The organism is Natronosalvus sp. KLKA75, assembly GCF_059736265.1.
In genome coordinates this window covers 450,002-564,895 of the sequence record NZ_CM185522.1, presented here as the reverse complement: position 1 = coordinate 564,895, position 114,894 = coordinate 450,002, and the positions used below count along the sequence as shown (strand labels likewise).

The 114,894-nt window shown below is 66.7% G+C and carries 98 protein-coding genes and 3 pseudogenes (2 of these 101 only partly in view); 43 read left to right on the top strand and 58 right to left on the bottom strand.

Features of this window, described 5'->3' with window-relative positions:
* The 5 genes from AC6I65_RS02765 to AC6I65_RS02745 form a co-directional block, all read left to right on the top strand.
* A protein-coding gene (locus AC6I65_RS02765) for a 2,3,4,5-tetrahydropyridine-2,6-dicarboxylate N-succinyltransferase (protein ID WP_497902562.1) crosses the window boundary here: on the top strand, positions 1–167 show its 3' end. The gene continues 745 nt to the left of window position 1, outside the view; the window shows 167 of its 912 coding nt (coding positions 746–912); its start codon lies off the left edge, out of view; it ends in the stop codon at positions 165–167.
* Positions 164–1,519, top strand: a complete 1,356-nt coding sequence (gene lysA / locus AC6I65_RS02760) for a diaminopimelate decarboxylase (RefSeq protein ID WP_497902561.1) — start codon at positions 164–166, stop codon at positions 1,517–1,519. Before AC6I65_RS02765 ends, lysA begins: the two co-directional genes overlap by 4 nt.
* Positions 1,516–2,397 carry a diaminopimelate epimerase gene (dapF, locus tag AC6I65_RS02755; RefSeq protein ID WP_497902560.1) on the top strand — a complete coding sequence of 294 codons (882 nt, stop codon included), beginning with the start codon at positions 1,516–1,518 and terminating at the stop codon, positions 2,395–2,397. The genes lysA and dapF overlap by 4 nt, the downstream gene beginning before the upstream one ends.
* Entirely contained in the window at positions 2,394–3,527 is a 1,134-nt protein-coding gene (locus AC6I65_RS02750) for a M20 family metallopeptidase (protein WP_497902559.1), read from the top strand. The genes dapF and AC6I65_RS02750 overlap by 4 nt, the downstream gene beginning before the upstream one ends.
* 93 nt (positions 3,528–3,620) lie before the next feature.
* Complete coding sequence (locus AC6I65_RS02745) at positions 3,621–4,121, top strand: PUA domain-containing protein (protein ID WP_497902558.1); 501 nt, start codon at positions 3,621–3,623, stop codon at positions 4,119–4,121.
* 19 nt (positions 4,122–4,140) lie between these two features.
* Here the strand turns inward: AC6I65_RS02745 and AC6I65_RS02740 are convergent, their stop codons facing one another.
* Entirely contained in the window at positions 4,141–4,908 is a 768-nt protein-coding gene (locus tag AC6I65_RS02740) for a class I SAM-dependent methyltransferase (protein ID WP_497902557.1), read from the bottom strand.
* 182 nt (positions 4,909–5,090) lie between these two features.
* Between AC6I65_RS02740 and AC6I65_RS02735 the strand changes: the two genes are divergently transcribed.
* The 3 genes from AC6I65_RS02735 (at position 5,091) to AC6I65_RS02725 (ending at position 7,091) form a co-directional block, all read left to right on the top strand.
* Positions 5,091–5,597 (top strand): hypothetical protein, encoded by a 507-nt coding sequence (locus AC6I65_RS02735; protein WP_497902556.1) that lies wholly within the window; start codon positions 5,091–5,093, stop codon positions 5,595–5,597.
* Between the two features lie 221 nt (positions 5,598–5,818).
* Positions 5,819–6,217, top strand: a complete 399-nt coding sequence (locus tag AC6I65_RS02730) for a nascent polypeptide-associated complex protein (protein WP_497902555.1) — start codon at positions 5,819–5,821, stop codon at positions 6,215–6,217.
* 76 nt (positions 6,218–6,293) lie between these two features.
* Entirely contained in the window at positions 6,294–7,091 is a 798-nt protein-coding gene (locus AC6I65_RS02725) for a methyltransferase domain-containing protein (protein WP_497903148.1), read from the top strand.
* 80 nt (positions 7,092–7,171) lie between these two features.
* Here the strand turns inward: AC6I65_RS02725 and AC6I65_RS02720 are convergent, their stop codons facing one another.
* The 11 genes from AC6I65_RS02720 to AC6I65_RS02670 form a co-directional block, all read right to left on the bottom strand.
* Positions 7,172–7,486 (bottom strand): transcription factor S, encoded by a 315-nt coding sequence (locus tag AC6I65_RS02720; protein ID WP_497902554.1) that lies wholly within the window; start codon positions 7,484–7,486, stop codon positions 7,172–7,174.
* Between the two features lie 527 nt (positions 7,487–8,013).
* Positions 8,014–8,979 (bottom strand): ornithine carbamoyltransferase, encoded by a 966-nt coding sequence (gene argF / locus AC6I65_RS02715; RefSeq protein WP_497902553.1) that lies wholly within the window; start codon positions 8,977–8,979, stop codon positions 8,014–8,016.
* Positions 8,979–10,184, bottom strand: coding sequence for a [LysW]-lysine hydrolase (locus tag AC6I65_RS02710; RefSeq protein WP_497902552.1), 1,206 nt, complete (start codon positions 10,182–10,184; stop codon positions 8,979–8,981). The genes argF and AC6I65_RS02710 overlap by 1 nt, the downstream gene beginning before the upstream one ends.
* Positions 10,185–10,203: 19 nt before the next feature.
* Positions 10,204–11,355 (bottom strand): aspartate aminotransferase family protein, encoded by a 1,152-nt coding sequence (locus tag AC6I65_RS02705; RefSeq protein ID WP_497902551.1) that lies wholly within the window; start codon positions 11,353–11,355, stop codon positions 10,204–10,206.
* Entirely contained in the window at positions 11,352–12,284 is a 933-nt protein-coding gene (locus AC6I65_RS02700; protein ID WP_497902550.1) for an acetylglutamate/acetylaminoadipate kinase, read from the bottom strand. Before AC6I65_RS02700 ends, AC6I65_RS02705 begins: the two co-directional genes overlap by 4 nt.
* Before the next feature lies 1 nt (position 12,285).
* The gene (gene argC / locus AC6I65_RS02695) at positions 12,286–13,371 is read right to left on the bottom strand and encodes an N-acetyl-gamma-glutamyl-phosphate reductase (RefSeq protein WP_497902549.1); all 1,086 of its coding nucleotides are present in this window, start codon (positions 13,369–13,371) and stop codon (positions 12,286–12,288) included.
* Entirely contained in the window at positions 13,371–14,279 is a 909-nt protein-coding gene (lysX, locus tag AC6I65_RS02690) for a lysine biosynthesis protein LysX (protein WP_497902548.1), read from the bottom strand. The genes argC and lysX overlap by 1 nt, the downstream gene beginning before the upstream one ends.
* Positions 14,276–14,440 (bottom strand): lysine biosynthesis protein LysW, encoded by a 165-nt coding sequence (gene lysW, locus AC6I65_RS02685; protein WP_253432542.1) that lies wholly within the window; start codon positions 14,438–14,440, stop codon positions 14,276–14,278. The genes lysX and lysW overlap by 4 nt, the downstream gene beginning before the upstream one ends.
* 209 nt (positions 14,441–14,649) lie before the next feature.
* Entirely contained in the window at positions 14,650–16,155 is a 1,506-nt protein-coding gene (gene argH / locus AC6I65_RS02680) for an argininosuccinate lyase (protein WP_497902547.1), read from the bottom strand.
* Positions 16,156–16,157: 2 nt separating this feature from the next.
* On the bottom strand, positions 16,158–17,396 hold the full coding sequence (locus AC6I65_RS02675) for an argininosuccinate synthase (protein ID WP_497902546.1): 1,239 nt from the start codon (positions 17,394–17,396) through the stop codon (positions 16,158–16,160).
* A gap of 280 nt (positions 17,397–17,676) precedes the next feature.
* A complete protein-coding gene (locus AC6I65_RS02670) occupies positions 17,677–19,059 on the bottom strand; it encodes a helix-turn-helix transcriptional regulator (RefSeq protein ID WP_497902545.1) in 1,383 nt (460 codons plus the stop codon).
* Positions 19,060–19,300: 241 nt separating this feature from the next.
* Between AC6I65_RS02670 and AC6I65_RS02665 the strand changes: the two genes are divergently transcribed.
* Entirely contained in the window at positions 19,301–19,801 is a 501-nt protein-coding gene (locus AC6I65_RS02665) for a 2'-5' RNA ligase family protein (RefSeq protein ID WP_497902544.1), read from the top strand.
* A 65-nt stretch (positions 19,802–19,866) separates the two neighbouring features.
* Here the strand turns inward: AC6I65_RS02665 and AC6I65_RS02660 are convergent, their stop codons facing one another.
* Together AC6I65_RS02660 and AC6I65_RS02655 are read right to left on the bottom strand one after the other, a co-directional pair.
* Entirely contained in the window at positions 19,867–21,975 is a 2,109-nt protein-coding gene (locus AC6I65_RS02660) for an ATP-dependent DNA helicase (RefSeq protein WP_497903147.1), read from the bottom strand.
* Between the two features lie 255 nt (positions 21,976–22,230).
* Entirely contained in the window at positions 22,231–23,193 is a 963-nt protein-coding gene (locus AC6I65_RS02655) for a cation diffusion facilitator family transporter (RefSeq protein WP_497902543.1), read from the bottom strand.
* Between the two features lie 149 nt (positions 23,194–23,342).
* Here AC6I65_RS02655 and AC6I65_RS02650 point away from each other — a divergent pair, with 149 nt between their 5' ends.
* Together AC6I65_RS02650 and AC6I65_RS02645 are read left to right on the top strand one after the other, a co-directional pair.
* Entirely contained in the window at positions 23,343–25,181 is a 1,839-nt protein-coding gene (locus AC6I65_RS02650; protein ID WP_497902542.1) for an Hvo_1808 family surface protein, read from the top strand.
* Between the two features lie 36 nt (positions 25,182–25,217).
* Positions 25,218–26,789: an Hvo_1808 family surface protein gene (locus tag AC6I65_RS02645; RefSeq protein ID WP_497902541.1), complete on the top strand. Its 1,572-nt coding sequence runs from the start codon at positions 25,218–25,220 to the stop codon at positions 26,787–26,789.
* A gap of 57 nt (positions 26,790–26,846) precedes the next feature.
* Here the strand turns inward: AC6I65_RS02645 and AC6I65_RS02640 are convergent, their stop codons facing one another.
* From AC6I65_RS02640 to AC6I65_RS02630, 3 genes are read right to left on the bottom strand one after another with little or no spacing between them, the layout of a single operon-like run.
* Positions 26,847–27,137 carry a hypothetical protein gene (locus AC6I65_RS02640; protein WP_497902540.1) on the bottom strand — a complete coding sequence of 97 codons (291 nt, stop codon included), beginning with the start codon at positions 27,135–27,137 and terminating at the stop codon, positions 26,847–26,849.
* Entirely contained in the window at positions 27,137–28,138 is a 1,002-nt protein-coding gene (gene cydB / locus AC6I65_RS02635; RefSeq protein ID WP_497902539.1) for a cytochrome d ubiquinol oxidase subunit II, read from the bottom strand. The genes AC6I65_RS02640 and cydB overlap by 1 nt, the downstream gene beginning before the upstream one ends.
* Complete coding sequence (locus AC6I65_RS02630; protein WP_497902538.1) at positions 28,131–29,555, bottom strand: cytochrome ubiquinol oxidase subunit I; 1,425 nt, start codon at positions 29,553–29,555, stop codon at positions 28,131–28,133. Before AC6I65_RS02630 ends, cydB begins: the two co-directional genes overlap by 8 nt.
* 248 nt (positions 29,556–29,803) lie before the next feature.
* Between AC6I65_RS02630 and AC6I65_RS02625 the strand changes: the two genes are divergently transcribed.
* The 3 genes from AC6I65_RS02625 (at position 29,804) to AC6I65_RS02615 (ending at position 32,678) form a co-directional block, all read left to right on the top strand.
* Positions 29,804–30,520: a DUF5828 family protein gene (locus AC6I65_RS02625; RefSeq protein ID WP_497902537.1), complete on the top strand. Its 717-nt coding sequence runs from the start codon at positions 29,804–29,806 to the stop codon at positions 30,518–30,520.
* 154 nt (positions 30,521–30,674) lie between these two features.
* Positions 30,675–31,868: an inorganic phosphate transporter gene (locus tag AC6I65_RS02620; protein ID WP_497902536.1), complete on the top strand. Its 1,194-nt coding sequence runs from the start codon at positions 30,675–30,677 to the stop codon at positions 31,866–31,868.
* A 48-nt stretch (positions 31,869–31,916) separates the two neighbouring features.
* On the top strand, positions 31,917–32,678 hold the full coding sequence (locus tag AC6I65_RS02615) for a hypothetical protein (protein ID WP_497902535.1): 762 nt from the start codon (positions 31,917–31,919) through the stop codon (positions 32,676–32,678).
* Positions 32,679–32,866: 188 nt separating this feature from the next.
* Here AC6I65_RS02615 and AC6I65_RS02610 read toward each other — a convergent pair whose 3' ends face one another.
* Positions 32,867–34,345, bottom strand: coding sequence for a hemolysin family protein (locus tag AC6I65_RS02610; RefSeq protein WP_497902534.1), 1,479 nt, complete (start codon positions 34,343–34,345; stop codon positions 32,867–32,869).
* Positions 34,346–34,435: 90 nt separating this feature from the next.
* Between AC6I65_RS02610 and AC6I65_RS02605 the strand changes: the two genes are divergently transcribed.
* On the top strand, positions 34,436–34,741 hold the full coding sequence (locus AC6I65_RS02605; protein ID WP_497902533.1) for a glutaredoxin family protein: 306 nt from the start codon (positions 34,436–34,438) through the stop codon (positions 34,739–34,741).
* A complete protein-coding gene (locus AC6I65_RS02600; protein ID WP_497902532.1) occupies positions 34,741–35,256 on the top strand; it encodes a redoxin domain-containing protein in 516 nt (171 codons plus the stop codon). Before AC6I65_RS02605 ends, AC6I65_RS02600 begins: the two co-directional genes overlap by 1 nt.
* Positions 35,257–35,335: 79 nt before the next feature.
* Here AC6I65_RS02600 and AC6I65_RS02595 read toward each other — a convergent pair whose 3' ends face one another.
* The 4 genes and pseudogenes from AC6I65_RS02595 to AC6I65_RS02580 form a co-directional block, all read right to left on the bottom strand.
* Positions 35,336–36,154 (bottom strand): glycerophosphodiester phosphodiesterase, encoded by an 819-nt coding sequence (locus tag AC6I65_RS02595; RefSeq protein ID WP_497902531.1) that lies wholly within the window; start codon positions 36,152–36,154, stop codon positions 35,336–35,338.
* Between the two features lie 45 nt (positions 36,155–36,199).
* Complete coding sequence (locus AC6I65_RS02590; RefSeq protein WP_497902530.1) at positions 36,200–36,943, bottom strand: Sjogren's syndrome/scleroderma autoantigen 1 family protein; 744 nt, start codon at positions 36,941–36,943, stop codon at positions 36,200–36,202.
* A gap of 85 nt (positions 36,944–37,028) precedes the next feature.
* Positions 37,029–37,409 (bottom strand): annotated as a pseudogene (locus AC6I65_RS02585) (GNAT family N-acetyltransferase); the annotation flags it as partial.
* A gap of 105 nt (positions 37,410–37,514) precedes the next feature.
* Positions 37,515–37,952, bottom strand: a pseudogene (locus AC6I65_RS02580) (TIGR00725 family protein); the annotation flags it as partial.
* A 158-nt stretch (positions 37,953–38,110) separates the two neighbouring features.
* Between AC6I65_RS02580 and mdh the strand changes: the two are divergent.
* A complete protein-coding gene (gene mdh / locus AC6I65_RS02575) occupies positions 38,111–39,025 on the top strand; it encodes a malate dehydrogenase (protein ID WP_497902529.1) in 915 nt (304 codons plus the stop codon).
* Positions 39,026–39,182: 157 nt separating this feature from the next.
* Here mdh and AC6I65_RS02570 read toward each other — a convergent pair whose 3' ends face one another.
* The 3 genes from AC6I65_RS02570 to AC6I65_RS02560 are packed head-to-tail and all read right to left on the bottom strand — an operon-like array spanning position 39,183 to position 42,976.
* The gene (locus AC6I65_RS02570) at positions 39,183–40,574 is read right to left on the bottom strand and encodes a signal recognition particle protein Srp54 (protein WP_497902528.1); all 1,392 of its coding nucleotides are present in this window, start codon (positions 40,572–40,574) and stop codon (positions 39,183–39,185) included.
* Positions 40,575–40,625: 51 nt separating this feature from the next.
* Positions 40,626–41,753: a DUF8167 domain-containing protein gene (locus AC6I65_RS02565; protein WP_497902527.1), complete on the bottom strand. Its 1,128-nt coding sequence runs from the start codon at positions 41,751–41,753 to the stop codon at positions 40,626–40,628.
* Positions 41,750–42,976, bottom strand: a complete 1,227-nt coding sequence (locus tag AC6I65_RS02560; RefSeq protein WP_497902526.1) for a DUF8167 domain-containing protein — start codon at positions 42,974–42,976, stop codon at positions 41,750–41,752. The genes AC6I65_RS02565 and AC6I65_RS02560 overlap by 4 nt, the downstream gene beginning before the upstream one ends.
* Positions 42,977–43,062: 86 nt before the next feature.
* On the opposite strand from AC6I65_RS02560, the gene AC6I65_RS02555 reads away from it, so the two are divergent.
* The 7 genes from AC6I65_RS02555 to AC6I65_RS02525 all read left to right on the top strand — a co-directional run bounded on the left by AC6I65_RS02555 (position 43,063) and on the right by AC6I65_RS02525 (position 51,297).
* Positions 43,063–44,154, top strand: coding sequence for an ATP-binding protein (locus tag AC6I65_RS02555; protein WP_497902525.1), 1,092 nt, complete (start codon positions 43,063–43,065; stop codon positions 44,152–44,154).
* 91 nt (positions 44,155–44,245) lie between these two features.
* A complete protein-coding gene (locus AC6I65_RS02550; RefSeq protein ID WP_497902524.1) occupies positions 44,246–44,920 on the top strand; it encodes a DUF7310 family coiled-coil domain-containing protein in 675 nt (224 codons plus the stop codon).
* Positions 44,917–45,378 carry a DUF7311 family protein gene (locus AC6I65_RS02545; protein ID WP_497902523.1) on the top strand — a complete coding sequence of 154 codons (462 nt, stop codon included), beginning with the start codon at positions 44,917–44,919 and terminating at the stop codon, positions 45,376–45,378. The genes AC6I65_RS02550 and AC6I65_RS02545 overlap by 4 nt, the downstream gene beginning before the upstream one ends.
* A gap of 31 nt (positions 45,379–45,409) precedes the next feature.
* Positions 45,410–47,356: an ATPase, T2SS/T4P/T4SS family gene (locus AC6I65_RS02540; RefSeq protein WP_497902522.1), complete on the top strand. Its 1,947-nt coding sequence runs from the start codon at positions 45,410–45,412 to the stop codon at positions 47,354–47,356.
* 2 nt (positions 47,357–47,358) lie between these two features.
* Positions 47,359–49,074 (top strand): secretion system protein, encoded by a 1,716-nt coding sequence (locus tag AC6I65_RS02535; protein WP_497902521.1) that lies wholly within the window; start codon positions 47,359–47,361, stop codon positions 49,072–49,074.
* Positions 49,075–49,228: 154 nt separating this feature from the next.
* A complete protein-coding gene (locus AC6I65_RS02530) occupies positions 49,229–49,822 on the top strand; it encodes a DUF7283 family protein (protein WP_497902520.1) in 594 nt (197 codons plus the stop codon).
* A gap of 83 nt (positions 49,823–49,905) precedes the next feature.
* The gene (locus AC6I65_RS02525; RefSeq protein ID WP_497902519.1) at positions 49,906–51,297 is read left to right on the top strand and encodes a DUF7125 family protein; all 1,392 of its coding nucleotides are present in this window, start codon (positions 49,906–49,908) and stop codon (positions 51,295–51,297) included.
* Positions 51,298–51,438: 141 nt separating this feature from the next.
* Here the strand turns inward: AC6I65_RS02525 and AC6I65_RS02520 are convergent, their stop codons facing one another.
* Complete coding sequence (locus AC6I65_RS02520; protein WP_497902518.1) at positions 51,439–52,644, bottom strand: phosphoglycerate kinase; 1,206 nt, start codon at positions 52,642–52,644, stop codon at positions 51,439–51,441.
* Between the two features lie 88 nt (positions 52,645–52,732).
* Complete coding sequence (gene gap, locus AC6I65_RS02515; protein WP_497902517.1) at positions 52,733–53,800, bottom strand: type I glyceraldehyde-3-phosphate dehydrogenase; 1,068 nt, start codon at positions 53,798–53,800, stop codon at positions 52,733–52,735.
* Positions 53,801–54,128: 328 nt separating this feature from the next.
* Here gap and AC6I65_RS02510 point away from each other — a divergent pair, with 328 nt between their 5' ends.
* The 4 genes from AC6I65_RS02510 (at position 54,129) to AC6I65_RS02495 (ending at position 57,205) form a co-directional block, all read left to right on the top strand.
* Positions 54,129–55,199: a type II glyceraldehyde-3-phosphate dehydrogenase gene (locus AC6I65_RS02510; protein ID WP_497902516.1), complete on the top strand. Its 1,071-nt coding sequence runs from the start codon at positions 54,129–54,131 to the stop codon at positions 55,197–55,199.
* Positions 55,200–55,418: 219 nt separating this feature from the next.
* Complete coding sequence (locus tag AC6I65_RS02505) at positions 55,419–55,814, top strand: Hsp20/alpha crystallin family protein (RefSeq protein ID WP_497902515.1); 396 nt, start codon at positions 55,419–55,421, stop codon at positions 55,812–55,814.
* A 244-nt stretch (positions 55,815–56,058) separates the two neighbouring features.
* A complete protein-coding gene (locus AC6I65_RS02500) occupies positions 56,059–56,775 on the top strand; it encodes a V-type ATP synthase subunit D (RefSeq protein ID WP_254159350.1) in 717 nt (238 codons plus the stop codon).
* Positions 56,776–56,818: 43 nt separating this feature from the next.
* Positions 56,819–57,205, top strand: coding sequence for a DUF6276 family protein (locus AC6I65_RS02495; protein WP_497902514.1), 387 nt, complete (start codon positions 56,819–56,821; stop codon positions 57,203–57,205).
* Positions 57,206–57,317: 112 nt separating this feature from the next.
* Here AC6I65_RS02495 and AC6I65_RS02490 read toward each other — a convergent pair whose 3' ends face one another.
* Together AC6I65_RS02490 and prf1 are read right to left on the bottom strand one after the other, a co-directional pair.
* Positions 57,318–58,100 (bottom strand): helix-turn-helix transcriptional regulator, encoded by a 783-nt coding sequence (locus AC6I65_RS02490; RefSeq protein WP_497902513.1) that lies wholly within the window; start codon positions 58,098–58,100, stop codon positions 57,318–57,320.
* A 196-nt stretch (positions 58,101–58,296) separates the two neighbouring features.
* Positions 58,297–59,556, bottom strand: coding sequence for a peptide chain release factor aRF-1 (prf1, locus tag AC6I65_RS02485; RefSeq protein ID WP_497902512.1), 1,260 nt, complete (start codon positions 59,554–59,556; stop codon positions 58,297–58,299).
* A 137-nt stretch (positions 59,557–59,693) separates the two neighbouring features.
* On the opposite strand from prf1, the gene AC6I65_RS02480 reads away from it, so the two are divergent.
* Entirely contained in the window at positions 59,694–60,326 is a 633-nt protein-coding gene (locus AC6I65_RS02480) for a hypothetical protein (protein ID WP_497902511.1), read from the top strand.
* A 120-nt stretch (positions 60,327–60,446) separates the two neighbouring features.
* Positions 60,447–61,640: an archaeosine biosynthesis radical SAM protein RaSEA gene (locus AC6I65_RS02475; RefSeq protein WP_497902510.1), complete on the top strand. Its 1,194-nt coding sequence runs from the start codon at positions 60,447–60,449 to the stop codon at positions 61,638–61,640.
* A 252-nt stretch (positions 61,641–61,892) separates the two neighbouring features.
* Here AC6I65_RS02475 and AC6I65_RS02470 read toward each other — a convergent pair whose 3' ends face one another.
* Positions 61,893–65,225, bottom strand: a complete 3,333-nt coding sequence (locus tag AC6I65_RS02470) for a PAS domain S-box protein (protein WP_497902509.1) — start codon at positions 65,223–65,225, stop codon at positions 61,893–61,895.
* Positions 65,226–65,455: 230 nt separating this feature from the next.
* On the opposite strand from AC6I65_RS02470, the gene AC6I65_RS02465 reads away from it, so the two are divergent.
* On the top strand, positions 65,456–66,580 hold the full coding sequence (locus AC6I65_RS02465) for an MBL fold metallo-hydrolase (protein ID WP_497902508.1): 1,125 nt from the start codon (positions 65,456–65,458) through the stop codon (positions 66,578–66,580).
* 108 nt (positions 66,581–66,688) lie between these two features.
* Here the strand turns inward: AC6I65_RS02465 and purQ are convergent, their stop codons facing one another.
* From purQ to AC6I65_RS02440, 5 genes are all read right to left on the bottom strand, one after another.
* Complete coding sequence (gene purQ / locus AC6I65_RS02460; RefSeq protein WP_497902507.1) at positions 66,689–67,378, bottom strand: phosphoribosylformylglycinamidine synthase I; 690 nt, start codon at positions 67,376–67,378, stop codon at positions 66,689–66,691.
* A gap of 77 nt (positions 67,379–67,455) precedes the next feature.
* The gene (gene purS, locus AC6I65_RS02455; protein ID WP_253432447.1) at positions 67,456–67,707 is read right to left on the bottom strand and encodes a phosphoribosylformylglycinamidine synthase subunit PurS; all 252 of its coding nucleotides are present in this window, start codon (positions 67,705–67,707) and stop codon (positions 67,456–67,458) included.
* 253 nt (positions 67,708–67,960) lie between these two features.
* Entirely contained in the window at positions 67,961–68,257 is a 297-nt protein-coding gene (locus AC6I65_RS02450; protein ID WP_497902506.1) for a DUF7853 family protein, read from the bottom strand.
* A 91-nt stretch (positions 68,258–68,348) separates the two neighbouring features.
* Entirely contained in the window at positions 68,349–68,915 is a 567-nt protein-coding gene (locus AC6I65_RS02445) for an NUDIX hydrolase (protein WP_497902505.1), read from the bottom strand.
* Between the two features lie 134 nt (positions 68,916–69,049).
* Positions 69,050–70,033 carry a diacylglycerol/lipid kinase family protein gene (locus AC6I65_RS02440; RefSeq protein ID WP_497902504.1) on the bottom strand — a complete coding sequence of 328 codons (984 nt, stop codon included), beginning with the start codon at positions 70,031–70,033 and terminating at the stop codon, positions 69,050–69,052.
* 53 nt (positions 70,034–70,086) lie between these two features.
* On the opposite strand from AC6I65_RS02440, the gene AC6I65_RS02435 reads away from it, so the two are divergent.
* The gene (locus tag AC6I65_RS02435; protein ID WP_497902503.1) at positions 70,087–70,788 is read left to right on the top strand and encodes a PHP domain-containing protein; all 702 of its coding nucleotides are present in this window, start codon (positions 70,087–70,089) and stop codon (positions 70,786–70,788) included.
* A 39-nt stretch (positions 70,789–70,827) separates the two neighbouring features.
* On the opposite strand, the gene AC6I65_RS02430 is transcribed toward AC6I65_RS02435, so the two are convergent.
* Positions 70,828–71,241, bottom strand: coding sequence for an Lrp/AsnC family transcriptional regulator (locus AC6I65_RS02430; protein ID WP_254159320.1), 414 nt, complete (start codon positions 71,239–71,241; stop codon positions 70,828–70,830).
* Positions 71,242–71,343: 102 nt separating this feature from the next.
* On the opposite strand from AC6I65_RS02430, the gene carA reads away from it, so the two are divergent.
* Together carA and AC6I65_RS02420 are read left to right on the top strand one after the other, a co-directional pair.
* Entirely contained in the window at positions 71,344–72,423 is a 1,080-nt protein-coding gene (gene carA, locus AC6I65_RS02425; protein WP_497902502.1) for a glutamine-hydrolyzing carbamoyl-phosphate synthase small subunit, read from the top strand.
* A 94-nt stretch (positions 72,424–72,517) separates the two neighbouring features.
* Positions 72,518–73,149: pseudogene (locus AC6I65_RS02420) on the top strand (maltose acetyltransferase domain-containing protein).
* Here AC6I65_RS02420 and AC6I65_RS02415 read toward each other — a convergent pair.
* The 5 genes from AC6I65_RS02415 to AC6I65_RS02395 form a co-directional block, all read right to left on the bottom strand.
* A complete protein-coding gene (locus tag AC6I65_RS02415; protein WP_497902501.1) occupies positions 73,150–74,937 on the bottom strand; it encodes a DUF7519 family protein in 1,788 nt (595 codons plus the stop codon).
* The gene (locus tag AC6I65_RS02410; protein ID WP_497902500.1) at positions 74,934–76,208 is read right to left on the bottom strand and encodes a DUF58 domain-containing protein; all 1,275 of its coding nucleotides are present in this window, start codon (positions 76,206–76,208) and stop codon (positions 74,934–74,936) included. Before AC6I65_RS02410 ends, AC6I65_RS02415 begins: the two co-directional genes overlap by 4 nt.
* Positions 76,205–76,900: a DUF7269 family protein gene (locus AC6I65_RS02405; protein ID WP_497902499.1), complete on the bottom strand. Its 696-nt coding sequence runs from the start codon at positions 76,898–76,900 to the stop codon at positions 76,205–76,207. The genes AC6I65_RS02410 and AC6I65_RS02405 overlap by 4 nt, the downstream gene beginning before the upstream one ends.
* A complete protein-coding gene (locus AC6I65_RS02400; protein WP_497902498.1) occupies positions 76,897–78,705 on the bottom strand; it encodes a DUF4129 domain-containing protein in 1,809 nt (602 codons plus the stop codon). Before AC6I65_RS02400 ends, AC6I65_RS02405 begins: the two co-directional genes overlap by 4 nt.
* A 119-nt stretch (positions 78,706–78,824) precedes the next feature.
* A complete protein-coding gene (locus tag AC6I65_RS02395; RefSeq protein ID WP_497902497.1) occupies positions 78,825–79,304 on the bottom strand; it encodes a TRAM domain-containing protein in 480 nt (159 codons plus the stop codon).
* 214 nt (positions 79,305–79,518) lie between these two features.
* On the opposite strand from AC6I65_RS02395, the gene AC6I65_RS02390 reads away from it, so the two are divergent.
* From AC6I65_RS02390 to AC6I65_RS02380, 3 genes are all read left to right on the top strand, one after another.
* Positions 79,519–80,310, top strand: a complete 792-nt coding sequence (locus AC6I65_RS02390; RefSeq protein WP_497902496.1) for an electron transfer flavoprotein subunit beta/FixA family protein — start codon at positions 79,519–79,521, stop codon at positions 80,308–80,310.
* The gene (locus AC6I65_RS02385) at positions 80,307–81,269 is read left to right on the top strand and encodes an electron transfer flavoprotein subunit alpha/FixB family protein (RefSeq protein WP_497902495.1); all 963 of its coding nucleotides are present in this window, start codon (positions 80,307–80,309) and stop codon (positions 81,267–81,269) included. The genes AC6I65_RS02390 and AC6I65_RS02385 overlap by 4 nt, the downstream gene beginning before the upstream one ends.
* A 205-nt stretch (positions 81,270–81,474) precedes the next feature.
* Entirely contained in the window at positions 81,475–82,419 is a 945-nt protein-coding gene (locus tag AC6I65_RS02380; protein WP_497902494.1) for a formyltetrahydrofolate deformylase, read from the top strand.
* Positions 82,420–82,486: 67 nt separating this feature from the next.
* Here the strand turns inward: AC6I65_RS02380 and AC6I65_RS02375 are convergent, their stop codons facing one another.
* On the bottom strand, positions 82,487–83,887 hold the full coding sequence (locus AC6I65_RS02375; protein WP_497902493.1) for an MATE family efflux transporter: 1,401 nt from the start codon (positions 83,885–83,887) through the stop codon (positions 82,487–82,489).
* Between the two features lie 394 nt (positions 83,888–84,281).
* Here AC6I65_RS02375 and ilvA point away from each other — a divergent pair, with 394 nt between their 5' ends.
* Positions 84,282–85,493, top strand: a complete 1,212-nt coding sequence (gene ilvA / locus AC6I65_RS02370; protein WP_497902492.1) for a threonine ammonia-lyase — start codon at positions 84,282–84,284, stop codon at positions 85,491–85,493.
* 50 nt (positions 85,494–85,543) lie between these two features.
* Here the strand turns inward: ilvA and AC6I65_RS02365 are convergent, their stop codons facing one another.
* From AC6I65_RS02365 to AC6I65_RS02355, 3 genes are all read right to left on the bottom strand, one after another.
* On the bottom strand, positions 85,544–88,039 hold the full coding sequence (locus AC6I65_RS02365; RefSeq protein ID WP_497902491.1) for a methyl-accepting chemotaxis protein: 2,496 nt from the start codon (positions 88,037–88,039) through the stop codon (positions 85,544–85,546).
* Positions 88,036–89,292 (bottom strand): ABC transporter substrate-binding protein, encoded by a 1,257-nt coding sequence (locus tag AC6I65_RS02360; protein WP_497902490.1) that lies wholly within the window; start codon positions 89,290–89,292, stop codon positions 88,036–88,038. The genes AC6I65_RS02365 and AC6I65_RS02360 overlap by 4 nt, the downstream gene beginning before the upstream one ends.
* Positions 89,293–89,676: 384 nt before the next feature.
* The gene (locus tag AC6I65_RS02355) at positions 89,677–90,672 is read right to left on the bottom strand and encodes a radical SAM protein (protein WP_497902489.1); all 996 of its coding nucleotides are present in this window, start codon (positions 90,670–90,672) and stop codon (positions 89,677–89,679) included.
* A 252-nt stretch (positions 90,673–90,924) separates the two neighbouring features.
* Here AC6I65_RS02355 and AC6I65_RS02350 point away from each other — a divergent pair, with 252 nt between their 5' ends.
* The 3 genes from AC6I65_RS02350 (at position 90,925) to glmS (ending at position 94,409) form a co-directional block, all read left to right on the top strand.
* Positions 90,925–91,179, top strand: a complete 255-nt coding sequence (locus AC6I65_RS02350) for a DUF5789 family protein (RefSeq protein WP_254159307.1) — start codon at positions 90,925–90,927, stop codon at positions 91,177–91,179.
* Positions 91,180–91,419: 240 nt separating this feature from the next.
* A complete protein-coding gene (locus tag AC6I65_RS02345) occupies positions 91,420–92,604 on the top strand; it encodes a sugar phosphate nucleotidyltransferase (protein ID WP_497902488.1) in 1,185 nt (394 codons plus the stop codon).
* Positions 92,604–94,409 carry a glutamine--fructose-6-phosphate transaminase (isomerizing) gene (gene glmS / locus AC6I65_RS02340; RefSeq protein WP_497902487.1) on the top strand — a complete coding sequence of 602 codons (1,806 nt, stop codon included), beginning with the start codon at positions 92,604–92,606 and terminating at the stop codon, positions 94,407–94,409. Before AC6I65_RS02345 ends, glmS begins: the two co-directional genes overlap by 1 nt.
* A 233-nt stretch (positions 94,410–94,642) precedes the next feature.
* On the opposite strand, the gene AC6I65_RS02335 is transcribed toward glmS, so the two are convergent.
* The 4 genes from AC6I65_RS02335 to AC6I65_RS02320 all read right to left on the bottom strand — a co-directional run bounded on the left by AC6I65_RS02335 (position 94,643) and on the right by AC6I65_RS02320 (position 100,245).
* The gene (locus AC6I65_RS02335) at positions 94,643–96,844 is read right to left on the bottom strand and encodes a dipeptide ABC transporter ATP-binding protein (protein WP_497902486.1); all 2,202 of its coding nucleotides are present in this window, start codon (positions 96,842–96,844) and stop codon (positions 94,643–94,645) included.
* Positions 96,845–96,846: 2 nt separating this feature from the next.
* On the bottom strand, positions 96,847–97,752 hold the full coding sequence (locus AC6I65_RS02330; protein ID WP_497902485.1) for an ABC transporter permease: 906 nt from the start codon (positions 97,750–97,752) through the stop codon (positions 96,847–96,849).
* Complete coding sequence (locus AC6I65_RS02325; protein WP_497902484.1) at positions 97,749–98,699, bottom strand: ABC transporter permease; 951 nt, start codon at positions 98,697–98,699, stop codon at positions 97,749–97,751. Before AC6I65_RS02325 ends, AC6I65_RS02330 begins: the two co-directional genes overlap by 4 nt.
* A gap of 211 nt (positions 98,700–98,910) precedes the next feature.
* Positions 98,911–100,245, bottom strand: coding sequence for an aminotransferase family protein (locus AC6I65_RS02320; protein ID WP_497902483.1), 1,335 nt, complete (start codon positions 100,243–100,245; stop codon positions 98,911–98,913).
* A 176-nt stretch (positions 100,246–100,421) separates the two neighbouring features.
* Between AC6I65_RS02320 and AC6I65_RS02315 the strand changes: the two genes are divergently transcribed.
* The gene (locus tag AC6I65_RS02315) at positions 100,422–101,891 is read left to right on the top strand and encodes a CoA-acylating methylmalonate-semialdehyde dehydrogenase (RefSeq protein WP_497902482.1); all 1,470 of its coding nucleotides are present in this window, start codon (positions 100,422–100,424) and stop codon (positions 101,889–101,891) included.
* Positions 101,892–101,977: 86 nt separating this feature from the next.
* On the opposite strand, the gene AC6I65_RS02310 is transcribed toward AC6I65_RS02315, so the two are convergent.
* The 9 genes from AC6I65_RS02310 to AC6I65_RS02270 all read right to left on the bottom strand — a co-directional run bounded on the left by AC6I65_RS02310 (position 101,978) and on the right by AC6I65_RS02270 (position 114,141).
* Positions 101,978–102,499, bottom strand: coding sequence for an Lrp/AsnC family transcriptional regulator (locus AC6I65_RS02310; protein WP_497902481.1), 522 nt, complete (start codon positions 102,497–102,499; stop codon positions 101,978–101,980).
* Between the two features lie 78 nt (positions 102,500–102,577).
* On the bottom strand, positions 102,578–103,363 hold the full coding sequence (locus AC6I65_RS02305) for a hypothetical protein (protein ID WP_497902480.1): 786 nt from the start codon (positions 103,361–103,363) through the stop codon (positions 102,578–102,580).
* Positions 103,360–104,331, bottom strand: a complete 972-nt coding sequence (locus tag AC6I65_RS02300; protein WP_497902479.1) for a hypothetical protein — start codon at positions 104,329–104,331, stop codon at positions 103,360–103,362. Before AC6I65_RS02300 ends, AC6I65_RS02305 begins: the two co-directional genes overlap by 4 nt.
* Positions 104,324–105,589 (bottom strand): ArgE/DapE family deacylase, encoded by a 1,266-nt coding sequence (locus AC6I65_RS02295; protein WP_497902478.1) that lies wholly within the window; start codon positions 105,587–105,589, stop codon positions 104,324–104,326. Before AC6I65_RS02295 ends, AC6I65_RS02300 begins: the two co-directional genes overlap by 8 nt.
* A 2-nt stretch (positions 105,590–105,591) precedes the next feature.
* Positions 105,592–106,341, bottom strand: coding sequence for an SDR family NAD(P)-dependent oxidoreductase (locus AC6I65_RS02290; RefSeq protein ID WP_497902477.1), 750 nt, complete (start codon positions 106,339–106,341; stop codon positions 105,592–105,594).
* A 138-nt stretch (positions 106,342–106,479) separates the two neighbouring features.
* Positions 106,480–108,054 carry an ABC transporter substrate-binding protein gene (locus tag AC6I65_RS02285; RefSeq protein ID WP_497902476.1) on the bottom strand — a complete coding sequence of 525 codons (1,575 nt, stop codon included), beginning with the start codon at positions 108,052–108,054 and terminating at the stop codon, positions 106,480–106,482.
* 188 nt (positions 108,055–108,242) lie between these two features.
* Complete coding sequence (locus AC6I65_RS02280; RefSeq protein ID WP_497902475.1) at positions 108,243–109,724, bottom strand: aldehyde dehydrogenase family protein; 1,482 nt, start codon at positions 109,722–109,724, stop codon at positions 108,243–108,245.
* 140 nt (positions 109,725–109,864) lie between these two features.
* A complete protein-coding gene (locus AC6I65_RS02275; RefSeq protein ID WP_497902474.1) occupies positions 109,865–112,519 on the bottom strand; it encodes a heavy metal translocating P-type ATPase in 2,655 nt (884 codons plus the stop codon).
* Between the two features lie 188 nt (positions 112,520–112,707).
* Complete coding sequence (locus AC6I65_RS02270; RefSeq protein WP_497902473.1) at positions 112,708–114,141, bottom strand: DUF8593 domain-containing protein; 1,434 nt, start codon at positions 114,139–114,141, stop codon at positions 112,708–112,710.
* A 470-nt stretch (positions 114,142–114,611) separates the two neighbouring features.
* Between AC6I65_RS02270 and hisG the strand changes: the two genes are divergently transcribed.
* A protein-coding gene (gene hisG / locus AC6I65_RS02265; protein WP_497902472.1) for an ATP phosphoribosyltransferase crosses the window boundary here: on the top strand, positions 114,612–114,894 show its 5' portion. 572 nt of this gene lie beyond the right edge of the window; 283 of the gene's 855 nt are visible here — the first part of the coding sequence; its start codon is at positions 114,612–114,614; its stop codon lies off the right edge, out of view.

Here is a 114,894-nt window from a genome sequence, read left to right as displayed (position 1 = left end):
GCGAGTTGCCCGCCGAGCGCCGCGCCTTCACCCGGTTCGTCGAGTCCTCGATCAGCGACCACGACCTGTTCGAGGGCGGCGCCTACAAGCCTGCCGTCGTCGCGACCGCCCTCGAGGACCGGACACTCGAGCGCTCCGAGCGCGAGGAGGTGTTACGGGACCGATGAGCGCCGCCGAATCGGGGGTACCGAACCCGCCAGTACGCCGCCTCGGCGACTGGAGCGCGAGCCACCTGCGGAACCTGGCCGACGACTACGGGACGCCGCTGTACGTCCTCGACCTCGAGCGCGTCCGCGAGAACTACGAGCGACTCGAGACCGCGTTCCCCGAGAGCGAGATCATGTTCGCGGCGAAGGCGAACGCGCTCGACAGCGTCCTGGAGACGCTGCTCGAGGCTGGCGCGGGCATCGAGTGCGCCTCCGCCGGCGAACTCGTCCGGGCGCTCGAGGCGGGCGCGCCGGGCGAGCGGGTCCACTACACGGCGGTCAACCCGCCCGCGGCCGACCTGGACGTCGCCGTCGAGGCGGCCGACGAACACCCGAACCTGACGATCACCGCCGGCGCCGAAGATACCATCGACAGGCTCGAGGAACGCGGCTACGACGGCCGCCTCTGCCTGCGCGTCAACCCCGGCATCGGCGCGGGCCACCACGAGAAGGTCCGGACGGGCGCGGACGCGAAGTTCGGCGTTCCCGCCGATCGAGCGGTCGAGACGGCCGTCAACGCCGCCGAACGCGGGTTCGACGTCGTCGGTATTCACGCTCACGTCGGCTCCGGCGTCTCGAGCGACGACCTGGACGCTCACCGCGAGTTCGTCTCCCGGATGGGCGACCTCGCGCGAGAGCTGAACGAGGCGTTGGCCGCCGCTCCCGACGCGCAGGCGGGCCTCGAGTTCGTCGACGTCGGCGGCGGCTTCGGCGTCCCCTACCGCGAGGACGAGGCGCCGCTCGACCTCGAGGCGGTCGCCGAAGCCACGCGTGACGCGCTGGGAGCGGTCGACGCCCGACTGACGATCGAACCCGGCCGGTACCTGGTGGCCGACGCCGGGGTGCTCCTGACGCGGGTAAACACGGTCAAGGACACCCCGGAGACGACCGTCGTGGGCGTCGACGCGGGTATGACGACGCTGGCTCGACCGGCGATGTACGGCTCGTACCACCCGATCCGGAGCCTCGAGGCCGACGCCGTCGACCGTCCAGAAAATCCGCAAACGGTGACGGGTCCCATCTGCGAGAGTTCGGACGTCTTCTGTACGGATCGTTCGCTCCCGGAGACGGCCCGTGGCGACCTCCTCGCGATCGGCAACGCCGGCGCCTACGGCTACGAGATGGCGAGTACGTACAACTCGCGCCCGCGGCCCGCCTCGGTCGTCCTCGAGCCCGACGGGGCGGCGACGCTCTCGAGGCTCCGCGAGACGCTCGAGGACGTGCTTCGACTAGAGCGGGCGGCTGGAAGTGGAGACGGCGGGAGCGATAGCGACGAACCGAACCGCGGCCCACCGCGGGAGGTGTCCCGATGAGCGCCTTCGCCGACGTCCACTTCGAGAAGTACCACGGGACCGGCAACGACTTCCTCGTGATCGACGCCGAGACATACGTCCCCGACCGGCGAGGCCTCGCCAGTCGCGAGTGCGACCGCGAGTCCGGCGTCGGCGCCGACGGCATCCTGTTCCTGGCGCTCGAGGACCGGTACAACCCGCCGCGGGTAATTATGACGCTCGTCCAGCCTGACGGCGGGACGGCGCCGATGTGTGGCAACGGTGCCCGCTGCGCCGGTCGGTGGGCGATGGAGCGCACCGGGAGCGACGAGGTCATGATCGATACTCAGGCCGGCACGCGCCACGCCTATCGCGTGGAGAGCGACGGGAGCAACGGGAGCGGCGATGAGGATCAGGACGACCGGATCGCCGTCGAAATGGGCGAACCGACCTTCGACCCGAAGTCGATCCCCGTACTCGCGGACGAGCCCGTGATCGAGGAACCCATCGAGGGACTCGAGGTCACGGTCGTCAACACGGGCGTCCCCCACGCCGTCGCGTTCGTCGACGACGTGGACGCGGTCGACCTCAAGGCTGTCGCGAAGCCGGTTCGTCACGCCGATGCGTTCCCGCTGGGGACGAACGTGAACCTCGCGAGCCCAGGTGCAGACGGCTTCCGCCAGCGAACCTTCGAACGCGGCGTCGAGGGCGAAACCGACGCCTGCGGAACCGGTGCGGTGGCCATCGCCGCGGCCGCCCGCCGACTGGGGCTCGTCGACGGCAACTCGATTTCCGTTAGCCCGCCGGGCGGCGACCTCGAGGTCGTCTTCGACGGCGACACCGCGACCCTGGTCGGCCCGGTCGAACACGAGTTCGACGGCGAGGTACAGACGACTCACTTCTCGTCGTTCGACCCGTGACGGGGGATTCGGAGGGATTCGACCCAATCTCGTTCCTCGAGGCCGCGGTCGAAATCCCTTCCCACCCCGACGCCGGGGTCGCGGAGATGCGAGCCTTTCTGGTCGAGACCCTCGAGGACCACGGGGTCGAGGCGACGGTCGACGAGGCGGGGAACGTGCTGGCGACGCGGGGCTCGAGTGGCGGTCTCGAGAACGACGACGAATCTAGCACCTCACACTACCTCCTCAACACGCACATCGACACCGTCTCGCCCCACGTCCCGCTCGAGGTCGGAGACGGCGAAATCCGCGGCCGTGGATCCTGCGACGCGAAGGGACAGGTCGCCGCGCTGCTCGCGGCGTTTCTCGAGGCCGATACAGCGAGTCGAGTGACGCTCGCGATCACCCCCGACGAGGAACTCCTCTCGACGGGCGCCCACGCCCTCGTCTCCCGGCCCAACTCGCCTATTCGGGACGCCGACGCCGTCATCGTCGGCGAGCCGACCGGCCTCGACGTCTGCACCGCCGCGAAGGGGCGCTTCGAGGGGACGATCGAACTCTCGGGGGCGAACGCTCACGCCGCCGAACCGCAGTCGGGCGTCAACGCAGTGGCCGCCCTCGAGCAGGTTCTGGGGGCGTTCGAGACGTTCGACGACTGCGAGGACGCACCGCCCGCCCACCCCGACCTCGGGGCCGCGACGCTCACGCCGACGGTCGTCGAGGGCGGCGACGCGACCAATCAGGTGCCTGATTCAGTTCGACTCACGGTCGATCGGCGGAGCGTTCCACCCGAAACCACCGAGGGATTCGAGCGAGCGCTGGTGGCCCACCTCGAGGCGGCCGTTCCCGCCGACGTTGGCGTCGACTTCGCCTTCACCGAGCGGCCGACGCCGTTCCTCGAGGCCTGGGCGACCGATACCGAGGCGCCGGTCGTCGACGCCCTCGCAGCGGCGAGCGGGGGCGACGTGCGCCCGTTCACGGCCGCCACCGAGGCCTCCTACTTTGCCGCCTACGCACCCACCGTCGTCTTCGGACCAGGGGTGCTAGCGGACGAGGACGGCGCCGTCGCTCACTCCCCACGAGAGTACGTCGAAACGGCCGCCGTTCGAGCAGGGGCAGAGGCCGTGCAGCGAGTGCTCGAGTCGCCGTGAGTGGAGAGCACCGGGCAAGTGCCAATCCGTGAGGCAGGGCGGGTTCCGAAGCCCTTTCCTCGAGTCCGCGCGAACGGGCGGTAGAGAACAAGAATGAGCGGGCACGCAGTCGACGAGAGGGGGAGAGACGAGGACGCCGACCTGCGGACCATCGCAGACTACCAGTTCGGGGCCGGCGCCGGCGCGGCGCTGTTCCCGCCCAACGAGGATCGGCGCATCGAACGAACGACGTCCGGTCGCCCCCAGCAGATTCACGCTGACCGTGGGCGAATCGTCTCCTTCGGCACCGACGGCCGCTTCACCCTCGGCCTCCAGGGCGGACGCCGCCTCCACGACGCGCTCGAGCCGCCGGCGTACCGCGTCGTCGTCGACGACGAGAGCGAACCGTTCGTTCGCGACGGTAAGAACGTCTTCTCGAAGTTCGTCCTCGAGGCGGGGCCCGAGATTCGGCCGGGCGACGAGGTGCTCGTCGCCCACGAGCGGGGCGACCTGCTCGCGGTCGGTCGAGCGGAACTCGACGGCGAGTCGATCCTCGACTTCGAGTCGGGGATGGCCGTCAACGTTCGGAGCGGAGCGAGTCGGACGGACGACTAGGTAAGTAATTTCGCCCGTTTCACTCGAGCCGACGCGCCCGAATCAGCGCCTTGCACGGCGCGAACGAGACGACGCGACCGTCTTCGACCCGAATGTCGAACGTCTCGGCCGCCTCGTCGGTGGCCTCCCGTAGCGTTCGTTCGACCCGTTTTCGCTCCTCGCCGGTACAGGACTGGCCGTCGGCCCAGGATTCGAACTCGAGTTGCTTTCGCAACTGAACTGTTTCCTCGAGCGCGAACCCCGCTTCTCGGAGCCACTCGTGCCACTGCTCGACCGTGTATGACTCGACGTGGGTCGGATCACGGAGCCGTTCGACGCGGTTGATGAACTCGCCCAGCGTCGGGTCCGGGGGCGCTACGTTATCCTCGAGTGCGAGCGTTCCACCTGACTCGAGCACGCGGGACGCCTCGTTCACGAACGCCGTCGGATTCGGGAAGTGATGGGCGGCGATCCGACAGGTGGCGGCGTCGAACGCGTCGCGGGCGAACGGAAGGCGCTCGGCGTCGACGACGGCCCCCTCGAGGCCGCCGAAGGCGTCGACGGCGGTTTCGACCATAGACGGGGCGGCGTCGGCCGCGACGACGGTCGGAACACCTCGAACGGCGACGGCACCAGCGGTGTGGCCCGCGCCCGTCGCGACGTCCAGGGCACGCGTCGCATCCGCACACCACGACGTCAGTCGCTCGAGGTCGGCGCCGTGGCGATGGACGTCGCTGTCGAGGTAGTGGTCGCTCGCCGCGTCGAACGCGGCGGCCGTCTCCCGTTTTCCCTCGTGCTCGTCGGTCATTGGCTCGCTATCGGTCGACGAGAGCCGTATAGGTGTCGACCGTCCGTCAGCGTTGTCGCGCGCTCGAAGCCGCCGTCCTCTCGAGTCCCCGAGTCGCGCGGTCGAGGTCGTACGTCGGTCTCGACCCGAGCCAGTATACTGACCGGTGATAGGCCTATGTTACTCGATGACATAGATGCAGTATGCTTCCACGACTCCGACGATTCCTGGTCATGCTCGGCGGGGCGGTCGTCGCCGCTGCCGTGATCACGCTCTTGTTCGCCCCACCGACGCTCGTCGCCGGAGTGGTTACCTTCGCCATCGTGATGGTCGCCGGCGCCACGCTCTCGTACGTGATCGGCTACCTCGAGACGCCATGGGCGACGCCCGGCTACGTCGACGCCGACGAGGAAATTCGATCGCGTGACCACACCGAGACGGCCGACCGCGACGCCGAAGAGCTTCAATGGGCGATCCGGGAGGGGATCGGCGTCGCCATCGCCTCGCTGTTCGGCCTGCTGTTGCTCGTCGCGTTCTTGCTTCAGGCGACCACCCTGTTTACCGGATCGGCGCTGACGGCGACCCAGATCGGCGTCTGGGCGGTGATCGCGATCCTCGGGGTCACGATGATGGTTCTCGGGCTGTGGAGCTGGCGCGGACGTGACGGCCTCGAGAGCGGCGATTCCCAGGAGTCCGGAAGTTTCCGGTGAGTCGTATCTCAAGTTTCGTCGCTCGAGTCGAGATGCCAACAGAGACGCAGCGGGCCCGAGGGACGCGGGGTACAACGGACGCGAAGGGCACGAGGGTTCAACAGACGCGGAGGCCGCGAAGGCCCCAAAGAACGTTGCGGGACGCGAGGGACGCGAGAGACGCGAGAGACGCGAGAGACGGTTCCGGTGGGTTTTTGCCCGCGGCTGGCCACGTCTCGAGTATGTTTGGAGGTGGCGGCGGACTCAATCCACGGAAGATGGAACAGATGATGAAACAGATGGGGATCGACGTCGACGAACTCGACGCCGAGGAGGTCATCATCCGGACGGCCGACCACGACCTCGTCTTCACCGACGCGGATGTCACGAAGATGGACGCCCGCGGCCAAGAGACCTACCAGGTCATCGGGACGCCCGAGGAGCGCGAGCGCGGGAGCGCCGGCGACGCTGGCGGCGCCGACGCGGACACCGACGAATCCGGCGCCGATACCGGGTCGGCCATCCCCGACTCCGACGTCGAAATCGTCGCCGCTCGTACCGGCGTCAGCGACGACGCGGCCCGCGAGGCCCTCGAGGCCGAGGACGGCGACCTCGCGGCCGCAGTCGAACGCCTCGAGTGAGCCCGGTACTCGCGTGACGGGATTACCTGACGACGGAGACGAGAGTGGAACTGTCGAGCGAGACACGAACGCAGACGTGAACGCGAGCGACGCGGGCGAACCGGTAGCCGAAGGCGAAACCGAAGCGGAACCCACCGACCGACCGCCAGTCCTGCTCGTCCACGAGGACCGTGAACACCTCGTCCAGCCCAGCGAGGAGTTCGGCTCCGACCTCGGTGTCCTCGAGGTCCCTGCCGACGTCGAACCAGGGCAGGTCCTCGAGACCCACCTCGGCACCGAGTTTCGCGTCCGAAAGCTCCGCGGCCCCGACCTCTTCCATCACTTCGAGCGCACCGGCGCCCCGATGGTGCCCCGCGACGTCGGCCTCGTACTCGGCGAGACCGGCGTCGGCGTCGGCGACCGCGTGCTCGACACCGGTACCGGCACCGGCGTCCTCGCGGCTTCGATGGCCCGCGCCGGGGCGACCGTGGTGAGTTACGAGCGCGACCCCGAGTTCGCCGAGGTCGCGCGGGAGAACATGGCCCTCGGTGGCGTCTCGAGCGACGTCGAGGTTCGAACGGGCGATCTTCGAGACGACCTCGAAACCCTCGCCGCGGGTCCCGGCTTCGACGTGATCACGCTCGATACCGGCGACGCGCCGACCATCGTCGAGCACACGCCCGACCTCCTCGTCGAGGGCGGGTTCGTGGCCGTCTACAGCCCGTTCGTCGAGACGGCGCGCGAGACCAGTGAGGCCGCCCGCAATGCCGGACTCTCGAGTGTCGTCACCCGCGAAACCATTCAGCGGGAGATGACTTTCGACGACCGGGGATCGCGGCCATCGACCGCTCCCGTCGGCCACACCGGGTACCTGCTCGTGGCTCGACTCGAGTGATCTATTTGTCGAGTGATTAACTATCGAGTTCGCTCGCTACGGGCGTCAACGACGAACTCGAGTGATCGATTCCGCGAGAATCAGTTGTCGTCTTCGCGCCACTTGTACTCGCACTCTGCGCAGATGAAGAACCTGGTCTCGGACTCGTCCGCCGAGCGCGTCTGCTGGAGGTACCAGTACGCCTGGTCGTGACCACACTCGGGGCACCGGGCCTCGGTCTTCGGGAGCGACGTCTCGTCGGAGGACTCGATCACCTCGGTGGCCTCCTGGTCTTCGGTGACCACGTACTCGTCGCTGTTGCCTTTCGGTTTCTTGGCGCCGCACTCGTCATTTCCACAGACCCAGTAGCCATCGTCCGCCTTCATCATCGAGCCACATTCGTCGCAGAATTCCATGTATCCGGCTACGGGAGTCGAGACACATTAATGGCGCGTTCCGCCGCGGACGGCGGGAAATCGAGAGACTCGAGGAACGGAAACCGAAACCGAGCGGTGAAGGGCCTCGAGGGCGATTGAGGCGTCGAGACGCTCGAGCATCGTGCTCGCCGTTCCATCACGACCGCAAAAAACGGAAACAGGCGATCCCCCCAGTGGATCGGTTGGTGGTGGATGGTTTCCCCCCATCGCTCGCCCGCGTCTGCCGGGCACCCCATACACACGGCATCCGCGGTGCGCAGCAGCCTGTCTAACGTGCTGCTGACTCGGGATAGCAGGTTCTTCCATATAAAAACATGGGATTTTCCGTCTCGAGGAACGACGGGAGGCCGCCTCAATCCGATCCTGAACACGGTCCGACGGGCGTTGAAACGTCTCCACCTCTCGTTTTCCGCCCGCTGCTGGTCGCACAGGGGTTCGTCCACCAACAGTCGACTGCAGCCTCGCACCGTTCGAGCGCGGATGGAAAAGAGACTGCACCGCTCGAGTTACTCGAGCAACCAGCTCAACACCGCCTTCTGGGCGTGGAGCCGATTTTCCGCCTGATCGAACACGATCGAGCGCTCGCTCTCGACGACGGCGTCGGTGATCTCCTCGCCGCGGTGGGCCGGCAGACAGTGCATCACGGCCGCTTCGGGCGCGTGCTCGAGCAGTTCCTGGTTGACCTGGAACCCCTCGAACGCCCGGAGGCGAATCTCGCGTTCGTCCTCCTGACCCATGCTGACCCAGACGTCGGTGTAGACGACGTTCGCGTCCGTCACCGCCTCGACGGGATCGTGCGTAACCGTCGGCGCCGTCCCGAGATCGGCCGCCCGCTCGAGGACGGCCTCGTCGATGCCGTGATCCTCGGGCGTCGCCACCGTGAGGTCGATTCCCGCGAGTGCACAGCCGAGGACGAACGACTGGGCGACGTTGTTGCCGTCGCCGATCCAGGTCGCCGAGACGGAATCGAGGTCGGCGAAGCGTTCCCGGATCGTCAGGAGATCCGCCAGCGTCTGGCACGGGTGGGCGTCGTCGGTCAGCCCGTTGACGATTGGGACGTCCGCGTACTCGGCCATCACCCGAATATTCTCGTGTTTGAACACCCGGGCCATCACCGCGTCGACGTACCGCGAGAGGGTCCTCGACGTGTCTTTGAGTGGTTCGCCCCGACCCAGCTGGATGTCGTCGGCTCCGAGGAAGATGGCGTGACCGCCGAGGTGGGTCATCCCCGTCTCGAAGGAGACGCGCGTCCGGGTGCTGGGCTTCTGAAAGAGCATGCCCAGCGTTTTCCCCGGTAAGTCGGCGTGGCCCTCGCCGCGCGCCTGGGCGAGCTTGTAGTCGGCCGCCCGGTCCAGGACGGTAAACAGCTCCTCCCGAGAGAGGTCGTCCACGTCGAGCAGGTGGCGCACGTCGCCCTCGCTTCCGGCCGCCGTGCGACTCGCGTGGGCGGGACGACTCGAGTCGCCCGTCATCACGCGTCCTCCCCCCGGAGCGTGTTCCCGACGCGTTCGAGGACCGCGATCGAGCGCTCGTAATCTGCGAGCGAGAGCCGTTCGTCGGGGGCGTGATCGAGGTCCGAGTCGCCGGGACCGTAGGTGACCATCGGGCAGTCCCACGCGCCGGCGTAGAGATTCATGTCGCTCGTTCCGGTCTTCCGGAGGAGTCTCGGCTCGCCGCCTTCCTGCCGGATCGCGACGCGGAACGCCCGTGCGATTTCGGTGCGTGGACTCTCCATCACCGGCGGGATCGGCTCCTTCCAGGAGACGGTGCCGACCTCGAGGGCGGCCTCTGCGGTCTCCCTGACGCTGTCGGCGTCGAGACTCGGCGGGATGCGGAGTTGTGCCTCGAGGGTCGCCTCGACGGAGAGACCGTCTTCGGTGGTGCCGCCCTCGAGCGAGACGGGTTTGGCGGTCACCTGCTCGAACACCGGTTCGTAATCGTCGGACTCGAAGGCGTCCTCGACGGCCGACCACCAGCGGGTCGCCTGCTGGATGGCGTTGGGTTCGGGCCGGGAGGTGTGACCGGACTCGCTGGTGGCGACGTAGGTGCCGGCCAGGAAGCCGCGATAGCCCAGCGTGATGCCGTCGACCCCGGAAGGCTCGCCGTTGATCACGGCATCGGGAGCCTCTCGATTGGCGACGAGGTAGCGCGCACCCCGCGAGTCCGTCTCCTCGCCGACGACGCCGACGAAGGAGACGCCGGTGGTGACGGCGGCGACGGCCATCGCGGCCAACGGGCCGGTGGCGTCGACGCTGCCACGGCCCCAGAGGACGTCCTCGCCCGCGGTCGCGACGTCGGCATCTACGTCCTCATCGCTCGCCGATTCGACCCGAACCGGAATCTCTCCCGGGACGGTGTCGACGTGGGAGGTCAGGAGGACCGCGTCGTCGGCCGGCGCCCGTACGTTGCCGACCTCGTCGATCCAGACCTCCCGGTCGTGGGCTTCGAAGAAGTCGACGAGCACCGCGGCGGCCTCGTCCTCCTCACCCGACGGTGAGGGGGTCGAGACGAGGTCGATCAGCAGTTCGCGAGCCGCCGCTCGAGTGACCGCGCTCGAGTCGAAGTCGGTGCTCGTCTCGGTTCCGTCGACCTCGTGGGCCTCGTCGACGGGAGTGGTCGCGCCCTCGTCGGCTTCGTCCACTTCGTTCGTGTCCCTCTCTGGTGTGGCCTGCGTCATTGTTCTTCCATGTCTCGAGTCATTGCTCTGCCGTGGGTGTGAGAATTTCCGCCAGTGCGTCGACGACGTCGTCGGCGTGCTCGCGCTCGAGAACCAGCGGCGGGAGCAACCGAACGACGCTTCGGCCCGCTGGCAAGGCGAGTATCTGGTGCTCGAGGGCGAGGTCGCGCAGCACGCGGTTGGCCCCACGTTTCACCTCGAGGCCGAGCATCAGGCCCTCGCCGCGGACGTCTCGGAAGGGAACGTCCGAGGCCTCGAGTTCGCTCTGCAGGTAGTCACCAACCTCCACGGCGTTGGTCGACAAATCCTCGTCAACGAGGACGTCGATCGTGGCGTTCGCGGCCGCACAGACGAGCGGATTCCCGGAGAACGTCGAGCCGTGTGGACCGGCGTCCTCGGCGATCCAGTCGGCACACAGCGTCGCCCCGATCGGGAGCCCGCTGGCGAGCCCCTTTGCGGTCGTGAGAATGTCGGGCTCGACGGGCCCCCCGACGGCCTCGTTCTGACAGGCCCACGCCGTCCCGGTCCGGCCGAGTCCCGTCTGGATCTCGTCGAAGATCAGCGCTGTCCCCGTCGCCTCGGTGACCTCGCGGGCCGCCTCGAGGTAGCCCGCCGGCGCGGGGTGGATGCCGCCCTCGCCCTGGATCGGCTCGAGGATCACCGCGGCGGTGTCGTCGTCGACGGCCGCCTCGAGTTCCGCATTGTCACCGAAGGTGACGAACTCGACGTCCTGGAGCAGCGGTTCGAAGGGCTTCTTGTACTTCGGTTTCCACGTCGCCGAGAGCGTTCCCGCCGTCCGGCCGTGGAAGGCGCGCTTGGCGGCGACGATTTTCGTCCCGCCGGTCGCGCTCCGGGCGAACTTCAGCGCCGCCTCGTTAGCCTCGGTGCCCGAATTACAGAGCCAGACGTTCTCGAGGTCGCCGGGGGCGAGCGCGGCCAGCCTGGTGTGGAGGTCGGTCCGGGACTTGACCGGGTACGAACCCTGGACGTAGAGTAACTCGCCCGCCTGCTCCTGAATCGACTCGACTACCTGCGGGTGACAGTGTCCCGTCGGCGTGCAGGCGTAGCTCGCACCGAGGTCGAGGTACTCGGTGCCGTCCTCGCTCGTGAGGAACGCGCCTTCGCCCGAGGCGATCGAGATTGGCTTTTCGGAGAAGACGAACCCACTCATTGGTTGGTCACCTCGAGCGCCGCCTTCTCGTCCGCGTCGGTATCGTCAGTTTCGCTATCGTCCGTGTCGCCACCGTCTGCGCCGCCGTCGAGCCCCAGCCCCAGCGCTCCAGGGGTGATCGTCGATCCGTGACCCGTGAGCGCGTTCGAGACGGGGTCGTTCACGTTCGCGTCCGCGACGACGACCGAACTCGCGCCGGTCTCGAGGGCCTCTTTCGCGGCCATTACCTTCTTCGTCATGAAGCCCTCGGCGGCGTCCTGGACGGCCGCGAACGAATCTTCGTCCGTCGCTTCGTCGATCTTCGTCGACTCATCTTCGGGGTCGGCGTAGATCCCCGAGACGTCCGTCAGGAGCACGAGGTCGGCCTTGAGCGCCCCCGCGACGGCCGCTGCCGTGCGGTCGGCGTCGGCGTTGACCGCGGTGTAGCCGCCGTCCTTCTCGGCACCGAGGACGGGTCCGCCCACGACGGGGACGTACCCGCCCGCGAGCAGGGTCTCGAGGAGGTCCGCATTGACGTCCTCGATGGTCCCGGAGTGGTCGCCGCGCTTGATCATCTTCTTGCCGTCCTCCTGGACGCGGACGGCCGACTTCCGTTTCCCGGACAGCAACTGGCCGTCGACGCCCGAGAGGCCGACCGCGTCGACACCCTCGTTCTGCAGGGCCTCGACGAGGTCGGTGTTGAGCTTCCCGGGCATGACCATCTTGAACACGTCCATGGTACGCTCGTCGGTAAAGCGTCCGACGACGCCGCCGGGGGTCTCGACGTAGGTCGGTTCCTCGCCGAGGTCCTCGAGGGTCTCGTCGACCGCCGTCGAGCCGCCGTGAACGACGACGACCTGTTCGCCGTTGGCTGTGAGGTGAGCCACGTCCGCCAGGGCTCCCGTAGGGTCGACGGCGCGAGCGCCGCCGATCTTGACTACGACGGCCATCTCAGGGCGCCCCCACGGGATGCAATCCCGTAAACTCGAGCCCCGCGGTTTCCTCGAGCCCCAGCGCGATATTCGCGGCGTGGACGGCCTGGCCAGCCGAGCCCTTCATCATGTTGTCGATAGCCGAGAAGACCACGATCCGTTTGTTCGAGGGGTCGAGTTCGAAGCCGACCTCGGCGATGTTCGTCCCCGCGACCGCTTTGGGTTCGGGGTAGCGGTAGACGCCCGAGCCGCCGGCGGCCATGCGGACGAACGGTTCGTCCTCGTACGTTTCGCGGTAGGCTGTCCAGAGGTCGCCCTTCGAAACCGGGCCCGAGGGGAAGACGTGACTCGTCGCGCTCGCGCCGCGAACCATGTCCACCGCGTGGCAGGTGAACGCCACCGAGGTGCCGAGGAACTGCTCGATCTCGGCCTCGTGGCGGTGACCCGTCGGCGCGTAGGGGCGGACGACGCCCGAACGTTCGGGGTGGGAGGAGGCCTCGCCACCGCCGGCGCCGCCCTCTGAGGAGCCGACTTTTACGTCGACGACGACCTGCTCTCCTCCCTCGAGGATGCCGTGCTCGAACAGGGGGTACAGTCCCAGGATCGTGGCGGTGGCGTTACAGCCCCCGCCGGCGATCAGGTCCGCGCCAGTGAGGTTCTCGCGGTTGATCTCGGGGAGGGCGTACTCCGCGCGCTCGAGGTACTCCGGACTCGTGTGCCCGTCGTACCACTCGTCGTACTGCTCCTCGCTCTCGAGACGGAAGTCCGCCGAGAGGTCGACGACGGTGTCCGCGACGTCGAAGAACTCGTCGATCTGGTCCATCGAGACGCCATGTGGCGTCGCCGTGAAGAGCACGTCGACGGACTCGAGGTCCTCGGGGTCGCTGAAGCGCAGGTCGCTCCCGCGCAGGGGCGGGTGCTTCGAGCCGACGCTCTTTCCCGCCGCAGAGCGGCTCGTGGCCTGCTGGATCTCGAAGGTGGGGTGGCCGGCGAGCAGGCGGAGGAGTTCCCCGCCCGTGAAGCCGGTACCACCGACGACGGAGGCGGTGACGGTCTCGGCGTCGATCGCGGTCGCGTCGTCCGCAGCTTGTGCGCCCGTCGCCATCAGAGCGTCACCTCGAGTTCGGCGTCGTTCGCCCCGTCCTCGTCGGTCGTGGCCTCGGCCTCGGCTTTCGCCTCGAGCCAGTCGACCACGGTCCCGGGAACGTCCACGTCGACGGCGTCGTTGAGCGCCTTGAACTCGACGGTGTGGTTGACCTCGTGGACGGTGTACGAATCACCTGTTTCCATGAGGTCGATTCCGAGCAAGCCGCCGCCGACGGCGTCGCTCGCCTTTTCGACCAGATCGAGCGCTTCGTCGTCCAGCTCGAAGGGCTCGGTCGTGGCGCCCTTGGCCGCGTTGGTGAGCCAGTGGTCCGAGGAGCGAGCCATCGCCGCCACGGGTTCGCCGTCGACGGCCAGGACGCGCATGTCCCGGCCCGGTTTCTCGACGAACTCCTGGACGTAGAACACCTTGTGCTCGTAGTGGCCCAGGGTCGCCTTGTGCTCGAGGATCGCCTCCGCGGCGCTTTTCGAATCTATCTTGGCCATCAGGCGCCCCCACGAACCCACGACGGGCTTGAGGACGCAGGGGTAGCCGAAGCTCTCGATGGCCTCGAGGGCGCTCTCTTTGGTGAACGCCACCTTCGTTGCGGGCGTGGGGACGCCCGCGGACTCGAGCGCGAGGCTGTTCTTCACCTTGTCGGCGCAAATTTCGGCCGTCTCGTTGCTGTTGACCACGGGGACCCCGTAGGCCTCACAGAAGCGCGTGGCGTAGAGGCTCCTGCTGGTGGCGAGACAGCGGTCGACGACGAGGTCGAGGTCGGCGAACGTCTCGCTGGCCTCGGCGACGTCGAAGGTTTCCTTGCGCACGTCGATCTTTTCGACTGCGTGGCCGCGCTCGCGAAGCTCGTTGAGGAGGAGCTTCTCGTCCTTGCGGATCCGGGAGTAGAGGATTCCTACGTGCAAGGTCACTCACCCCAGTCCTCTTCGAGCTCGGGGGCTCGCTCGAGGACTGGCGGCTCGGTGTCGATGACTTCGAGTTCGGCTCCGCAGGTGGTACAGTCGACGATTTCTCCGACTTCCAGATCGTCGTGCAGGGTCAGATCCGCCCCACACTCGACGCATTCTGTCATTGTACTCCCCTCTCGGAGACGACGTACCTTAAACCCTTCGAACCTATCAGGGAAAATATACTACTATACTTCCGTCTAACGGTATCAAAATACTGTTTTCCCGCAAATCTTGTTTCGAATGTCATCGAAATAGTATAGTGTCCCCTGGCGGGGACGGCGGCGGCGATCGCGGCGACCGCACCGCCGAGACAGGTCGGAGGGGGCGACGCTCACGCATACGTCATCACCTCGGACCGTAGCTCGTCGTGGGCGATCTCGAGAGCAGTCGCGAGGTCGCCTACGGCCGCCTCGTGGCTCTCGAGCGCGTCGCGAGCGGACTCGAGCTGGGACTCGACGGCGTCGGGCGCTGGCCCACCCGTCGAGTCGCGACTGGCCACGCTCGCCGCGGGGTCGAGCGCCGACTGGACCTCGGCCGAATCGGCGTAGGTGTCCAGGGGTTCGCCCAGCACGTCCCCGGCGGCCGCCTCGATCGCGCCGTAGTCGGCCCCGTTCTCGGCGGCGACGGCCACGATCTCGTGGGCCGTCCGGAATGGCACCCCCTTCGCGGCCAGCAGGTCCGCGACGCCGGTCGCCGTCGAGAAGCCGGCTCCCGCCTCCGCGGCGAGGGCGTCCTCGTTCCAGTCCGCGGTGGCGACCGCGCCGGCCCCTACGCGCGTCGCCTCGAGCACGGCGTCGACCGTCGACCACGCGTGCGGGGTAGCCCGCTGGAGATCGCGGTTGTACGCGCGTGGGAGTCCCTTGAGCGTCGTCGTCAGGCCCTGCACCCCGGCGGCCGCGTCGCCCGCGACCGCGCGGACGAGTTCGAGCGTGTCCGGGTTCTTCTTCTGAGGCATGATCGACGACGTCGAGGAATAATCGTCCGAGAGGTCGACGAAGCCGCGGTTGGCGAAGAGGATCACGTCCTCGGCCAACCCCGACAGCGTCGTCGACAGCGTCGACAGCGCCTGGACGGTTTCGAGCAGGAAGTCCCGGCTCGAGGACGCGTCCATCGAATTCTCGATCACGCCGTCGAACCCGAGCAACTCGGCCGTCCGCTCGCGGTCGATATCGAAGGTCGTCCCCGCGAACGCGGCCCCGCCCAGCGGCGAGACGTTGATCCGCGCGTAGGCCTCGAGCAGGCGTTCGGTGTCACGGCGAATCGTCCCCTCGTAGGACAGCGCCCAGTGGGCGACCGTCGTCGGCTGGGCGGGCTGGAGGTGGGTGTAGCCGGGCATCGTCGTCTCGACGTGCTCGCTCGCGACCGCTGCGAGCGCCTCGCGCAGCGCGAGCGTCGCCTCGAGCGCCTCGAGGACGTCCTCGCGGAGGCGGTACCGGATGCACGCCGCGACCTCGTCGTTACGGCTACGGGCGGTGTGCATCTTCCCACCGTCGGCTCCAACCTCGTCGATGACGGCCGTCTCGATGGCCTCGTGGACGTCCTCGCCGTCGGGGAGGCTCGCGTGCCCGTCGACCTCGATGGCGTCGAGCGCGCGTAGAATGTCGGCCGCGGTGTCGTCCTCGATTATCCCGCACTCGGCGAGCATCACGACGTGGGCGCGGTCGACCGCGAGGTCCGCTTCGAAAATGCGCTCGTCGGCTGCCAGTGAGGAGAGGAACCCTCGCGCGGGGCCGCCGCTGAAGCGGTCGCGGCGGACGACGCTGTCGGCGTCGCTCTCGTCGGTCGAACTCGAGCGGGGCGCGTCAGTGTCGTCCTGCAGGGAATCCTCTCCGGACATGTTCACTCGTCGGTCGTCTCGGCCCCGCCGTCGGTCGCCATCTCGAGGCTCTCACCCTCGCCCTCGCCTTCGAGCGACTTGTTGGCCAGGCGGCGCTGGAACCCGTGGTACTTCGCGACGCCCGTCGCGTCCTCCTGGTCGATCTTGCCGACGGTCTCGGTGTCGAAGGAGGCGTGGGCCGCCGAGTACGCCGCGTACTCGCTGTCGCGGGCGACCGCGCGAGCCTGGCCGCCCTCGAACTTGATCGTCACCGTGCCCGTGACGCGCTTCTGCGTCTCGGCGATGAAGCCCTCGAGCGCGCTCACGAGCGGGGCGTCGACCAGGCCCTCGTAGCCCTTCTGGGCCCATTGTTGGTCGACTTGCCGTTTGAACTGACGCTCCTCCTGGGTCAGGACGAGACCCTCGAGCGACTCGTGGGCGTTGAGCAGCGTCGTCGCCGCGGGGTGCTCGTAGTTCTCCCTGACCTTGAGTCCGAGCATGCGGTCTTCCATCACGTCCGTGCGACCGACGCCGTGGGCGCCGGCGACCTCGTTGAGGTGCTCGATGAGGGCTACGGGGTCCATCGCCTCGCCATCGACGGCGACGGGGTAGCCTTCCTCGAACTCGATCTCGATCAGTTCGGTCTCACCGGTGGGTTCCTGGGTCCACTCGTAGATGTCTTCGGGTGGGACGTAGCTGGGGTCCTCGAGTTTGTCGCCCTCGACCGAGCGACTCCAGAGGTTTGTGTCGATCGACCAGTCGCCCTCGTTGCCGCCCTCGACGGGCAGGCCCTTCTCAGCGGCGTACTCCTGTTCCCACGTGCGCGTGAGCCCGAGTTCGCGGATAGGCGCGATGACCTCGAGGTCCGAGTCGCGCCAGATGGCCTCGAACCGGAGCTGGTCGTTGCCCTTACCGGTACAGCCGTGAGCGATGCCCGTACAGCCGTGTTCCTCGGCGACCTCGAGGATTTTCGAGGCGATCACGGGGCGAGCGAGTGCGGTTCCGAGCGGGTAGCCCTGGTAGGTCGCGTTCGCGCGAACGCCATCGAGACAGAGCTGGGCGAATTCCGCTCGCGCGTCGACGACGTAGTGCTCGAGACCGAGGGCTTCGGCGGTTTCTTTGGCTTCGGCGAACTCCGAAGTGGGCTGACCGACGTCGACCGTGACGCCGATGACGTCGTCGTATCCGTATTCTTCCTCGAGCAGCGGGACGCAGATGGTCGTGTCCAGTCCGCCCGAGAACGCGAGTGCAACGCGTGTCATATCGTACTCGAGTACAATCGGCTACGGGACTTAAATTCGTTGGTTTAAATATTGTAAATTAAGAGTGGAGCGGACGCTAACCGGGAAAAACAGGAAATCCTGCAACGTTGAGCAATACCGAAATCTGGGGATGAAGTAGTAGTGGGCCTAGAGGCCCGGTCGTCGTCGCGGGGCGACGGCGCTCGCGCTACCGAGGACAGCGAGAACGGTAGTGGCGACTGCGCTCATCTGGACGAACGTACGATACTCGAGCTATTAAAGGCTACTGGGTGGGCAAATGTTACGTTTCGCCGGTGTCCGATCCGTTCGCGGCGACGCCGTTGGCCGACTCGGCCTCGTCGGCGAGCGTCAACACGTTCTCCCGACCGATCCGGAACGCCTCGATCGTCCCCTCCTCGCGGAGGCCGCTGACGACCTGACTGGTCTTCGCCTCGGTCCACTCGAGCGTGGAAACCACCTCCTGTTGTTTCATTCGGCCGCCGTGTTGCTCGAGCAGGCGAACGACGCGTTCTTCGTTGCTCAGTAACGCGTCCGGCGGCGTCGGCTGCTGGCGTCGAGGCGTCGACTCCGGTTCGGACGGTTCCGGTTCGGGTTGCTCCTTCCAGGACCCGATCGGGAAGTCAGTGGAATCACCGTTCCGCAGGGTGAGCCAACCCACCACAGCCACGATCGCGAGGACGAGGAGTCCGAGGGCCGCCAGCCAGGACAGCGGGAGAGACGACTGGTCGTCCGGTTCGGGCGGTGACGACTCCGAGGTCTGCACCATGAGTTCGATAAATGGCTCGTCCTCAAGGAAATCCGTCTCGTCGCCGTTCCAGATCGCCGCCTGCTCGCGCCGATCGTTGGGGAACGGTTCGATCGTCTGGGCACTGAAGTCCGCCGGCCAGGTGACGATCAACTGCGTACGGTCGTCGAGTTCGAGATGCCCGAAGGCGTCGCCGATCCTGATCCGGTGGTTGAGTTCGACGCTCGCGAACTCCTCCCACAGGAACTGGACGCGGACGTAGCCGGTTTCCTGAGGCGTCGACGTCTCCTCGAGCGAGACGCGGTAGCCGCTGGCAGTCATGTCCCGGCCCGTCTCCGTGGCGGCGGCGTCGACCCGCTCTGACCAGTTGGTCTCGACGTTCTCGAGGTACGTCTCGTTTTCCGCCTCGAGCGTCGACCGGACCGACTCCCAGCGGTCGGTGGCGTTTTCATCGCCGTCGAGTCGGTACCGGTACTCGAGGGTCCAGGTGGCCGATCCGTTCTCGTGGACCGTCACCTCAATCGTGAGTTCATCGTAGCCGGGCGGCGTCGCTCCCGTAATCACGCTCTCGTTACCCGTCTCGTTGGCCGTGGTACCGTCAGTCTCGTTGGCCGCGTTTCCACCCGTATCGTCGCTCTCGTTGGCGTCTCCGGTATCGTTCGCGTCGTCCGTCTCGTTGGAGTCCTCCTGGAGCGCAGTACTCTCGAGTGACTCCACCGACGGTTCCGTTAGAACGGTCGCATCGCTCACCGATCCAGCTGTCATCCCGGCGTCAGTCGAACCGTCCAGGCCGAGACGTGCACCCGCTTCGGCCTCGAGGTCGCCGCCGTCGGCGACAGCGATCGATGGAAATCCCGCGCACAGACACCCGAGCACGACGAGCACTCCGAGGAGCGCCCGGTGCTCCCTCGCATCCATCGTTCACCATTGGCAGGGCCGGACAAATAGGTCTTTCCGACCCGGAACCGGTTGCGCCCACTCGAGCGGCGCTCTTCTCCTCATTCTCTCGACGTTTTCCACGGTAGACTCGCGATCGGTGTGGAACGTTCGATCCCATCCCCCCTCTCCTCTCGAGCACCTGCTATACAAAGTATAGTTTTGAGCGATCGTCCACCGAACACCGCCACGCTCATACCGCCCCGGAGAGTACCCCAGACCAGTGTACAGCGTCAACGTCCCCGTTCCCGGCCGCGTTCGGGCGCTCGCGGCCGACCTCTATCCGTCGCTGGTCGGCTTCGACACCGTGCGGGACGACCACTCCCTCCTGCTCAAACGCCTCGGCGACGCCCCCCAGGTCGACCGCCTCCAGCACCGCGCTCACCGCGCCCTCGAGGGCGCCCCCGCGGTCGAGGCCGCGATCACCGGCATCGACTACTTCGCGGAGCCGCCGCTCGGCTCGGCGCCTGTGGTCTACCTCGCCGTCGAGAGCCCCGGCCTCGAGCAGATTCACCGCGACCTCGCCGAGGTATTCGACCCCGTGGAGGGACTCGAGGGACCTGACTACGTTCCACACGTGACGCTGGCCCGGGGCGGCGATCTCGAGACGGCCCGCCGACTCGCCGACCGCGAGATTGACCAGGTGACGTGGACCGTGAGCGAACTCGAGTTCTTCGACGGCCAGTATCGCCTGCCCGTGAGTCGGATTTCGTTGCCAGCTTGAGTACGGTCCTGAACCCGCGAGAGAGCACGAAAAACTGCGAAAGGCCGTGGGAGCCCGCGACCCGCTCAGGGCGCCGGTGGCTCCCCCGCGTACCGATCGTGGTCGCCGTAGAAGTTCATCATCGCGAACTTGAGCTTCTCGGGGTCAAGGTCCAGCAGTTCTTCTCGTTCCTCGTGCGGGAACGTACCGTTGACGCTGTAGGTTCCCAGGTCGGATTTGGCGCGTCTCGAGTAGCGTCGGTCGAGGAGGGCGCGGACGCCGACGTCCTCGGGCGAGCGGATCACCCGCCCGAGTGCCTGCCGGGTCTTCCGAACAGTGGGGATCTCGACGGCGTAGCGCCACCCCGTGTCGGTCCCCTCGAAGGCGACATCGTAGGCCTCCTGGACCGCCTCGGCGCGGTCGTCGAGGTGCGGGTAGGGGACGCCGACGACCAGCACCGTGTGGGCGTCGTCGCCGTCGAAGCTCACGCCCTCGGCGAGGGTCCCCCAGAGCGAGGTACAGCAGACGGCGTGCTCGTCGGCGACGAATTGCTGGCGAAGTTCCTCGGCGCCGACGCCAGGCTCGTCCAGGTAGACCGTCGCGTCGGTCCGTGACTCGAGGCGCTCGGCGTATCGGGCGGCTTCGCCGTAGTTCGGAAAGAACGCGAGCGTGTTGCCCGGCGTCATCCGGACGGCGTCGTAGATGGCCTCCTCGACCTCGGTCTGGACCTCGGGGTCGTCGCGGGCGGAGGCGAACAGCGCGGGCGTCTCGACGGCGTAGGTTCGTCGGCGATCCTCCGGGAACTGCAGTCCGTAGGCCATCGTCACGCACTCCTCGAGGCCGAGGACGTCCTCGGTGACCTCGAAGGGCTGGATGGTCGCGCTCATCAGGACTGTCCCGGAGACGGCCTCGAAGAGCTGTCCGGTGACGTGGCGGGGGAGACAGCTGTACAGTTCCGCCTGGCCGTAGACCTCGTCGGTGCCCGCGTCCCGGCGGACGGAGACGACGGGGTACAGCCCCTGGTCAGTCCCCTCGTCCATCCAGGCCGCGACGAATCCGGCCGCCTCGAGGGTCTGGCACTCGGTTCGGGTCGCGGTCTCGCCCTCGCGGTAGGCCTCCTCGTACTCCTCGTCGAGTTGCTGGCCGAGTTTGCGCGCGGCCTCGAGGTCGCCCTCGATTCCCTGGCCCGAATATGCCTGCAGGAAGGCGAGCGTGAGGTCGTCCCGGCGGCCCTCGTTGCTGATCGGGACGTCCTCCCAGTTGTTGCCGACCGACTCGCGCTGGCCGAAGCCGAAGCTGTCCTCGTAGGTCTCGACCAGTGCGTCGCGAAACGCCTCGAGCACGTTCGCGGCGTCGTCGGCTCGCGGGTCGTCCGTCTCGGCGAGTTCGTCCAGCGCGCTGTCGAAGGTTCGCTCCGAGCAGGCGCGGCTGGCGTGGTCGCGCGCGGCGTCCTCGACGTTGTGCGCCTCGTCGAAGACGGCGATGACGTCATCCGGATCGCGCCCGAGCCAGCGGAAGAACTGCTCGCGGATCATCGGGTCGAGCAGGTGGTGGTAGTTACAGACCACGAGGTCGACCCCCTCGAGGCCCTCCTTCAGCAGTTCGTAACCACAGAGCTCGCGCTCGTCGGCGTACTCGTAGATCTCGTCGGGCGTGCGGACGTCCTCGAACAGCCAGCCGAAGAACTCGTCGGTTGCCTCGGTATCGAGCAGGTTGTTGCGGTAGTGGTCACAGACGTTGGCCTCTCCCAGATCCTCGATCTGTTCCTCGAGGTTCTCGAGTTCGTCCATCACGGCCGCGCGAGCGTCCGCAGCGGACTCGCTGCCCGCCTGGCTCTCGGCCAATAGGTCGCGCTGGCGCCGCTCGAGCTGGGCGTGGTCGCTCTCGGCCTCGACGAGCGCGCGGGTGTTGTCCCGCAGGGTCTGGCACTCCTCGTAGCCGACGTCGATGTGACACATCGAGGACTTTCCCTTGAAGACCACCGCGCGGGTGGACTCCTCGCGAGTGATCGCCCGGGCCTCGGCGACGAACTGGCGCATCTGCTGGTGGACGTTCGTCGTGATGACGACCGTCTTGTCCTGCTCGCGAGCCACCTCGAGAGCGGGCACGAGCGCCGAGAGGGTCTTGCCGGTCCCGCAGGCGCCCTCGAAGAGGACGTTCTGCCCACGCACGAGGGTGTTGTAGATGCGGTCCATTGCCTCGCGCTGGTTCTCGTAGGGCTCCTCGTACGGGAAAAAGCGCAGGTACTCGCCCACTCCTGGCACGAGTGATGATTGGGCACTCATCCGATAAAAGGGTTCGTCTCGCCCGTGAGTTCGTTCGGTCGAGCAGTCCAATCGGTTCGAGTGCAGTTAGTGGACTCGAGCGCGGTCAGGGTAACACGAGTTCGGTCAGCCCGACTCGAGTACGGTCAGGGTGACACGAGTCCAGTCAGGACGATTCGGGCCCAGTCAGGCCGACCCGGGTCCCGCCATCTCGGGTTCGATGTAGACGCGCTGGATCTGACCGTCGTGTTCGCGCAGGGCGTCCTCGATGTCGGTAATCCGGTCGTCGATGGTTTCCGTATCGAGAGTCGGATCGAACGCGACGTCGGCGGTGACCAGCAGTTCCTCGGGACCGAAGTAGACCGTACGGAAGTCGACCAGACTGACGACACCGTCCCAGCCAGCGACGATGTCGCGAAGTTCGTCCTCGTCGGGTTCGGGGAGGCTCTCGCCGAGGATGAGCCGCTTGTTCTCCCAGGCCAGCGCGACCGCGAATCCCATGAGCAAGATACCGATGACGAGAGCCGCGCCCGCGTCGTAGATCGGGTTCTCGAACGTTCTCGAGAGGTAGATCCCGAAGAGGGCGATGCCGGCGCCGGCGAGGGCGATGGCATCCTCGGTGAGAGCAGTCAGCGTCGTCACGTCGCTGGTCTTGCGGAAGGCCTCACGTAAGGTTTCCCAGCCGTGTTCGTCCATCTGGGCGGTGATGCCCTGGTAGGCCTTCCAGAGTGCGTAGGTCTCGAAGACGATCGCCCCGACCAGGACCGCGTAGTTGACGTAGATGGGGTCGACCGAGGCGCCGAGTATCGGTACGGGTTCGCTCGCCCGGTGGACCTCGCCCGCCCGCAGCGCCTGGTAGCCGTGTTTCGCGCTCTCCCAGCCGGCGATGCCGAAGAGCATGATGCTCACGAGAAAGCTGTAGAAGAACTGCGCCTTGCCGTGGCCGAACGGGTGCGACCGGTTCGCTTCCTGGGCGCCGTAGCGGATGCCGATCAGCAAGAAGACCTGGTTTCCGGTGTCGGAAATCGAGTGATAGGTCTCCGAGAGCATCGCGGGGCTCCCAGTGAGCGTGAAGCCGATGAATTTGAGGACGGCGATCGCCCCGTTCGCGAACAGCGCGGCGAGCACGACTTTAGTGCTACTGGCCATCGGTTCCTCCTTCGAGACAGGTCACCAAAGAAGTATGCCAGTCGAATCGAGTCGAGCGGTTTCGAACGCCCGTCACCGGGACGCTCCTTCGAGCCACGTCCCGAAAATGGACAGACACTTTTATCCGCCCGTTGCCCCGAGAGAGCACAATGGGAATCGGGAACACACGGGTTGCGGTCGTCGCCGCGTTCGTCGCGCTGATCGTCCTCTCGGGGACCGTCGCTGGGACCGTCGGCGCGGTCGCCCCCGCTGCGGACGCCAACGGGATCGACGGAACGACGCTCGAAGGGGAGACGGCGAGCGAGGCAGTACTCGAGGGACCAACGGCGAACAGGACGTCACTCGAGGGGCAGACGGCCTTGACCCTCGATCTCGCCCAGGACGACGGCGACCTCGTCCAGGCGTGCGCCGCGGATCCGCCGGAAGACTTCGATGCACCCGCGGGCGGAAACGACACCGTCGGCTGGTTCGACGGTTACTGGTACAACCAGCCACTCGAGGTCGACGCCTCTGACGGCCTGACCCAGGTTGAACTCGAGAAGGTCAGCGCCCGGACGGCCGCTCGAATCGAGGCGCTCCGGTGTCTCTCCTTCGAGACGCTGCCGCCGGTCGAAATCGTCGACCGCGAGACGTTCGCCGAGGAGAGCGCCGGCCAGTACGAGGACGTCGACCAGCGAACCCGGCAGTTCGACAACGCCCAGTTCGAGACCCTGCTGCTCATCGGCAGCGACGAAGACGCGGTCGACGTGCGCCAGGCGGACCGGAGCGCGACCGTCGGCGGCTACTACGACTACGTGAACGACGAGATCGTGGTGATCTCCGAGAACAGCGAGCAACTGCAACTCGACGAGGCCATCCTGGCCCACGAACTCGGCCACGCCCTCCAAGACCAGCACTTCCCGCTCGAGGAGTACGTCCGCAACACGACTGACCGCGACAACGCCATCCTGGGCGTCATCGAGGGCGACACCCACCGGATGGAACAACAGTACCTCGCGTACTGCGAGAACGACCAGTGGAACGAGCCCTGTATCCTCGACGACGGCGGCGACGGTGGCGAGGGTGAGCAGGGGCAGGTGCCGCCCAACTGGGGCCTGTACTTCATGCAGTTCCAGCCCTACAGCGACGGCCCCTCGTTTGTCCAGTCGGTGTACGACGAGGGCGGCTGGGACGCCGTCAACGCCCTCTACGACGACATGCCGGACTCCGCCGTCGAGGTGATCTATCCCGAGCGCTACGGCGAGTTCGACGCGAACGACCTCGAGGTATCCGACCGCTCGAGCGACGACTGGGAGCGACTCACGTTCGAGGAGGGGCCGAACTACAACGTGATCGGCCAGGCGGGGCTCTCGGCGATGTTCATGGACACGACCTACGATCCGGCCGTGTCCCCGGTCGTCCCCATGGAGTCGATGCTGAACCTCGACGGGAACGGCGACATCGACACCACCGATCCCCTGAACTACGACCTCGAGCCCACGAACGGCTGGCAGGGCGACAAACTGTACGCCTACGAGAACGGTGAGGGCGAGACGGCGACCGTCTGGGCCCTGGAGTGGGAAGACGCCGACGAGGCCGCCACCTTCGTCGAGACCTACGAGCGACTGATCGAGGTCCGGGGCGGCGAGCGCGTCGACGGCACCGCCCACACCTACACGTTCGACGACGGCTCCGAGTTCGACATGGCGCTGACGATCTACCCCGAGGACGAGCGACTATGGATCGTCACCGCCCCCACCGTCGACGACCTGACGGCCGTCCACGGCGACGTCGAGGTGCTCGAGGACGGCGAGAGCCCGCTCGTGGACGGCGACAGCGAGACCGGCGACTCGAACGACTCGAACGGCTCCGAGAGCGACGCGGACGGTGACGACTCGAGCGACGATGAGTCGACCGACGACAGCATTCCCGGATTCGGGATCGGTGCCGCCGTGAGCGCCCTGCTCCTCTCGTTCGCAGGCCTGGCCCGCGTCCGTCGGAATCGATAGGAACGCCTTACTCGCTGGCTCCCCTCGAAAGACCAAATGCGAACGCGCGGCCACCTCGTTCTCGTTACCATCACCCTCTTCGTCGTCCTCGCCGGCTGTGCGGCCCCCTTGACGACGCCGAGCGACGCGCCCGCCTCCGCCGATCGGGATCTGGGAACGATCTACGGCTACAACGCGACGAGCACGCTCGAGGTCGACGACCCCGCCCGGCTGAGTCGGGACGAACTCGAGGCCGTCACCTACCGCGCGATGGCTCGCCTCGAGGAGCTTCGCGGCCTCCGGTACACCGAGGACGTCGAGGTCGAGGTGTGGTCCCGCGAGGAACTTCGCGAGTGGTACGGCGAGAGCGAGCCCGCCGACGCGTTCACGAACGAACTCTGGCGCGCCGCGTTCGTCGTCGACGGCGAGACCGACGCCAACGAGGCGTTCGACTCGCTGTACGGCGATTCTGTGCTGGGCTTCTACGTCGACGGGCGAATCGTCGTCGTCACCGACGACCCCGACGCCGACCGCCTCCGAATCGACCGTACCACGCTCGTTCACGAACTCGCCCACGCCCTCCAGGACCAGCAGTTCGGCCTCGAGCGCCAGGGGACGACCATCGACGCACGCCGCGCGGAAAACGGGCTCATCGAAGGCGAAGCGGCGTTGCTCGCCCACCGCTACGAGCAGCGGTGTCGCGACGATTCGGCGTGGGAATGTCTCCCGGAAACGAACGACAGCGGTCTCGAGGGAGGCGATGGATCAGAGAGCGGTGACGAACCATCGAATGACGACGATGACGACGGTGATGGTACCAGCGAAACGAGCCAGCCGCTGAACGTCGGGCTCTACCTCTCGATTTATGCACCCTACGCCGAGGGACCGACGTTCGTCCAGTCGATCTACGACGCCGGTGGCTGGGACGCCGTCGACGCCGCCTTCGCCGATCGCCCGACGAGCACCAGCCAGCTCGTCCACCCCGAGCGCTACCCCGACGGCCGGCCGGTCGACGTCGCGGTGGACGACCGATCGAGCCCCGCGTGGTCGCCAATCACCGACGACAACGGCGACATTCGAACCGAGACCGTCGGCGAGGCGACCCTCTTCGGGGCGCTGTGGGCCAACGGGGCTCTGGATCACTCGCTGCTCGACGAGGAACGCGAGTTGTCGCCGTACAACTACTCACATCCCGCCACCGCGGGGTGGGCCGGCGATACGTTCGTCGCCTACGAGGCAACAGACGACGGCTCGACCGAGGACGGGGACGGCGATGGCGACGACGAGGACGGAGACGGAGCCACCGGCCACGTCTGGGCCCTCGAGTTCCGCACGCCGGCGGACGCCGACCGCTTCGCCAGCGCTTACGAGCGCCTGCTCGAGAACCGGGGTGCCGAGGACGTCGACGCCGAGAGCACGACGTACCGAATCGATGACGACGAACCCTTCGCCGGGGCCTATCGGCTCGTCGTCGACGGAAGCCGCGTCGAACTCGTCGGTGCGCCGACGGTCGAGGGGCTCGAGGGGATTCGCCCGCTCGAAAAATCGCAGGCGACGACGTCGATAGCCATGGGTGGAAACGCGCTCGAGGTGCCGGCAGCGGTCGGGACGGTTTCGGCCCGAGTTTGAGTCTGAGACTGATCCCGAATCCGCCCGGACCGGCGGTTCAGCCTGGAAAAGAACCAGCTAGTGCGCCCCGCGCTCGCTCCGGAGCCACGCCTTGATGAGTTCGTTCACGTTGTGAAAGATAATGGCGACGGTGAGCAGTGTCGTCGTCAGGTAGATCACGAAGCCGGGTGGCCCGCCGACGGTAGCACCGAGAATGCCGCCGGTGATGCCGACGACGGTGAGTTCGATCCATGTCAGGAGCACTCGAGAGCCCAGCCGTGGTGGTGACGACTCGAGCGCTCGCGACTCCGATTCCGGTCGGCTGTCAGGACGGTCGCTCGATCGTCGATCGTTGTGACCCCTCCTCATCAGTAGGATTCACCCGCTTCGATCGGTCCGCTGAACGTGGAGTAGAGGACGACGAAGTAGACGAAGATCAGCGGGAGCAAGATCGCCGCCCCGATCGACATGAGGTTGAGCGGGAGCGTCGAGACGATGGCCGACTCGACCGTCAGGCTGCCAGCCCGGTCGATTTCCGGATACATCAGGCCAGCGACGATGCCGACCAGGGCGAAGACGAGCCCCGCGGCGGCGCCAAAGGCGAGGTAGTAGCGGTCCTCCCGCGTCGCCAGCGCGTACACGCCGGCGAGGGCGAGCGTCACGACGACGAGCGCGACCACCGGCGCGGAGAACAGGCCTGGTCGGAGGTCGGGCGCCGCGGCGTAGACGGAGCCAATCGTCGCCACGATCAGGACGAGGTACGCGCCGAGCGCTCGGTAGCCGTCAGTCCGGAGGTCGTCGCGCAGGTCTCCTCGCGTCTTCAGCCGGAGGAACGCCGCACCGTCGACGACGGTCAGCGCGACGAGGGCGAGTCCGACGATAATCCCCGGCAGCGTGACGATCGTCGTCGCACCCAGCAGCCAGTTCGCCGTAAACATCCCCAGGAAGAACGGCGCCGTGAGGCTGCCGACGACGAACGCCCGCCCCCACCAGGTCTGCCACGTCTCGTCGTGGCGCTGTTCGTACATCTCGGGGGAGAGTCCGCGAACGATGAGCGCGCCCAGGATAGCGAACATCAGGAGGTAGTGGCGGCTGAACAGGTTGGCGTAGACGGACGGGAACGCCGCGAACATGGCCCCGCCGAACACGACGAGCCACACCTCGTTGCCGTCCCAGAACGGTCCGATCGCGGCGAGAAGCTGTTCGCGCTCCTCATCGTCCTCCCGCGTCGCGAACAGCGCGCCGGCGCCGAAGTCGAACCCGTCGAGAAACAGGAACGTCCCGAGGATGAAAAACAGGAGGCCGAACCAGAGGTCCGCGAGTGGGAGTCCGAACAGCGGTTCAGCCGCGAGCGCGTCGACGTCAGTCATCGACGCTCACCTCGGATGTCGGCGTCTCGGGCGCGTCTCGAGCGGCGGATCCGTCGACGTCCGGCGGCCCGGCGCGAACGATCCTGGCGACGACGTACGCGTAGAGCGTGAGCAAGCCGAGGTAGACGACGGCGAACCCGGCGAGCGTCAGCGTCGCTTCGGCCCCAGTAAGTCCCGGCGAGACGCCGTCGCTCGTTCGCATGACGTCCTGGATGACCCAGGGCTGGCGGCCGACCTCGGTGACGATCCAGCCCAGTTCGACCGCGACGATCCCGAGCGGCGCCGAGAGCATCAACGCTTTGTGGAGCAGGTCGTCCTCGAGGAGTTCGCCGCGCCACCAGCGGTAGCCGCCCCAGACGGCCAGCAGGATGAACCAGAAACCGAGCGCGACCATGATACGAAACGCCCAGAAGACGATCGCGACGGGCGGTTGGGGACCGTCGAACTCCTCGAGGCCCTGAATCGTCGCCTGCGGGTCGCCACCGCTGGCGAGCCACGACGCCCCGCCCGGGATGCCGATGCCGAACACGCTCTTCGCGCGCGGATCGAGCAGGTCAGTGAGACTCGTCGGGAACGCGACGAGGTACTCGGGGACGTAGGTGTCGGTCTCCCAGACGGCCTCCATCGCGGCGAACTTCTGGGGCTGGGTCTCGAAGACGTGGCGGGCGTAGAGGTCGCCGTGGATCACCTGCAGCGGCGCGGTGACGATCAGTGCGATCAGGCCAAACTTGAGCGTCGTCTCCCAGAACTCGACGTTCTCGACGGGGTAGTCCCACACGTGATGGCGAAAGACGAAGTACGCCCCGAGGCCGGCCATGAACAGCGCGACCGACTCCACCGCCGCGTTTTGCATGTGAACGAACATCCACGGGAACCGGGGGTTGGCGTAGGCGGCGATCGGGTCGACTAGGGTGACGATCACCTGGTCGTTCTCCGTGACCAGTTCGTAGCCCCGCGGCGTCTGCATCCAGGAGTTCGCGATCAGAATCCAGACGGCAGACAGCCACGTCCCGAGGCCGACGGCCACCGCCGAGACCATGTACAGCGCGTCACCGACTCGCTCGCGGCCGAAGACGAAGACGCCGAGGAACGTCGCTTCGAGCATGAACGCCATCATTCCCTCGAGCGCGAGCGGGCCGCCGAACAGTTCGCCGGCGGTCGTCGAGAACGCCGCGAAGTTGGTGCCGAACTCGAACTCGAGGACGATTCCCGTCACTGTCCCGACGACGAAACTCACGGCGAAGATCTTCGTCCAGAACCGGCGCAACTGCTCGTAGATGGCCTCGCCGGTTCGAATGTCCTTCCACGTGAAGTAGACGAGAAATGGCGCGAGGCCCATACTCATCACGGGAAAGATGATGTGGACGATGGTCGTGAGGGCGAACTGGAGCCGACTCGCGAGGACCGGGTCGATCATCGCGGGACGTACCCGTCGTCACTGTCCGGTTCGTCGCACACTACGACCGAGCCGTCGGCCGGGTGTAAAACCGAGCCCATTGGTGGAGATATGGGCAACGTCCCCCTATCGTTTGTGGTCGGAACATCGTGCGTCTTACAGGAAGGAAACGAGCGCCGGGATGGAGGCGTCGGCGGGGCTGCGTGAAGACCCCACACTAGCCGGCGGCGAAGTTTATAACCGAGCGGGACATAGGACCGCTCGACCGAATGGAAGAGAGTATTTCGGGATTCAAAGTCCGTGGTGACTGGGGCGACGTCGTCGAGCACGGCGAGCGAATCACCCAGGCGCTCCGCGAAACGGGCGTCGACGATCCCGACCTCGACGCTGGCGTGCGGTTCGCGCGCGCGTTCAACGAATGGGACGAGTGGCGACCCAAGGCCCACGAGCGCCTCGAGACCGAGGTCAGCGAGAAGACGGCTGAGCAGGCCAGCGTCGAGGAGGGCAAGGGCGAAAAGGCGGGCAAAAATCCCGACGAGGACCTGAAAACGGCCGGCGAGAAGCTGTCCGCCTCCTACGAGGCCCTCGAGGCCGACGAGGCCGACGAGGCCGTCGATAGCTGGCGGGAGTCAGTCGATTACGTCGCGCGCGCAGCCGACACCGCCGGTCGAAAGGCGATTCGACGGGTCGAGGACACCGTCTACCAGAAGGTGATGACCCAGCTCGCGCCGTACTACTTCGACAACGAACTCGTCAGTGCGAACATCCAGCAGAGTGGCCGGGGCAATGCCGATCGGTTCGTCTTCGAGGTGAACGTCAACGACGACGTCCTCAAGTCTGACGTCTCGGAGCGACTCGCCGAGTACGAGGACGAGGTCGACCGCTGGCACGTCGAAACCGAGAAGGACACGGAACGAGCCGAGGCCGTCGAGGGCGTCGAGCCGCCACCGGAGCCCAGCGACGGGTCGCGGTCGACGACGAACTGACGGCGGCGCATTCCCTCCCCTCCACCATCCGGCAATTATCCGATAAGTAGCGATCGCTGACCGACCACGAGGTGCCCACGAACGGCCTCGAGCCGCGTCCGGCGACGCCGCTGGGTCGGCACACACTTGTACCGGTTGGCCGAATAGCGAACGAATGGTCGAGATCGCGACCCTCCTGACCTTCGCCCTCGCCGCCCTCGCTAGCCTCTTCATGGCCTGGGCGATCGGTGCTGGCTCGAGCGGCTCCACCCCGTTCGCCCCGGCCGTTGGTGCGAACGCCATCTCGGTGATGCGCGCGGGATTTCTGGTCGGAATACTCGGGTTCGCCGGTGCCGTCTTGCAGGGAGCGAACGTCTCCGAGGCGGTCGGTGCGGAACTCATCGACGGCGTCGTCCTCTCGCCGGCCGCCGCGACCATCGGGCTGTCGATCGCCGCCGTCCTGGTCGCCATTGGCGTCTTCGCGGGCTACCCAATAGCGACGGCGTTCACGGTGACGGGATCGATCATCGGCGTCGGTCTCGCGATGGGCGGGGCGCCGGCCTGGCCCAAATATCAGGAGATCGCCGCGCTGTGGCTGCTCACGCCCTTCGTCGGCGGCGGGATCGCGTACCTGATCGCCCGATTGCTCCGGGACGAACCCGTCTCCGAGCGAACGCTCATCGTCGGTCTCGCCGGCGTCGTCGGTGTTCTCCTCGCGAACATCGAGTTCGCCGCCCTCGGTGGGGCTGGCGAGAGCGCGTCGCTGGCGCTCGCAGCGGGTGACGCCGTTCCCGGCCCCGCGCTCGCCGGACCCATTGCCGTGACTGCCCTCGTCGCTCTCTTCTGGGCGCTCCTCTTCTGGATCGACACGCGCGAGGCGATCGAACGCGGCGAGCGACACTTCCTGCTCGTCCTCGGGGGACTGGTCGCATTTTCGGCGGGCGGCAGTCAGGTCGGCCTCGCCATCGGCCCCCTGCTCCCCCTCTCGGGCGACCTCGAGATTCCCCTCACGGCGCTGCTGGTCGGGGGCGGCGTCGGCCTCCTAGTCGGCTCCTGGACGGGCGCTCCGCGGATGATCAAGGCGATTTCGCAGGACTACTCCTCGCTCGGGCCCCGCCGGTCGATCGCCGCGCTCATCCCCTCGTTCGCCATCGCCCAGACGGCCGTGCTCTACGGCATCCCCGTCTCGTTCAACGAGATTATCGTCAGCGCCATCATCGGCAGTGGCTACGCCGCCTCGAGCGCCGACGGTGGCGGGGTGAGCGCCCGAAAGATGGGATTGACCGTGCTGGCGTGGGTGCTCTCGCTGGCCGGGTCGATCGTCCTCTCGTACGCGGGCTTTCGACTCGTCGACTGGGTCATCCTGTAACCGGCCGCGGATCGAACGGATTTTGGTCGCCCGGGCCCGACGTCGAGTATGGCAGACGCCCAGCCGATCCAGTGGCGGCGGGACGCGACGACCTCGCGCGCGGTGCGAGCGCTCTGGGCGTTCGGCGTCGGGACGTTCTTCGCCGTCATCTCGATCGTCGCCGTCTGGCGGGTATTCGACCTGCTCGGACAGGCCGGGTCGACCATCCTGTCGACGACCGTCGCCGGTACCGGATTCGAGCTGACGAGCGCACAGGCCGTCCTCGTCGCCGCCCTCCTCGGCGTCGCCGCGTCGATTCTCGCCCTCGCCGCCAGCACCCACACGCAGGCTCACCTCGAGCGACTCTCCGCAGGCCTCCCGCTTCCGGTGTCGACCTCCGACGAGCGTGGCCTCCAGCGAGCGATGGACGCGGCCCTCGGCACGCTCGCCATGGTCGGCGTCGTCGGCGCGTTGATGCTCGCCGGCCGTCTCGTCTCCCAGGGCGACGTACTCGCCGTCGGGGCCGGCCCGTTCACGTTTCTCGCCGCGTTCACGCTCCCGCTCGCACTGATCGCACTCGTCGGCTCCTCATTCCTGCGCTCCGTGGGGACCATCGACGCCGACGAGGGCGTTATCTACCTCCACGACCCCGAAGAACGGATCGCCCTCGAGCACCTCGAGGGTGCGTCCGTGCGAACAGTAGGTGACACCGCGATCGTCACCCTCGAGTACGCTACCCCCGGCGGCCAGTACGTGCCCGGCCCGCGGCGACTGGTCGTTCCGCCGGTCGTGGCGCGGGAACTCGAGGGGCTGGTCGGGCGGTCACGGTAGCGCGAGATCGTTTCGGTGTTCGGGCGTCTCTCCTCAACGTCCCGGCGCTCGAGTGGGACTCGTCATTTTGGCGTTCGAGTGCGCCTCCGCACGACGCTCGAGTGTGCCTCCCCACGTTTCGGCGTTCGAATCTGCTTCCCCACGACAGAACAGGCCGCTTCGCGGGTCGGGTCCGTCGGTCGGACCGGTCACTCGTCTTCGATTGGTACGCTCTCGTCCGTGTCCGCGTCTCCGTTCTCGTTCCCATTTCCGTTTCTGTCGTCGCCGTCACTGTCGTCGCGAGGCGTACCCTCGTCCCCTTCCACATCGACCGTTTCTCCGTCCTCTTCGAGGCCCAGTTTCTCGAGTCGGGCCTTCATGATCCGGGTGTTTTCGACCTCTTCGACGGTAATCTCGACGCCGCCGTCGTCGTCGTACATGATGGTTTCGCCCTCCTCGACCAGTCGCCCGGCACGGTTGAAGATGAACCCCGCGATGGTCTCGAACTCCTCGCCCTCCGGGAGTTCGATGCCGAGGGCCTCGTTGACCTCCTCGATGTTGACCTCGCCGCGGACGACGACGGTGTCCTCGTCGACCTCCTCGACCGGCTCCTCCTCGCCACCCTCGAGGATCTCGCCGACGATCTCTTCGACCATGTCCTCCATCGTCACCAGTCCCTCGGTGGTGCCGAACTCGTCGATGACGATGGCCATGTGCATCCGGTTTTCGCGCATCTCGCCCAGCAGTTCGTCGACGTTCTTCGACTCCGGGACGTGCAACGTCGGGCGAATAACGTCGTCCATCGTGAGGTCCGTCGACTCGCCGTAGTTCAGATCCCGGACGAGGTCCCGGATGTGAACGACGCCCTGAACGTTGTCTAGGCTGCCCTCGTAGACCGGGATCCGGGCGTGGCCGCTCTGGATGCTGGTCTCGATGGCCTCGTCGATGCCGGCGTCTCGCGGTACAGCCGTCATGTCGAGTCGGGGCGTCATCACCTCCTTGACGATGGTGTTGTTGAACCGGAAGATGCGAGTGAGCATCTCGTGTTCTTCCTCCTCTAAGACGCCCTCGCGCTCGCCAGATTCGATCATCTCCTGAATCTCGTCGCGGGTGACGTAGGGCGTCTCGATGGCGCCGGTCGCCGAGCCGGTCAGGCGGTTGATCTGGCGGGTGAGGTAATCGAAGAGGACGACGAGCGGATAGAGCAGGTACTCGGTCGCCTTGAGCGGTTTCGCCGTTCGAACGGACCAGGTCTCGGTGTGCTCGACAGCGTAGGACTTGGGGGCGCTTTCCCCGAACAGGAGGACGATGGCAGTGATACCGAACGTCGCGATCAACACGCCCACGAGGCCACCGAAGTGGATGGACAGGACGGCCGTCGCGATAGAGGACATGGCGATATTGGCCACGTTGTTGCCGACCAGAATAGTTACGAGCAACCGATGCGGGTCCGATTTGAGCGCCTGGACGCGCTCTGCGCCGGGAACGCCCTCCTCGACCATCCCCTCGACGCGGTGTTTCGGCAGGGAGAACATCGCGATCTCTGAGGAGGAGAAGAAGGCGGAGAGCCCGATGAGCAAGATCACGGTGACCGCACCGAGGATCGTCACGATCGATTCGTCCATCTCCAGCCCCAGTCCTGGGACCGTGTACGCGAACACGACCGCTTCGAACAGCGAATACACCATTAACTCCCTGTCTGTTATCACCGGACTGATTAACGTTTTACCCTTTTGAGCCCCGACACCGTTTTTGCACTCGTCTCCCAATCGGGAGTTATGTCAGCACCGACCGACTCGCCGCGGACGCTGTACCGACTGCAAGGGTGTCCCTACTGCGAGCGAGTCGTCTCGCGGCTCCAGGCGTACGGCCTCGAGTACCGATCGCGCTTCGTCGAACCGATGCACTCGCACCGGAACGCGGTCAAGCGCGAGGCCGGGGTCCGGTCGGTTCCCGTCCTCATCGACGAGGAAACCGGGGTCACGATGGCCGAGAGTGCGAACATCGTCGACTACCTGGATTCGGTTTACGGCGACGGCGCTGCAGGTGCTGCGGGCGCTGCGGGAGACCGGGGTGACGACTAGTGGTCGACTTCGACGTCGTCGACCTCGGGCCGACCGATCACCCCGAAACGGGAACGACGGCGCCGGAGTTCACCCGACCGCTCGTCTCGAGGGAGTTCTGGGAGGATCGGTCGCTGGCCGACCTCGCGGCCGCCGAGGACGGCAACGGCCTTATCCTAGTGTTCACCCCCATGATCGGCTCGTTCGTCGCCCAGTACGTCTGGACGGAACTCGCCGAACGAGGCTGGAACGAGCGCGCCCGCGTCGTCGGCGTCTCCACCGCAAATCCCTACGGCGTCGCTTCCTTTCTCAGGGAGCGCGACCTGCCGTTCGAAATCGTCGCCGATCCGGGCAACGACGTCGCCGAAGACTACGGAATCGCCCACGACCTGGACGGCATGGCTGGCCTCAGCGAGCCGCGAGTCGCCTTCTTCGCCGTGGACGCGGGCCTGACGGTGACGGGGTCGTGGGTCGCCACCGAGTGGCCGGAGTTCCCCGACTACGACGCGCTCGAGGAGACGCTTGGGCTCGAGTAGCCGACAGGCGTCTTAGAAACCGGGCTGGCACGAACGCTCGAGCGTCCGCTCCTGCTCCTGTTTCTGCTCCTGCACCCGCTCACCGCGAGTCGAGACCCGGATAGTCCACGATGATCCCGTCGACACCGACCGCTCGTAACTGGTCGAACTGGACCCAGGTGTCGACCGTCCAGACGTTGATCGCTCGTCCCTCGTCGCGAGCGACATCGAGCAGGTCGACTGTCGGCGCTTCCGAGACGCCGGCGTACGGTTCCGTCGAGAGCGCCGTCCCGGCAACCGCGTTTCGCGGCGGATGGATCGCCTCGCTGTCGTACTCGCGAGCGATCCCGAGCCCCGTCTCGAGGTCGTCCGCAACGAGCGTTCCGATGGGATACTCGGGTGCGACGTTCCGGGTAGCCGCGAGCGCGCCAGCACAGAACGACGAGAAGAGCACATCGCCGTCGAAGCTGTCACAGACATCGACGACGCGCTCGACGAACGGCTCCCAGATCTCCCGGCGTTCGGCGCGCACACTCGGTGACAGCGACTCCCCCGGACGGATCGACGGCGTCCCCGGATTCTTGAGTTCGACGTTGACGCCGACGCCGGGGTCGACGACCTCGAGGAACGTCTCGAGCGTCGGGACCGTCTCATCTGTCCCCAGAATCCGGGCGTTCGAGAGGTCCTCGAGGCTAGTCTCCCACACCAGCCCCTCGGAATCGGTGAGCGGACGCCCGTCGCGGGTTCCCTCGAGTCGATCGTCGTGAATCACGACCGGCGTCCCGCAGGCGGCGGGCTGGACGTCGATCTCGATCATGTCCGTCGAGGGGTGCTCGCTGGCGACTCGAGCCGCCTCGATCGTGTTCTCGGGGGTGATTCCGGCGAATCCGCGGTGGGCGATGACCGCTGGCTCGGGCATGGCTGGCAGGATGGCCGGCGGTGAGTTGTAGGTTCCGAGTCCGAACTACTCGCGAAGCGTCACCAGCGTCGCTGCCGCCTCGTGGGCCGCCTCGAGACACGCCTTCGCGTACCGCGGATCGTCGGCCTCAGCGGCCGCCCGCGAGAATCGCTCGAGCGCAGTCACGAGCGCGTCGGTTCCGGCCTCGAGGTCGCTGCCGACGTTGACACTCGACCCGGAGCTAGAACCGCTCGATGGAACGGCCGACGGCGCTCGGCTGGTTCCGGGGGTGTCGGGGGTATCGGGAGCATCAGCGGGCCCGGAGGTATCGGACGTCTCTCGAGGGGTCCCCGATCCCGGCCCCTCGTTCACCGTACTGGACGTGGCGCGGGTTTCGGGCGTCGCCGCCAATCGGTCTACGTCGGCGTCGGCAGCACCGACGCTCGAGGCCGCGTGCTCGGGGTCGTTCGCGGCTTCCGTCTCCTCAGCAGGTGCCTCGCTCTCGCTCGAGGGGTGCTCGTCCACTCTCGTCCCCCTGGACGACCCCCCTGCCGTAGCGGGATCCTCGTCGCCAGCACCGTCGTCGACCGACGCCTCGACGCCCTCCGGTCCGCCGTGGCAGCTCGGGCAGAAGGTCGTCCCCTGGTAGCGAAAGAGGGGGTCGCCGCAGACGTCACAGTGGGTGTTGGTCATCGTCGCTCCCTTGAGCAGGAGGTCGCTCATCCGCTGGGTCGCCTCGCGGTCGGCCTCGTCGCGCTCGTACTTCTTTCGAAGCTTCTCGCGTTCGGCTTCCTTGTCGAAGTCGCTCATATCCGGTGTATGGGGGGCAAACGTCGAAAAAGCTACGGACTGACGCGGGCTGGCACCGGACTCGAGGCTGGCTCTGCCTGCCCACTCACTCGACCCGGCGATACATTCCCTTCGAGGCCGGACGGGTTTCCTCGAAACCGAATCGCTCGTAGAACCCGTCGATATCGGCCATCAGGTTGACGTAAGCCGACTCGGGTGCCGTCTCCTCAATGTAGGCCCACAGTCGGTCCATGATGTGTGTGCCGAGTCCCCGTCCCTGGTGGTCCGGGTGGACGGCCATGTCTGAAATGTGATAAACCGCCCCGTCGTCGCCAACGATGCGTCCCATGCCGACTGGTTCGCCCGAGGGGTCGTGGATCACGTGCACCGCGAACACCGAATTCGGGAGTCCGCGCTCGACCGCCTCGAGCGACCGCGGGGCCATGTCCGCGGCTTCCCGGAGGGCGACGAACGCTTCGGGGCTCGGCGGCCGGGGGACGAGGGTGTACGGCCCCGGGAGGTCGGCTTCGACTCCCTCGGGCCCTTCGTCCCTCTCGACTCCTTCGGCCGCCGAGTCAGTCGTCTCGCCGAGCACCGCTCGTTCGACGGCGTCGACGGCCGCCTTCGGCGACTCGACGGTCTCGAGGCCAGGAACGTCGTGGGTCTCCAGTCCCACGACCGGGCGACCGTATACGAGGGCGAAACCGATCTCCGAGAGGGTTCCGGGGCCGCCAGAGAGCGCGACAACCGCGTCCCCGTTCAGCGGAACGAGCGCGTTCCGGGCGTGACCCATTCCAGTCGCGATCACCGTCTCGACGTGCGGATTTGCGTCCGCGCGCTCGCTCGAGGGCAGGATGCCAATCGTCTCGCCGCCGGCCTTGCGTGCCCCGCGGCAGACTGCCTCCATCGTCCCGCCCCGGCCGCCGCAGACGACCGTGTGCCCGCGTCGGCCCAGTTCGCGACCGACCACGGCCGCTCGCTCGGTCTCCTCGTCCGTGATCGACCCGCCGCCGACGACGCTGACGCGCATGCTCGAGGGAGGGGTTCGAGCGACCAAGGCTGGTTCGGTTCCCGTCGAGACGGGTGACTCGATCGCGTCCACCTACGGATCGTCTTATCGCCCGGACCGTGCTGCGAACCCGTCTTTCCGACGGATTTAACGCCCTGGCAGGAGACGGTGAACGTGGTATGACAAAAGTGAGCGTGGTCGGCGCGGCCGGCACCGTCGGGGCCGCGGCGGGCTACAACATCGCACTGCGCGGGATCGCTGACGAACTCGTCTTCGTCGATATTCCGGACAAGGAAGACGACACGGTCGGCCAGGCGGCCGACGTCAACCACGGCGTCGCCTACGACTCGAACACGGTCGTCCGCCAGGGTGGTTACGAGGACACCGCAGGGTCGGACGTCGTCGTCATCACGGCCGGGATTCCGCGCCAACCGGGCCAGACCCGGATCGACCTCGCAGGGGACAACGCCCCGATCATGGAGGACATCGGCTCCTCGCTCGCCGAGCACAACGACGACTTCGTGACGATCACCACCTCGAACCCGGTCGACCTGCTGAACCGGCACCTCTACGAGACGGGTGACCGACGCCGGGAGCAGGTGATCGGCTTCGGCGGCCGCCTCGACTCTGCCCGGTTCCGGTACGTCCTCTCCCAGCGCTACGACGTCCCCGTCCAGAACGTCCAGGCGACGATTCTCGGCGAACACGGCGACGCGCAGGTTCCCGTGTTTTCGAAAGTACGCGTCGACGGCGAGGACCGCACCTTCGACGACGACGAGAAGGAGGAGATCCTGAACGAACTCCAGACCTCCGCGATGAACGTCATCGAGAAGAAAGGCGCCACCGAGTGGGGTCCCGCCGCCGGCGTCGCCCACATGGTCGAGGCCGTCCTCCGTGACACCGGCGAAGTGCTGCCCGCCAGCGTCGTCCTCGAGGGCGAGTTCGGCCACGAAGACACCGCCTTCGGCGTCCCCGTGAAGCTCGGCTCGAACGGCGTCGAAGAGATCGTCGAGTGGGACCTCTCGGCCTACGAGCGCGAACAGCTGGGGGAGGCTGCCGAGAAGCTCACCGATCAGTACGGGAAGGTCGCCTGAAACGGGCTCGAATCGCGTTCTGACGGCGAATCTCGAGTTTGGATTAGATAGCTGATAGCGACAGGAGTGGAATCCGACTCGAGGAGCGAAAGAAGGGAACGATCAGCGTCTCCGCGAGAGCCGAACTAGCCGTCCTCGAGAAATCGCAACTGGCGTCTCAGAACGGGCCGCCGCCACCCATCCCGCCCATTCCGCCGCCGCCCTGCTGTTGCATCTGCTGCATCATCCGCTGCATCTCCTTGTCCGATCCCATCCCCTGGAACTGCTTGAGGGTGCGTTCCATCATCTTGAACTGCTGGAGGAGTTCCCGAACGCTCTCCTCCGAGGTCCCGGAACCGCGAGCGATCCGGCGAATCTGGTCGGCACCGATCGCCCGCGGGTACTCCTTCTCGGCGTCGGTCATCGAGTCCATGATGACCTCGAACGTCCGCATCCGGTCCTGAGTGACGTCCATCGCGTCGTCGGGCAACTGGTCCTTGATCCCGCCGCCGAAGCCGGGAATCATGTCGAGCACCTGATCGAGGGGCCCCATGTTGTTCATCGCCTCCATCTGCTTTTGCATGTCGTTGAGGGTGAACTGCCCCTGGAGCATATCCTCGGGGTCCCAGTCGTCTTCCTCTTCGCCGGTATGCTCCATCGCGCGCTCGACGCGCTCGGCGAGCTGGGCGAGGTCGCCCATCCCCAGAAGTCGGGAGATGAACCCGTTGGGCTCGAAGCGCTCGATGTCCTGGACCTCCTCGCCGGTCCCGAGGAAGGCGATGGAGGAGTCGGTCTGATCGACCGCCGTCAGCGCGCCACCACCCTTCGCCGTCCCGTCGAGTTTGGTGATGACGACGCCGTCGATGCCCACGGACTCGTCGAACTGCTGGGCCTGGTCTTTCGCGCCCTGACCGATCGCCGCGTCGAGCACTAGCAGGCCGACATCGGGGTCGACCACGTCCTCGATGTCCTCGATCTCGTCGATCAGGTCGTCCTCCAGGGCGTGGCGACCCGCCGTGTCGACGATGTGGACGTCTGCCTCGCTCGTCGCCTCGAGGCCGTCGCGCGCGATCTGGACCGGGTCGTCGCCGTCGGGGTCGCCGTAGAAGTCGACCTCCGCGCGCCGGCACATCTCTTTGGCCTGTTCGTAGGCACCGGGCCGGAACGTGTCGGTCTGGATCACGGCGGGCCGGAGCCCCTTCGTCGAGAACCACCACGCCATCTTCGCGGACGTGGTCGTCTTCCCCGACCCCTGGAGCCCCGCCAGCAGGATGGTCTGTTCCTCGAGCGGGAGGTCAGTCGACTCGCCGATGAGATCGACCAGTTCCTCGTAGACGATGCGGAGGACGAAGTCGCGAGCGGGCGTCCCCGCGGGTGGCTCCTCCTCGAGCGCGCGGGTCTTGATGTTGTCCGAAAGCTCCATCACGAGGGAGACATCGACGTCGGCCGACAGCAGCGACCGCTGGATCTCCTTGACGACCTCCTCGACGTCCTCCTCGGAGATGCGCGACTTGCCGCGGAGTTTGTCGAGGGTGCCTCGGAGGGAACTTCCGAGATCGTCGAGTACCATTTGCATGCTGATAGGCGACGATGCGGTTAAAGTCTTGTCCGTTGACCCCAGTCACAGCGCCGCCAGTTCGTCAGGCGCACCAAAGACGTGAACCCGGTCGCCCGCGCGAATAGGTTCGCGACCTGCCGGGAACGAATGGAGGCCGCCGTCGCGTTCGATCACAAGAACGGTTCCCGGAACCCACTCGACGAACTCGCCCTCGAGATCGCCCCCGACCTCGACCGTTCGCGTCGAAATCATCTCCGGTGCACGCTGAATACGCCGAACCAGTTCTCGTCCGTCGCCGGGTTCCGCGGCCCGGATAGCGAGCCGGTAGCGGTGCTCGTCCTCGAGCTCCGCCGTCACACCGACCTCGGCGAAGACCGTCGCAGTCGGGCCATCGACCCCGCACAGGACGCCCGTCGCGACGAGGCGGCCGTCTTCGTCCCGGATCTCGAGCGGATCGCCGTCGCTCGCCGCGTCGGGAACGTCGCTGTCGATCGCGATCGCCTCCATCCCCGGCGGGATCGTCGGACTTCGGCCCGAGTGGAGACGACCGACGGCAAGCGAGTCGATCGACCCGTGCGGCCCCACCTCGAGTACCGTTCGGTCGACGTCGAAATCCGCCTCGAGTCGGTCGCGAAGCCGTCGCTCGAGCCCCGATTCCGAGAGGTCGCGAGGAACGGTCAGTCGTCGATCGGCCAGCCGGCGTTTCGTCCCCTCGGGGACGGGACGGTACCCCTCGAGGTCGCCAATCGTGTCGGGAAGCGTCAGCGAGGCGGTTACTCCCGCCGAACGGACGAGTCCCGCCGCGATACTATCACCCTCGACTCGGCGAATGTCGAACACCGCACAGGCGAGATGGTCGCCGACGGAACGGCCGCCAGCGGTGACGAGCAGGGTGCCCGCGAACACGCCGAGTAAGTAGCTGCTACTGGCGTACCCGACCAGCGGTGCCGGCTCGACGAACGCACCGCGGACGACCGCCTGGACGAGGAGGACGGACGCCGGGACGGCCGAGCCCGCGACGATCGCCGCGCCCGTCGACAGCGCCCGGCCCGTCGCCCAGCGAGTGACGAACGCGGCGCCCATCGCCACGACGCCGGCCAGGACGGCGAACCCGAGGACGGACAGCACCGCAGTGTGCGTCCACTGGGAGACCAGTGCGAGCGGCGCGCTCGAGGGGAAGGCGAGCGTCACTGGACCGCCTCCGCGAAACCCCCGGTTGGTGGGTTCGATTCGTTTCGACCGCACTGTCGAGACCGGTGATTGTCCTCATCGACCGCCGAGAGCGCCGACGGGGAGAGCGCGTTCACCCGGCGTTCGTCGCCCACGACGAACACCTCGTCGCACGGTGCGAGTGCCGAGCAATCGGGCTCGAACTGCCACGTCGCACCGTCGTCGCCCTCGAGACGTGCCGCGAACGGCCTGACGTCGTCTGCGGCGTCGAGTTCGGCGAGCAGGTCGGCGTCGAGGACCACCCGTCGAGCGCCGGTGCCCGCTCGCTCCAGGAGCGACCAGGTTTCGAACGCCTGGGAGCGTCCGTCCGGGACGACGACGAGACGTGCCCGGTCTGTCGCAAGGGCGTCTCCAGCGTCGCTCGTCCGAACGGCAACCGTCACGCTGGCGACGCCATCGGACGCCGTCGCGCGCGTCGATTCGAGTCCGTCGTCGAGGCAGGGTACGTCGACGACCGACCCGAGCACGGACGCCGATTCCGTCTCGACGCGCACCCGGTCACCCGCCGCGAGTCCGTCCGGGATGCGGGCCGTGAGAGACACGGCACGAAACCCCGGTCGAAGCCGATTCGAGACGCCATTTCTGGGTGATGCTGCGCCGACAGACGCCCGGCCGCGAGCGTCGATCGAAACGCGAACGGCCGTCAATTCGTAGGCCGTCCGCAACCGATCCTCGAGGCGCGACTCGAGCGCCGGAAGCGGTAGATCCGCCGGCAGTCGCCAGGAACCGGCCTCGAGTCGGCGGCGTCGCTGGCGGTCGAGCGGTGGGTAGCCCTCGAGGCCTGCGACGTTCATCGCGATGACGGTAACTTGCCCCGTCGCGTCGACGTCGTCGAGGGCGTCGCTCGAGAGTGTCGGTTCGCGGACGAGCGAGCGGGTCGTCCATCGCGGAACCGTCGCCGCGAATCGGTCGGCGACGGTCGCGGCGTAGACCCCCAGTACCACGGCGACGGTCGCCGAGAGGACGAGCCTGAAACCGCCGCCACCGGCCGCCTCGAGGAGGTCCAGGTGCCAGGAGACGGCGAGCGTAGCGAGGAAAGCGGTTACGACGACCGCCGCTCGCGAGAGCGTGCTGTCGAACGCAGATCGGTAGCAAGTAGCAGCCACCGCGAAGACGGGGGCGACGGCGAGTCCGATCAACAGACCGTAGGCGAGACCCGCGAGGGCATCGACTGGAATCGACATGGCCGCCGTTTGCTGCGCCATCCGACTTATACTCTCGACGGCCGGCAGGCGAGAGTTTATATCGGAGGGCGAGCCCACAACGGGCCGTGACGTTCGTTATCGGACGCGACGATGGAAGGGGCGGCGATAGGGGCGACGGCGGCCACGGCGACGATGATAACGGCGGCAGCCGGCCAACCGCGAACTTCGGCACGTACCGCGCCCGCGATGGGAGCCCCGGCGCGGCGCTGTCCTTGGACCTCGACGGCCCACACGCGGTGTCCATCGTCGGCAAACGCGGCTACGGCAAGTCCTACACGCTCGGCGTCGTCGCCGAGGAACTCGCCCGCGCTCGCGGCGTCTCGCCAGTGGTCGTCGACCCGATGGGCGTCTTTGGATCGCTCGCGGACCCTGCAGACGGTGCGCCCGTTCCGGCCACCGTCGTCGACCGGCCGACCGTCGATCCGTCGTCGCTCGACCCGAAATCGTGGTGTGCCCTCGTCGGCCTCTCGCCCGAAAGCGGCGCCGGCAGCCTCCTCTGGCGAGCGGCCCAGCGCGAATCGACGCTCGAGGCGATGGCCGAGCGGATCGAAGCCGCGGACACCCCGCGGGCCGACAGACGGGCGGCGAGCAACCACCTCGAGCTCGCCGACGCCTGGGGCGTCTTCGATGCCGATGGACTCACTGCTGCCGATCTGGCGGGCCCGGACGCGACCGTTCTCGACGTCTCCGGACTGGCCGATGCGCCGATGAACGCCGTGGTCAGGGGCGTCGCCGAGGCGCTCTATCGGGCCCGGGTCGACGGGACGATCGATCGCTTGCCCTGGCTGCTGCTCGACGAGGCCCACACGTTCTTCGACGGCGTCGCCCGGCCCGCCCTCGAGACAATCCTCACTCGCGGTCGAGCCCCCGGGGTCAGTCTCGTGGCGGCCACCCAGCGTCCGAGCGCCGTTCCCGCCGTGGGCATCTCCCAGTCCGATATCGTCGTCTCCCATCGATTGACGGCGAGGGCCGACCTCGAGGCGCTCGAGACGGCACGGCCGGCGTACGTGAGCGGATCGCTGGCCGATCGGCTGCCCGAGCGACCGGGAGAAGTCGTCGTGATCGACGACGCGACGGAGACGATACACGTCGCACAGGTTCGTCGCCGGGAGACGCCCCACGGTGGGGACAGTCCCCGCGCGAGCGAAATGATATAAATTCCATAGTGTTAACTATATATTTTATATTATTGACGGCAAGTTGCCTCGAGGCCGAGAGTTTAAGTACGATACCCGGACCAACGGCGGCATGACCGACACCGAGCGACTCGAGCGACGACTGGCCGGCGTAGAACGGGCGCTGCTCGAGGACGAACGGCCGTTCGACGACCTCGCCGAGGTCGCCGCACTCGGCACGGACGTCGCGGAGTTCGAAGACCGACTCGAGGCCCACGACCGGCGAATCGCCGAGGTCGAGGGCTCGGTGCAAGCGACGAGCGGATTCGTCGACAACGTCCGCCACGTCAACGACGACGTCGAGCGACGAGCGAACGTCGCACTGGCGGCCGTCGATCGGCTCGAGCGCCGGCTAGACGACCTCGAGACGCGGATCGAGGCGTCGCCGCCGGAACCCGATCAGCCAGGGGAGGAGTGCGTCTCCGGTAGCGCGGCGCCCGTGAGCGAACGAGGGAGTGGACTCGAGGAACGAACGGGTGTGCCCGATTCCCGCGGCGCTCCCCGGTCGGTCGACGCGAGCGAAACGAGTGACGGACTCAGCGACCCGGCGGCGGCTGACCGAACCGTCGCAGCGATATTCGAGGGTGACGGTACGGACGCGGAATCGACGACGCCGGCAGACGGGGCGGGGGACAGAGGGGACGAGTACGACGGCGAACGTGAACGCGAACGCAAACACGAGCACGGCGGCGACTCGAGTTCGAACTCGCCGACCGTCCTCGAGCGCCTCGCCGCGCACCTCCCGTGATCCGCGTCGTCCTGGCCGCGTTGCTCGCCGTCGCACTGCTGGCGATGGCGGTGCCCGCGCTCGAGCACGCTGCCGCCGAGAACACCGACCGACACGCCAGGACTGCATTGACCGATCTCACCGAGGCAGCGAGTTCGCTCGCACGCGAGGAAGAAGTTCCGCCACCAGGACACCCGTCGCCGCAACGAACGGTCACGGTCGCGCTTCCGCCGGACGCGGCGGCGGCACATCCGTTGTCGGCGTTCGAAATAGAGCGACTGGACCGGGACTCGAGCGTGGCCCGGTACCGATTCGAGGACAGAGCGGTGCGAACGCACGTCATCGACGTCCCAATCGTCGCCGATGCGGCTGGCTCGAATCGCCCGGTGAGGCTCCAGGGAACCGGCGAGCGAACCCTTCGGCTGACGCTCGAGACCGACGACTGCGGACAACCGGTCATCGTCGCCACTCGTGTGTGAGTTTAAGTCGGATTGCGCGGCAACCGCCGGTATGACACGGGATGGATCGGTACTCGAGGCCGCGCTCGAGGCAGTCGGCTTCGGTTCGGCTGGTGAATCCGACGAGACAGCGACCGGGGGCTGTCGGTGCTCGCTCGCGTTCGACGGCGACACGCTCACCGCCGACGCCACCAACTGCGACTGCGACGGCAGACTCGCGAGTGCCCCCGCGTGTCGGCGTACGGTGATCGAGCGCCTCGAGACGCGAGCGGCCGACTCGGTGGTCGTCCGATCCGGTGGGAACGTCTATCGGTACGGATCGGAGGTTTCGGCGTTGCTGTCGGGAGCCGGTCGGTTCGCTCGGGCTGCCGACACGCGGGACCACCATCTCGCTGAGACCGTGCGAACGGACCCGCTGGCTGTCGCGGCCGAACTCCAAACTCGTACTGGACCGGTCGCCGACCTCGGGGCGAGTTCCGGGTTGCTCGAGTCGGCGCGGAACGTCGACACGTACGAGGATGGGTTCGTTCCGTCGGTGGGCGTCTCGTTCGGCCACTACACCGTCGACCCGACGCTCGGCGAAGGGTGCCGGCTACGGGACGTTCGGTCTCTCGAGACCGGAAGTGAGGCGCGAATCTACGATCGAAACGACAGCGTGCCCCTGTACGCCCTCGAGGTGGTCGAAACGACCCTCCCGGCCTCAGCAATGGCGCTCCTCGTCGAGGGGTACGAGGCCATCGCCGAGGGGACCGTCGACGGCGACCGCGCTCCCGAGCGCGCGATCGAGCGGTGTTCGGAGGGAGTTGCCGATCCATTCCTGGCCTCGATTCTTGAGAGACACACTGCCGGCTACGGCGTACTCGAGGACCTGTTCGCGGATTCCCGGATCAGCGACGTGTACGTGACGGCGCCAGTCGAGGAGAACCCCCTGCGGGTCGTCTGTGACGGGGAGACCATGGCGACGAACCTCTCGCTCGTGCCAGCGGGAGCCGCGGCGCTCGCCTCGCGCGTTCGGCGCACGAGCGGACGGGCCTTCTCGAGGGCGAACCCGACGGTCGACGCCACCGTCGACCTCGAGAACGGCGTGGGCGTCCGTATCGCCGGCGTGAACGAACCGGTATCCCGGGGCGTCGCGTTCGCGTTCCGCGAGCGGGCCGACGATCGGTTCACCGTTCCGGGACTCGTCGAGAACGGGACCGTGATCCCGGAGGCGGCGGCGTTTCTCTCGGTCGCCGTCGAACGCAACGCGGCGGCGTTGATCGCTGGCACTCGAGGCGCGGGGAAGACGACGCTGCTGGGAACGTTGCTGTACGAACTGGCCCCCGACACGCGGACGGTCGTAATCGAGGACACGCCCGAACTGCCGGTTCGCTCCCTCCAGTCGGTCGACCGGGACGTCCAGGCGCTCCGAACGGGCCGAGGGGACGGACCGGAGATTACCCCTGCGGCGGCGCTCCGGACTGCGCTCCGCCTCGGCGACGGGGCGCTCGTCGTCGGCGAGATTCGTGGCGAGGAGGCCCGCGTGCTGTACGAGGCGATGCGCGTCGGGGCGAACGCGAACGCCGTGCTCGGAACCATCCACGGTGACGGCGCGGCGGACGTCTACGAGCGCGTCGTCTCCGACCTCGGCGTCGAGCCCTCCTCGTTCGCCGCGACGGATCTGGTCGTCACGGTCCAAGCCTACCGGACGCCGTCGGGGAAACGTCGTCGCCTCGCCCGCGTCGAGGAGGTCGTCGGCTCCGGGACGGAGGTGCGGTTCGAACCGCTGTACGAACTCGACGGCGAGCACGCGCGTGCGACCGGTCGCATCGACCGTGGGGAGAGTCACCTCGTCGACCGACTCGCCGGACCGACCGAAACCTACGCTGACGTCCGGGCGGCGATCGACGAGCGAACGCGACGACTGCGAACGCTCGCCGCCGAAGGACGGACGAGTCCCGCGGACGTCACGGCCGCCTACGCGACGGACCGACTGCACGCACGTCGCTCGAGGCCGTAACGATGGGGCGAGTCGACGCGCTGATCGTCGCGCTCGCGCGGTGGTATCCGTACCCCGTCACCTACGGAGACGACCTGGCCGACGCGCTGTCGTTCCTCGAGTCACCGCACAGCCCGGAGACCGTCGTTCGGGCGGGCTACGTCGCCGGCGTGGTCACCGCCTGCGTTCTCCTCGCGTTGTTTCTCACGCAACTCCCCACGTTCGCGGTCCCAGTCGTGATACTCGCTGCGGCGCTGAGCGTCGTCCACGGGGTACACACGGCGCCGGCCGTTCGCGCCGCCATCGCGCGGACAGAGGCGCTCGGAGAGACGCCGTCGCTGATCGGACGGGCCGTGCTTCGCATGCAGATCCAGCCCTCCGTCGAGAGCGCCGTCCGCTTCGCCGCCGACACCGGACGCGGGCCGCTCTCGTCCAGCCTGTCGAGACACGTCGCTCGAGCCAGCGGGCACCCCCGGTCCGGGCTGTTGACGTTCGCCGAGGAGTGGACGACGCGATTTCCGGCGCTTCGCCGATCGGCATACCTGCTCGCGACGGCCCAGGACGCGCCCGACGGCGAGCGCGGACGGACGCTCGACCGTGCACTCGCCGCCATCCTGACCGGGACGCGCGAACAGATGGCCGAGTTCACGAACGCGATTCGCGGCCCGACGACCGCACTGTACGCGTTCGGCGTCTTGCTCCCGCTGGCGCTGGTCGCGCTCGTCCCCGCCGCGGCCATCGTCGGCTACGCCGTGACCATCTGGCCGTTCGTCGCGGTCTACAACTTGTTGCTCCCCGTCGGCCTCCTCGCGGCGAGCGTCTGGTTGCTCACGCGACGGCCGGTCGCGTTCCCGCCGCCGACGGTGCCGCCCGACCACCCGGACGTTCCGGATCGGCTGTGGCTTCGATTCACCTGGGGCGTCGCCGCCGGGGCGGTGGCGTTCGTCGTCACTTTCCTGTTCGGTCCGTCGTATCTCGCCCCGATAGCCGGACTCGGCGTCGGTGGCGGCGTCGCACTCCTCGCGCTCTTCCACCCGATCCTGGCCGTCCGAAATCACGTCCGCGACGTCGAAGCTCACCTCGTGGACGCGCTCTACCTGGTCGGTCGGCAGGTGTCGGACGGCCACGCCGTGGAGTCCGCGGTCGCGCTCGCCGCCGACCGGGTTCCGGCCGAAACTGGTGACGTGTTCGAGCGCGCGGCGGGCGTCCAGCGTCGATTGCAGCTCTCGGTCGAGGCGGCGTTTCTCGGCGAGTATGGTGCTCTCCGAGCGATTCCCAGCCCTCGAGCCCGGAGCATGGCGCGCCTGCTCGCCATTGCCGCCGAAGAGGGCCGACCCGCCGGGCGTGCGGTCGTCGCGATGGCCGACCACCTTGAGGAACTTCAGGAACTCGAGCGGGAGACCCGTCGCCAGCTAGCGGCGGTGACGGGCACCCTCGAGAACACGGCGTCGTTCTTCGGACCGCTGGTCGCCGGGTCGACGGTCGCGCTGGCCGGGTTGATGGCCGAGCACGTTCTCGAGGGCGACGACCTGGCCGAGTCGATGCTGGCGGTCGAGGATCTGGGGGTCGTCGTCGGTGTCTACGTCCTGACGCTCTGTCTCGTGTTGACGCCGCTGTCGCTGGCGCTCCGTCACGGTCTCGACCGGGCACTGATCGGGTACTACGCGGGCCGATCGCTCGTGATCGCCACGCCGGTGTACGTTGCGACGGTCTGGCTGGTCGGGGCGATGATTCACTGATCCGGTGTCTCGAGCGAATGCCGCGGACGGGCGACTCGAGCAGGCATCTCGAGAAACGGGTGCCTCGAGCGAGTGACTCGTCGAGTGGCTCGAAGAACGGGTGTCCCCCGCAGCCGTGAATGCGTTTACGTACGAAGGAGGGACGAACGCCGGCATGGACTGGGATGCACCCCTCGATGCCTGGTACGTCTGGATGGCCGTCGCACTCGTGAGCCTCGCGGTCGCCGGCGTGGCCCTCGCCGTTCCGACGGGACCGCCGCCGGACGCGAACGGCGCGGCGAACGCGATCGACCGGATCGCCGCGAGCCCCTACCAGGCGAGTGGTTCGTACGCCCACGACGGCGACGAGGTTCGAGTGACCGCGCGAACGATCGAGTTGCGCAACCGCCACGGAACGAGCCACGCGACGGTGTCGTTCGGCACGGTGGTCCCCGCGAGCGGCGTCCGGGGTCTCGAGAACGTTACCTACGGAGCGGCGTACGAAAACGAGTACGACGAACCGTACGTCCCTCCCGAGTATCGCTTTCTCGAGGCCGTCGACGACGCCGCCAGCGCGTCGCCGGAGTGGCGACCGGCGACCGGAGACGTGGTCGTGAGGCGAGTCACCCTTGACTCGCGACTGCTCGAGATCCTCGACCGGGTCTCAGTCGGCCCGGTCGACGGGCCGGAGGCGGTGACCTCGGAGTGGCAGGGCGTTCAGTACGATCGCTCCAGCGGGGAGTTCTACGTCGTGCTGGTCGCTGCGTGAGCGCTCTCGAGGCGCCCGTGGTTCCACCGGTGGTCCCGACCGTCGTCCGTACATTCAAGACCCATGACGCGGCCAACCCCGGCATGACGATCGTTGCGATCGCCGGCGTGAAGGGTGGCTGTGGAAAGACGACGACGACCCTCGGGCTGGCCGAGGCGGTGGGACGGACGGGGGCGACCGCCCTCGCCGTCGACGCCGACAGGCAGCTTCCGAACCTGCACGTGATGGCGGGAACCGACCGAATGCCGACGCTCGAGGCCGTCTGTGCCAACGATGGGGAGCCAGGTGCGAATGCAGATGCGAGGCCGGATGTGGACGGGGACGGAAGCGCGAATACAGCCCCATTCACCGTCGCCCAGCGAAGTCCGCGCGCGGGAAACGTCGGTATCGTCTCGGCGCCGCCGACGGATGCGGCCGTCGACCTCGAGTCAGCGATCGGCCGCCTGGACGGCGGCGGGTCGGGAACGGTGTTCGTCGACTGTCCGTCGGGCGCCGGTCCCGAACTGGTCGATCCGCTGTCGGCGGCCGACGGCGTCGTCGTGGTGACGACGGGGACCGAGCGAAGCGTCGTCGCGGCGGAGACGACCGTCGACGTCGCTCGTCGACTCGACGTTCCGATCCTGGGCGTCGTCTGCACCCGGTGTGACGCCGTTCCGTCGGGGCTCGAGGCCCGTCTCGGCGTCGAAGCGCTGGGGGCCATTCCCGAGGTGGAGGCGTCCTCACCGTTGACCGCGGATGCGGCCACCGACGCGTTCGACCGCGTCGCCGACCGACTCGAGCGAGTCGGGGTGACGACTGCTGGAAACGCCGACCGTGGACGACTCTCGTTCGGCGTCGACGGGGTCGACCGTGCGCTCGGCGGTGGCGTTCCGGCCGGATCGGTCGTGACGCTGACGGCGCCGCCTGCGAGTCAGGTCGAACACCTCCTCTACGGGGTTACCGCCGTTCGCGGCACGCTGTACCTCGCGACGGATCGTTCGAAGGCGCAACTCGAGCGGGCGATTCAGGCGACGCCTCGCCGGACCGGAACGCCGACGATTCGTTCGCTCGTGGGCGAGCACGTCGAAGCCGAGGGCGACCTGGACCGGGTCCTCGAGTTGCTGGAGAAACTACCGGAGGGGGCGACGGTGATCGTCGACGTCGTGGACGCCCTCGAGCAAGCGGACCGACGGCCCTACCGCGAGTTCCTCTCGTCGGTTGCCGAACGAGTGGTCGAGACAGAGAGCGTGGTCGTCCTGTACGGTCTTCGTGACGGCCACGAGCCACGGAACCGGCGGCTGACGGTACAGGTTTCAGACGTGGTGCTCGAGGTCCCGTCGCCGAATCGTGGTGGTGCCGTAGGAACCGATCCACGGGTACGGGTCAGCAAGTGTCGCTTCGGGCGTACGATTCCCGAACCCGCCACCGGTGAACGGGGGTCGCTCGAAGAGCCGACGCCGGCTGGAAACGAGGGTGAACCTGTCGAGTCGAACTGACTCGAGGACGGGTGATCCGGTGACTCGAGCGGTGCCGGTGTCGTCGGTCGAGTTCAGGCGGTATCGGCGATTCCAGGCGGTGCTGGTCGGGTACAAGCGGTATGTATCGGTACAAGCGGTGTCGTCGGTCGGAGTACAGAATCAGGCCTCCCGTTCGAGCACCTCGACGCCGACCAGCGTGTCACCCGTGAGCGCCCGAACGTAGGCGCCGCCCGCGATGGAGACGTGAGAGAAGTTAGCCTCGTCGAGCCCGTACATTTTGATAGCCCGTGAAGTGTCGCCGCCGCCGACGACCGAGAAGCAGTCGGTTTCGGCGATGGCGCGGAGGACCTCGACGGTGCCGTCCGCGAAGCGCTCGTCCTCGAAGACGCCCAGTGCGCCCTTGACGAAGACCGCCTCGGAGTCCCGGACGAGACCGGCGTACGTGTCGGCGGTGTCGCTGCCCACGTCGAGGTAGGAGGTGTCCTTCTCGAGACCCTCGACGTCGACTTCGGCGCGGTCGCCGTCGTCGCCCTCGTAGGCGAGGTCCGTCGCGAGGGTCAGGCGGTCGCCGTAGGTCTCGAGGATGCGCTCGATGGTGTCGGCCTGGTCGTCCCACTGGTGGTCGAAGAACTCGGTGCTATCGACGTCGTAGCCCACGTCGTGGCCCACGGCCCGGAGGAAGAGCTCGCCGACGATGCCGCCCAGGCAGAAGCGGTCGACCGTCTCGTCGACCTGCTCGATGACCGGGATCAGGTCCTCGGCCTTGGTTCCGCCCAGCACCATCGTCACGGGGCCGTCGAACTCGCGGTCTTGGATGGCGGAGTTAGCGGTGTACTCGGCGTCCATCACCGGCCCCGCGTAGGCGTCCATCACGAGGGGGAAGCCGACGAGGGAGGCGTGGGCGCGGTGGGCCGCCGAGTAGGCGTCGTTGACGTAGGCATCGAAGTGCGGAGCGAGGGTTCGCACGAACTCGCTGTCGGCGTGTTCCTCGGGGTCCTTCTCGGGGAGTTCGTCCTCGCACATGCGGACGTTCTCGAGCACCAGAACGTCGCCGGTCTCGAGGTCGTCGATGGCCTCGAGGGCCGCCTCGCCGTAGGTGTCGGCGACGAAGTCGACGGGCCGATCGAGGTGGTCGGCGAGGATTTCGGCGTGACTCTCGAGCGAGATGAACGTGTCCCGACCGGGCCGGCCCTGGTGCGCCATGACGACGACGGCGTGGTCGTCCTCGAGCAGGGTGCGGATCGACTCGGCGTGGCGAGCGAACCGGCGGTTGTCCTGGGCGCGACCGTCCTCGACGGGCGCGTTGAGGTCGACGCGGACGAGCAGTCGTTGGCCTGACTCGAGGTCGTCGATGGTGTCGAACATATCCGTACGCGCGTCACGCGATCGCTTAAAAGGGACGGAATTGCCAGGTGTTTCGTCCGGACCGTCGTGAACGACGACTCGAGTGTGGCTACTGCGTCGGGGCTTCCGCCTCGGCTTCGTCCTCGGCGATCACGTACGTCGCGAGGTCGAGCATGCGGTTCGAGAAGCCGTACTCGTTGTCGTACCACGTGAGAATCTTCACGAGACCGTCCTCGAGCACCATCGCGGACTCGAGGTCGACGTACGAGGAGAACGGGAGGCCGACGATGTCCCGGGAGACGATTTCCTCGTCGGTGTAGCCGAGCACGCCAGCGAGCTCGCCGTCGGCGGCCTCGCGAATGGCAGCCTCGAGGTCGTCTTTCGTGACGTCGGCCTCGAGGTCGACCGTCAGGTCGGTGATCGAGCCGTTGGGGACGGGGACGCGAATCGCCATGCCGTCGAGTTTGCCCTCGAGTTCGGGGAGGACTTCGGTGGTGGCGATGGCGGCGCCGGTCGTCGTGGGAATGATGTTCTCGGCGGCGGCGCGACCGCGGCGGCGCTTCGATTCGGGGCCGTCGACGAGCGACTGGGTGCCGGTGTAGGCGTGGACCGTGGTGAGCAGGCCCGAGGCGATGCCGAACTCCTCGTCGAGGACCTTGGCGACGGGGGCGACGCTGTTCGTGGTACAGGAGGCGTTCGAGATGATGTCCTCGCCCTCGTACTCGTCGTGGTTGACGCCGTAGACGAACATCGAGACGTCCTTCTCGCCCTTCGGCGGCGCAGAGATGATGACCTTGTCGGCGCCAGCCTCGAGGTGCATGGCAGCGTCGTCGTGGGATCGAAACAGGCCGGTCGCCTCGAAGGCGACGTCGACGTCGAACTCCTCCCACGGTAACTCGGTGGGGTCGCGCTCGTTGAGCAGTCGAATCTCCTGGCCGCCGACGAACAGGGTGTCACCGTCGCGCTCGACGTCGTCGAGGCGACCATGGACGGAGTCGTACCGGAGCAGGTACTCCATGTCGTCGTTGTCCATCACGTCGTTGATGGCGACGATCTCGATTCCGTCGTACTCGAGGGACGCGCGCAGGACGTTCCGGCCGATGCGGCCGAATCCGTTGAGGCCGACGCGAACGACGCCCTCCGTGGAAGTGTCTTCGGCGAATGAATGTTCACTCATATCTGAGTACTAAGCTGTCCAGGGTTAAAGTAGTTGCCCTGGTTCTGGACACTGTCCAACGTGCCTTAGGACAGATACTAGCAGGCAGACCATAATTAGCACCATGGGTTTTCGAACGTTCTGTCCCGCGAGAGTAACGTGGTGGTGGGTCGATATAGGACCCGCTAAACCCCGTTTATGAAAAAATTAAAAGATATGTGCTCGGCCGTGTGCCCCGTTACCAACCCGACGCAGTATGCCGATTATTCTCTCGAGTACTCAATTACGAGTTAACATCTATCAGTCTGTCCGAAACAATTATACCCGTCGCCGGTGGAGTGGACCTCGTATGCTCCGCGTCGGAATCAACGGATATGGAACCATCGGGAAACGCGTCGCGGACGCCGTCTCGGCGCAGCCCGACATGGAACTCTGTGGCGTCGCCAAGGTTAGCCCCGATTACGTCGCCATCGGCGCCGTCGAGGCCGGCTATCCCCTCTACGTGGTCGACGAAACGCGGATCGAGGAGTTCCGCGAGATCGGCGTCGACGTCGCCGGCACGGTCGACGAACTCGTCGAGGAAAGCGACGTCGTCGTCGACGCAACGCCCTCCGGGATCGGTGCCGAAAACCGCTCGCTCTACGAGCGCTACGACACGCCCGCGATCTTCCAGGGCGGCGAGGACGCCACCGTCGCTGAAGTGAGCTTCAACGCCCGCGTGAACTACGACGAGGCCGAAGACGCCGACTACGTCCGCGTCGTCTCCTGTAACACGACCGGGCTCTCCCGGCTCGTCGCCCCGCTCGAGGAGGCCTACGGCATCGAGAAGGTACGGGCGACGCTGGTTCGACGCGGCGGCGACCCGAACCAGACCGGACGCGGCCCGATCAACGACGCCGTCCCCGACCCCGTCTCCATCCCCTCCCACCACGGTCCCGACGTGCAGACGCTCTTCCCGAAACTCGACATCGACACCATCGGCCTGAAGGTGCCGACGACAATGATGCACGTTCACGCCATCAACGTCACCCTCGAGAACCCGCCTGCGAGCGAAGACGACGTGCGCGACCTGCTCGCGGCCCAGGAGCGCACCATCATGGTCCCCGAGTACGCCCGCATCGACGGCGCCGGGACGCTCAAGGACATGGCGGCCGACGCCGGTCGACCCCGCGGCGACATCTGGGAGAACTGCATCTGGGAGGAGTCGGTCACGCTCCAGGGCCCGGACCTCTACTGTATGCAGGCGATCCACCAGGAGTCCGACGTTGTTCCCGAGAACGTCGACGCCCTGCGCGCAATCTCCGGTCACCTCTCGGGTCCAGAAAGCCGGTCGCTGACGAACGAGACGCTCGGCATCGGCTTCGGAGGCCTTCGCGACCGACCGGTGAAGCGTCTCGATACGCAGACGGCCGACGACTGACGGCTGACGACTGTAGCCGACGGCAACGGCTGAACCGACGACTGATGATCGACGGTTGACTGCAGGCGACTGCCAATCCTCGTTCCATCTGCTACCACTCCGTTTCACACCGAGTTCACCAGCGACAGCAAAGTCGCCCTCACTCGAGCATGTCGGTCCCGTTCTCAGGATCTCGCCTCGAGGAATACCTTTTTGGACCTGCCACTTCTAGAGTCCCTCATGCGCCGAGACGACCGCGACGAACCCTTTGACGACCTCTTTCGGGAGATTGAACGGATGATGAACGACATGATGGCCGGCGGAGACGTCGGCTTCGAGTCGCGGACGGACACCGACGCCGGCTTCGGCGCCGACACCCACGTCGACGTTCACGACACCGAGGAGGAGGTCCGCGTCATCGCCGACCTCCCCGGCGTCGAAAAGCAGAACATCGAACTCGAGTGCGACGGCAAGACGCTCACCATCTCTGCCCGGAGCGACCACCGCGAGTACGACGAGCGCGTCTCCCTTCCCCGCCGGGTCAACGAACACACGGCCTCGGCGACCTACAACAACGGGGTGCTCGAGGTCATCTTCGAGCCCGCCGAGCAGTCCTCGGACATCAGCCTCGAGTAGCGGTATCGCAAGCGGTCTCGGTACGCAGTCGGTTTTTCCTCGCACCTGTGCGATTATGCCTACCTCCTCCCCTTGACCCCCTATCAGCGGTCACCGACGGTTACCAGCGGTCGCCAGGTCGCCAGCGGTCACCACAGCCACCGGCACCCGTCGAGTACGATCGCACAGACACATGCAGCGACCGTCTGGCTGTTGGCTGCAACTGTAAACAGTTATCCGACTGCGCGCGCAACCCACCCACAAGATGGCCAAGGACGTCAAACCCACCCGGAAAGAGTTGATGCAGATTGAGGATCGCATCGACCTCTCCGAGCGCGGGCACGGGACGCTCGAGAAGAAACGCGACGGGCTGATCATGGAGTTCATGGACATCCTGGACCAGGCCCAGGACGTCCGCGGCGAGCTCTCGGAGGACTACGAGCGCGCCCAGAAGACGATCAACATGGCGCGTGCGATGGAAGGCGACGTCGCCGTTCGCGGCGCGGCCGCCGCCCTGCAGGAACACCCCGAGATCACGACCGAGTCGAAGAACATCATGGGCGTCGTCGTCCCCCAGATCGAGTCCTCGAAGGTCACGAAGAGCCTCGACCAGCGTGGCTACGGAATCATGGGCACCTCCGCGCGCATCGACGAGGCCGCCGAAGCCTACGAGGACCTCCTCCAGAGCATCATCCTCGCCGCCGAGGTCGAGACGGCGATGAAGAAGATGCTGCGGGAGATCGAGACCACCAAACGGCGCGTCAACGCTCTCGAGTTCAAACTCCTGCCCGACCTCTACGAGAACAAGGAGTACATCGAGCAGAAACTCGAGGAGCAAGAACGCGAGGAGATTTTCCGGCTCAAGAAGATCAAGGAGAAGAAGGAAGCCGAGGAGGACGAAGAGAAGGAACTCGCCCGCACCCAACGCGACGCCGAGGAGCGCGAACCCGCGACTGCGAGCGGCGTTCCCGGCACCAACTGAATCCCAGTACCGTCCCGAAGACCGTCGATACGCATTTATCTCGATGAACTGCTCCTGTGACGTCGACCCAATCGCCTTCGTGGTTTCGCCCTCGCTTCGAGCGTACGCTCCCGAGGAAGCCGACGCGGCGGCAATCTGCCCGCACTGCCTTCGCGTCGAGCCCGCCAGTTCTGGGGCGGGCGATCCCGACTTCTCGCACGTGAGTACGTCGTTTCCGTCAGGCAACGCGGGAATCGCACTGGCGCTCGCGATCGGACTCTGTGACTCGCTGGCGACGAATCGCACGAAACTCGAGGGCGCCCTTGAGACGGTCGAGCGCCACGGGGCCGACCCGCTACTCGCCATCGATCGGGTGCTCGCGGAGCCGTCGGTCGAGCCAGCGGTCGACCTCGAGCGCCGGCGTCATCAGCTCGAACAGCTGCTGTACTGATCGAGCGATCGGCGTTACGAGCCACCGGGCTCAGGGGCCAAAAGGGCTCGAGGCTACAGTGGCTACAGGGCTACTCGAGCGACGTCACTTGGTTCTGGAACTCGTGCACAGTCTACTCCGGCGGCTGTAGCACCGTCGCCGCAGAGCGAACCTGTCGAAACACATCGCGCCCCCACTCGTAGGCCGCCCGCGAGTCATTCTCGATGACCCCCTGGACGTCACCCTCGTTCGTGAGAGTGACGAACGTGTACGTCTTCGTCGGCGTCTCGAGTACCGCCAGTCCGTACGGGATCTCCTCGGTCGTCGCCGCTTCGAACGCATCCACCTCGAGGAAGCGTTCGAGGGCATCAGTGGAGGTCTCGAGGAGAAACGACAGGAGGTCGTCCGTCAGAACGACCTCGACCGAGAGGTCGCCGTCGGTCGTTTGCTCGCTGAGGATGCGACGAAACTGCGGCGTGCGTTCGGTGGCGCCGAGTGCCCAAACGTGGTCGGCGTCTCGCATGCAGTCGGCGATCCGTTCGACCGGCGCGTTCGGCGCGTACGAACTGGGTTCGTGGATCGTCGCCCCATCCAGAACCGCCATCGACAGCGGCGCGTCGGGCGGGGCGAACTGCAGGACGTGACTGGCCGCCGTGATGGATTCGAGGGCTCGCTGGCTCCGACAGTACTCCTCGAGGGCGAGTCGACCCGCAGTGGTCAGCCGTACCGACCCGTCGCGACGCTCGAGGAAGTGGCAGGTCTCGAGTTCGCGAATGGCGCGGTCGAGCGTCGACGACGAGCAGTCGACGGCGTCGAGGAGGTCGCCTTTCGCCCGCGGCCCCGTCTCGAGTGCTGCCAGCAGTGGGTGACGGCGGGACACCACCTCGAGCTGGTCGGCGGGCGACGGTTCGGTCATCGTTCGTCATCGACTCCTCTACTCGCGGTAAAAAGTCTCTCGGTCGTTCACGACTTGCGGTTCACGACTCGTGACTCGAAACTCGTGATTCGTCGTTCCAACTGGACAACGGGTCGAGAGAGCTACCGCCACTCGAGGAGTCGACAGGAAGGTCGGATCGCTGTAGCCGCCTGGATGCCCAAGCTGCTTGGGCCGCCTAGATGCCCGTATCGTACCGGAGGATGCCCGCAATGCCACCGAAGGCGTTGTAGAGTTGTTCGCCCTTCTCGAAGTCACTCGAGATGAACTTGGTCTCGGTGCCACGCTGTTCGGCGATGGTGATGAGGTGCTCGATGGCGTCCTCGCGGTCCTCGTCCGTGGCCTCGATCGCGGTGCCACACTCGCTGCACTCGTGGGATGGCGTGGCCTTCCGCCGATCGATCAGGTCGTAGTCGGTGTTGCCACAGGCCTCGCAGTCGAAGGTGACGACGTCTTTTCGGAGGTCCTCGCTGATCAGGAGGGTCTCGACCGACCCCATCACGAGGTTGCGTCGGGTCTGGTCGAACCCGTAGGTGGCGAGTTCCCCACTGTGGAGTTCCTTGAAGAAGCGTTCCATGTGCTTCTTGTCCTTCATCACCTCGGCGTCGGCCAGGGCGTCGGAGGCGTTGTCGACCAGGTCCTTCAGGCCGGACTCGTCGGTGTAGGAGACGTCGAACTTTCCGAGTACCGTATCCTGAATCTCGTGGTGGAGGTAGTCGCCGTCGAGGAACTCGTCTTTCGTCGGGGAGGGACCGCCGACCAGGACACCGTCGAGTTCGTGACGCTTGGGGACGAACAGGTCGTTGGCCATCCCCGCGACTTCCTGGTAGAAGTTGTCGATGGCCTCGAGGCGCAGGCGGGCGAATCGCTGGGCGGACTGGCCACCTTTCCGTTGCTTACCGGGGACGAGCGAGGAGGCGGACTTGACGGGTTCGATGCGTTTGCCCTTGAGCCAGCCGACGTTGGCCTCCCGGCGGTCGAGGACGATCAGCCCGTAGAGGCCGTGGTCCTCGAGCATGTACTCAAGCGGGTCTGTCAGGAAGTTCGAGTCGCAGTGATAGCGGAAGGACTCGACGGGATCCGGTGGGCTCTCGAGGACGCGCGTGATCATCTCGGTCTGGCCACCGCCGGAGTCGACGGCACCCGAGAACAGCACCATGCCGTTCTCTGGCGGGTACGTGTCGTAGTAGCGGAGTCGGTCCTTGATGCTCTTGAGGGCGTCCTGGACGTTCGTCCGCGTCTGCTTGGACTTGATGTTCGCCGCCTCGCTGTGCTCCTGGGTGACGTGGGCGACGACGTCGCTGACCTGGCGGTCCTCGGGGACGTAGATCGTCACGAGCTGGGTGCCCGACCCCTCGTAGTTGTCGAGGTCCTCGATGACCTTCCGGAACTCGTACTTCTTCCGGTCGGAACTGGCCTGCTCTCCCTCCTGACTCATTGTCTCTCTAGAACGGAGCCGCAGGTAAGTACCCTTTGACACGTCGTGGGACGCGGTGTCACCGGCTATCGGCGCTGCTACCAGAAGCAAGCGGCGCCACCCGAAGGATTACGTTCAGGCGTATTGTCACTACAGGCATGCACCGCCGTGCCCTCCTCGCTGGGTCCGCCGCCCTCCTCGTCGGAACTGCTGGCTGTCTTGGCGAGATTGGATCGACACCGAGCGCTCGAACAAAGAACACCGAGCGCGAACTCGCGCTAGTCGAGCAGGATTCGATCCCCGACAAGTACGGGTTCTCGATGGAGGCGACGCTGCTCGAGGAGACAGTAACGGAAGATCGACCGGCACGGCTCGAGGTGCGGACGACGAACGAGGGCGACGAACAGGCGCTCTCCGTGGGTGAAGCCGGGTGTAGTCTGTTCAACCGGTCGCGAGGCGGAAGCGACGACCCCGAGGGACTGTGGCTCTACAGGCACACCGACCACCTCGAGCGTGTCGACGGCAAGTGGGTCGAGGACCGCGATGCAGACGAAGGGCGAACGTTCACCACTCAGGGCTGTCCGCCTCGAGCGTACGACCCCGGCGAGTCGGTCGTCACCGAGTACGAAGTGTGGCACGACTTCCAGGTCGAGGGCTACTTCGACCCGGGAACCTACCGCTGGAACCAGCGCGTTTCGGGCTGGGACGAACCGGACGCGAGATGGGACGCGGACGAAGCCGTCTCGCTCAAGTGGGGGTTCGCGCTCCGAGTTTCGAATCCGGATTCGTGACGACAGCCGCACGAAGCGACGAACGTCTCCACCCACGAGCGAACGGAGTGAGCGAACGGCCTCTTTAACTACTGTGTACGTCCCGAAGCCGCTTTACCCCTCGAGACGCTTTCCTCGATAATGAGCCAGCCGACGCCCGAGGTCTACGAGCAGGGCAAGGGCATGGACGCCCACAACCAGGTGATGCGCGAGGTTCGCTCGCGCAAAGAGAAGAGCTACGACCCCCACGAACCGACGCGGGTCTGGCTCGACGAGGACAACACGCCCGGTGGCGTCAGGGAGAGCCTGACAATCATCCTCAACACCGGCGGCTGTCGCTGGGCGCGGGCGGGCGGCTGTACGATGTGTGGCTACGTCGCCGAGAGTGTCGACGGCGGGACGGTTCCCCACGAGGCGCTGATGGACCAGATCCAGGTCTGCCTCGACCACGAGGCTGACAATGCCGACGAACCCGCGCCGCTGATCAAGATCTACACCTCCGGGTCGTTCCTCGACGAGCGCGAGGTGGGCGCCGAGTCCCGCAAGGCAATCGCCGAGACCTTCGGCGACCGCGAGCGGATCGTCCTCGAGTCCCTGCCCGACTTCGTCGACCGCGAGAAGATCGGCGACTTCACGCAGTACGGCCTCCAGACCGACGTGGCGATCGGCCTCGAGACGGCGACCGATCGGGTTCGCCGCGATTGCGTGAACAAGTACTTCGACTTCGAGGCGTTCGAGGCGGCCTGTGCGGAGGCGGTCGCAGCGGACGAGGCTGGTGGGGCCGAAACCGACGCCGGTGGAGACGACGAATCTGGCGCTGCAGGCAGCGAAATCGGTAGCGGAAGCGAAGCTGACAGCACAGGCAAAACCGGCAGCACAGGCGGCGCCGGCATCAAAGCCTACCTCCTCATGAAACCTCCCTTCCTCACCGAATCGGAGGCCCTCGAGGACATGGTCACCTCCGTCGAACGCTGCCTGGCCGTCGACGGCTGTCACACCGTCTCGATGAACCCCTGCAACGTCCAGCGCTACACCATGGTCGACGACCTCTACTTCCGGGACGGCTACCGCCCGCCGTGGCTCTGGTCGGTCGCCGCCGTCCTCGAGCGGACCGCCGACGTGGCGGGCATCGTCGTCTCCGACCCCGTCGGCCACGGCACCGACCGCGGCGCACACAACTGCGGGGAGTGTGACGACCTCGTCCAGAAGGCGATCAAGGACTTCGACCTGCGCCAGGATCCGTCGGTCTTCGAGCAAGTTTCGTGTGAGTGTGAGGCGACCTGGGAGGCCGTCCTCGACCTCGAGACGGGGTTCAACCAGCCGCTCACGCGGTAGCGGGGTAGCAGAGCGACACCGTCAGATCAGCGGGTAGAACAGACCCCGACTCGAGTCCCAGTAGACGGTGTCGCCCTCGACGGGAACTAAGTTCTCGAACGCGACCAGCGACTCTAACTGTACCCCCGACATGGTCAGGTGGAACGGCTTGCCACAGAGTCGGGGTTCGACGTTGAGCGGCCCCGGTCGCCAGATGAAGCCAGCCTCGGGAATGTAGGGACTCCCGCGAATCGCCGTCGTGGCCCGCTCGAATCAGTCGCTCGCCGCCGTCCCGTCCATCGTCGCAGAGCGCGTCGGCACGTCAGCCGTCGGGATCTGCATCCTGACGACGGTGCCTCGTGGATCGTTCTCCTGGAAGGTCAACTGCCCGCCCGACTGGGTGATCACCCAGTTGACGAGCCACAGTCCGAGCCCGCTGGCGTGACGGAGCTGAGTGATCTCTTCGTCTTCCTGCAAGAGCGCACGCTCTTCCCCGGGGATACCGGGGCCGTCGTCGGCGACCGTGAGCGTGAGCGTGTCGTTGTCGTCCACCTCGAGACCGACCTCAATCGTCGGTTCCGCCCGGTCGCTGTGTTCGATGGCGTTCTCGAGGACGTGATAGATCGCGTCGGCGAGGAGTTCGTCGGCGCGAGCGTGTGCCCGATCGGGGAGCGTACAGCCGACGTCCACGGCCGGGTACTCCGCGTCGATTCGGACGAGGGCGGATTCGACGCAATCGACGACGTCGACGGGGCCGGTCGCCGCGCCGTCGCGGTCCAGCGTTCGTTCGACCGCTCGCGTCTTCTCGGCGAGACTGATGAGTTCGCCAGCCCGTTCCTGAATCGCTTCGGCAAAGTCCCGGTCGGCCTCGTTCTCGACGGCTTCCGCGAGCATCTCCGCACAGCCGTTGATGATGTTCATGCCGTTTCGCAGGTCGTGTCGGAGGACGCGGTTCAGGATCTCGACGCGTTTTTGGTGCTGTTTCTGGGCCGTGATGTCGGTGTAGAGGCCGAACGCGCGGTCGTTCGAACCGTTCGTGTCCATCGGGACGACCCGCATCATGAAGTCGCGGAGCCCGTCGCTCGTCCGACGCTTGACCTCCGCCTCGACAGCTTCTCCCTTCGTCCCACGCTCGTTGATCTCCTGGGCGTGCCCGAAGCGATCGGGAGGCACGATGAATGAATCGAGCGGTTCCTCGAGCAGTTCGGACTCCTCGTACCCGAAGATTCGCTCGAACGCCGGGTTCACCTGCTCGACGATCGGACCCTCGGGGACGCGCTTCGTGCTGACGATCGCGTCAGGGACGTTCTCGAAGAGCGCGGCGAAGCGGTCGCGTTCCGCTTTGAGTCGGGTTTCGAACGCGAGGCGATCGAGCGTGTCAGAGACGTGCGAGAGCAACAACTCGGTCAGTTCCTGATCAGCCCGATCGAACGCACCCACGTCCGTCGAGACCGCCTGGAAGATGGCGCGGTCGCCGATCGGCGCGCTCAGCACCGATCGGTAGGAGTCGCGTTCGGGCGTCGCTGCCTCGTCGACTCTGAGGTCGTCGAGCCGGTACGTCCGGTCGTTTCGATAGGTCTTCCCGGCGATGCCCTGATCAATCGGCGCGCGACTCGAGAACCCGTCCTCGTGGATCGTCGAGGAGACGGCGACAGTCTCGAGGTACTCGCCGTCGACGCGGTCGACGACGCAGACGTCGAACTCGAGGACGTCCTCGGCGGTTTCGACGGTGAGGTCGTAGACGTCCTGGGCCGTCTCACACGAGTCGAGGCGGGAGGCGATCTCGTGGAGTTTCGCCATCTTCTCCCGATGATCGACGAGCTCTCGTTCCATCTGTTTTCGATCGGTGACGTCCCGAAGGATGCCGACGCTGCCGGAGAGGTCGCCCTCGCCCTCGAGGAGGGTGGTGTTGACCTCACAGGGGACGAGGTCGCCGTCCGCGGTGACGATGTCAACGTCGTAGGTCGCGACTTCATCTCCGTCGCCGTCGCCGTCTCCGTCGCTAGCAGCGAGCCGTTCGACCTCACGGACCCCGCGCTCGAAGCTCTCCTCGGTGAGTACCTCGGAGGCGTGGAGTCCGACGAGGGTGTCCCGATCGTAGCCGGTGATCTCGACCATCGTGTCGTTGACCGTGACGAGCGTTCCCCGGGTGTCGACGGCGTACAGGCTATCGCCGACAGCCTCGACAACCGTCTTCGCTCGTTCGAGTTCGCGTTCGCGGGCGGCCTGGTCGAAGGCGGCTTCGGCCGTCGCCGCGAGAATTTGTATCAAAGTGAGGTCGGTCTCCTCGATCGTTGCGGGGCCGGACGCGGCGACGGTCAGCAGGCCGTGCTCGCCAAGCGGGTAGATGACGGCGTTACCGACCTCGTCGGTGAGGTCGTAGGGGACCATCTCCGCGGAGGCGTCCTCGATGACGACCGGCGATCCCGAAGCGTACGTCGACCACAGCGGGTCGTCGCCGGGACCGACCGGCGTAAACTGCACCGTTTGCTCCTCGAGTCGATCGCTCACTGCGACCAGGTCGAGTCGGTTCGCGTCCTCGTCGTAGACCCGGATACCGGCGAGGGCGTCGTCGATAATCTCGTCCGTCGCGTCGATGACGAGCGCGCCGATTTCGGCCTTCGAACTCGTCTGCATCAGCTCCTGGGTCGTCTCCTGGAGGGTCTCGAGCGCGAGGGACCGCCGGAACTCCGACGTCATGTCGCGGATGAACGAGAGGGCTCCCCTGATGGTACCGTCAGCGTCGACGAGGGGCGTCGTGGACCACTCGCACCGAAACGACGTCCCGTCTTTGGCGACGTTTCGCGAGATGCCATGGTTCGTACTCGGCTCGCCCTCGAGCCAGGTCGCCCACCAGTCGGTGATCGCGTCGCGTCTCTCCTGGGGGACGACGAGGTCGGTCGCGTGACGGCCGAGCGCTTCCGCCGCGGTGTAGCCGAACAGGTCGGCCGCGGCGTCGTTCCAGTGGCGGACCTCGAATTCGGGGGTCCACTTGATGATCGCGAACGGCGACTGTTCGACGATGAGCTGGACGTGGTCGGTCGACGACTCGAGGAACGGTTCGTTGCGCTCGTCGTGCGTTTTTGCGAGCGAGGACGAGTCGCTGGAGTCAGGGTGGGGGTCGAGTTCGGAGTCTGAGTTGGAGTTGGAGTTGGAGTCAGGGTCAGGTTGTGAGTCTGAGTTTGGGTCGGAGGTAGGGCCGGATTCGGAGCCGTGACCGAGGTCGGCGCCAGCACCGGTTTCCGTCTCGACGATCGCCTCGAGCACACGGGTCACGAGCGTCTCGACGCCCTGTGACTTCGGAACGTAGCCGGTGACGCCGGCGGCGAGCGCCTCGCCCGCGATGGCTTCGGTACCAGCGTCGGTGTAGAGCACGACCGGAACGTCCGGCGCCCGCCGACGAATGGCCCGGTAGAGGTCGAGACCGGTTCTGGCGGCGGAGCCGAGGTCGTACTCCGTAATGACGCAATCGGCGGACTCGAGTCGATCGAGACACGCCTCGTCGCTCTCGACGCACTCGAGGTCGAGACCGACTGCTCGAACGGCGGAGGCGACGCGATCGGTGCAGTCGGGATCGACGTAGATGACGCGGGTTCGTGTGTCCATGACTCGAGTTCCAGAACGGGTGCTGTCGTTCAGTTGCAATCTACAAGGAACGGCCCCGTCTTTAGTGTTCGAGTCGACTCAGGAATTGAGTCCACTTTAACCTATGGGAAATTAATGGTAGTGAGGGCTCGCAAAGCGTTTCCCCGGATACCCTGACGAGAACCCTCGAGTGATTGCCGCGACGGCCTGCAACACATTTATAATCGCCTGCGCAGTTAGTATTGTATAAGATGAGCAATACTGATATCGACGCGTCCGAGGTCGCCCGCCGCATCGCCGACGACGATGCCGAGAGCCTGTTCATCCTCGACGTCCGCAACGAGGACGACTACGAGGAGTGGCAGATTCCGACCAGCACGAACGTCCCGGTCTACGACGAACTGCTCGAGTACGACTACTCTGGGCTCGAAGATCACCTCGAGGACCTCCCCGAGGACGAGGAGATCGCCGTCGTCTGCGTCGCGGGCGTCACGTCCGCTCGCGCCGCCGAGTTCCTCCGCGACCACGGGTTCGACGCGAAGTCGATCCCCGACGGGATGAACGACTGGGGTCGCGTCCACCGGGAGTACGAAATCTCCGATGCCGAAGGCGTCGTACAGATCGTCCGACCCGGAACTGGCTGTGTCTCCTACCTCGTCCACGACGGCGAGGAAGCCGTCGTCGTCGATCCGACCCAGTACGTCGACCGGTACCTGGGCCTCGCCGACGACCGTGACCTCGAAATCGTCGGCGTCGTCGACACGCACGCCCACGCCGACCACGTCTCCGGAGCGCGTCGACTGGCCGGCGAACTCGACGTCCCGTACCACCTCAACGCGGCGGACGCGGGCGAACTCGAGACGATCACGGCCCTCGCAGACGGCGACACGATTTCGGTCGGTGGCCGGGACCTCGAAACGATGCACACGCCCGGCCACACGCCCGGAAGCGTCTCGTTCCGTTTCGGCAACACACTCCTCTCCGGGGACACACTGTTCCTCCGGAGCGTCGGCCGTCCCGACCTCGAGGACGGGTCCGAGGACGCCATCCGTGAGGCGTCCGGCCAGTTGTTCGACAGCCTCGACGGACTCCTCGACCACCCCGACGAGACCGTCGTCCTCCCCGGGCACTTCAGCGACGAGGACGTGCGCCCGCTCGCGACCGAACTCGGCGACCTCCGAGCGGAGACGACGAACGAACTCCTGGGATACGTCGAAGACGGTGACGAAGAGGCGTTCGTCGAAACCATCGTCGAGAGTCTCTCCGACGAACCCGCGAATTACAACGAGATCAAGCAGATCAACTGGGGCAAAGAACAGCCAGGTGGCGACGTCGAAACCCTCGAACTCGGACCCAACAACTGCGCCGCCAACTGAGCCGTCGTCGTTCGAATGGAGTCCGCTCGAGCACAATATGCTCGAGTGCAGTCAGTTCGAGTAGAGTTTCTCGAGTAGAGTCCGCTCGAGGCCGACCCCCGTCGTCGATTATCGCTCGACCGCCCGTTCGAACCCGCGCAGAATCTCCTGTCCGTCCGTCCCGCCGACGTCAGGAAGCGTCGCCCGTTCGGGGTGGGGCATCAGTACCGCCACCGTCTCGCTCTCGCCCAGAACGCCCGCGACACTGTGTTTCGAGCCGTTCGGATTGGCGTCGTCGGTGAGGTTTCCCTCGGCGTCACAGTACCGAAAGAGGACGCCGTCCTCGGTCTCGAGGCGGGTGAGTCGGTCCTCCTCGATCTCGAAGCGGCCCTCGCCGTGGGCGATCGGGATCTCGATCACGTCGCCCTCTTCGAAGGCGGCCGTCCAGGGCGTGTCGGTTCGCTCGATGCGCAGGAAGACGTGTTCACACTGGAAGCGGGCGCTCTCGTTCGTCGTGAACGCCCCCTCGGTCAGGCCGGACTCGCAGCCGACCTGGGCGCCGTTACAGATCCCAAGGACGGGAATGCCCTCGGCGGCGGCCTCGCGCACCTCCTCGAGGATCGGGGATCGGGCGGCCATCGCGCCCGCGCGAAGGTAGTCGCCGTAGGAGAAGCCGCCGGGGAGGACGACGCCCGTCGTGTCCGCGGGGAGGCCGTCCTCGTGCCAGACGATTTCGGCGGCGATGTCCAGGTGCTCGAGGGCGGCTTCGGCGTCGCGGTCGCAGTTCGAGCCGCCGAAGCGGACGACGGCGACCGTCACTGTCGGTACCCCCTGGTGTGGCGAGTCCCGGTCGGCGTTGGCATGGGAACCGGCATCGACGCACGTGCAACCGTCATCTATCGCTCGTCGACCGCCACGTCGTAGTCGTGGATGGTCGGATTCGCGAGCAGTCGTTCGGCCATCTCGTCGGCTCGATCGGCCGCCTCGTCGGCCGACGCCGCCTCGAGGTCGATCTCGAAACGGTCGGCCGAGCGAAGCGCCTCGAGTGAGAACCCCAGTCGCTCGAGGGCACGGCGGGTGGTCTCGGCCTCGGGGTCGAGGACGCCGCGCTTGAGTCGGACGGTCACCGTGGCGGTGTAGGCGGTCATCGTCTGAACCCCCGCATCCGTGCTCAAAAACGCTTTCGGGTTCGCCTCGACATACACGTTCGTGGATAGCCTCGACTGCCGCTCGAGATTCCGAAAATTCCCGACAGCGGCCAGGCGTTCAGCGACCGAAGGGAGCGCCAGGGGGTTCGGTCCGTGTCGGCGTGACGGCCGGCCCTCTCGCATTCGATGACGGATCTCGACGAATTCCGACGTGAAATCGAGAAGACGGCGTTCGTGAGGACGAAAACGGACGTTAGACCAGCGCGGCCTCGAGTTCGACGAGCGCGCCGTCGACGGCCTCCTGGTCTGCATCCGGAATCGAAACGCAGTCACCCCGGAGGAGCGAGATGAGTTTCTGGCCCTGTCTGACCGTAATTGTGTCGTCGTCGGCCTCGATGCTCTCGACGACCTGCACGAGCCACGCCGGGACGGTTCGCTCGTCCTCGAGGTACGTGTCGGCACGCTGGACGAGGGCGTGGTGAACGACCCAGCGCTCTTCGCGCGAGAGGTCGACAGTGCGGCTATCGGCTTCCTGTGGAGGTGTACTCATCGTGTCACGGGTCGGCTCTACCGACCACTGTCCGACAGTAAGGACCGTCCACTAATAAGCCTTGTCGCTTGTTAACATGCCCGGGAATCGTTCACCGGGTGTCCCGCCGCATCGCAATCTCGAACCAGGGACAGAGGCGAAGTTGTCGGTACCACTCGGGATGGGTCGAGAGTCGTTCGTAGGGCACCCACATGAGCCCCGCGACCTCCTCCTCGTCCGGATCGAGCGTCGTGTCGTGGAGCGTCACCTCGAGGACGGCACAGACCTCGTGCTCGACGCCCGCGTTCTCGAAGTACCGCTTGTACTCGAAGCGGTCGGTGAGGCGGACGTCCTCGTACTGATCCGGTGTGATGCCGAGTTCCTCCTCGAGACGCTGGCGCGTCGCGTCCTCCTGGCTCTGATCTTCGACGGGGTGGGAGGCGACCGTCCCGTCCCAGTAGGTCCCCCAGAGGCGCTTTCCGGGGGCCCGCTGGGCGAGCAGGATGTTGTCGTCCTGGTCGAACACGAGCGACGTAAAGGCCCGGTGGCGCGTCCCCTCGCCGGTGTGAGCCTCGAGGCGGTTGACCAGGCCGAGTTCGGTGTCGTCGGCATCGACCGCGATCACGTTCTGGGCGGCGTTCTTGTGTGGCAGTTCTTCGGAATCCGTCGAATCGTTCATACGACAACTGAACGGGGCGTCCGTAAAACCAGTATCGGCTTTCGAGAGGGGATCCCTCGAGATTTGAGGAGAGGAGACCCTTGAGATCGGGGAGGAGCCCCTCGAGGTTCGAAAGTAGGCCCTCGAGGCCGACCCTACAAGCCCGCACCCTCGGCGTCCGGGTTCGACGCGTAGTCGTCCCCCACGACGACCGAAATCGCTCCCGGGAGGGTCTCGAGATCGAGCTCCTCGGCCGCGAGTACCTCGCCGTCGAGGCTGTAGGTGATCGGCTCGTCGTGGAGGCTCTCGATCGTTACCCGCGGCACGCGGTGTCGGGCGATCCCGTCTGCATCCAGGTCGAAGAGGTGATCGAGCGCCGTTGCGCCGACCATCGACGGCATCGACGCGTTCTCGACGAGGGTCACCTCGAGCAACCCGTCTTCCGCGTGGGCCTGCGCCTGGCGCCGGCCGAACCGGCGACAGTTCCCGATGAACGCGAGCGCGACGTCCCCCTCCCAGACGACGGACGTCGCGACGTCGGCGTTCTCGAGGGTGACCCGCAACGGCGCCCCGTCGTAGTTCGTCGCCGTCTCGATCGTCTTGAGCACGTACGCGAGCACGCCGAACCGCCGTTTGCTCTCGGAGTCGGTCTCGAGGCTGGCCTCCGCGGTCAGCCCGCCGATACAGGAGTTGAGAAACGCGCGGTCGTTGGCTCGTCCGAGGTCGAGGCGCCTTCGTCGGCCTGATTCCGCCAGCGAGAACGCCTCGCCGATGCTCTCGATGCCGAGGTTCGACGCGGCGTTGTTCCCCGTCCCGGCGGGGACGATCAGCAGCGCCGGCCACTCCTCGACTCCGGAGTCGATGAACCCGTCGACGACCTCGTTCACCGTCCCGTCGCCCCCGGCCGCCGCGACGAGTTCCGTCCCACTTTCCGCCGCTTCGCGAGCGTATTCGCGGGCGTCGCCTTCGGCTTCGGTTACGCGCAATTCCCACCCGCCGTCTGCCGCGAGGCCGTGAACCTGCTCGAGGTGGTCCTCGCTCCCGCTCACCGGGTTGCAGATCACAACTCTGTCGGTCGGTTCGGCGGCCCCGGAACCGTCTGCTCGGACCGATCCAGGAGGGACCCTCGGGACGTGCATGCCAACACCAACTGTCCCCAAAACAAAAACCCTCCCCCATCGTTGTCCAGGGTATGTTCGCCGTCGATTTACACGCACATACCCGGTTCTTTCACGGCCATCGGGGACTCGGGGATCGGTACGATCCAATCGGCGTCTCGCTCCTCGCTCGCACCGCCCGCTGGCGCGGGCTCGACGGCGTTGCGACAACCAACCACGACTACTACACCCCATTCGAGCGCGAGGCCGCGACGGTCGTCCCCGGTATCGAGGTCACGACGACCCGGGGGCACGTCCTCGTCGTCGGTCCGGATCCACCACGGGAAACGGTCCCGCTCGAGTACACCCCCGCGGAGGTGGTCGACATGGCCCACGACCGGGGCTGTGCGGCCATCGTCGCCCACCCGTTTCGAAACAGCACGGTGACCGACGTCCAGGACCTCCCGTTCGACGCCATCGAGATCAACGGCAAACACCCGCGGACGCAGCCGCTGGTCGAGCGACTTGCGGCCGAACACGACGTCCCCCTGGTCGCCGGGAGCGACGCCCACTACCCGGTCGAGGTCGGCCGGGCGTACACGCGAATCGACGCCGACGAACTGACGCCCGAGTCGGTCGTCGAGGCGATCCGGGACGGTCGGGTCGAGGCGGTCGTCGATCGGCGGCCAGTCGACCGATTCATTCGCCGCTGGTACCGAGCGATTCACAGCCGAAAACACCCGAACGACCTGCTCTCGAAGCCGACGCCCGGCGTCGGTGAACCACCGCAGAGTTAGTCTGGTTTCTCGAGAATCAGTCCAATTTCTCCTCGAGGATTAGCCCAACTTCTCCTCGAGAATCAGCCGCGTCTTCGTACTCACGACCTCCTCCTGCTCGCGCGCCTGCGTGATGAGTTCGTTGACGCTGCGTGTGTCGGCGGCGTCGACGACGAGTACGACGTCCTGTTCGCCCGAGACCTGCCAGACGAAGTCGACTTCCGCCCACTCGGCCATGCGCTCGGCGATGCTCGCGGTGTCGACGTCGACGGCGACGCTGATCTCGATCATCGCCTTCACGTTCCCCGTGCGCGTGGTCACGGTGAATCGCTCGATCACGCCGTCGGCGTTCATGCGCTCGACGCGGTTTCTGACCGTCCCCTCGCTCGTTCCAACCTCTTCAGCGATCTCCGTGTACGGCGTGCGGGCGTCTCGCCGGAGAATGTTCAGGATGTGTCGGTCGAGGTCGTCCATTGAGATTTGACTGTTCGGACGGCACCTACTTGTCGATTACGAATTTCGTAACAATACTTCGAAGGCAACACTTATGGTGGGCCGTACAATACGTATCTCGTAATGAACCCGGCCTACGTTGCGCTGGAGAGCGGTCACGTACTCGAGGGACGTGCTCGTGCTCCGGGTACCGCACGCGGGGAACTGGTTTTCACAACAGCATACACCGGCTACGAGGAGAGTCTCACCGACCCCTCCTACGAGGAGCAGATCCTCACTTTCTCGTACCCGCTGATCGGTAACTACGGCGTCCACGAGGACCGCTTCGAGTCCGATCGAATCCACCCGCGAGCCGTCCTGGCCCGCGAGCTCACCGACGACGTCGCCGACTGGCTCGCGTCCGAGGGCGTGCCGGCCGTCGACCACCTCGACACCCGCGACGTCGTGACCGACGTCCGCGAGGGCGGGGCCATGAAGTGTGGTATCGCCGTCGGCGAAGACGTCACCCCCGACGACGCCCGCGCGGAACTCGAGCAGTGCGAGGCGATGAGCGACCACACCGAGATCGGCGCACAGGTCAGCGTCGACGAACCCGTGATCCGTGGCGCCGCCAACGACGGCCCGACCGTCGCGCTCGTCGACTGCGGCGCGAAGGGATCGATCGTCGACTCGCTACTCGAGCGCGACGCCACGGTTCACATCCTCCCCCACGACGCGAGCACCGCCGACGTCGAGGCCGTCGACCCGGACGTCCTGTTCGTCTCGAACGGCCCCGGCGACCCGGTCAACTTCGAGGCCGCGATCGACCTCGTTCAGGAATTCGTCGAGGACACCCCCGTGGCCGGCATCTGCCTCGGTCAGCAGATTGTCGCCGAGGCCCTGGGCGGGACCACCGAGAAGATGACCTTCGGTCACCGCGGGGTCAACCAGCCCGTCCTCGACCTCGAGTCCGGGCGCGTCGTCATGACCACCCAGAACCACGGCTACACCGTCGCCGAACCCGGCGACCACCTCGAGGTCACCCAGCTCAACGTCAACGACGACACGCCCGAGGGCCTCGACGGGATCGAGTACGACGTGCTCACTCGCCAGTACCACCCCGAAGCGAACCCCGGTCCCGAGGACACCCTCGACTTCTTCGACGACGTCCTCGCGATGGCGACCCCTCGATGCTCCCCTCGTGCGATCCCGGCTGACGACTGAGCGACCTCGTCAGCCGTAGGTCGGTTCGCCCTCCACCGATCCGATCACGAAAACCGTTTTCTACCCGCGTTCGAATCGACGTCCACACACCCGTATGGGAACTGAAAAACAGAAGATGGTAGCCGGGGAGCTGTACGACCCCGCCGATCCCGAACTCGTGGCCGACCGCGAGCGGGCTCGAGCGCTCACGCGGCGGTACAATCGGATGAGCGAGAGCGACGGCGACGACGATAGTGACGGCGACGACGATAGTGACGGCGACGACGATAGTGACGGCGACAGATACTCGAGGACCTCCTCGGATCGATCGGCGACGAGTGCCAGATTGAGCCACCCTTTCGCTGCGATTACGGGTACAACGTCCACGTCGACGAGGGCTTCTTCGCGAATTATGACTGCGTCGTCCTGGACATCTGTCCCGTGGAGTTCGGCCGGAACTGCCTGCTCGGGCCCGGCGTCCACGTCTACACGGCGACGCACCCGCTCGAGGCCGCCGCACGACGCGAGGGCCTCGAGTACGGAAAGCCGGTCACGATTGGCGACGACGTCTGGATCGGCGGCCGAGCGGTGCTCACCCCCGGCGTGACGGTCGGCGACGGCGCCGTCGTCGCGGCCGGCGCGGTCGTGGTCGACGACGTGCCGGCGGGCGTCGTGGTCGGCGGGAATCCCGCGCGAGTAATCGGTGAGGTGCCGTCGGCAGAGGGTGCGGGAACGAAAGAAACGTAATCACTTGCGAAGGACCCAGGCGACCAGCACGACCGCCAGCAGCGCCGCCCCCAGCGCCGCCGCCGCGAGCCGTCGATCGACGACGAGGACGTCGCTCGCCGCCCAGCGGTAGAGGCCGACGGTCCCGAGTGCGACCGCGGCGCCGGTCGCGACCGCGCCGAGCGCGTGGACGAGTTCGGCCCGCATCGTCGCCGCGTCTCGCCCGAGTTCGGCGCGGAGTCCGTCCGCGTACTCGCCGACGTCCCAGACGACGAACGCGCCGGCGGCCGTCCAGATCGCCGCCTCCGGCCGGCCGATGACCGCGGGCGAGCCAGCGAGGCCGAGGATCGCCGTCGCCGCCAGCGCCGAACCGATCGCCCGCGGCGGCAGGAGCCGAATCGCTCGAAGCAACGAGACCGTCCCGAACAGCGACGAGAGCATCCCCAGCGCGACGAGCAAGACGGCGACGACGAGCGCGATCGGCGGGAACTCGAGCAACAGATCCGCGACCACCTGCGGTTTGATCTGGCGAACCAGGGCCTCGAGCGACGCCTCGACGTCGGGCGTGGCGAGCACCGACGCCAGCGCGAGCGTCAGCACGACCCCGCCGACCATCGGGGCCGCCAATCGAGCGAGCACCGCGGCTAGCCCTCGCCGTAGCGCCCGTCGAGTCCACTCGAGGGCAGCCACAAACGCAGCGACGGCAAAGACGACGAGCAAGAGGGTTCGAAGCTCCCGCGCGACGACGACCGTGGCCAGCGCTTCGCCGGCCGGTGCCGGCACGGTCGCCGCGATTTCTCGGGGCGAGAGCGGAACGTCCGAGAACTGCTCGAGCAGCGCCGGAAGCATCACGACCCCGGAAAGGCCGACCAGCGCCACACGGATGGCGATCGAGTTGCCGTGGCGAACGGCACCGACGGCCCGCGAGACGGTTTCGCGCCGATCGGGCGGGACGAGGCGTTCGACCGGGACGTAGCCGACCGTCACGAAGACGGCCCCGGCCGTCACCAGGACGAGCCCGAAGAACGAGACGGTCGCCAGAGTCTGGCCTGGCTCGAGGAGGACGCCACTGGCGGCCCCCGTCACCTCGGTGACCGCCGGCCCCGCGCGCTCCCTGACGCCGGCCTCGGGGAGCACGCGAACGACGACCACGACCACGACCCCGAGTGCGGCGAGCGTCGTGGCCCTGGCGGCCGCACGGACCCCGCCGTCGCCCAGTCGGTCCCACGACGCCAGCGTCCCAGCGAGGGCGGCGACGACGAGCGACCAGACGGTCACCGCCGTAAACGGGCCGAAACCGGCGACGCCGACGGCGAACGCCCAGGCGAGGGTTACGGGAACGGCCACCAGGACGGCCGCAGGGACGGCGAGTGCCCCGCCGACGGCGCGGCGCACCGGGCGGTCGCTCCCGAGCAGGGTGGCGACCAGTGCCGCGCCGACGCCGCCGACCGTCGCGACGGCGGCGAGTCGGGTGCCGATCAGGGACCCGCCGACCGCGAGACAGATTGCGAGCGTGAGCACGAGGGTCGCGACGTCGCTCGTCGTCGGCTGTGACAGGGCGCCTCGAACGGCCGCGAGTACGGCACTCGTTCCACGTTTTCCGACCGAGCTCGCCGCGTTTCGGGCCGACTCGAGGCGCGAGTGGTTTCGCGTCCCGTGATCGCCGCCCGAGACAACGGTCGGACTCGAGCGCGGACCCGGGCTGCCGACTCGAGTCGACGCACCTGATTCGGTTCCGCCGTCCGACCGAAACGGCGTCGACTGCTGGTCGCGTCCGTCCGTTCCCGGTTCCGGGTCGGACGCCGTCATCGGGCACCCCCCATCGCACGGATCGCGCGAGCCAGTTCGACCGACAGCGGATCGGCCAGGTCCCAGTCGACGACGACCGAGCCGAGTCCCCTGAGGGCATCGATGCGATTCCGTCGTTCGATGCCGGCAATTGCCGTTCCCGGCGACAGGTCGCCGCCGGACACGCTGGTCGTCATGTCCGGGCTCACGACGGTCACCGTCCGCCCACGGAGGCGAAGCTGTTCGACCAGGCCGATCGCCGCGTCGTCCGTGAGCGGGCTACAGAGGACGACCTGTGCGTTCCGGGGGAGGCGCGTATCGAGATCGGTCGCGAGCGTCCCGCCGTCGGCGGCGAGGCCGGTGAGGGCGCTGTCGCCGGCCGATTCGCCGACCGCGTCGTCCACACGCTGTCGAACGTCGTCGCCTCCGCCGGGGTCGATCCACACGTCGTCCTCGAGCGTCGCGAACCCGGTTCGGTTGCCGTCCTCGAGGGAGGCGAGCACGCCGCGAGAGGCGGCGTACAGCGTCAGGTCGTGCGAGTCGGGGCCGCCGGAGCGCGACTCGCGGTGGACGCCGGCGCGGTCGTCGACGAGGAAGACCATCGTAACGGCTCGCTCCTCGCGGTGTTCGATCGTCGCGAGGTCGCCCGTCCGGGCGAGGCGGTGCCAGTCGATCCGGTTGATCGGATCGCCGTGACGGTACTCGCGGGCGGCGTAGAACTCGATCCCGCTCCCGCCCTCGTCGGTCGGCGTCCGCCCGACGAAGCGGATCGTCCGGTCGCGAACGGCGAACGAGTCCAGGAGCGTTTCACAGGTCAGCGAGCCGTCGCCTCCAGCGTCGGGCTCGAGCGTCTCGAGCGCGCTCGCGGCCAGGTTCCGGACGCGAACGCGGGGCGTGCCGAACGCGTACTGGCCTCGAGGCGGCAGCACCTCGTACTCGTGGCTGACGGTTTCGCCGGGCCGAATTGCGGTCGCGAACGCGCTCGAGCCAGCGACCACCGGCACGTCCTCGGGGACGGCGTCGACCACCCGGACATCGGGGAGCACCCGGTCGCCCTCGTTGGTCACCGAGAGGGTGACGGAAACCGGCTGACCGGGTCGCGGTCGATCGTCGTCGAGAGTTCGCTCGACGGCGAGGTCGGTCGACGGCGCACCACTCGAGACGCCGACCAGGACGTATCCCAGCGGAACGACGGCCACCACGAAGAGCGCGGGCGCGCCCAGCACCACGGCGAGGAGGCAGATGGCGAGGGCGACGACGACCGCACCCTGCCAGCGGGGGACGCGACTCATCGCAATCCTTCGCGTCGTTTGCCTTCGATCCCCGCTCTCACAGGGCGCTCCCGAATCGCCTCGACCGCCTCGATCGCGTGCTCGAGCCCGCGCGTGAACGGATCGGCCGTACTGCAGAGGTCGATCAGCCAGAGCGACAGCGGCGTCGATGGACCGTCCTCGTCGGCGAGGAAGGCGGCCGCTCGCCGGTCGTCGGTCCAGGTGCCCGCTCGGATCGCCGCCAGGGCGTCCGCCCGGTCTAGCCCGGTGTGAGTCGCGTAGGTGTCCGCGGCGAGCGAGCGAAGCGCCTCGACGAGTTCCGTCCGGGCCTGGTCGCGAACCGGGCGAGGCTCGTCGTCGTACGCCGTCGCGCGGTCGATCCAGTCGTCGTAGACCGCACCAGCGAGTCGAGACGAGGTATCGGTCAGCGAGCGTGAGCTGGCGAACGGCTCGGTCGAACCCGCATCGAGTGGCCGCGGCGCGTCGACCCGGAACCGACCCGCGGCCGCGATCGTCGGGGCGACAATCAGGAGGACGAGTGCGAACACCAGCACCAGATGAGTCGGGTTCAGCATCGAGAGCGCCGCCTCGAGTTCGGGAACCGGCTCGAGCACCGTCGACGGACGGTACAGCAGGCCCGCACCGAGTGCGAGCAGGCCGGTCGCGAGGGCGGTTCCGGCGAGCAGGCCGAGCGTCGACGGACGACGGCTCACGGGTTACCCGTCGAGTTCTCGTTCGGGTTTTCGTTCGCGTCGTCCACCGATTCGTCGTCCGCCGCCACCGACGACCGAATCGTCGCTCGAGCGGCCGTCGTTCGCTCGAGTCGCCCTTCTGGGTCCCGGCCGCCGTACTCGACGTCGCGGAAGGCGTCCGTGATCGTCTCGACCGGTTCAGCGGGCGCGCCCCGGGCCTTCGCCCCTTCGGCGACGTCCGTGGGGGTCGCGACCCGCAGTCGGGACACGGTCGAGACCGAGGCCACGTCCGCGAACGCCTCGCGAATGCGCACACGAGCGGTCGCTCGGGCGTCTGGCGTGGCGGTCCCAGCGTCGGTCCCGGTTGCCTCACTGCCAACGAACGGGAGCGACGCTCGCACGGAGCGAGCTTTCGTCCCCACCCCGGCGAGGATCCCGGCAGCTGCTCCGAGGAGGAGTCCCGGTAACTCGGCGATCGATCGAAGGCCGCACAGCGCCTCGTAGGCCCGCTCGAGCGCCCGCGAGCAGGCGACGACGATGCCCATCGCGAGCGCCAGGAGGCGGCCAGGGAGCGATCGAAGCGTCGCGATTGGGTCGTCCGTTCGCAGGAAGACGTAGCCGACGACGACCGCCAGCGCGACGGTCAGGAGCGTCAGTATCGGTCGCTCGCCGGCCGGTCCCAGCGAGTCCTCGAACGAGTCGGTCACGCTGTTCGTGTCTTCCTTGGCGCTATCCGATTCTTCATCTTCGGCGCCATTTGTCTCGTCATTCGAAGCGTCCGAAGCGTCGGTAGCGCCGGTGGCCTCGCTCGCGCTCGAGTCTTCGGTTCCGCCCGACGTCTCGGGGTCCGACTCGCCGCTGCCCTGATTCGCGTCCAGGTCGTCGGTCGGAGCATCGCCTTCGGCGTCGTCGGGGGCAGCGCCCTCGTCCCACGTCCCGTCCTCGGCGTTCGAGTCGAACCCGTCGCTCGAGTCTGGTTCGTCGCCCGTACTCGAGCCGTCGGTCGCCGAGTCGTCGCCCCACGTGGACTCGCCATCGAGGCTTCCACCGTCGCGACGTTCGCCATCGATACCCCCATCAGAACCGTCTACCGTCGTCTCGCCGCCGACCCCATCGTCCTCGAGCGAAATCGACCGGGCGCGCTGGTCGGTCACGAGGTCGCCGTAGCCGCCCTCGAGTCCGTTTGCCGAGGTCGGCACGTCGAGTAGTCCGCCGGACGTCGTCGGCTCGTCAACTGTCCCAGCGGCGTCTTCGGGAGTGGTTCCCTCGAAGGTCTGGGGATCGTCGAACGCGTTCGACTCGAGGTCCCCGGGGTCGTACGCACCGGGCTCGGAACCGGCGGCACCGGCGGCGAAATCGCCCGGTGACCCACCGATAGCGGCGTAGATACCCGCGAGTCCGAACAACGCGTCGCTCACGACGGGATTCGTCAGGAGGTCGTGCTGACCCTCCATTGCCGAGAGGGCTGCTGCTTGCACGAGTTGGTTGTCGAAGCCGCCAGCACCAGCACCTGAACCTGCACCAGCACCTGAACCTGCACCAGTAGAACCACCCATTCCGGGGCCGTCGCTGTCCCCACCGGCTGTTTCGAGTTCGCCAGCCCGCTCGGCCAGGTCACCGTCGCCCTCCGCGGTCGCCTCGAGCATCGCCTCCTGGATCGCCCGGTCGCGCTCTGCGCTCGTCTCACCGTCGCCGAGCGCGGTCGTCACCGGAGAATCCGCGGCGAGCATCGGCATCGCGCTCGCGGCCAGGAGGATTCCGCCAATGGCACAGCCGACAGCGAGAACGGCGAGGAGGCGAGACGTTCCGTCCGATCCGATCGTCATTCACGTATGACATACCAGCAGGTCTACTTACGTCTTATTGCAGTTTGCAGCGCGCAAGCGACGACCGAAGAATACGTGGCGACGGCTCTACGAAGGGTCTGTCCACCCTGGCGGCCCGCTCAGGAGCCCCAGAAGTTCTCGCGACTGCCGAGTTGCTCGCGCTGTGGGCGACGCCCGCCCCGCTCGGACGTGTCTTCCTCGTCGTCGGCGTCCGCCTCGTCGTCACTTTCGTCGTCGTCACTTTCGTCGTCGGACTCCTCGGGCTCGAGCGGCAATCGCTCGAGGACGTCAGCGCGTGCGTGATTGCTGTGGACGCGGGTAATTTCGGCTTTGACCCGGGCCTCCGGCAGGACGCCGTCAATCATGACGATGAACCCATCCTCGGTTCGGCCGACGCCGGCGCCGCTCTCGTGCATGTCGACGACGTCGACGACCACTTCCTCGCCAGATTTGACTGGTTGGGTCTTGAGGTCCTGGATCGGCTGGTTGTAGTGGTTACACCACTCTTTGCCGCCGCGGTCGCCGTAGTGCGTACACCCCATTCCGCTGATTCGCTCGGTAAAGCTGGGGCAGTCGTCTGCGAGTGGACAGTCCGCCATGGACCCTAGTACCTGTGGTATCGTTAAACCGCTTCCGGAACCGGCTTCCGGAATCGAGACGAATGCCGGGAAAACCCACCGCAGACGCGTCCGGAAGCGTGATACTCTCGGCTGGTGAGAGACCGTCGCGAGTCCAGGCGAACTCGAATCAACTGAACGCCCGCGACGCGCGGTTTCGAAAACGTTTACGCCCGGGGGAGCACAACCAACGATGATGAAGGTACTCGTACCGGTCAAGGAGGTTGCCACCGTCGAAGACGAGTTCGAAATCGACGGGACGACCATCGACGAGCGGTATCTCGGCGCCGATCTCAACGAGTGGGACGACTACGCCATCGAGGAGGCCGTCCAGCTCGAGGAAGACGGCGTCGTCGACGAGGTCGTCACCGTCACCATCGGCGACGAGGAGACCGAACAGACCATCCGCCAGGCGCTCGCGAAGGGTGCCGACCGCGCCATCCGCGTCTGGGACGACGCCCTCGAGGACGTCGACCTCCTCGACGTCGGCGCGAAGATCGCCATCCTCGAGGCGGTCGTCGAAGCCGAGGACCCCGACCTCGTCCTGACGGGCGTCCAGTCGGGCGACGACAGCTTCGGTGCGACGGGCGTCGCCCTCGCCGAAGCCGTCGGTTACCAGTGGGGCGCCGTCGTCAACCAGCTCGATCTGGAGGCCGGAGACGAGACCGCGTCGGTCCACCGCGAGCTCGAGGGCGGCATCGAGGAGCTGACCGAGATCGACGTCCCCGCGGTGCTGACGATCCAGACGGGGATCAACGAGCCCCGCTACGCCAGTCTCCGGGGCATCCGGATGGCCCAGCGCAAGGAACTCGACCACCAGACGCTCGCCGACCTGGGCGTCGAGGCCGACGCCGTCGCAGGCGACCTCCGCCTGACCGCGATGTACGAACCCGAGAGCGAGAGCGACACCACCGTCTTCGAGGGCGGCGCCGACGAGACGGCCGCGCAACTCGCTGATCTCCTGCGGGAGAAGGGGGTGGCCCAATGACCTCGAGCGATATTCTGGCCGTCGCCGAGCACCGCCAGGGCGACCTCCGCGACGTCAGCCGCGAGGTCGTCACCGCGGGCGCCGAACTCGCCGGCGAGACCGGCGGCGACCTCCACGTGGCCGTCGTCGGCGGCGACGTCGAGACCTTCGCCGACGCGCTGAACCTCGAGGGCGTCGACACCGTCCACACTGTCGCCTACGGCGAGGAGTTCAACCACGACGTCTACACCCAGGCGGTCACCCAGCTGGCGGGCGAACTCGAGTCCGGCTACCTGGTGATGCCCAACAGCGTCAACGGGCTGGACTACGCGCCCGCGGTCGCCACGCGACTCGACGTTCCGCTCGTCACCGACGCCGTCGGTCTCGCGACCGAGGGCGACACGCTCGTCGGCACGCGCGAGATGTACGGCGGGAAGGTCGAGACGACCACCGAGGTCGACGCAGACCAGGTCGCGGTCACCATCCGCGGCGCCGAGTGGGAACCCACCGAGGCGGCGGGTGACGCCACCGTCGAGGCCTTCGACGCCGACATCGACGAGGACGCCATCGGCTCGACGGTGACGGGATTCGAGGAGGTCGCCGGCGGCGACGTCGACATCAGCGAGGCAGACCTGCTGGTCTCGATCGGCCGCGGGATCGAGGAGGAGGAGAACCTGGACCTGATCCGCGAGCTGGTGGAGGCGCTCGACGCGACGCTCTCGTCGTCGCGACCGATCGTCGACGCGGGCTGGCTGCCCGCCAACCGCCAGGTCGGCCAGTCCGGCAAGGTCGTCACCCCCGACGTCTACATCGCCATCGGCATCTCCGGGGCGGTGCAGCACGTCGCCGGGATGAAAGGCTCCGAGACGATCGTGGCGATCAACACGGACCCGAACGCGCCGATCATGGACATCGCCGATTACGCGATTCACGACGACCTCTTCGATGTCGTCCCCGCACTGATCGAGCAGTTCTCCTGAACACCCGTGCGAGCGGTGCGCGGTTCGGATCGCGCGCAATTTTTCAGCTCGTATCAACACTATACATTCTATAGCGTAAACTCGAGTTCGCGACTCGACGTCACCTCGAGCGAGACCAATATTACGCGGATGACAGGGCTTTTCTCCGTTCGAGACGTGGGGGAGAGGTAATGTCTACTGCAGTGCTCGAGCGGTGGTGGTGTCGATGACGACCGATCTGACCGAGATTACGGTCGTCGGAGACGACGACACCGGGCTAATCGCCAACGTCACGACGCTCCTGTTCGAGCGTGGGTGCAACATCGAGGACCTCGATCAGGCGGTTCGCGACGGCGTCTTCCGGATGAACCTCACCATCGACACGTCGGGGATGGTCTGTACGGAGGCCAAACTGCGCGCCGACCTCGAGGACCTGGGCGACGACCTGGGACTAGACGTCCAGGTCCGATTCCCGACCGACCGCGACAGCCAACAGATCGCCGTCCTGGTCACGAAGGAGAGCCACTGCCTCGAGGCATTGTTCGAGGCCTGGGCCAACGACCGCCTGGGCGCCGACATCGGCGTCGTGATCGGCAATCACGACACCCTCGAGCCTCTGGCCGACCACTACGACGTGCCCTTCCACGACGTCGGGACGGAGAACGGCCAGCAGGACGAAGAACACCTCCTCGAGTTACTCGCCGAGTACGACGCCGACCTGATCGTCCTCGCGCGGTACATGCGGATCCTGAGCCCCAACGTCGTGTTCCGCTACGAGGACCGCATCATCAACGTCCACCCTTCCCTGTTGCCGTCGTTCCCCGGCGCTGAGGCCTACCGGCAGGCCATCGAGGAGGGCGTCCGCGTCGCCGGCGTCACCGCTCACTACGTCACGACGGACCTCGACCAGGGGCCGATCATCACCCAGCGGGCCTTCGACGTCCCCGACGACGCCGACCTCGCGGAGATGAAAGCCCGCGGGCAGCCACTCGAGGCCGAGGCGCTTCTCGAGGCCGTCCAGCTCCACCTGAACGGCGACGTCTCGGTCCACCGCGGCCGGACGACAGTGCGAGAGAACGGCGACGCCTACCAGCTCGGGTTGCCCAGGGAACTCGAGGACGTGACGCCCGACCGCCCGGTCGACGGGATTACGAGCGCGCTCGACGACTGAGAGTACGGCGAGTCGCGTTCGATTTTTCGTCACTCGCTCACTCGCCGTTCGTTCACTCGTCGCCCCCTCACTCACTCGAGCGACTGCCGCGTTCGGCCATCATCCGGGCCGCTTTGGCCGCCCAGTCGCGCTCGAGGTAGGCCCAGGAGACGACACACAGCGCCCAGAGGTAGTACAGGAAGACGCCGGTCGCGACGCCGAGGACGCCCCAGTCGAGCGAGATGGCGGCGACGTAGGAGAAACAGAGGTAGAACAGGAACAGGCCGCTCGAGCGCGCCAACAGGGGATAGATCGTCTCGCTCGCGCCCTGGAGTGCGCCCGCGATGGCGACGTAGACGACGAGGAACGGCGCGCTGAGGCCGTAGGCTCGAGCGAAGGTGACGGCGTGGCTCGCCGTTTCCGGATCGTCGGTGAAGATCCGGACGAACTGGGGCGCGAAGACGGCGAGGAACAGTCCGATGACGCCGACCGTCGCCAGCCCCAGGCCGGCGATCGCCCAGCCGTCGTACCGGGCCGTGTCCGGATCGCCTTCCCCGAGGTGCTGGCCGACGACGATGCTCGCGGCAACGTGGTAGCCACGGGAGAGGGGACTCGAGATCTGCTGGTAAACCCGGCGGCCGATCTGGTAGGCGGCGTTGGCCTCCGTGCTGATCAGGAGGAGGATCGAGTTGAACGGGAACTCGATGGCGGTCGCGATCAGGCCCTCGGCGATGCGTGGCGCGCTCACCGCGAGCAGTTGCTTCGCGATGATCCAGTCGGTCGGCCTGACGAGCGAACTCTCTCGCCACGGCCCCGCGAGTATCCCCAGCAACGCCAGGGCCGTGAAGGCGTTGGCGCCGGCCGTCGCGATACCGACGCCGACGACCTCGAGGCGCGGAGCGCCGAGCAGGCCGAGTCCCAGCACGACCGACCCGGTCACGTTAAGGACGTTGGCGAGGACGTTGACGACCATTGGCGAAATCGTGTCTCCGGTTCCCTGCAACGCCCTGGCAGCGATGATGCCGACGTGGCGAGCGGGCGCCGTGGCCATGATGATCGCGAGGTACACCGACCCGTACGTCACGACCGCCGATTCGGCGCCGAGGACCGCGATCGCGTACTCGCTGAGGAGGACGCCGAAGAGCACGAACGGGACGCCGGCGACGGCTCCGAGGAGGATCGCCTGGGTGATCGCCTCGTCGCGGGTGCCGGTCGCGCCGCTGCCGGTGTCCTGGCTCGAGAGCGCGATGGCGGCGCCGCCGAGGCCGAGACCGATCCTGAGCGGCAAGCGCGCATAGAGGTCCGCGAGGCCGATGGCAGCGATGGCGGCCGGCGAAAAGAGGCCAGTCACGACGATGTCGACGGTCCGCATCAGCGTCCGCGTCGTCTGCTCGGCCATGATCGGCCACGCGAGCGCGAGGACGCGTTTCCAGACCGAAAGAACCCGCTCGCGTCCCGATGGTTCACCGCCGGACCCACTCGCGCCCATACGGCCGAACCGTTCCCGGGGGCGTTTATACCTCCGAAAGGAGCAAGCTGCGCGAGGTTTAGTTCACGCGGTAGAAGTGGCAAGAAGGAGTATCTGACGTGTCACCGAGGCACGAACGACAACCGTCTGCTACCCGTCAGACGCCAGTTTCACCCCGCTCCAGTCTATCGATTACACTTTCGCTCCGGCTGCATGAGATTTATATATCTCCGGTCCTCCTATACAGTCGCACGTCACACGCCGTGCATACCCTGTATTCCCTGTCGTGCTGTCGCTTCTGACAGCACGTTTTCCACACGAGACCAGCAGCACTGCTGTCCCTATCCCCGCTGAGTGAGTGCTCGCCCCGTCGCCAACAGCAATCCTTTACAATACTTGCCCGATACTCGCAGGTATGCTCGAGCTTGCCGACGTCCTCGAGGCCCGCGAACGGGTTCGAGAGACCTCGCGACACACCCCGCTGACGTACTCACACACCTACTCCGACATGACCGGCGCAGCGGTCCACCTGAAACTCGAGAACTTCCAGCGGACCGGCGCGTTCAAGATCCGCGGGGCAACCAACCGGATCCAGACGCTCTCGCCCGGCGAGCAGGCCGCCGGCGTCGTCACGGCCAGCGCGGGAAACCACGCCCAGGGCGTCGCGCTCGCGGCCACGCGGGCGGGCGTCGACTCAAAGATAGTCATGCCCGAGCAGGCCCCCATCGCGAAGGTCAAGGCGACCCGGAGCTACGGCGCAGAGGTCGTTCTCGCGGGGGCCGACTACGACGCGGCCGCCGAGCGCGCCCACGAGATCGAGCGTGAGGAGGGCCGAACCTACGTCCACGCCTTCGACGACGAGTACGTGATGGCCGGCCAGGGGACGATCGGCCTCGAGATCCTCGAGGACTGTCCCGACGTCGACACCGTGGTCGTCCCCATCGGCGGCGGCGGCCTCATCGCCGGCATCGCGACGGCCATCAAGGCGAAGCGACCCGACGTCCGCGTGATCGGCGTCCAGTCGACGGGCGCCTCGAGCGTCGCAGCGTCCCTCGAGAAGGGATCGGTCGTCACCATCGACGGGGTCGACACCATCGCCGACGGAATCGCGACCCGGAGCGTCGGCGAGAAGACGTTCTCGGTCATCCGCGAGCGCGTCGACGAAGTCGTCACCGTCACCGACGAACAGATCGCGATGGCCGTCGCCCACCTCCTCGAGCGCTCGAAGACCGTCGTCGAGGGTGCGGGCGCCGTCCCGCTCGCGGCGATCCTCTTCGAGGCGTTCGACTACGACGATGGCGAGGTGATCGTTCCGCTCCTCTCGGGAGGGAACATCGACCTCAACATGCTCACCACGGTGATCGTTCGCGGGTTGATCGAAACCGGCCGCTACCTCAAGATCCAGACCGTGCTCAAGGACCAGCCAGGAGCGCTCGAGGAACTCCTGGCGATCATCTCGGGCCATCGGGCGAACATCTACGCGATCCAGCACGATCGAACGTCGAGGGACATCAAGATGAGCGACACCGAAGTCGAGATCGACCTCGAGACGCGGGGCCACGACCACGTTGCGGAGTTGCTCGAGGCCATCGAGGATCACGGGTACGCGGTCGAAGTCCTGGTGTAGTCCCGAGAATCGAGCGTCGTCCGAGGAGGAAGTCGAAGCCGTTCCGAACCCTATTTAGTGTCGCCGAACGTGAACTTTCCCTCGGTGTCGGGCCCCGAGTCGTCTGCAGTTTCGCGCTCATCCTCAACGTCCTCGAGGGCTTCGTCTTCGTCTCCGTCTCCACCCACCTGCACGGGTTCGTCACCAGCCGAGTCCTGGGGCGATTCCGTTGCCGACGCGTCGTCAAACTCGAGCGGCTCGTCCGACGCCGTCGACGCGTGGGCTGTATCGGAGTCCGGAAGGGCCCCAGCCCCAGAACCGTCGACTCCGACGCCCGCACCATCCGTCTCGAAGCGCTCGAGGGCGGCGCTCAACTGGCTCGCCTGGTCGGTGAGAGAACTCGCGGAGGTCGTCACTTCGGAAATCGCGGAGGTCTGTTCCTCGGCTGCGGCGGCGACGTGCTGTGATTCGTTCGAGGTCGCCTGGGAGATTTCGGTTGCGTTCGAGACCATCGCCACGGCCTCCTGGGTCGAGGCCGCCTGTTCCTCGGTCGCCGCCGAGATCTCCTGGACGCCGTCGTTCGTCCGCTGGGCGAACTCGGCGATCTCGTCGAGCGCCGTCACCGCGTTCTCGATCGACTCGCTGTGCTCGTCGATGCGCGTCGCCGTACCCTCGATCTGGGCAGCCGTCTCGTGAGTTTGAGAACTGATCGACTCGATGCGCTCCTCGATGTCCTCGGCCGTCTCCTTGGCGTCGGCGGCCAGTTCCTTGACCTGCGCGGCGACGACCGCGAACCCGCCGTCTTCGTCGCCGCCAGTTCCGCCGCGGGAGGCCTCGATGTTCGCGTTGAGCGCCAGCATGTTCGTCTCCCTGGCGATGTCGGAGATGAACTCGACCAGGTGGTCAATTTGGGCCATCTCCGCCTCGAGGGCGTCGATCGCCTCGACGGCCTCCTCGGACTCCGCCTCGATCTCGTCCATGCCGTCTTTGGCCGCCTGAGCGGCCTGCTTCCCGCGGCGGCCGGTTTCCGCCGTCCGCGCCGCGATGTCGGCGACCTCGTTCGAGGAGGCCGCGATCTCCTCGGTTGTCGTCGAGAGCCCCTCCATCTCCCCGGAGACGGCCTGCAGTTCCTCGTGCTGTCTGTCCGCACCGTCCGAAATCGCCTGGATCGACTCGGTCACCTGTTCGCTGGCCGAGCGGACCTCCTCGCTCGAGGCCGTGACCTGCTCACTCGCGGTGGCGACCTCGTGGGCGAATCGCTTGACGCCGTCGGTCGTCTCCTCGAGTTCCTCGAGCATTGCATTGAACGAATGAGCGATGTCGGTCATCGCCTCGCTCCGGCTCTCGGGGTCGAGTCGTCGGGTGAGGTCGCCGTCGGCAGCCTCCTCCATCACGACGCGGTACTCGTCGGCTTTCGTCTCGAGGTGACGGGCCATCGCCTCGGATTCGGCGCGGGCTTTCTCGGCGTCCGTCCGAGCCCGCTCGGCCTCACGAATCTGCTCGCGAAGCGACGTTCGCATGCTGTCGAACGCCACGAACAGCTGTCCGATCTCGTCGACGCGGTTCGTCTCGAGGTCGACCTCGAGGTCCCCGCGTTCCATGTCCGCCGCTCGGTCCCGGAGGCGTCCGAGCGGGGCGACCGTCTGCCGCCCGAGGACGACCGCGACGAGCCCCAGCGCGAGCAGGCTCACCAGGAGCATCGCAAGGACGTTCTGGCCCACGTCCGTTGCCACGCCGTAGGCCGCGTCGGTGGGCACGCTCGAGACGGCGACCCACTGGGTGTCGGCGACGGGGACGTACGCGCGGACGTAGTCGCCCTCGTTCTCGACCGTCATCCGTCCGCCGAGGGCCGCTTCGACGGCTTCCCCGTCGAGGTCGTCACCGCCGAACGCGAGCGAGCCCGGCGCCAGCACCCCGTTCCGGTCGCTGTCGACGATCATCGTCGTCGAGGCCGCGCCGGGCTGGTCGAGCTGGTTGACGCGGTACTCGAGGGCACCGATCAGCACCACCACGCGGTCGTCGTCGCCGGCGACCGGGCTGGCGAAGGCCATCACCTGATCACCCAGGGCCTCTGACTCGTAGGCCTCCTCGGTGTTCCAGACCGCTTCCTCGTTGCCGAGTTCGCTCGCGAAATCGGCCTCAGTCCAGGGCTCCTCGACTGACTCGAGGGAGACGTCCCGGTACTGGGAACTCGTACTGGTCTCGATCGTTCCCGTCTCGGCGTTCACGACGTGGATCGCCCGGACGTCGACGGAGAGGCGTGCCTGCGATTCGACGATCGCCCCCTGCACTTCCTGGACGTCCTCGGAACGCAGCGTCTCGTCGGTCGAACTCGTTCGCGTCTGGACGCGCATCGACTCGACCCAGTCGCCGATTCCCTCCGCCTGCAACTCGGCCGTCGAGGCGAGCTGGTCGGTCGCGTCGTCGCGAACCGTTCGGTCGATCTCCGTGTAGCTGACCGCGCCGACGGCGCCGATTACGAGCGTCACGGCGAGAATCGAGATGACGAATTTGAGCAGGTACCGCCGGCGAATCGGGTCCGGAACGAGTCGCGAGAGACGGCTCATTCGAGACTCACCTCGTCCAGACTGGCGATGCCACCGTCGGCACTTTCGTCGAACTCCCAGTACTCGAACGTCGCGTCCACCGTATCACCGTTCGTATCGAAGACGACCGAACTCGAGGCCCCCTGGTACTCGACGGGGTCGCCGGCGGCAGCTCGCTCGAGACCCTCTGTGAGGGTCGCGGGCGTCACAGTCGTTCCGGACTCGCTCGTGACGGCGTACATCGCGCTCCGGATGGCCGTCCCGTCGTTCTGCCCGGCGTACGCGTTTGCGAGCAACAGCGCCGCCGACGCGTCGTAGGCGTGGGCGGTGAAGATGCCCGGATCGGCGTCGTAGGCGTCCGTGAAGAGGTCGGCGAACTCGTCGGCGTACGGACCGGCCGAGAGCGGGGCCGTCCCGCGGATGCCGTCGAGGGAGTGGTCGACGGCCTCGTGGAGCGTCGGATCTCGCATCCCTTCAGTCACCAGCACGTCCTCCTCTCCGCCGGTGTCGAAGAAGTCCGTGAGGATGCGCGCGCCGGTCAACGGATAGCCGATGAGCACCAGCAGGTCCGGGTCGTCGGCTCGAGCAGACTCGAGTTCCGCCTCGAACGATCGGTCGTCCTCCTCGTCCTCGAGGGGTTCGAACGGCACCCGGTTCGTCACTGTTCCGTCGTGTTCCGCCTCGAACGCCTGGGTGAACGCCTGGCTCAACTGCCAGCCGTAGTCGTTGTTGACGTACAGGACCGCCGCGCTGTCGTGGCCCAGGTCGCTCGCGGCGCGTTCGGCGAGGACGACGGCCTGCAGGGAGTCCGAAAGCGCCGTCCGAAAGACCAGTCCACCGTCGTTCAGCGACGTAATTGTCGGGGTCGTACTCGCCGGCGAGCAACAGACTGCCCGGTACGGAATCAAGACCTGCTGGGTCGCCTGCAACGTGACGTCCGAAGCGGCCGGCCCGTTCACCATGGGGTACCCCGCCTCGACGAGTTCGACGGCCCGCTGGACGCCGGTCACCTGATCGGCGGCGGTGTCGACGACGCTGTAGTCGACATTCATATCGACCGCGTCGGCGATCTGATCTGCAGGCAGGATCGCCGCGTCCCGAATAGGCTTCCCTACTGCCTCGAGGTCGCCCGTCAGTGGTTGCATCACGCCGAGTTTGATCGTTCGATCCGTTTCATCCTGACTCTGGCCGTCGCTCGAGGGAACGAACTCGCGAACGTCGTTCAGGCAGCCGGCCAGCGCGGTCAGGCTGCCGGCACCAACGGCAGCGAGCACCGTACGCCTGGGGGGGTGAAGTCATACGCCTGTATTAGAGGTCATATTAATAATTGTTTATACAAACATTGGAAATAGTACAGCAATAACGAGATAACGAGTGTATTTGTGAGTACATAGTACAACATATATTCATAAGGAATGGACGATCACCGGAACGGATTGGAAAATGGCAGAGAGCCGGACGAACTCGAGTCACCCAGAACTATTCGACGACCTCGCACCGTCTCGGTCTCTTCGCCCTACGGAAAAGTCGCATACTCCGCACATCCTTTGGCAAAAATCTGCCCTGCGAGAACGACGTTCTCGCTGGTCCTTTCGCTCACTCCGTTCGCGAAGACATCAAAAACCGCTCGCTCACGCCGTTCGCTCACGGGCCGAACACTACGCCAGCGGCGTCCGCTCGACTACCTGGCCGTCGTACGTCGGATACTGCTCGACGATCTCGCCGTCGTCGACGTCACCCGCTTCGATCATCTCTTCGAGCAGCCACCAGGCGACCTCGACGTGGTTCGACTTCACGGTGTAGAACTCCTCGGGGACCCCGAGCGCCTCGAATCTCGAGGGGGCGACTCGCGTCTTCCCGTAAACCAGGGTCCCGTCGTCGGTGACGTCGTCGAACTCGCGGCGCACTGTCCGGGCCATCCGCTTGAGTCGCCGCCGGTGCTGGGCTGCGTCCTTGAATACCGAGGTGCAGAAGTAGACCTTCGGGTGGTCGCCCATCACCTCGAGGATGCCGTCGCGGTCGTTGTCGACGGCGCTCATGTGTCCCTCCTTCAGTTCGAACCCTTCCGCCTGCATTCGGCGGTAGTTACCGTGGGACATCTCGAACTCGTTGACGTTACAGAAGTCGGCGGCGCCCTCGTCGAGGAATTCGAGGAACTCCGTCTCGGGACGGATGCCGGGGATCTCGAAAGCGGGGGTGAGCCCCTCCTCGCGGGCGACGTAGAGGATGTCCTCCCACTCGGTGCCGTGGAGGTCGCCCCACTGCTCGAGCGGCGGGTGGAAGCGAATCTCGTCCAGGCCGGCCTCCGAGAGTCGTCGCATGTTCTCCCGTCCCCCCGGAATGCCGGTGTAGAGGTGAGTGTGGTGGTCCTCGCCGAACTCGTCTTTCAGCAAGGAAAGGTAGTGACAGGTGCGCTCGAGGGCCTCCTGGGGCTCGCCGCCGGTGATCGAGGTGCCGAGGGCGTCCATCCGGTGGGCCTCGGTGAGCACGTCCTCGTCGGACTCGACGAGGCGCTCGTTGGCGTAGACGTCCGTGACGTTCTTGCGGTTCTCCCCGAGCGGGCAGTAAAAGCAGTCGCGCTGGTCGCAATAGCCGTAGACGAACAGCACCATCTTGCCGCCTTTCGCACACTGCTCACAGCCCTTCGAGATCATTCGATAGCACTGATTTGGTCTCGAGGGCCAAAAGCGGTACGAATCGCCGCGTGCGAATTGTTCTCGTGCGTTCTCCACGATCTTACCGACCGTCTCCGGGAAGAGAGTCGAGCGGACCGACGGGAGGTTTGGCCGACGTACATCGTGAATTTCGCTATTTTATCAATTACCGTGTCCACATTCGCGTCACTCGAGCGGACACTCACCGAAAACCTCGCAGAAATTCAAGCCGTTCGCCGGTGTCCGAGGCGTATGGAGGAAGTCAAACTCAGCCGCGTCGAACACGAACTCTCGGAGCTCTCGTACCCGATCACGCGAGCGGACGCCGCCGTCGAGTTGAACGACGTGACGCTGTTGCTCGCCGACGGGGAAGCCAACCTCGGGTCGCTCGTCGAGGACACGCACAGCGAGGAGTACGACTCCGCGGACCAACTCGAGGACTCGCTGTACAACGTCCTGCCGATGGAAGCCGTCGGCGAACCCTACCAGTCCGAGGGGGAGGGATAGGTCGGTTTCGTCCTGGTCCCCGTTTACGCTCTCGTCCGCCGTCGCTCGCGTCCACGTCCGGTGTTCGCCCGCTCACCCAATCACCCACTCGCACCCCACCAACTCGAGCCCACTGGACCCGCCGAATCGGGGACGCTCGAGGACGACTCGACACCCGCCGTGAGAATCGACCGAGATACTGAAACCGTGCAAATGAGTCCATCCAAAAGACTGACGTCGCCAGACGGAGGTTCGAATAGTATGACCGAACGTTCCGCGATCGTGCTCGCGGCCGGGGAGGGAAGCCGCCTTAGACCGCTGACCAAGCATCGGCCGAAACCGATGCTCCCGGCGGCGACGAGGCCGATCCTCGAGCACGTCTTCGACGCGCTGATCGACGCGGGCGTGACCGAGATCACGACCGTCGTGGGCTACCAGCGAAACCGCGTCCAGTCGCACTTCGGGCCGACCTACCGAAACGTCCCGATCAAGTACGTCAAACAGGAGAAGCTGCTGGGAAGTGGCCACGCGCTCCTGGCCGCAGAAGACGCCCACCGGGACCACCAGGGGCCGACGCTCGTCGTCTACGGCGACCAGCTCGTCGACGGCGACATCGTCGCGGACGTACTCGAGTCCCACGACGAGGACTCGGTGGCGACGCTCGGCCTGATCCCGACCGACAACGTCGGCGAGTACGGCGGCGTCCTCACGGACGACGGCGAGGTGACCGAGATCGTCGAACGACCGCTCGACGACCGCGAGTACACCCTCAACGCTGGCGTCTACGTCTTCGACGACCTGATCTTCGAGGCGATCCGCGGGGTCAACCCGCGCGTGGGTGAACGGTCCCTCATCGACGGCATCTCGAGCCTGGTCGACGACGAGACCGCCAGCGTTCGGGGCGTCGTCTCCGACGGCCTCTGGGTCGACGCGACCTACCCGTGGGACCTGCTGACCATCGCTGAGGACCTCCTCGCCAGGGGCGGCGTCGACAGCCAGGTGTCGGCGGACGCCTACGTCCACGAGTCCGCGACGATCGTCGACCCCGTCGTCGTCCCCGCCGATTGCGTCATCGGGGCGGGGTCGGTCGTGGGACCGAACGTCTGTCTCGGCGAGAACGTGACGGTCGGTTCGAACGTCTCGCTCACGCACGCCGTCGTCGATGCCGACACGCGAGTCGAAGACGGGGCGACGGTCCGCGACTGCGTCACCGGCCGCGGAGCGCGAATCGGCCCCGGGTCGACCGTCGTCGGCGGGCCGAGCGACGTCCAGATCAACGACGCGGTCCACCGGGACGTCGACTTCGGCGCGCTGTTCGCCGACCACGCCCACGACGAGGGCGGATCGACGTTCGCCCCCGGCGTAATCGTCGGCGCCGACGCCTACGTCCAGGCGGGATCGACGCTTCGCGGAACGATCGAGGACGACGTGGAGGTGCGTTCCTGATGTGTGGCATCATCGGCTTCGTCGGCAACGGCAAGGGCGAGACCGACGCGCTCGACGTCCTGATGACCGGGCTCTCGGGCCTCGAGTACCGGGGGTACGACTCCGCCGGCGTCGCCCTCGGGGATACGGACCTTCGCGTCCACAAGCGCCAGGGCGAGGTCTCCTCACTCGAGGAGACCCTGGAGGCGAACGAACCGGGCGGCGAGTCCGTCGGCATCGGCCACACCCGCTGGAGCACCCACGGCCCGCCCTCGGACGTGAACGCTCACCCGCACACCGACGCGGAGGGCCGGGTCGCCGTCGTCCACAACGGCATCATCGAGAACTACCAGTCGCTCCGGACGGAACTGCGCGAGGCCGGGGTCACGTTCCAGAGCGACACCGACACCGAGGTCGTCCCCCATCTGATCGCCCGCGGCCTCGAGGACGGCCTCGACCCCGAGTCGGCGTTCCGGGCGGCCATCGAGCGCCTTGAGGGCAGTTACGCCATCGCCGCCGTCTTCGAGGGGTCGGAGACGGTGTACGCGGCCCGCCACGAGTCGCCGCTCGTACTCGGCCTGGGCGAGGACGGCCACTACCTGGCGAGCGACGTCCCGGCGTTCATCGAGTACACCGACCGCGTGATCTACCTCGACGACGGTGAGTTCGCGACGCTCACCGGCGACTCGATCCGGATCACCGATTCGGACGGCGAGGTCGTCGAGAGCAGCGTCGAGACCATCGAGTGGGACGCCGAGGACGCCGGCAAGAGCGGCTACGACCACTACATGCTCAAGGAGATCCACGAACAGCCCACTGCGATCCGGGAGTGTCTCCGCGGGCGACTCAACGAACTCACCGGCCGGATCGAACTCGAGGAACTGGCGGACATCGCCTTCGACGGCCCCGTGACGTTCGTCGCCTGCGGGACCTCCTATCACGCCGCGATGTTCGGCGTCTCGCTGTTGAACCGCTGGGGCGTCCCCGCCCAGGCCACCCTGGCGAGCGAATTTACGGCTGACACGATGCCACTCACGGACGACTCGCTCGTCGTCGGCGTCACCCAGAGCGGCGAGACAGCCGACACGATGCGCGCGCTTCGGGAGGCGAACCGGGCGGGCGCAACGACGCTCGCCGTGACGAACGTCGTCGGCAGTTCGGCCGCCCGCGAGACCGATCACGTCCTCTACATCCGCGCCGGCCCGGAGATCGGCGTCGCCGCCACGAAGACGTTCGCGAGCCAGCAGGCCGCACTCACCATGGTCGCCGCCGCGCTGAGCGACCACCGTTCCCGCGAGTTGATCCAGTCGCTCCGATCGATAGCCGATGCCATCCAGCAGGTGCTCGACACCTCGAGCGCCCGGGAGGTCGCTCACGCCTACCGCGACGCCGACGCGTACTTCTTCATCGGTCGCAGCCTCAACTACCCCGTCGCGCTCGAGGGGGCGCTGAAGCTCAAGGAGATTTCCTACGAACACGCCGAGGGCTTCGCGGCGGGCGAGTTGAAACACGGCCCCCTCGCGCTTGTCGGCCCAAACACGCCCGTGTTTGCGCTCGTGACCGGCGACGGCGAGGAAGCCGAGAAGACCATCGGCAACGTCAAGGAAGTCGAGGCCCGCGGCGTCCCCATCGTCGCGGTCACCGACGGCCAGTCTGACGTCGAGCGCTACGCGGATCACGTCCTCGAGATTCCGGCGCTCGAGGCCGTCGCGAGTTCGGTCGTGGCGAACGTCCAGCTCCAGCTGGTGTCGTACTGGATCGCCAACGAACTGGGTCGATCGATCGACAAACCCCGGCACCTGGCGAAGAGCGTCACCGTCGAGTGATCGCGGAGAACGTCACCGGCGAGTGATCGGACGATCGCTGCCGGAAAAGTGCGAGATTTGTGGTGGTTCGTTGGTGGTGGTGGAACAGTTCCAAATCTCGCAGCCGTAGTATTCAGTTATTCACGTATATTACTATTGGTTGAACTTTGTTCGGTTAATCTGTGAGGTCACAGACCGCCGTTCTGTATGGAATCGGTCGGGCGGCTGTAGCCGTCGGTTCGGCGGTATCCGGCTCAGTCGCTGCCACGGTGGGTCGCCTCGAGAACGTCCTCCGGCGGCTCCTCGTCGCCCCTGGTGGCCGTCGAGTGGAGGAAACAGGCCGCACGCTGATCGCCGTCGACCGGGACGAGCGCCGGGTCGTGTTCGCGACACTTCGGCATGACCGCCGGACAGCGGCTGGCGAAGTTACACCCCGTCGGCGGGTATCGCGGGTCCGGAATCTCGCCCTCGAGGGTGATCCGCTCGCTCGAGCGCTGTGAATCGGGATCGGGGTCGGGAATCGCGCTCAACAGCGCCTCCGTGTAGGGGTGTTTCGGATCGGCGAAGAGCGCGTCAACGGGCCCGGTCTCCACGAGTCGGCCGAGGTACATCACGGCGACGCGGTCGGAGACGTGGCGGATGACCGAGAGGTCGTGACTGATGAAGATCATCGAGAGGTCGCGTTCGGCCTTGATCCGCTCGAGGAGGGCCAGGATCTGGCCCTGGACGCTCACGTCCAGCGCGCTGGTCGGCTCGTCCGCGATCAGGACGTCCGGATCGACCGCGAGCGCCCGGGCGACGCCGACGCGCTGTTTCTGCCCACCGGAGAGTTCGTGGGGGTGGCGGTGACGGGTCTCAGCGTCGAGACCAACCTCCTCGAGCAGGTCGATCACGCGGTCGGTGACCGTCTCGTTAGGTGCCAGCGTCGCGTGTTTCTCGACCGCGAACCCGAGAATGCGCGCGACTCGCTGGCGCGGGTTGAGCGACGAACTGGGGTCCTGAAAGACGAACTGGACCCGCTGGCGGAGCTTCTCGTCGGGGGTCTCCGCGAGGGAGACGCTGTCGAGCCGGATGTCGCCCTCGGTCCGCTCCTCGAGCGCGATACAGAGGCGCCCGAGGGTCGTCTTGCCGGAGCCGCTCTCCCCGACGAGTCCGACGGTTTCGCCCGCGCGAAGCGAGAGCGAGACGCCGTCGACGGCCTGCACCGGCGGCGATCCCTTCGGGAGCAGGCGATCGAGCAGCGAGGTCGAGGTGTCGAACTCCTTTCGAACGTTCTCGATCTCGAGGATGGGGTCGCCGACGTCGGTCGTCCGCGAGTCGGCCGTCTCGGAGGCCTCGGCGGGCACGGGCTCGAGGACGCCGATTTCGTCGGTTCGAATGCAGGCTGCTCGCTGGACAGCGCCGTCGTCGGTCGGCGGCGATGCGGTTCCAGCGGCGGTTTCGGCGGGGGTTTCAGCGGCGGTCTCGGAACTCCCCGCTGGGGCACCGTCGCCTCTCTCGACTGGCTCGAGCGGCGGATCGTCCGCCTCGCAGGCCGCCGTCGCGTACGGACAGCGCGGGGCGAAGTTACAGCCACTCGGCCGGTTTCCGGGCTGGGGAACGGTCCCCTCGAGCAGTTCGGGAACGTGGTCAGTCAGCCGCGGCATCGACCGGAGCAGGCCCGCCGTGTAGGGGTGACGGGGTTCGGTGAACACCCGCTCGGTCAGCCCCTGCTCGACCATCCGTCCGGCGTACATGACGCCCACGCGGTCGGTCGACTCCGCGACGACCCCCAGGTCGTGGGTGATGAGGACCACGCTGAGGTCGCGAGAGTCCCGGAGGTCCTCGAGTAACTCGAGGATCTGGGCCTCGATGGTCACGTCTAGCGCCGTCGTCGGTTCGTCGGCGATCAGCACCTCGGGATCGCAGCAGATGGCGATCGCGATGAGCACCCGCTGGCGCTGACCACCGGAGAGTTCGTGCGGATAGGACTCGAAGACGTCAACGGGGTCCGGCAGGCGCACCTGCTCGAGCAGGGAGAGCGCCGTCTCCCGCGCTTCCTCGTCGGACAGCTCCCGGTGCTGGTGGAGCGTCTCGAGGAGTTGCGTGCCGACGGTCAACACCGGCGTGAGCGAGGTCATCGGGTCCTGGAAGACCATGGCGATCTCCGATCCGCGGATCGACTGCAGCGTCGAGTCGGACATCGTCGTCAGATCGGCGCCGTCGAACGTGACCGAGCCCGACGCGATCCGGCCGTTGTCCTCGAGTAGCCGCATGATCGAGTGAGCGGTGACGCTCTTGCCGGAGCCGCTCTCTCCGACGATGCCGAGGGTTTCCCCGCGCTCGAGGGTGAAGCTCACGTCCTCGATGGCGCGGATACCGCCCTCGTCGGTCGCGAATTCCGTCGTCAGTCCGTCGACCGATAGCAGTGGGTCACTCGTGCTCGTGTTCGTATTCGTGCCCGTGTTCGTACTCATACTCAGAACCTCCGTTCGGCGTTTTCGTGCGGATCGAGCGCGTCGCGCAGCCCGTCGCCGACCAGGTTGAAGCCCAGCACGGTGACGAAGACGGCGACCCCCGGGAACACCGAGATCCAGGGGGCGTTGCTCATGTAGCTACTTCCGTCGGCGACCATCTGCCCCCACGAGGCCTGGGGCGGCTGGACGCCGAGACCGAGGAACGAGAGGGAGGCTTCCGCGATGATGGCGAACGCCATCAGCAGAGAGGCCTGGACCAGCAGCGGCGAGAGGCAGTTCGGCAACACCTCCCGGAAGACGATGTGACGTCTCGAGTAGCCGAGGGCCTCGGCGGCCTCGACGTACTCCTCCTCGGTGACCGAGAGGGCGCTGCTGCGGGCGATGCGGGCGAACTGCGGGATGTAGACGATCCCCAGCGCGATGATGACGTTCTGGAGGCTGAATCCGAGTGCGGCGACGACGCCAATCGCGAGGATGAGCGCGGGGAACCCGAGCAGCACGTCCACCCCGCGCATGATGACCGTCTCCGTGTACCCCTTCGCGTAGCCGGCGAGTACGCCGAGCAGCGAGCCGATCACGGCGGCGACCGAGACCGCCGTGAGCGCGACCTGCACCGACACCTTCGCGCCGTAGATCGTTCGCGACAGGACGTCGCGGCCCAGTTCGTCGGTTCCGAACGGGTGGTCCGCGCTCGGGCCCTCGAGCGGGGTGAAGGCGGGGTCGTTCGGGTCGTGGTGGACGGTTTCGATGATCGCCCCGCCGAAGAACTGCTCGTCGACGAACGCGAGCACGCCGACGACGACGATCACCGACACGACCGCGAGCCCGGCGACCGCCAGTTTGTGCGCCGCGAAACTCCGAACGAACCGGCGGAACCGCTCCTGACGGGCGCTCGAGACGACGCTCATTGGGCGCTCACCCGAGGATCGAGGTAGCCGTACGTGAGGTCGACGAGCAGGTTGATCGCGACGAACAGGGTTGCGACGACGAGGACGGCCCCCTGTACCGCCGGGTAGTCCTGCTGGAGGACGGCGAACCAGATTAGCCGCCCCATGCCGGGCCAGGCGAACACCTGCTCGACGACGACGGTGGCCGAGAGGAGGTAGCCGAACTGCAACCCGGCGACGGTGATGACGGGCAACAGCGCTCCCTTCAGGACGTGGGCGGTCATGATTCGTCGCGTCGAGAGTCCCTTCGCCTTCGCCATCCGCACGCTATCGGAGCGGAGGTTCTCGAGGACGGCCGAGCGGGTCTGGCGCGTCAACAGGGCGGCGTAGGCGGTCCCGACCGTCACCGCCGGCAGGAAGACGCTCTCGAGCGCTCCGACGGGATCGTCCATCGGCGAGACGTAGTTCCCCGCGGGGAAGATTCCGAGCGACGTCGCGAAGAAGAGGATGAGGAGCAGACCGAGCCAGAAGTTCGGGATCGAGATGCCCGAGAGCGCACCGAGCGTGACCGCGAAATCGGTCTTCGACCCCTTGCGGACTGCACTCACCATACCGGCAGGAATTGCGATGAGTATGGCGACGACCATCGAGGAAACGGCGAGGAACAGCGTCGCTGGCAGACGACTCACGATCAGGTCCGAGACGGCCCGACCCTGGACGAGCGAGCGGCCGAAGTCGCCCTGGAGCACGTTCGAGAGCCACGAGAAGTACTGGATGTACAGCGGCTGGTCCAGTCCGTGGGCGGCCCGGACCGCTTCGATGTTCTCCTCGGTCGCCTGGATGCCGAGCATGTTGACGACCGGGTCGCCGGGAGCCGCGTGGACGATCAGGAACACGACCGCCGAGACCCCGGCCAGCACTGGAACCGTCTGGAGCGTCCGCACCGCGACGTAGCGAAGGAAGTTCATCGAGCGATCAGGCCACCTCCGGCGACGTGAAGCGTAAAATCATGGGTAGGTCGTTTTCACGTGCTCGCTTAAGTGTTGTGTCGGATTCGTGGGTATCCCGAGTTACCTGAAATTCGTTCATTATTTCGATTGGAGAGTTGGATCGTGTTGATCGACTGGTGGCTCGACTCCGGGCGGACGCTCCCACCGGCAGCCGCTCGAACGGTCCGGGCTACGCCTCCATCGCCGCGTCGGCGACCTCGAGGGCCGCGTCGATCGCCGCAACGGCCTCGTCGATCTCCGCCCGGGTGATCGTCAGCGGCGGCGCAACGATGAGCGTGTTGATCATGTTGGCGACGTAGGTCCCGTGCTCGAGGGCGCGGGCGGCGACCTCGTCGACGACGGTCGACCCCTTCGAGAGTTTGTCCTTGCGCGTCCCGAAGGGGGCCCGCTCGTCGGTCCGCTTCGTGAGTTCGATCCCGTGGAACAGCCCGGTTCCGCGGACGTTCCCGACGCTCGGGTGGTCGACTTCGAGCGAGGCGATTCGGTCGCCCAGGTACGAGCCGACCTCGTTCGCTCGTTCGATCAACCCCTCGGATTCGTAGGTCTCGACGGCCGCCAGCCCCGCCGCGCAGGCGACCGGGTGGCCCGCGTAGGTGTGGCCGTGCGTGAACATGTTGTCCTCGAAGTGGGCGGCGATTTCGTCGGTTACGACGGTCGCTGCCAGCGGTTGATAGGCGCCCGTGAGCCCCTTCGCCATCGTCATGACGTCGGGGGTCACGTCGAAGAGGTCGCTGCCGAACCACTCGCCGGTCCGACCGAACCCGGTCATCACCTCGTCGCAGACGAGCAACGCGCCGTGGTCGTGGGCGATCTCCTTCAGCCGCGGGAGGTACTCTGCAGGCGGGACCAGGATGCCGTTCGAGCCGACGACCGGTTCGACCAGCACCGCCGCGACGGTGTCGCCCTCGAGCATCAGCATTTCGTCGATGTACTCGAGGCTCTCCATGGGGTCGAGCGTCGACCCGTAGGCGTAGGGGTCGGGTGCTTTGATCGCGCCCGGAATGCCGGGTTCGGCGGCGAGTCGGCGGGGGTCGCCGGTGACGCTGATCGATCCCGCCGTCGCGCCGTGGTAGGAGCGGTACCGGGAGACGATCTTGTCCTTGCCCGTGTAGAACTTCGCGATCTTGATCGCGGCCTCGACCGCCTCGGTGCCGCTGGTCGAAAAGAACGACTTCGAGAGGTTTCCCGGCGTCACCTCGGCGAGTTTCTTCCCGAGTTCGGCCCGCGCTTCGGTGGCGAAGCCCGGCGCGAAGTACGCCCCCGCTCGAGCCTGGTCGGCGATAGCGTCCTCGACCGCCGTCGCCGAGTGACCGAGGTTCGAACACATGAGTTGCCCGGAGAAGTCGACGTACTCGTTCCCGTCGGCGTCGGTGAACCGGGCGCCATCACCACCGACGATCTGGGTCGGCGAGACCTCGCTCTGGTAGGCCCACGTCCCGAAGACGTACTCCCTGTCCATCGCCTCGACGGCGTTCAGCCCGTCGCTCGAGTTATCCGTTACCATGTCCCTACCACGGCTATCGGACTCTGTTGATTAATATTTATCCCTTAATCAGATTTCTCGGACAAAATTCTACATTTCAGGGTTACACAGCATTCAGTCCATATTTTCTATGTATAGGGAGTACAATATCCATAATTTCAGAAGCCTTATAGTGGCTGGCGGACAGCCCTAGACGAATGCTACACGATACCACCGAACAGTTCGGGGCGGTGAAAAACTACGTCGACGGGGAGTGGGTCGCCCCTGGCGCGGACGGCCAGGACGTGGTGAACCCGGCGACCGGCGACGCCCTCGGATACGTCGGCTTCAGCACCGACGAGGACGTGGACGCGGCCGTCGAGGCCGGGATGGCCGCCTTCGAGGACTGGCGAGAGACGCCCGTCGAGGCGCGCATCCAGCCGCTGTTCGAGCTGAAGCGCCTCCTCGAGGACCACCTTGACGAACTCACGGAGATCCTCGTCCGCGAACACGGAAAGACCATGGGCGAGGCTCGAGGGGAACTCCGACGAGGCATCGAGAACGTCGAAGTCGCCTGCGGCATCCCGACGCTCATGCAGGCGGGACACGTCCAGCACGCTGCCCCCGACATCGACGAGACGGCCGTCAGGGAGCCTCTCGGCGTGTTCGCCGCCGTCACCCCGTTCAACTTCCCCGGCATGATTCCGCTGTGGTTCCTCCCGTACGCGGTCGCAACCGGGAACAGTTTCATTCTGAAGCCAAGCGAACGAGACCCGCTCGTGACCCAGCGGCTGTTCGAACTCATCGAGGAGGCCGGCTTCCCCGACGGCGTCGTCCAGCTCGTCAACGGGAGCGTCGACACCGTCGACGCCCTCCTCGAACACCCCGACGTCGCCGGCATCTCCTTCGTCGGTTCCACCCCCGTCGCGAAACACGTCTACGAGAAGGCGGCCGCTCACGGCAAGCGCGTCCAGGCCCAGGGTGGGGCGAAGAACCACGTCGTCGTCTCCGCGACCGCCGACCTCGAGTTCGCCGCCGAGAAGACGGTGAGTTCCGCGCTGGCGTGCTCGGGCGAACGCTGTCTGGCCAACGACGTCGTGCTGGTCGAAGAGGCCGTCTACGAGGAGTTCGTCGACCTCCTCGCCGCAGAGACCGAGAGACAGGTCGTCGGCGACGGTCTCGACCCCGAGACCACCGTCGGTCCGCTGATCACGCCCGAACACGAGGAGCGGGTTCGAGAGTTCATCGAAACCGGCCTCGAGGAAGGGGCCGAACTGGTCGTCGACGGCCGGGACGTCGGTCGCGACAGCGAGGGCAACTTCCTCGGCCCCTGTCTCTTCCGGGACGTGAGCCCCGAGATGACCATCTGCCGAGAGGAAATATTCGGCCCCGTCCTCGGCGCGATGGCGGTCGAGAACGTCGCAGAGGGAATCGAGGTCATGAACCGCAGCGACTTCGGCAACGCCGCGAGCCTCTTCACCGAGAGCGGGTCGGAGGCTCGCCAGTTCCGCCATCGGGCGGAGGCGGGCAACCTCGCGGTCAACGCGGGGACGGCCGCGCCGATGGCCTTCTTCCACTTCGGTGGGCAGAAGGACTCGTTCTTCGGCGATCTCCACGCCCAGGCGGAGGACGTCGTTCGGTTCTACACCGACGAGACGGTGTACATCGAGCGCTGGCCGAACGCATAGGTCGACGTCTTCGGACCCCTACCCACACCCATCTCCCGTTCCCCTCGACGGCGGGAAACGCGCCTCGAGTCGAGTCGAGACGCCGATCAGCGATCCCCGTCCTGGACGATCCGCTTCATCTCCTCAGACATCACCGAGACGACCCGCGGAGTGCTCTTGATCTCGTCCATGACGAATCTCGAGGACGTTTCCTTCACGCCCTCGATGCCGACGATTTCGTCGATGACCTCGTTCATCTGTTCGCGGTCCTGGACGCGCACGATCGTTACGAAGTCCACGTCGCCCATCGTGTAGTAGACCTGTTCGATGCCGTCGATCGCCGCGAGTTCGGTCCCGATGTCCTCGGAGTACCCTTGCTCGTGGGTGACCGAAATCTCCGTCAGCGCCACCATGTCCAGTCCGAACGGCACCGGATCGAGGTCGGCCGTGATCCCGCGGATGACGCCCCGGTCCTTGAGTTTCTCGAGTCGGTAGTGGATCGCGGATTTAGATAGGCCAAGTTCCTCCGAGAGGACATTGAGGTTGACGTCGAAGTCGTTCTCGACGTACTCGAGGAGGTCAACGTCCGTCTGATCGAAGGTCTCGCCCCGAGAGCGCGTGTTCGACATACTTCACGTAGAGCGCCGTCTCACATAAAAACGTGTGTCTTCACGAGTATCTGATAGGTTCCACGGGTATCTGACAGGTCACCGGTCCGCTGCCGGGCGTTCGAGCGCGGTAACGGCACCCTGCTCCCGGGCGCGACGCGCGATCCCAATCGTCTCGGCGTGGTAGGCCCCGCCCAGGCTCGCCTCGATGTGGACGTCCTCGAGGCCGCCGATCACCACGACGTCCGAGAGCACGTCGGCGGCGGCGTGCGTGACGGCCACTTCGGCGTCGGGCGCGAGGTACGGCGTCGTCGCGGTGGTGATCGCCTCGATCACGTCGCCTCGAGCGCCGTCGTGGGGGACGTCCGCGCCGAAGCGCGCGCCGTCGTACTCGAGGTCGAGGGAGACGCCCGATCCCGTCTCGGCGGGCGAAACGGTGATCGCGCCGACATCGGTCTCGCGGGTCACGGACTCGGAGAGCGTCGCGCGGGCCTCGCCGTCGATCGGTTCCGTGCCGACCTCGCGTACGGCCCTCGCGAGCGCGGGATTCGGGAGTCCCGCGGGGTGGCTCACGACCGCGTCGGGGCCGAGCGTCGTCGCGTAGCAGAAGCGGTGTTCCGGCCGGGAGAAGTCCCACTCGCCGGCGATTCCGGTGACGGACGCGGCGGTGACGCCACAGAGGCGGAGGGGGCCGAGGACGTGTTCGACCACGAACGCGCGGTCGTCGCCGGTGTCGGCGGCGTCCGGCTCGACGAGGTCGACGCGCACGTCAGCCTTGCGGACGCACTCGAGAGTCGCCGGGATGCCGTTGACCTCAATGCCCGGCTCCGACCGGGGTTCGACGCGAACGTACTCGCCCTCGACGGGCGCGGCGACGGTTCTCACGCCGATCCCTCCATACGGGCCAGCGTCTCCTCGAGGAGTCGCGTCCCGGTCGCGAACGCGTCCGCGCCGAACGGTTCACCCGGTTCGCCGGTCCCGAGCGCCACCTTGTCGGGGGTCGGCACGGCCTCGAGGGGCGATCCGGGCGCCAGCCAGTCGTACGCGCAGTCCCCGAGCACCGCGCGGTGGGCGCCCTCGACGGCCGTCCGCGTCGCTCGGGACGGTCGGGCACGGTCGACGCCCGAAACGTGCTCGAAGCGGACCGACTCGACGCTCGTGCAGGGTTCGAACCGGGACTCGATCTCGGTGAAGTCGGTCGTCGGCGTCGTCGCCGCCTCGAGGACGACCGTCAGCCGTTCGTCGCTGGTCTCGACGCCGGCCAGCGAGAACGTGGTCATTCCAGTCGTGAACACCCCGTCTCGGTCGTCCTCGATGGGATAGTGGGGATGAGACGGCTTCGCGGCCTCGAGGACGGCCGACAGTCGGTTCTCGTCGGTCTCGAGTCGCCGGTAGTTCGCGCTCGCCTCCGGCGCGTGCTCGAGGTCGACCGACACCCTCGCTCGTCCCCGCACGACGGTCGACAGTCGGCCCCCGAGGGGCTCGAGGACGAGCCAGGGACCCTCTGCAGTGAGATCCGCCTCGGGGTAGTGCAGTCGGGCGGTCGTGTCCGCGGCCGCGTTCGACTCCCCGTCCGCCTCCTCGCTCCCGGCGACCGTCGCCGCGACGGCGAGCAGCCCCGCTCGGGCCGCCTGAGGTCCGCGATAAACGGCCTCACCGGTTTCAGGGTCGGTCGCGACCTCGAGGTCGGCCAGCGGGTCGGTGCCGTCGAGCGGGCCGACGAGCAGGTTGACGGGCTCGCTCCGTCCACCTCGTCCGTCGCAGCCCCCGTCCGCTCCAGGGTCGTCCGAGCAGCGTTCGACCGCCTCGAGCGCTCGCTCTCGAATCGTTTCCGGCGACGGCAACTCAGCCATCCAGGTGCCCCATCAGATCCGCCGTCGCAGCGGCCATCACCGTCGCGGCCGTGACGACCTCCTCGACGGGCACGTATTCGTCCTCGACGTGAGCCTGCTCGAGCAGACCCGGCCCGTAGACGATGCACTCCTCGATGCCGGCGTCGTTGACGACGAAGCGCTGGTCGTCCGATCCCGGCGAGACGACGTACTCCGGCGGCCCGTGGTGGGGTTCGATCTCCCGCGCGAACGTCTGGGCGACGGTACAGTCCCGCGAGACGAGCGCGGGTTCGGCGAACATGATCTCTTCGTAGCCGACCCGCGCACCCGTCGCGGCCTCGGTCTCGGCCATCAGCGCCTCGAGCTCCTCGCGAGCGCCGTCGACGGTCTCCTCGGGGACGAGCACGCGGTAGAACGCGGCCGTACAGCGGTCGGGCACCACGTTCTCGGAGTAACCCGCGTCGATCATCGTCGCGGAGACGTCCGCCCGGGCCGACGCCGCGGGGACGACCGGTTCGTCCGTCGTCCGCTCGTGGAGGGTCTCGCGGTACTCGCCGATCCGCGAGAGGAAGTCGTTCATCGCCATCACGGCGTTCTCCCCGCCGTGGGCCATGCAGCCGTGAGCTTTCTCGCCGTGGGTGACGACACGGAACTTCAACACGCCGCGGTGGCCCAGGCAGATCCGCGAGGAGTCGAAGCACTCGGTGTAGACGCAGTAGTCGGTGTTCTCCCGGGAAATGTGTCCCTCCCGGACCAGTTCGCCGAGGCCGGTGAAGCCGCCGGTCTCCTCGTCGACGGTCATGCTCTGGGTGATCGAGCCCTCGAGCGGCACGCCCAGCTCTCGGAGTGCGTCGACGGCCAGCACGCTCGCGGCGATGCCGGACTTCATGTCGCTCGCCCCGCGGGCGTAGAGGTTCCCGTCCTCGAGGGTCGGCTCGTAGGGGTCGGTGGCCCAGTCTTCGCCCGCGGGGACTACGTCGTAGTGGCCCGTGAAGTGGATGTCGGGGCCGTCGCGCCCCTCGTCCAGTCGGGCGAGGACGTTCATCCGGTCGTGGTCGGTCCGGTCCGGGTAGTACTCCTCGACGACCTGGTCGGGGACGTCGATCACGTCCACATCGTACTCGCGCGCCTCGAGTTGCTCCCGGAGGAACTCGGCTCCCTCGCGGTAGTTTCGCCCCGGCGGGTTCTCGGTGTCGATCCGGAGGAACTCCGTCAGGAACTCGAGGCCGTCCGCCCGGCGCGACTCGACGGCGTCCGCGATAGCAGTTCGGGTTACCATGGTCAGATGTCGCGCCCCCCGTCGACCTCGAGGGCGGTGCCGGTGATCATCGAGGCGTCCTCGCTGGCAAGGAAGACGGCCGCGCCGGCGACGTCTTCCGGTTCACAGAGCCGACCGAGCGGAATGGTGTCGTGCATCGATTCGACGCTCAGGTCGCCGGCAGCGAAGTCCTGCAGCATCGGCGTGTCCGTCGCGACGGGACAGATGGCGTTGACGCGAATCCCGTCCTCGGCCAGTTCGTACGCCAGTTGCTTCGTGAGGCCGACCATCCCGGCCTTGGAGGCGACGTACGCCGAGAGCCCGGTCCGCGGACGAATCGCGGCGGTCGAGGCCGTGTTGAGGATTACGCCCGCGTCGCTCTCCCTGAGTTCGGGCACCGCGTACTTCGCCCCGAGAAACGCGCTCTTGAGGTTTACGTCGACGGTGGCGTTCCACGTCTCCTCGGTCACGTCCTCGATGGGTGTCGACTCCTGCGGGATCCCGGCATTGTTGTGGAGCACGTCCAGGCCGCCGAACGCCTCGACCGCGCAGTCGATCATCCCCTCGACGGCTGCTGGATCGGATACATCGGCGACGTGACTCCGGGCGGTCCCCCCGTCGGCCTCGACCGCCTCGACCGTCGCCGCGGCTCCCTCTTCGTCGAGGTCGACGACCAGCACGTTCGCACCCGTCGCCGCGAACCGCCGGGCGGTGGCTTCGCCCATCCCCGACCCGGCCCCGGTCACGAGGACGCTTCTGTCACTGTCAGACATACTCGAGGGTCAGTTCGAACGGACATGAAGTTTTGGGAGGCGGGGGTCGATATCGGGACCTTGTTCCGAATTTAGAAGAATTATAGAACAATATTCAACTATATATCGAGGGAGGATATTTTATTCAGACCCTCTGACTCACTCGTAGGTCGCCTCGTGGAGCGAGCGGAACGAGCCGTGCGGGTACTGTTCGAATCCCTCTAATCGGTCCGAGACGCCCTGGATCCGCTCGGGGTAGTAGGTGTAGACGGAGTACGCCTCCTCGTAGACGATCTGCTGAATCTCGTCGAGGAGTTCCTGGCGGTCTTCCTGGTCCGGTGTCTCGCGTTGGTCCTCGAGCAGCGCGTCGAGTTCGTCGTTGCTAATGTTCCAGACGTTGAGACCGTCGGTGTGGTGGAGGTAGAGCAACTCGTCGGGGTCGGCGAACGATTCCCAGTTGGAGACGGCAATCTCGAAGTCGCCCTCCTGCTCGCGGGTCCAGAACGTCGAGCCGTCGAGCGTCTGCACGCTCGCCTCGACGCCGATGTCCTCGAGCATGCTCTGAATGAGCGTCGCCGCCTGCTCGTGCTGGGTCGTCGTCGAACTGATGATCTCGAGCGAGAGGTCCTCGTGACCGGCCTCTGCGAGCAGGTCCTGGGCCTGCTGTGGGTCCCCATTCGGGTGATTGAAGTCAGAGAGGTCGCCGTTGTAGGCCGCGAACGAACTCGGGAGGATCGACTTCCCGGCCTCGCCGTACCCCTGCAGGACCGTCTCGACGATCTGTTCCTTGTCGATTGCCCACGCGATGGCCCGGCGGACCCGACGGTCGTCGAGCGGTTCGACGTCGGTGTTGAAATCGACGCGACCGGAGCTGACGTCCTCGGTGCGCATAACCGAGATGCCGTCGGCGCTCTCCACCTGGTCGACGTACTGGGGCGACAGCTGGTCGACGGCCTGGATCGACCCCGTCTCGAGCTGGGAGACCATCGAGGACTCGTCGGGGAGGATGCGGAACTCGATCTCGTCGATGTTCGGCAGGTCGTCCTGCCAGTAGTCGTCGTACTTTCGGAGTATCGCGTTTTGCCCCGAGTTCCACTCGACGAGTTCGTACGGACCGGTCCCGACCGGATTCGAGTTGTAGTCCTCGCCGTATTCGGTGACGGCCGCCTCCGAGAGCGGCCACATCACCTTCTCGACGTTGTCGAGGAACGGCGCGTGGGGGTGTGCGAGGTCGAAACGAACCGTGTAGTCGTCCTCGACGACGACCTCCTCGATCGCGCTGACGTAGTTCTTCCGGGGGTTCTCCTCGGTCTCGATCCACTCGTAGGTGTACTGGACGTCCGAGGCGGTGAAGTCCTCGCCGTTGTGGAACGTGACCCCCTCCTCGAGTTCGAACACGTACTGGGTGTCGCTCTCGAGTTCCCAGTCGCTCGCCAGCTGGGGGACGTACTCGCCCTCGGGGGTAATGTCCACGAGATTGTTGTAGATCAGCGAGTACACTTTGTTGGAGTCGAAGTCGGTGTCGCGCGCAGGAATCAGGTCCCACGCGCCCCGCCCGATGCCGAGCGAGACGCTGGTTCCGCTGCCACCGTTCCCGCTGCCACCGTTCCCGCCGTCGCCGTTCCCGTCGTCGCTGGTACACCCCGCGAGACTTACCCCGCCAGCCGCTGCGATCGCCGTGAGGAGCCGTCGCCGCGACGCGTCGATCGCACCCTGTGTGGAAATGTCAGTCATGACGCTCGTATCACTATTATCGCTCGATGATAAAACAGTTTCCATAACCAGCATGATAAATGTGGAAATTTTTCTCTTATGGAGGAAATATCCGGATTTATTACACCATATTCGACCGGCGACCGATCAAAACTGCCTTCGGCGTGGAGTCGCCGAACAACGTTCTCCCAGGTACGAGGACCGGACGATCACGCACCCGGAAGGTTGCCGCCGCCGTCCTCGAGCGCGATGGCGACGTTCTTGGTCTGGACGTAAGACTCGAGGGCCTCCAGGCCCTTTTCGCGGCCGATACCGCTCCGCTTGTACCCGCCGAAGGGTGTCTGCTGGGTGTCGACGAACCAGTCGTTGACGTAGACGTTCCCCGCCTCGAGGCGCCTCGCCAGTCGACCCGTCCTCGAGACGTCCCCGGTGAAGACGCCGGAGACCAGCCCGTACTCGACGCCGTTGGCGATTTCGAGGGCCTCGGCCTCGGTTTCGAATGGAACGACGCAGAGGACCGGACCGAAAATCTCTTCCTGTTCGATTCGCATCCCGGGTTCGACGTCGGCGAAGACGGTCGGTTCGACGAAGTAGCCGGGCCGATCCGGCGTCCCGCCGCCGGCCGCGAGCGTCGCGCCCTCACGTTGCCCGAGGTCGACGTAGCTCGTGACCTTCTCGAACTGTTCCTTGGAGGCGAGCGGCCCCATGTCGGCGTCCTCGGCCCCGGGAGCGAGGTCGTACTCCTCGGCCAGGTCGACGATTCGTTCGACGAATTCGTCGTAGATCGACTCGTGAACGAGCGCCCGGTCGGCGGCCGAACAGACCTGCCCGGCGTTCGTGAAGATAGCCGTCGAGATCGTCTCCGTCGCAGCCTCGAGGTCGGCATCGGGAAACACGATCGCGGGGTTCTTGCCCCCGAGCTCGAGCGTGACGGGCGTGATCGACTCGGCGGCCGATCGCATGATGGCCTGGCCCGTCGGGACGCTGCCCGTGAAGGTGATCGTGTCGACATCCTCGTGACCGGTGAGCGCGGCCCCTGTCTCCCCGCCGCCGGGAACGACGTTGACGAGACCGTCGGGAACATCCACCTGCGCGCACAGTTCGGCCAGCCGGAGCGTGCTCAGGGGCGTGTTCGGCGCTGGTTTGACGACGACCCCGTTCCCGGCGACCAGCGCGGGGGCAGTCCCGCGCGCGAAGAGATTCCCGGGGAAGTTCCATGGCGTGATCTGCGCGCTCACGCCGTAGGGTTCGCGAATCGTGAAATCGAGGGTGTCGGAACCGAGTGGGATGCTCTTGCCCTCGAGTTTGTCGGTGAACCCGGCGTAGTACTCGAAGTAGCGGGCCGCGCTCTCGACGTCGCTTCGCGCCTGCGATAGCGGCTTCCCCTGATCCAGGCTCTCGAGGGCGGCGAGTTCGTCGACGTGCTCGCGGATGATGCGTCCCATTTCGTAAACCCGTCGACCCCGCTCGTCCGGGGGCGTCTCTCGCCACTCCGCGAAGGCTCGCCGCGCCGCTCGCACGGCGTCGTCGACGTCGGCCTCGGTGCAGCTGGCGACGCGCGTGAAGGGTTCCTCGCTCGCCGGGTCAATCAGTTCGCTGTAGTCTCCTTCGACGGGTGGGGTCCGTTCGCCGTCGATGTAGGCGTCGTACGCCGACGCAATCTCGAGATCGGCGTGTGTGAACTGGCCCATGTGTGTCACTGACGCCCCAGCTATATTATGTCTGTGAATAGTACTCGATGCCCGATTTTCGTTCTGTTATGGAGGATAATACAGAACGACGTTCATCGAGACTGGGGAACTCGAAAATGTATCCAACTCCTGGCCAGTCGCTATCGCCGAATCCACTCGAGCGGCCGCGTGACCAGCGGCCGGTAGTCCTCGTGGGGGTCGTAGGCGGCGAACGAGAGGCTGTTCGTCATCACGCTTACGCTCGAGGTCGCCATCGCCAGACCGGCCAGGGCGGGGTTGAGCAACCCGAGCGAGGCGATCGGGACCAGCGTGGTGTTGTAGATCAACGCCCAGAAGAGGTTCTGGCGGACCTTCCGCAAGGTGGCCTCCGATATGCGAATCGCCTTGAGCACGTCGGCGGGGTCGTCGCGCATCAGCGTCACGTCGGCCGATTCGATGGCCACGTCGGTCCCGGATCCGATGGCAACGCCGACGTGGGCCGTCGTGAGCGCGGGGGCGTCGTTGACGCCGTCGCCGACCATCATCACTCGCGTGCCGTCGCTGTCGCCGCCGGCCGACTGCAGGTCCTCGACGTGATCCGCCTTGTCCTCCGGCAGCACGCCCGCTCGGACGTTCTCGGGGTCGATTCCCACTCGCTCCGCGACCGCTCGAGCCGTCCGCTCGTTGTCGCCGGTCAGCATGACGACCTCGATGCCCCGCTCTCGCAGAGCGGCGACGGTCTCCGTCGCGCTCTCGCGAACCTCGTCGGCCACCGCGACGACGCCCAGCAACGCGCCGTCGACGGCGACCGGAATCGCGGTCTTCCCCTCGCGCTCGAGGCGCTCGAGGGTCTCCTCGGCTGGCTCGGGGTCGATTCCCTCGTCCTCGAGCAGCTTTCGCCGGCCGACCACGACCGTCCCGCGGGTCGTCTCCGCGCGGATTCCGTGACCGGGGACGTTCTCGAAGTCCTCGAGGTCGCCTATCTCGATACCGCGATCCGTGGCACCCTCGACGACGGCGCGCCCGATGGGGTGTTCCGAGCCCGATTCGGCGGCCGCCGCGGCCCCCAGGACGAACGACTCGAGGGACTCCTCGTGCGTCTCGAGGACGCCGCCGTCGGCGCGGGGGTCCGTCTCGCTCCCGCCGTCGGCCGCGACTCCGCTCGCTTCGTCGCTACTGTCCAGGACGACCACGTCGGTCAGCGTCATCTCGCCGTGGGTCAGCGTCCCGGTCTTGTCGAAGACGACGGTGTCGACCCCCCGGACCTGCTCGAGGACGTCGCCACCCTTGAAGAGGACGCCGTTGGTCGCGCTCAGCGTGGAGCCGACCATCGTCGCCGCGGGTGTCGCCAGCCCGAGCGCACAGGGGCAGGCGATCAACAGCGCGGAGGCGAGCACGACGACCGAGAACTCGAGGACGGGCACGCCGCCCGCGACCGGGCCGCCGCCGACCGGTTCGAGGACGGGGATCCACGAGCCGAGCCAGGCCGAGGTGCCGTAGAGGGCGTCGGGGAACAGCGCCCAGAGGACGGCCCAGACCACGGCATTGACGATCACCGCCGGGACGAAGTAGGCGCTCACCGTGTCGACCACCCGCTGGATCTCGGGCTGGCGGGACTGGGCCTCCTTGACCCGGTCGACGATCTGTTGCAGGGCCGTCTCGGAGCCGACTTTGGTCGCCTCGACCAGCAGGACGCCGTTCTCGTTGATCGTGCTCCCCACGACGTCGTCGCCCTCGCCCTTCTCGACCGGGACGGATTCGCCGGTCAACATCGACTCGTCGACGGCGCTCTGGCCCTCGAGGACGACGCCGTCGGTCGGAATCCGCTCGCCCGGTCGGACCTTGAGTACGTCGCCGACCTGGACGTCCTCGAGGGGGACCTGTACTTCAGTCCCGTCTCGCACGACTGCGGCGTCCTCGGCCTCCATCTCGAGGAGCTCCCGCAGGGCGTTGCCCGCTCGCGCCTTCGAGCGGACCTCGAGCCAGTTGCCCAGCGTGATGAACCAGAGGATGAACGCGACGGCCTCGAAGTAGAGGTTGCCGGTCAGCCCGATCGTGAGCACGGCCGTCGAATAGACGTAGCCCGCGAGGGTACCGACGGCGACGAGAGTGTCCATGTTCGCCCGTCGATTGTGTGCGAACGCGCGGTAGGCGCCGACGAGGAACTCGCGGCCGAGGGTCGCCATCATGACCGTCGCGATGGCGAACTCGGCCCAGTCGACGACTCCCTCGCCGATTCCGAGCACCTCGTGGAGAGGCGGGATCAGCCCGAGCATCGCGAGCATGATCGGGACGAACGGCAGGGTGAGCAGGCCGCCGCCGATTACCAGCCGTCGCTGCCGGGACAGTTCGCGCTCGACGGCACGCTCGCGCTGGCCCTCGTCTTCCTCGTCATCGCCGCCTGCGGGTTCGTACCCCGCCTCCTCGATCGCTCGCCTGATTTCGGCCAGCGAGACGTCCGACGGATTGTACCGGATCCGGGCCTCGTCCGAGGCGAAGTTCACGTCCGCCGAGACGACCCCGGGGAGGGACTCCGTCGCCTCCTGGACGGTTCCCGAGCAGGTCGCACAGGACATCCCCATCACGGGAATCGAGGTGGTTTCGGTCGCGACCTCGTAGCCCGCGTTCGACACCGCCTCGACGACCGCCTCGAGGCTGACCTCGTCGGGGTCGTAGGCGACGACCCCCTCGTCGGTCGCGAAGTTCGCGCTCGCCTCCTCGACCCCTTCGAGATCGCTCAGGGCGTCCTCGACGGTCCCCGAACACGTCGCACAGGACATCCCGGTTATCTCGAGGTGGGCGCGTCGTTTCGTCATGGTGGAGACTACGGGCTACGGGTTCAAGCGAGTTGTGCCTTTCAAAATGAGGGTATCTCGACATCCAAATTTCGATTGGAAACCGTCACGACCGGTGGGTCGATGAAGTGAAAGTGGATGAGTCGCTCAGCGTCTCGAAAAAGAACCCGCCGCTCGAAGAACACAGCGGGCGAAATTACGCGACCGGGCTACATCGATTTCTCGTCCGATCCGAGCTCCTCGGCTCCTTTGAGTACTACCTGGTCGTCGGTCACGCGCTCGATCTCCGTGGCATCGACGGGGAAGTCGTCGTCGTTGACGTTGCCCCAGTCGAGCGCGGCTTTGATCTTCTCGGTGATCCCCGGGTGGGCATCGACGTACATCGTTTCGCCGCCCTCTTCGACGTCGGTAACCATTCCGAGTTCCTCGCCCGCGGTGTCGACGACTGCTTTTCCGATTTCGTCGTCGGAGAGCGTTACTCGCCCGGCCCCTTCCGTGGCTTCCATCGGCTCCTCTTCGGTAGCTCCCATCGACTCCCCTTCGGTAGCTCCCATCGACTCCCCTTCGGTAGCTCCCATCGACTCCCCTTCGGCACCCTCGACGACCCCGCCCTCGGTCGTGCCGGTCGGCATCGTTCCGGATTCCTCGGTAACGACGTCCTCGGTGTGAACGGTCTCCATCGCCAGGAGTTCGCCCCCGGTCACGTCGGCGTCCAGGCGCTTCCGGTCGACTACCTCGTCCTGGACGACGTGTTCGCGGGTGAAGTAGGTGTGAATTCGGTCGTCTTCGCTCACCTCGGATTCGACCTCGTACTCCGTGAGCACGTTGTCGGTCGACACGTCGACGTCGAGAAGGTCACTCTCGGCGATCGTGCGCTGGAGTCCCTCGACGTCGATGTCGCGGTCCTCGACGGTGTCGGTTTCGACCACGTCGGTGCCCGCGACGTGGCTCTCGACAGTGAACCGTTCGGTGAACTCGCGAGTAACCGACCACATCTCCTCGACCTCGAGTTCGGCGGAGTACGGGACGTCGGTGGACTCGATGGAGCCTGCCCCGGTGTCTGCGGGCACGGGCTCTGACCCCGTACGGTCGACCGCGTCGTAGTAGCGGTCCTCGTCGAACCAGTCCGCGTGATCACGATCACTCCCTCCCTCGTCGACGAGCGTACAGCTCGTACACTCCCGTTGCAGGAGTTCGACGTCGACCACGCTCTCGTCGATCACCTCGGTGTCGACGAGTTCGCTCTCGATGCTCGTCTCCTCGACGACGACGCTCTCGACGACGGTGGTCTCGGTAATCTCCGTCGTCACCGTCTCGCCCTCGAGGAGGCGCTCTTTCAGGTCCTCTCGATCGACGTTGCTTCGTGTGAGGGCCTCTTCGCGACGGGTCACTTCGAAGGGTTCGGACGCCTCCGCACCGTGGTAGATTACCACCTGATCGCCCTCGTCGAGTCGGCCGAAGAACTCGTCCCACTCGACCGTCTCGTGGGATCCCATCGTCTCGGACTCCGGGAGGATGCGGTAACGATCCGGTTCGTCCTCGTGGCGAGCGGGCGTCGCAGCGTGTTCGTCCGCCCAGCGGCGGATCGTCTCTCGGTCTGCCGACAATCGACTCTCCCCGGGTTGATCTGTGGGTTCGTCCATAACACCTTCGAGATGTACGGTCGGACGTAAATTGGGACGGATCGTTTCGCTCGCAGATCGATATTAGAAAGCGGTAACTGGCGGGCGCAATCGACCACGAACGGGTAAACGTACGCTTACCGACCTGGAACTGGGGGATGGCGTCGCTGGAGCGTTCGTACCGATGTCCGCTTCGAAACGGACGAACCTGACTGGTCGCCTGCCTCGTTCGAGTGGTTCCGAGACGGCCCAGCGAAATCTCGATCGCGGGTCAGTTTCTAGGTCGTCGACAGTCGACTGCACGCCTTCGACTCGCTTCCCACGCAGTTCCCGTTTACCGTACAGTAATCGGCTACCGAGCACGCCGATTCCCGGAATCAGACGGGAGATTTCTTAATTGGCTCGAGACGAAGCGACCTCGCCAGAATCGAGCAAACGGAGGGCGGTTGCGATGGAAAGACAGTTCCCGCCGCGCACCCAATCACCGTCAAATGCGTCTCGCCGTCCCCAACAAGGGCCGCCTGCACGACCCGACGATCGACCTCCTCGAGCGGGCCGGCCTTCATCTCGAAAACGGCGCCGCCAGGAAGCTCTACGCCGACACTGTCGACCCCGAGGTCATCATCCTCTTCGCCCGGGCCGCGGACATCCCCGAGTACGTCGCCGACGGGGCGGCCGACCTCGGAATCACCGGCTACGACCAGTACCGGGAAGCCGACGTCGGCAACGTCGCCGAGCTGCTCGACCTCGAGTTCGGCCGCTGTCGGCTCGTGC

Excerpts from the sequence above, each read along its gene's own strand:
- AC6I65_RS02530 (WP_497902520.1), top strand. The coding sequence starts at position 49,229 with ATGGACTGGGATGCACCCCTCGATGCCTGGTACGTCTGGATGGCCGTC.
- AC6I65_RS02710 (WP_497902552.1), bottom strand. The coding sequence starts at position 10,184 with ATGACGCAGGCCACACCAGAGAGGGACACGAACGAAGTGGACGAAGCC.
- AC6I65_RS02615 (WP_497902535.1), top strand. The coding sequence starts at position 31,917 with ATGGCAGACGCCCAGCCGATCCAGTGGCGGCGGGACGCGACGACCTCG.
- ilvA (WP_497902492.1), top strand. The coding sequence starts at position 84,282 with ATGCTCGAGCTTGCCGACGTCCTCGAGGCCCGCGAACGGGTTCGAGAG.
- AC6I65_RS02730 (WP_497902555.1), top strand. The coding sequence starts at position 5,819 with ATGTTTGGAGGTGGCGGCGGACTCAATCCACGGAAGATGGAACAGATG.
- AC6I65_RS02490 (WP_497902513.1), bottom strand. The coding sequence starts at position 58,100 with ATGACCGAACCGTCGCCCGCCGACCAGCTCGAGGTGGTGTCCCGCCGT.
- AC6I65_RS02640 (WP_497902540.1), bottom strand. The coding sequence starts at position 27,137 with ATGAGGAGGGGTCACAACGATCGACGATCGAGCGACCGTCCTGACAGC.
- AC6I65_RS02325 (WP_497902484.1), bottom strand. The coding sequence starts at position 98,699 with ATGAACTTCCTTCGCTACGTCGCGGTGCGGACGCTCCAGACGGTTCCA.
- argC (WP_497902549.1), bottom strand. The coding sequence starts at position 13,371 with ATGGCGACGGGCGCACAAGCTGCGGACGACGCGACCGCGATCGACGCC.
- AC6I65_RS02310 (WP_497902481.1), bottom strand. The coding sequence starts at position 102,499 with ATGTCGAACACGCGCTCTCGGGGCGAGACCTTCGATCAGACGGACGTT.
- AC6I65_RS02745 (WP_497902558.1), top strand. The coding sequence starts at position 3,621 with ATGAGCGGGCACGCAGTCGACGAGAGGGGGAGAGACGAGGACGCCGAC.
- lysW (WP_253432542.1), bottom strand. The coding sequence starts at position 14,440 with ATGACAGAATGCGTCGAGTGTGGGGCGGATCTGACCCTGCACGACGAT.
- mdh (WP_497902529.1), top strand. The coding sequence starts at position 38,111 with ATGACAAAAGTGAGCGTGGTCGGCGCGGCCGGCACCGTCGGGGCCGCG.
- AC6I65_RS02285 (WP_497902476.1), bottom strand. The coding sequence starts at position 108,054 with ATGACTGACATTTCCACACAGGGTGCGATCGACGCGTCGCGGCGACGG.
- carA (WP_497902502.1), top strand. The coding sequence starts at position 71,344 with ATGAACCCGGCCTACGTTGCGCTGGAGAGCGGTCACGTACTCGAGGGA.
- AC6I65_RS02540 (WP_497902522.1), top strand. The coding sequence starts at position 45,410 with ATGACACGGGATGGATCGGTACTCGAGGCCGCGCTCGAGGCAGTCGGC.
- AC6I65_RS02475 (WP_497902510.1), top strand. The coding sequence starts at position 60,447 with ATGAGCCAGCCGACGCCCGAGGTCTACGAGCAGGGCAAGGGCATGGAC.
- AC6I65_RS02660 (WP_497903147.1), bottom strand. The coding sequence starts at position 21,975 with ATGGACCGCATCTACAACACCCTCGTGCGTGGGCAGAACGTCCTCTTC.
- AC6I65_RS02280 (WP_497902475.1), bottom strand. The coding sequence starts at position 109,724 with ATGGGCCAGTTCACACACGCCGATCTCGAGATTGCGTCGGCGTACGAC.
- AC6I65_RS02740 (WP_497902557.1), bottom strand. The coding sequence starts at position 4,908 with ATGACCGACGAGCACGAGGGAAAACGGGAGACGGCCGCCGCGTTCGAC.
- AC6I65_RS02415 (WP_497902501.1), bottom strand. The coding sequence starts at position 74,937 with ATGACGGCGTCCGACCCGGAACCGGGAACGGACGGACGCGACCAGCAG.
- AC6I65_RS02510 (WP_497902516.1), top strand. The coding sequence starts at position 54,129 with ATGCTCCGCGTCGGAATCAACGGATATGGAACCATCGGGAAACGCGTC.
- AC6I65_RS02470 (WP_497902509.1), bottom strand. The coding sequence starts at position 65,225 with ATGGACACACGAACCCGCGTCATCTACGTCGATCCCGACTGCACCGAT.
- AC6I65_RS02395 (WP_497902497.1), bottom strand. The coding sequence starts at position 79,304 with ATGGCGGACTGTCCACTCGCAGACGACTGCCCCAGCTTTACCGAGCGA.
- AC6I65_RS02355 (WP_497902489.1), bottom strand. The coding sequence starts at position 90,672 with ATGATCTCGAAGGGCTGTGAGCAGTGTGCGAAAGGCGGCAAGATGGTG.
- dapF (WP_497902560.1), top strand. The coding sequence starts at position 1,516 with ATGAGCGCCTTCGCCGACGTCCACTTCGAGAAGTACCACGGGACCGGC.
- AC6I65_RS02430 (WP_254159320.1), bottom strand. The coding sequence starts at position 71,241 with ATGGACGACCTCGACCGACACATCCTGAACATTCTCCGGCGAGACGCC.
- AC6I65_RS02535 (WP_497902521.1), top strand. The coding sequence starts at position 47,359 with ATGGGGCGAGTCGACGCGCTGATCGTCGCGCTCGCGCGGTGGTATCCG.
- AC6I65_RS02735 (WP_497902556.1), top strand. The coding sequence starts at position 5,091 with ATGCTTCCACGACTCCGACGATTCCTGGTCATGCTCGGCGGGGCGGTC.
- argF (WP_497902553.1), bottom strand. The coding sequence starts at position 8,979 with ATGACGGGCGACTCGAGTCGTCCCGCCCACGCGAGTCGCACGGCGGCC.
- AC6I65_RS02465 (WP_497902508.1), top strand. The coding sequence starts at position 65,456 with ATGAGCAATACTGATATCGACGCGTCCGAGGTCGCCCGCCGCATCGCC.
- AC6I65_RS02670 (WP_497902545.1), bottom strand. The coding sequence starts at position 19,059 with ATGGATGCGAGGGAGCACCGGGCGCTCCTCGGAGTGCTCGTCGTGCTC.
- AC6I65_RS02630 (WP_497902538.1), bottom strand. The coding sequence starts at position 29,555 with ATGATCGACCCGGTCCTCGCGAGTCGGCTCCAGTTCGCCCTCACGACC.
- prf1 (WP_497902512.1), bottom strand. The coding sequence starts at position 59,556 with ATGAGTCAGGAGGGAGAGCAGGCCAGTTCCGACCGGAAGAAGTACGAG.
- AC6I65_RS02315 (WP_497902482.1), top strand. The coding sequence starts at position 100,422 with ATGCTACACGATACCACCGAACAGTTCGGGGCGGTGAAAAACTACGTC.
- AC6I65_RS02675 (WP_497902546.1), bottom strand. The coding sequence starts at position 17,396 with ATGACACGCGTTGCACTCGCGTTCTCGGGCGGACTGGACACGACCATC.
- AC6I65_RS02375 (WP_497902493.1), bottom strand. The coding sequence starts at position 83,887 with ATGGGCGCGAGTGGGTCCGGCGGTGAACCATCGGGACGCGAGCGGGTT.
- AC6I65_RS02705 (WP_497902551.1), bottom strand. The coding sequence starts at position 11,355 with ATGAGTGGGTTCGTCTTCTCCGAAAAGCCAATCTCGATCGCCTCGGGC.
- glmS (WP_497902487.1), top strand. The coding sequence starts at position 92,604 with ATGTGTGGCATCATCGGCTTCGTCGGCAACGGCAAGGGCGAGACCGAC.
- AC6I65_RS02720 (WP_497902554.1), bottom strand. The coding sequence starts at position 7,486 with ATGGAATTCTGCGACGAATGTGGCTCGATGATGAAGGCGGACGATGGC.
- gap (WP_497902517.1), bottom strand. The coding sequence starts at position 53,800 with ATGAGTGAACATTCATTCGCCGAAGACACTTCCACGGAGGGCGTCGTT.
- AC6I65_RS02400 (WP_497902498.1), bottom strand. The coding sequence starts at position 78,705 with ATGACGATCGGATCGGACGGAACGTCTCGCCTCCTCGCCGTTCTCGCT.
- AC6I65_RS02610 (WP_497902534.1), bottom strand. The coding sequence starts at position 34,345 with ATGGTGTATTCGCTGTTCGAAGCGGTCGTGTTCGCGTACACGGTCCCA.
- AC6I65_RS02300 (WP_497902479.1), bottom strand. The coding sequence starts at position 104,331 with ATGGCTGAGTTGCCGTCGCCGGAAACGATTCGAGAGCGAGCGCTCGAG.
- AC6I65_RS02605 (WP_497902533.1), top strand. The coding sequence starts at position 34,436 with ATGTCAGCACCGACCGACTCGCCGCGGACGCTGTACCGACTGCAAGGG.
- AC6I65_RS02500 (WP_254159350.1), top strand. The coding sequence starts at position 56,059 with ATGGCCAAGGACGTCAAACCCACCCGGAAAGAGTTGATGCAGATTGAG.
- AC6I65_RS02625 (WP_497902537.1), top strand. The coding sequence starts at position 29,804 with ATGGAAGAGAGTATTTCGGGATTCAAAGTCCGTGGTGACTGGGGCGAC.
- AC6I65_RS02335 (WP_497902486.1), bottom strand. The coding sequence starts at position 96,844 with ATGAGTACGAACACGGGCACGAATACGAACACGAGCACGAGTGACCCA.
- AC6I65_RS02330 (WP_497902485.1), bottom strand. The coding sequence starts at position 97,752 with ATGAGCGTCGTCTCGAGCGCCCGTCAGGAGCGGTTCCGCCGGTTCGTT.
- AC6I65_RS02505 (WP_497902515.1), top strand. The coding sequence starts at position 55,419 with ATGCGCCGAGACGACCGCGACGAACCCTTTGACGACCTCTTTCGGGAG.
- AC6I65_RS02275 (WP_497902474.1), bottom strand. The coding sequence starts at position 112,519 with ATGACGAAACGACGCGCCCACCTCGAGATAACCGGGATGTCCTGTGCG.
- AC6I65_RS02290 (WP_497902477.1), bottom strand. The coding sequence starts at position 106,341 with ATGTCTGACAGTGACAGAAGCGTCCTCGTGACCGGGGCCGGGTCGGGG.
- AC6I65_RS02435 (WP_497902503.1), top strand. The coding sequence starts at position 70,087 with ATGTTCGCCGTCGATTTACACGCACATACCCGGTTCTTTCACGGCCAT.
- AC6I65_RS02495 (WP_497902514.1), top strand. The coding sequence starts at position 56,819 with ATGAACTGCTCCTGTGACGTCGACCCAATCGCCTTCGTGGTTTCGCCC.
- AC6I65_RS02590 (WP_497902530.1), bottom strand. The coding sequence starts at position 36,943 with ATGAGCGACTTCGACAAGGAAGCCGAACGCGAGAAGCTTCGAAAGAAG.
- lysA (WP_497902561.1), top strand. The coding sequence starts at position 164 with ATGAGCGCCGCCGAATCGGGGGTACCGAACCCGCCAGTACGCCGCCTC.
- AC6I65_RS02385 (WP_497902495.1), top strand. The coding sequence starts at position 80,307 with ATGACCTCGAGCGATATTCTGGCCGTCGCCGAGCACCGCCAGGGCGAC.
- AC6I65_RS02645 (WP_497902541.1), top strand. The coding sequence starts at position 25,218 with ATGCGAACGCGCGGCCACCTCGTTCTCGTTACCATCACCCTCTTCGTC.
- AC6I65_RS02520 (WP_497902518.1), bottom strand. The coding sequence starts at position 52,644 with ATGTTCGACACCATCGACGACCTCGAGTCAGGCCAACGACTGCTCGTC.
- AC6I65_RS02655 (WP_497902543.1), bottom strand. The coding sequence starts at position 23,193 with ATGGCCAGTAGCACTAAAGTCGTGCTCGCCGCGCTGTTCGCGAACGGG.
- AC6I65_RS02570 (WP_497902528.1), bottom strand. The coding sequence starts at position 40,574 with ATGGTACTCGACGATCTCGGAAGTTCCCTCCGAGGCACCCTCGACAAA.
- AC6I65_RS02650 (WP_497902542.1), top strand. The coding sequence starts at position 23,343 with ATGGGAATCGGGAACACACGGGTTGCGGTCGTCGCCGCGTTCGTCGCG.
- AC6I65_RS02350 (WP_254159307.1), top strand. The coding sequence starts at position 90,925 with ATGGAGGAAGTCAAACTCAGCCGCGTCGAACACGAACTCTCGGAGCTC.
- purS (WP_253432447.1), bottom strand. The coding sequence starts at position 67,707 with ATGACCGCCTACACCGCCACGGTGACCGTCCGACTCAAGCGCGGCGTC.
- AC6I65_RS02270 (WP_497902473.1), bottom strand. The coding sequence starts at position 114,141 with ATGGACGAACCCACAGATCAACCCGGGGAGAGTCGATTGTCGGCAGAC.
- cydB (WP_497902539.1), bottom strand. The coding sequence starts at position 28,138 with ATGACTGACGTCGACGCGCTCGCGGCTGAACCGCTGTTCGGACTCCCA.
- AC6I65_RS02550 (WP_497902524.1), top strand. The coding sequence starts at position 44,246 with ATGACCGACACCGAGCGACTCGAGCGACGACTGGCCGGCGTAGAACGG.
- AC6I65_RS02620 (WP_497902536.1), top strand. The coding sequence starts at position 30,675 with ATGGTCGAGATCGCGACCCTCCTGACCTTCGCCCTCGCCGCCCTCGCT.
- AC6I65_RS02595 (WP_497902531.1), bottom strand. The coding sequence starts at position 36,154 with ATGCCCGAGCCAGCGGTCATCGCCCACCGCGGATTCGCCGGAATCACC.
- AC6I65_RS02525 (WP_497902519.1), top strand. The coding sequence starts at position 49,906 with ATGACGATCGTTGCGATCGCCGGCGTGAAGGGTGGCTGTGGAAAGACG.
- AC6I65_RS02295 (WP_497902478.1), bottom strand. The coding sequence starts at position 105,589 with ATGGTAACCCGAACTGCTATCGCGGACGCCGTCGAGTCGCGCCGGGCG.
- AC6I65_RS02390 (WP_497902496.1), top strand. The coding sequence starts at position 79,519 with ATGAAGGTACTCGTACCGGTCAAGGAGGTTGCCACCGTCGAAGACGAG.
- AC6I65_RS02480 (WP_497902511.1), top strand. The coding sequence starts at position 59,694 with ATGCACCGCCGTGCCCTCCTCGCTGGGTCCGCCGCCCTCCTCGTCGGA.
- AC6I65_RS02380 (WP_497902494.1), top strand. The coding sequence starts at position 81,475 with ATGACGACCGATCTGACCGAGATTACGGTCGTCGGAGACGACGACACC.
- AC6I65_RS02365 (WP_497902491.1), bottom strand. The coding sequence starts at position 88,039 with ATGAGCCGTCTCTCGCGACTCGTTCCGGACCCGATTCGCCGGCGGTAC.
- AC6I65_RS02440 (WP_497902504.1), bottom strand. The coding sequence starts at position 70,033 with ATGCACGTCCCGAGGGTCCCTCCTGGATCGGTCCGAGCAGACGGTTCC.
- argH (WP_497902547.1), bottom strand. The coding sequence starts at position 16,155 with ATGTCCGGAGAGGATTCCCTGCAGGACGACACTGACGCGCCCCGCTCG.
- AC6I65_RS02410 (WP_497902500.1), bottom strand. The coding sequence starts at position 76,208 with ATGAGTCGCGTCCCCCGCTGGCAGGGTGCGGTCGTCGTCGCCCTCGCC.
- AC6I65_RS02320 (WP_497902483.1), bottom strand. The coding sequence starts at position 100,245 with ATGGTAACGGATAACTCGAGCGACGGGCTGAACGCCGTCGAGGCGATG.
- AC6I65_RS02450 (WP_497902506.1), bottom strand. The coding sequence starts at position 68,257 with ATGAGTACACCTCCACAGGAAGCCGATAGCCGCACTGTCGACCTCTCG.
- AC6I65_RS02700 (WP_497902550.1), bottom strand. The coding sequence starts at position 12,284 with ATGGCCGTCGTAGTCAAGATCGGCGGCGCTCGCGCCGTCGACCCTACG.
- AC6I65_RS02560 (WP_497902526.1), bottom strand. The coding sequence starts at position 42,976 with ATGTCGATTCCAGTCGATGCCCTCGCGGGTCTCGCCTACGGTCTGTTG.
- AC6I65_RS02345 (WP_497902488.1), top strand. The coding sequence starts at position 91,420 with ATGACCGAACGTTCCGCGATCGTGCTCGCGGCCGGGGAGGGAAGCCGC.
- AC6I65_RS02445 (WP_497902505.1), bottom strand. The coding sequence starts at position 68,915 with ATGAACGATTCGACGGATTCCGAAGAACTGCCACACAAGAACGCCGCC.